Raw genomic sequence first — 115,343 nt, 5'->3', positions numbered from 1 at the left:
CATATCAGTTGTGAATTAGTGAATGAGTGAGTTGTGATTTAGTGATTGTTCTTAGTTGTGAATGAGTGAGTTAGTGATTCTTGTCATTTGTCGAATCAGAAATCTCATCGCTCATTGCTCAAAGCTAAGATTCCGATAGCCGAAGTCCGATAGTTGATAGCCTCTACGAGCTTTTCAGTGCATCAATTACTTTCATTTTTGACATTCTGATGGCTGGTACTACGCCTGAGAGTAGGCCAAAAATCAAACAAACCAATAAACTGACGCCAAATACACTAAAATTAATCGTTAGGTCGGCATGAAGAATTAAACCACTTTCATTGAAAATACTGATGATGATTAGCGTAAGTATTAAGGCAAAAGAACCTCCAATCATGGTAATAAAGATATTTTCAATAATAAATTGCCAAGCCAAAGAACTAGATGGTGCTCCAAATGCCTTACGAATACCGATTTCAGAAGCTCTTTCCATAATTCTACTCACGTTCAGATTTACTAAATTGATGGCAGGCAAACCCATCAACATTAATAAAATAAAGAAGATACCGATATAGACATAAATGTCTCGACCACCGTTCATAAAGCTATACAAAACAGTATCTACATAAGGCTGTGCTTTGATATCGATGATATCAAACTTTTGTCCAAAATCCATAATTGGTAAAGGAATTCTTCTGACAGAAGCATCAAATTCATCTTGAATTGCCTTAAAATCACCTTTATTTTTAGCCAAAAATATGGCAGTAAAATTGCCTCGTAAACCTGTTTTTTGGTAATTACTTTTTGGCAGATTATAAGGAAAAAATACATCTGAAAAAGTCAAAAAACGGGTTACTGGTGCAGCTTTTACCACGCCAATGACTCTAAACTTTTCGTTGTCAATTTCAATGCTTTTACCAATAGCTGAAACGGTTTCATCTTCAAAAAACTGTCTTTTCATGGCATCTGTAATCACTACTACATGTTCGCCATTAGCAATATTTTGTTCGTTAAAGGGTTTTCCTTCTAAAAATTCATAGTCAGTCACTTCCCAAAAAGTAGCGTCACAGAACTTTGTATTTACTTTGATTTTTTTGCCATTCAAGTACGAATTGGCAAAACTCACAAAAGTAGAAAAACCTACTTTTTCAGGTGTTTTCAAAGATTTGATATGCTCTTTGATAAAACTATAAGACACAGGCCCTCCATTCATTGAAGTTCTCGCAGAATCTCGCAAAGCCATGCTCATGATATATAGCGACCTATCTCGCTTATTTTCAGGATAATGACTTCCCACCAAATGGTCTAGGAAAGAAGTAATGACCATCAATACCGTTAAAGTTAGGGTTATGCCAAACAGCGTAATAAAAGTATAAAATGGATGCCTAAGCAGGACTTTCCATGCAATTTTAATATAATTGAACAGCATGATTTTTATATTTTAGAGGTTAAATTAAGATACTTGAGAACCATCAAAAAGGCGAATTAAGCGGTGGGTTTTCTTAGCCATGTTTTCGTCGTGCGTAACCATTACAATGGTACTTCCTGCATTATTCAGTTCTAAGAGGATATTCAAGATTTCATTCCCCATCGCACTATCCAAATTACCTGTTGGCTCATCTGCTAAAATAATTTCTGGATTTCCAACAATAGCCCTGGCAATAGCAACACGCTGTTTTTGTCCACCTGAAAGCTGATTCGGGAAGTGTTTCATTCTATTGCTCAACCCTACTTTTTCTAACGCCTCTTTTGCCGCATCTCTACGACTTTTGCTGGTTGAAGTACGGTATAGCAAAGGAATTTCAACATTATCTAAAATCGACAAGTCGTTGATAAGGTGAAAGCTTTGAAAAATAAATCCTATTTTCTGATTGCGTAGAAAAGCCAAATCCTTATCCGTGAATTTTTCTACAGGTTTGCCATCGATGGCAATCGTACCTGTTGAAGGCTCATCTAATAAACCCATGATGTTTAAAAGTGTACTTTTGCCACAACCCGAGGGACCCATAATAGAGACAAATTCTCCTTTTTTAATATCTATATTGATATTGTTCAATGCCAATGTTTCAATACTACTAGTCTGGTAGACTTTCTCGATGTTTGTTAGTTTAATCATGATTATTTTCTAAGATTTAAAGATTCGTTTTGTTCAAAATCGTATAAAGTATAATACCGTAATGTATAATATGCTTGCCAATAGTCCCGTAGGGCAATGATATAGTCTCTTTTAGCACGGTCTTTTTCTTGTAAGGCTATGCTCAAATCTGTGATGCTCAAATCTGCCAAAATGTACCTATCTTGGGCAATCTGATACCTTTTATTCGCTATTTCATCCGTTTCTGCGGTGAGTTTTACTTGCTTTTGAAGCATCTCAAATAATGTTACCTGTGTATAAATCTGTTGCTCAAAAGTCAGTTTATCTTGTTCCACACTTTGCTGTGTTAGTTGTAAATTGGCTTTCGCGGTTTCAGTACGAGCCTTAGACCTACCCCAATCCATAATCGGCAACGTAAATTGTATTTCGACAAACTCACGGTCTTGGGCATTTTTATAAATATCCAAAGGTCTTGCTCCACGATTAGATAAACCAAAAGCTACATTCAAAGAAGCATTCAACCCATTCTCGCTTTTAGCCTTATTCAAATCTCGCTCAGACTCTAAGATTCTTCGCCTAAAGGCAATCGCATCAGAACGACTATTTAAAGCCTCTTTGATAGCTCTTTGTGCATCAATCTCAAACACTTTAATCTGAAAAGGAATATCAAGGTCTAATTTTGTGCTTTCTCTATATCCAATATATGATTTCAATTGTAGTGTAGCTACCTCCGCTTGCTGTTTGGCAGATGCCAAATCTTTCTGAGCATTCAGCACTGATAAACGCAATTGAAGGATATCATTTTCTGAAATCTTGCCCAACTCTAGTCTTTTCGATGCAATTTTATACAGCGTATCGTTATTACTTCTATTCTTCTCGGCAATTTGTAAATTGACCTGAGCAATCAATAAGTCAAAATAGTAACTACTCACATTCAAGGATACTTTTTCTAAGGACTCCAAAAATAGTTGCTGACTTTCTGAATATTTCAACGGCTCTATCTGTTTATCCCATTTCATGGCATTGAATCTAAAAAGCGGTTGCGTCAATCCAAATGCTACAGGTATGCCATTATAAAGCGTCGTATTTCTCTCGAAATCATCAAAGCGTTGAAGTTGCTTTTGCACATAAATCGTTCCTCCTGTTTTAGCAATACTTTGGCTAAGCGATAGCGTTAAGGTTGAATTATTATTAGAAACCGATTGAAAAGCTATGGTACCATCAGGTTGAAGCACTTGAATAAACGAGCGCGTAAAACTTGGTAATGCTCCGCTTAAACTCAATTGCGGTTTAAAATCAGCCTGAAACGATTTGAACCGCCAAAAATCTGTTTCCTTCTGTGTGGATGCTTGTTTAGCAGCAATGGATTTATCCTTAGCCATTTGCACGGCTTCGTCTAAGCTTAATTGTGTTTGCTGAGCCAATGATAAATTGCTAATAAACAATAAGATGTATCGTAAAGTGTTTTTCATTATTGCTCAATTTTAATTTCGTTCAAATGCTCATACTTGCTCAAATCCGAAATAATTACCTTTTCGCCTGCTTGAATACCACTTTTTATCTCTACAAAATCAAAGTTCGACAATCCAATTTCTACTTCTCTCCTTTTGGCAATCCCTTTTTCTAATACAAATACAGAGGTCTTTCTTTTCCCATTAAAAGCAGGTCCATTAGCCACACGAACGGCATTAGCAATGCGATTGGTAACCATAAAAACCTCCACCTTCATATTGGGACGAAGCGAAGAATGTTTGCTGTCTTCTAAAGCCACTGAAAACTGTACAATACCATTGGCTACCGAAGGTTTTATTTGCACCACCATTCCACGTAGTGACACTTCATTGATTTTTACAATCACGGGCATCCCTATTTTCAGTTGGTCAGAATAGGTATCTGAACAAGAACCTTCTATTCTAAAACTGCCTAAATCAGCCAATTTAGCTAGCATTTCTCCTTCGTTGACTGCTGAACCGATTTTATCGTTTACCCAAGTAAGCACGCCAGAGCGGTCGGCAATAATATCTGCCATCGTGATTTTGTGTTGAAGTTCTTTTAAGTTCTTACTTTCTATTTCAGCATTCAGTTCAGACTCACGCACATTTGCTCCAACAGACTTTCGGTGATAATTCAATTCGTTTTCTAATTGTGCTTTTTCTAATTCAGCAATCTTCAGCAGATTCTCGGCTTTAGTTACGTCCTCTTGGGTTCTCCCTCCTACTTTTAGCAAGCGTTTGGTATCTTCTAAATCTGCTCTAAGGCGATTAATAGTCAGGGATTTTATTTTGTCGCTAATGTCAGCATCATAGATTTTTTTATCTAAATCCATCTTCAGTTTCCCAATGCTATTTTGCTTTAAAGCCAGTTGGTCTTTTAGTTTCTCCAACTCTATCATCGTCAGCGATTTATCTAAGTCCATGATAGGCTGTCCAGCCTTTAATGATGCCCCAGTGGTAAAAAACACTTTTTTGATACTTGCTTTTATCGGACTAGTAATCGTTTGTTCAAAAGCAGGGATTACTTCCCCCGATGCCGTTAAGGTATTTTCAATACTGCCCATTTCAGCCACAGCCGTTCTGATTTTTGAAGCTTCAATAGAAGATTGAAGAGAATTTCTAAAAAGGTAGAGTATCACAATTAACGCTGACACACACAATAAACCTATAAGCCACTTTTTAGATTTCCGTTGATTAATAAGGTTTTGAGAAATTTCTTTGTCCATAATACTGTTAAATTTTCTAATAGTATTCCAAAGACAATGCCAAACAATAATCAATTGACTATCAACAAATTACACCAAATTGGAAATGTAATTTATGTGCGATTTAGCACGGTTTGTGCGGGAAAGAACGGGCTATACTTACCGTATAATAAGTTTTGGAAAATTTATCATGTGATAATTTGTGAAGCTGGGAAGGTTTTGGTAAGTTAGATTATAATTAATTATTGTGCTATCCTTTAGTTTTTAATCCCGAAAGAAATATAAATATCATATTACAAATTACGAGTTACAAGCAATTGACTAAAACTCGCTGAAATCAATTTACATATTAACAAATATGAGTTTAACTTGGAACAACTGCTTTTCAGAGAAAAGATTTGGCTTTTCTTCTAGTGACCCTGACATTCGTACAGAATATGAAAGGGATTGGGATCGAATAATATTTTCTAGTCCATTTAGAAGACTACAAAATAAAACCCAAGTTTTTCCATTACCAGAAGAAGTTTTTGTACATAATAGGCTTACTCATTCTTTAGAAGTTGCAAGTGTAGGTAGGTCTTTAGGAAAAATTGTAGGGAGAAAATTAATGGATATTAAAGAGATTTCTTCAAATCCTAAAGCTAAAAGTTTTTATAGAAATAATTTAAAAAATGTAATTAGTGCTGCATGTTTAGCTCACGATTTAGGTAATCCAGCTTTTGGGCATTCTGGCGAGGAAGCAATTTCTAAATATTTTAAAAAGAGAGATACTACTAAATCTGAAGATATAAATTTCAAAAAATTATTTTCTGATAATGAATGGAAAGGTTTAATCACTTTTGAAGGTAATGCTAATGCTTTAAGAATAATTACTCAAAAGCAAAAAAATAGATTTAAAGGAGGTTTTAGATTAACATATTCAACAATTGGTTCAATTATAAAATATCCTTGTGAATCATTAGCAAGTCAAGGGAAAAAGGGGAGTAAACACAGGAAGAAATATGGATACTTCAAAGCAGATGAGGAAACATTTCTTGACATTTGTAAAGAACTCAATATGATAGAAGAAAGTGAAAATGAATTATTATCCTTTAAACGTCACCCTTTTGTGTATTTGGTTGAGGCTGCTGATGATATTTGTTATAACATTATAGATTTTGAAGATGCCCACAGATTAAATATTTTAAGTTTTGATATTGTCAAAGATATATTTTTAGAAATTATATCTAAAAATCCAAAAGAAAACATTGAAGATATTAATCGTAAAATTACTGAGTTGAGTGATGATAAAAATGAATGTATTGCTTATTTAAGAGCTAAGTGTATAAACACATTAACATATAAATGTGCAGACGTTTTTTTCGAAAATAAAAATGTTATACTAAAAGGGGAGTATGATAATACCCTAATCGAAGATATTTTAGAAATTAAACCTGTTTTTGAGGAATTGACTAAAATTAATTATAAATATATTTACAACAATAGAAAAGTTGTTGAATTAGAAATAGCAGGCTTTAGAATTATGAGTGCATTAGTAGAAGATTTTGTTACATCGGCCTTAACGCCAAAACATGAACGAGAAAAAGAGCAAAACAAAATTTTAGAGTTACTACCAAATCAATTCAACTTTGATGAAACTGATTCACCATATCTCAAAGTAATGAAAATACTAGATTTCATTTCTGGAATGACTGACTTATTTGCATTAAAGCTTTACCGCAAATTGAGAGGGATTGAAATATAAATGTCAATAACTAATAATATATTTTACTGTCATTGCTATCCCTCGCTTGGCGTAGTGTTTCATTACGTCAGAGCGTGTTGCAATGTTACATTGCAAAAATGCAACGCATTTTATGTTTTTTTCAAGTTGTGTACCCTGCATACTACTAGACGTTGTGTTCTAAGAACACCTGACACTCTGACGTAGTGAAACAACACTGCGCCAAGCGAGAGTAGTACAAAATAACCAAATGACAACAGACAAAGAACATAACGGCATCAATAAAGACGACTTAGTTGAACAGACCAAATTAAATATTGACAAATTTGGTCTGCAAGTTATTATGGTGAGTTCAACAAGTTATTCTCCTTCTTTTGCTTATAGTATTGGTTTGTCACAGACTTACAATCACCCAGAGATAATTTGTTTTGGACTGCCAAATGACCTTGGACATGAAATAATTAATGATGTTGCTGAAATAATAAAAAATGGGGAAATTATAGAGATAGGAAAAATTTACACTGAAATATTTGAGAGTAATAAAGCGACATTTTTAAACGTTGACCAAAGAAACATAGACGGCTATTTTGGAGTAGCTTCAAATTATTATTACGGCAAAAAATTTGAAGCTTTGCACCTTATTTGGACAGACCGCAATGACAAATTTCCGTGGGAAGCAGACTTTGAAGAAGAATTTATTTATAAACAACCTTTACTCGACAGAAATGCTGATTTTAAATTTAGAGAAGAGAAAAACCTTTCGACTTTTACAACAAAACAATGGCTTGATGAACAAAAACCGATTTTACATGTGGTTCACGATAGTGATGGAGATTGGCAATTTTTAACAGGTGACCAACTACCAGAGGATATAAAAATTGTTGCTTTAGAAGAATTGGTTTTACATGACAACACCTTAAATGAAATTTTTGACCTTGAATATGGAGAAGAGGCTCAACGAGAAATGGTAGGTGGTAAATGGACAAGAAATAAAGTTAAATATGATGAATTATGCTAAGCGTTACCCTCACTTGGCGTAGTGTTTCACTACGTCAGAGTGTATTGCAATGTTACATTGCAAAAATGCAACGCATTTGATAATTTTTTCAAGTTGTGTACCCTGCATACCACTAGACGTTGCGTTCTAAGAACGCCTGACACTCTGACGTAGTGAAACAACACTACGCCAAGCGAGAGAGATATATGAAAAATAAAATATTTATTTTTTTGGGATTGTTCATTTTTGTTGGGTGTCAACAAAAATGTGAAATTTACAAATTAACAGTAGAGATTAAAGATAAAGATTATCTCAGATATACTGAATATTATGTAGTTGATAACCCTCCAGAAAGTCGCGATACTTTGATAAAATATATAGTAGATTATAATAGTAAGACTCTATTATCAAGACAAAATGAGATTAAGAAGTACACTCGTTTTATACAAGTTTTTTATCAAGAAACATTTGGAATAAATAGAAATTATAAACCAAGTTTTTTTTTCTTTGATATTGATGACATTAGAGAAACATACAGTCATGAAGAAGACAGAATTTTAACTCTTATTCATAAAATGGAAGAAGATAATTGTTTAAATTGTTCTAAGGCTCCATATTTTATTGGAGAGGGGAAATATAACGGTACAGGAAAATTTAATACAATAATAAAGTAACCCCTCGCTGTTCTAAGTCTTTTTTAGACTTAGAACGATAAATAAAATTGCAGTCTCCGACTGCAAAGCCATACAGAACACAGAAAATTATGTTCAGCTTACTACAACTATAAATGAAATATTTTAACCATGACATCTATAATTTCTGACATAATGTTTTCACTTTTAGGCAGAGCTTTTCTTTTTATTCGCTATAGAGACTTTCAAAAGGTTAGAAAAGTATTGGCTGATGAATATGAAGATTCTTATACTCAAGCTGGTATAATTTTAATTCTTTGGGTAATTAGCTTCATATTATTATTTGGTGTTGGCGCATCGTTATTAGTTACCATTTATACTATTTTGCACCATAACTTTCATTTATTTTAGAATTCTGATAAGGGAAAATTATGCCCCACTGTCTGTGACACACAAAGAAGATTACAGCAATTGACACAAAACAGTTATGAAAATTCAGTTTATTTTAATGTTCTTCAGTTTATTTTCTATCTCTAGTTGTTCAACAACCAATAAAAATGAAAATATTCTAATTGATACAACTCAAGAAAAACTTAGCCAACAAGCTCCTAAATTACATCAAGATACCTTAACAGACCCATATCACTATTACTATTTATCACATCTCCCCTTACGACAAGTCGGACAATTGATACTTAACGACAGCATAATTCCCTCAGATAACAAAATAACTTTTAATTGCATGGACAGTCTTTCCTCAAAAAATGCAAATACAAGAAATTATTATTTCCCAGTCTTTTTGAAAATACTAGACAAATCTGATGGTGCTTTAGGAGAAGCAATAGGACAATACGCAATGACTTACATAGAAAAATATCCAAAGGAATTTGCTGAGAAGTCAAAGTCGATTACTAACGAACAATTTAAGTCATGGGCTTATCATACTGGCTATGAGTTATACTTCACATATGCTACAGATAAGAAAGCAAAACGTTGGATAAGTTCTATGATTAAGAATTGTTCTAATTGTGATACAACACAGTTGAAAAGATTAGAAGAATTTAATAAACTTGTTACTGTTGCAATAAAAGACAACTATGAAGAGTAAAACATAACGGTTACCTCCGTGGTTCACCTCTCTCCTCCGTGGTCTGTGGCACACAGAACACTTGTACGAATGTGTTCTGTGTGCCACAGACCACGGAAAAAGCGGCAACCCTTGCAGTTGCCGAAAACGAATAAATCATATCCACCCTTCCTGCAACGCTTTGCCTACTAATTCCACAGGTGTTTTGCAATTAGCTTTTTTTAGTAGGTTTTTGCGATGTGTACTTACGGTATGCGAGCTTATAAAAAGCCTATCGGCTATTTCCTTACTGCTTTTATTTTCTACAATCATTTTTAAAATTTCTCTTTCTCTTGGTGTAAACGGGATATCAGATAGCGTAAGGGTATTCGTTTCGGTAATATTATAATATGATGGTTCACCGTCAAGTCCTATGATGGAAAACGAAGGAACGCCGTCTTGTTTTATGTGCGAAATATCGGTGTCTACATCCAACGTACGATAATAGTTCTTCTCGTCAAAATCTATTTGCACCGCTTGGTGTAGCAGTCGTACATAGCGATTGTCTTTAGTACGCATCCTAAGGTCGTACTGCATTTTATATTTTGATATTTTCTCAAACGGCAAATCCTTGAAAAACTCTGTAATTCGTTGCTCAAATTGTAAAAAGTAAGGTTTGTCGTCGGGATGTATTATGTCTAAGAAAAAGTGAATATCCATTTCTTCGGGCATATAACCCAGCACATTGGTAACGCCTGGACTCACAAAATCAAAGTCTGCTTGAAAAATATTAAACACATAATAGTAATAAGTTCCTGGCTGAAAGAGATTAAGGAGTTGCTTGTGTAACTCTAACTTCAATTTTAATTCGAGTGGGTATCCAGGCTCTTCTTTTACCACTGTATTCCATACTTTTTTGGCACTAAGATAAAGTTGTGAATGCTCGTTTGACATAATTATAAATGTTCTTGATCTGATAGTTATTTTGTTCTATATGGGTCTGAATTCATGTGCATTGGACATTACATTAAAAAAAGTCGGGTAGATATAATTCAAGCCACAGTCTTGGGCCGTTAAGGAAATTTAACTTTATATTAATTATTCTTTGTTTCGTAAAGACGAAAGAAAACAGGAAGTAGTAACAGTAGAAAAATAAGAAAGTAACTGTGAATATACTGAAAACTGTTGGAGAAAGTCAAAAAATAACTCAATAAAGATAATCATTATCACAGAAAACAGGACAGCAAGGAATTAACTTTAGATAGAGCATAAACTCAAACGGTAACCGCAAGGGTTTCCAATAAATACTACCTCTACTAACTCCGTGGTCTGTGGCACACAGAACACCTCTCCCACTGTGTTCTATGTGCCACAGACCACGAAAAAAGACATGAGTGAACAAGAGGGTCAATTGCCCAAATATTTGGAATATTGAGTAAATAAATACCGACTTTAGTTTTATAACTTAAGTCAACAACTCCTCTTAATACTAGTAACTCATGAAAAAAGGATTATTCTTAGTTTTCTTCTTAGTAATCTCCCTTAAAATAGTTGCACAAACAAATGCAGTCATTAAAAATCTTCATTATAAACCTTTCAATGGAAATGGTTTTGTTTGTGTAAATCCCAAACAGAAATTCAACCGAGCTTTATATGGTGGCAATTCAGCTTTTAGGGTTGAAGCTGGCGATTTTCCAGAGTTTGCGCTGTACTTACCCGGCATGGGCGGAAACTGCAAAATTGGCTTGTTGAATGGTACAAAAAGTAAGTGGCTCTCGGAAGCTCAAAAAATACAGACGGTGTATCAGGATGGAGCGATGCACTACAAAATTCAAGATGAATTATTGGGTGATGCTACTTTGGTATTAAAAGTAACAGCTACTTATACGCAAGAAGCCATGTTGGTAGCTTATCATATTGAAGGGAACAAACCCAAGGATACACAACTGACTGTTTTGTTTGGAGGAATTACGGGGAAAAAGTTTTCAAGAGATGGTGATATTGGAGCAGACCCAGAGAGTAGTTTTTATTTAAAAGCAGAAAACTGTACTAACAATAAAATCAACATAGCTAAAAACTCTTTTAACATACAATATTTACCGAAAGATTCTACCCAAGTAGTAGCGGGACTATTTCCTGAAAATTATACTTTATCTATCACAGATGCAATCGCTCAAAAATCTCCTTTTGAAGTCAATACTTATGCTAATAAAGTTTCAAATCCATGTTTGGTGGCTATTGGTGATTTGAAGGAGACAGAACAATATCTCTATATTCAAAAAGGAAATGTAGCTTTTGACTATTCAGCAATTCCTTCGTTTGCAAAACAGAATGAAACGCTTCGCCAAAAAATTGTTAATACTATACAAATCCAAACGCCAGATACGTTGCTAAATCCTATGGGACAAGCCCTTAGTTTGGCCGCTGATGCCATTTGGGATAGTCCTACTTATATGCACGGTGCTGTGGCTTGGCGTATGCGTTTGCCTGCTTGGCGTGGTCCTTATATCGCTGATGTGCTTGGGCAACATGACAGGGCCAAAACGCACTTTTCAGCTTATGCCAAATCACAAGTGGGTGAAGCTTTTCCTTTAGTAGATTCTTCTCCTGATTCTGCCATGCATTTAGCTCGCCAAGTCGAGAAAGTTGGGAAAGGTATTTTTACAGAAGGATACATTTGTAGAAACCCGAATGGCGATATTCGAGCACACCATTACGATATGAATTTGGTGTATATCGACCAACTTTTAAATCATTTCAATTGGACTGGTGATACTACTTATCTCCGTGAAATGTGGCCAGTTATCAAAAAACACCTCACTTGGGAAAAACATAATTTTGATGCTGATGATGACGGACTTTTTGATGCTTATTGCTGTATTTGGGCAAGCGACGCTTTGCAATACAGTGGTGGTGGCGTTACTCACTCTACAGCTTACAATTACCGAGCATTTCGTTCAGCAGCTTTATTAGCTAAATTGTTGGGTGAAAATGCAAAGCCTTATCAAGATGAAGCTGATAAGATTTATAAAGCGCTACAAGAAAAACTTTGGTTGGATGAAACAGGCTGTTTTGCTGAATACAAAGATGCTTTGGGCTTACAAATAGTCCACCCTTCTGCGGGACTTTGGACGATTTACCATGCTATTGATGCTCACGCCGCTTCGCCGAAACAACAATATCAGATGACAAAATATGTTGAAAAAAACATTCCTCATATCCACTTTCGCATCCCAGAACTTAAGCAAGATTTTTATCAGCTGAGTACTACCAATTGGCAACCCTATACTTGGAGTATCAACAATGTGGCTTTGGGTGAAAACCTCCATACTTCATTAGCTTGTTGGCAGGCAGGTAATAAAAACTTAGCCTATGAAATTTGGCGAAATACACTCATCGAAAGTCTTTATACTTCTGCTTCACCTGGTGGTTTTGAACAATTATCCAGTCTGGATGCCATCAGGGGCGAACTGTATAGAGACTTTGCCGACGGCATCGGCATGGCTGGCAGAAGCTTAGTTGAAGGTTTGTTCGGCATTAGACCGCAGTTATTAGAAAGCAAATTATTGATTGAACCGGGTCTTCCGAACGAGTGGGCTTATGCCAAGCTAAAAACGGCTGACATTGAATTTAACTTCAAGAAAAACGCTAAACTATACGAATATGACATTAAAACCTTTTGGAATAAATCATCTGAATTAACTTTAAGGATTTCAACGGAGTTTCAAAAAGTAAAATCTGTAGTACTTAATGGTAAACCTGCAAAATATGCTTGGACACAAAACGGCAATAATGAGCCAATCCTTGAAATAAAGACCTTAAAAGGTAAATCATTTTTAGTAAAAATATTATTTGAAGAAAATAAGGCCGTTAACAATGTCTTAAAACGTGCAATACCCAACATAGAACAGGCTATTTTAAACCACGAAGAAACCGTAAAAAGTAATGTATATCATTCAATAGATTTAAGTAGCTTTTTCAACGATAAAGTGACTCGTATTTTTAAAAATAAGTACCTGTCTCCTCGCCCACAAAGTGCTACGTTGCAATTGCCTGTTCAAGGTATTGGTAATTGGTGTTACCCTTTGGTGGAAGCTATTATTGATGACTCAGGTCTTCGTCAAAAAGCAAAGCAACAAAATGGATTCATTCATTATCAGCAAATTCCATTTGCTACACCCTCTGATACCAATCAGGTGAATATTGCTTTTGCTAGTAAATGGGATAATTTTCCCGATACACTGCATATACGTCCTAAACAAAAAATACAGGGTCATGCTGTGCATTTATTAATGGCTGGTACTACCAATCCTATGCAAAGCCAAATGGCAAATGGCAAGATAGTTATTGACTATGAAAGCGGAGAACAAACTTCTTTTGAATTACACAACCCAAACAATTGGTGGCCCATTGAACAAGACTATTTTTATGATGGTAAGGCTTTTCAATATTCAAAAACTGAGCGTCCAACTCGTTTGTTATTGAAAACGGGTAACTTCATCAAAGAAAATGCAAAACATACCAGTATCAAAGGTTTTAGTAATATGGCCATTGAAGGTGGAGCAGCTAACATTTATCAATTTCCCATTCTACCAAAAACGATTAAATCTATTCAAGTAATCTCTCTTTGTAATGATGTTATCATTGGCTTAATGGCTCTTACCGTGCAGGAATAAGCATTTTTCAAGTTAGGGAAAAAGGTGGAAAAATATTTTTCATTTTTTTCTCATTCTATTTGGAATGTTCGTTCCAAATATATTACCTTTACGGAACAAACATTCCAAATAAGAAATCTGGAATTTAAAGCAACAAAAAAAATGAACAAATTATCAAATAAAATCGCCATCGTTACTGGAGGTAACAGCGGAATCGGATATGCAGCAGCTCAAGAATTAAGTGTAGAAGGTGCTACAGTAATTATTACAGGTAGAAATAAAACAACCCTTGAAACCGCCGCTACTGAGCTTAATGCGAAGGCAATCGTGGCTGACCAAGCAGATTTGAAATCGATTGATAAATTGGTGGAAGAAGTAAAAGCAACTTATGGTAAAGTGGATATTATCTTCTTGAATGCTGGTATTGCAGCTTTCGCTCCTTTAGAATCTGCCTCTGAAGAACATTATGATACCATCATGGATGTTAACGTGAAAGGCGTTTTCTTTACGCTACAAAAATTCTTACCTATTTTAAACGACGGTGCTTCTATTGTATTCAATACTTCTATCAATGCCCATGTCGGTATGCCTAATTCTAGTGTGTATGCAGGTAGTAAAGCTACTATCTTGGCATTCAATAGAGTATTTGCGACTGAATTAGCGCCAAGAAAAATACGTGTAAATGCTATCTCTCCTGGTCCTGTTGAAACACCACTTTATGGAAAATTAGGTTTAGGACATGAAGAAGTAGCTGGTTTTGGCGAAATACTAGGCAAAAAAATCTTATTGAATCGTTTCGGACAATCAAGCGAAATTGGTAAAGCTGTGGTCTTCTTAGCTTCTTCCGACTCTTCATTTATTACTGGTACTGAACTTGTTGTTGATGGTGGCTTATTGGTAAACCCAGTAGTAATCTAATTTTTTGTCTAAATTTGGAATGTTCGTTCCATTTAAATAGCTTTGCTTGAAAATATTCAGCAAAGCTATTCGTATTATTTTAAATCGATAAAGATCATGGCAAGGACAAAGGAATTTAATGAAATAGAAATCTTAGACAAAGCAATAGATTTGTTTTGGTTTAAGGGCTATAATGGTGCTTCTATGCAGGATGTTGTAGATTCTTTGGGCTTGAGTCGTTCGAGCATATATGATACTTTTGGGGATAAACATCAATTGTATATTGCTGCCTTAGAACAATATAGAAAACAAGCCGCAGGTGCTTTGATAACAATGGCAAAGGATTCGGAACATCCTTTGCAAACCATCCAACAGCTTTTTGAAATGCTTACGAATGATAGCCTTAATACCATTTGTAGCAAAGGCTGTTTTATGACAAATAGCACCATTGAATTAGCACCGCACGACCCAGAGATTCATAAAATAGTCAAAGACAATATGCAAGATATAGAGAAGGCTTTCTATCATCTTGTAAAAAAAGGACAAGAGTTAGGTGAAATTACCAACCAAAATGATGCAAGAGCCTTAGCTCGTTTTTTGTTCAATACCATTTCAGGCATCAGAGTTGCCGCAAAGTCGGGGGCTAATAAGGCTGTTTATCAAGATATTATTGATGTTACATTGTCAGTCCTTCGTTAATCATTCCAATCTTTCATTTCCTCTTTGATATCTTCAATCAGAAAATGATTGATTGGTACTTTGGCATCTTTTAACAGATAGATACTTGTTCCGTATTCGCGGGCAAAGGGGTTTTCTAGTTTGCCCGTTAATGCTACTGATTGAAAAAGCGGTTTTTCTTTTTCACGATTTTTATCATCATCGTCGGAAAATTGTATCAAGATGATGTTTTTAATCTCAACTTTATCCAAAGGCGGATACCAATTGATGTAATCAGCATTAACAGTAACAGCACCAATAGCTGGGAATTTTGAATAGTAATTGATAGCCCCTGCTTGTCCATAATTATCACAAATTACCAATGTATGTTCTTTGTCTGCGATGCCTGCATATACACTATCTACTTTTTGGGCTAGTTCTTTCCAGCTTAACATATCTGCAAAATCTTGTGGCATCGTATGGTCTTTACCATCTTCCCATCTTAACATGCCAAACTTTTTATAACTAGCCAGTTTTCCTTGTATTTCAGTGGGTGTAACATTGGGAAATGCAATTCTGTACATCGGTATAAACAGTAGCAAAATAATCAAAATCGTTATTGGACGAAGGTATATTTTCCAGCCTTCATTCAATACATTTTCTAAATATACCGAGCCAAAAGCCAATAAAATTGGGTATAAACCAATGGCATAATAGTCTTTCGCTTGTAAATACACAAAGGTTGATAAGCTAAACACAAATGCCCAAAAGAACATTCGGTATTCTTTAAAGGGCTTGTACCTAAAAAAAGAAATGAGTGCGGCTATTAACACAAAGAGCGAAGCTGTAAAAAAGAATAGTTGTTCTTTGAGGAAACCCACTCTACTGACATTGACTAATTGATATTTTTTAAGCAAAGCCAGATGATGAAAAACAGGGTAATTGTTATTTACCTGCCAAATTAAATTAGGAAGTATGAGCAAAAACGCAATGAATATGGCAATGTATAAATGTGGGTTTTTAAATACTTTCCGATGGGCGCTCAATACTAAAGCAGGAATAAAGCCTATTAATAAAAATACAATATTATACTTATTCAAAAAGCCAAAAGCAAAAGTAACAGCCGCTATCCACAACCATTTGTTTTGAGAAGTACTGAAGTATTTTAACAGCGAAAAATATAGGAAAGTCCAACAAAGAATATCTAAGGAATTGGGTTGATAAAGGGTATTTATTCGTAAGATGACAGAAAAAGTAACAGCACAAGCCCCTAAAATCAAGGCGAAAATACCTCCATTTAATGCTTCAATCGCTTTCCAGACCACCACCATGGTCAATACACCAAAAAGTGCAGGAAAAAATTTCACCCAAAATATACCATTGCCCAATTGCAAAATGATAAACGAAAACCACGAAGTAACGGGTGGAACCGATAAATATCCCCACGCTAAATGATGTGCTTGGTCGAGATGCAGGTATTCATCTCGGTGTAAATCATAAATAGGATGGATTAAATTATATTGAAGGATAAACTTAAAAACAATGAAACAAATGAGTATGATAGATTTCTTATTCATAGTCTTTGGGAAGCGAGGTTAGTATTTTTAAAGCAATATATCAAATGTATGTCATAATCAAAATGCAAGTATCAATCTTAGTGATAGATTCTTGAATATTTTATCTATTTTTACAAAAACTGATTTTGAGACTTTAGGATTGTAGCATAAAACGAAGGATAACAGCTGTAGGATTGTTTAATCGACTCTTTTACTAAAAAGCTACTACTCGCTAAATCACTTAATAAGTAACAAGACATGACCTCAAAAACACAACAAACAACCAATGAAATCAAGAATTTTGTCTTGAGTTCCTACTTCGGTGACGGGCTCAGGATTACTTTTGGTGCACTGGTTCCTAGCTTAATTTTATCTCAGTTTGGTTTATTACAAATAGGCATTACTGTTTCCTTGGGTGCTTTATGTGCCAGTATTGCCGATACCCCCGGCCCTATTACGCATCGTCGCAATGCGATGTTAGTTACTACGCTCGTCGTTTCTATTGTCTCTTTGCTCACTGGCTTTGCCAATATTTCTGTGTATGTGCTAGGCTTTATTATTCTAAGCTTTAGCTTTCTATTTTCCATGTTGTACGTATATGGAAACCGTATTGCATCCATTGGTACCGCAGCATTGTTGGTCATGACTTTGGGTATTGGTGATATTCGTTCTATTACGGATATCCTACTCTACACAGCTTATATTGCAGGTGGTGGTTTGTGGTATTCTGCTCTTAGTATTTCTTTGTACAAAATTATGCCCTATCGACTAGCCCAACAGTCATTAGGCGATTGTGTAATTGAAGTCGCTCATTTTATGAGAATCAAAGCAGGTTTTTATAAAGAAGGAATGGATTATGATGAGAACTACAAAAAACTACTAGAATGCCAAGTATTAGTAAACGAAAAGCAAAATGCTGTGCGTGATTTGCTTTTTAAAAGCCGAGAAATTGTTCGCGAGTCTACTCAACAAGGGCGGTTTTTAGTAATCGTTTTTGTGGATGTAATGGATTTGTTCGAACAAATTATGTCAACCTTTTATAGCTATCAAACCCTTCATAAACAATTTGATGAAATAGGCATTTTAAAGCAATTTGAGGTAGTGTTATTACACATGTCTGACCAATTAGAGGAGGTAGGATATGCCCTAAAAGCTGATGCAAAACCACAAATTTCCCTCCGCTTACCGCGTGAAATCAGGGATTTAAAATTGGAAATTGAAGCCCTAGAAAGAGGAGAATATGGCAGTCAATTTAAAGAAACTGGCGTACAGGCTTTAAAGAATATTGAAGTAAATGTGGAAAATATTTATCATAGAATCAAGAAAATAAACGGACATTTTAAAGATAGAAAAGCGAGAAAACTCACAAAAAGTCAGACACAATCAGCTTATTTTATCTCTCATGAAGAATATGATTTTAGTTTATTTAGAGAGAATCTCGCGCTAAAATCAGAGATTTTTCGCCATGCTATTAGGGTAGCCGTAGTAATGCTGATTGGCTTTATCATTGCCCAATCCTATAATTTTCTGCATAGCAACTGGATTTTGCTGACAATCATGGTCATCATGAAACCAGCCTTTAGCCTAACGAAAGAACGTAATTATCACCGTTTGATTGGTACGATTATCGGTGCCATTATAGGCATGAGCATCCTTGCTTGGGTAGAAGATGGCTCCGCACTTTTTGCTATCTTATTAATTTGTATGTTGGGTGCATACAGCTTTCAACGTAAAAACTATGTAGTCAGCGTATTATTCATGACTCCGTTTATCCTAATTCTATACGATTTCTTAGGTATGGGGAGTAGAGCAATTTTCATTGAAAGAGTCTATGATACCATCATTGGCGGAAGCATCGCTTATGTGGCTAGCCATGTGTTCTTACCAAGCTGGGAACATCAGAAACTCAAAACGGTTTTAGTAGAAATGATTGAAGTCAATTTGGCTTATTATCATCAGGTAACTACGTATTATTTCGGACAACGATATGATAAAATTCCTTATAAAATTATTCGTAAGGAAGTATACGTTCGTAGTGCAAATTTAGCATCTGCCTTCCAAAGAATGTTCTCAGAACCTAAAAGTAAACAACTGAGTATCAAAGAAGTGCATAAATTTACTGTGTTAAATCATTTGATGTCTTCTTATGTGGCTACATTAGCGTTATATGTAATGGAACATACTGGACATATCCCTGCAATGGAAAGACTTGAAGAAATTGCCTCGAATTCTGAGAAATTGCTGCATGAGTCAATGATGATATTAATCAATGAAGAAAATATTATCAATACTGACATGAAAATTTTGCCTTTGAAACACCATTTTAAAGAAGATGACGATACCCTTTTGATTGCTGAGCAATTTATAGATTTGCAAAAAGTAGCTTTTGATATTTATAAAATTTCACAAAAAATAAAGGTCTAAAATTGCTAAATGATGTCATTTCTAGTTTTACGTATATTCAATACGTTATAAAAACCTCATCAAATAATCCTACGCAACCTACTAATATGTGTGCACTTTTTGATAATTTTTGTAAAGCATCTGAACACTCGATTAAAAATACCCTTGAAATTTAGAAATGTTTATTATTTAGGAAAATGTGGGTTAAAAAAGACCATCATTATGTCTTTTTTAAGAAAAAATGAAATTTCAACCCTTATTTCTGTCTTTTGTCATATTTTTACTTGCATTTTATAATAATTTATTAATAAGTTTGTCCTTTGTTTTATCAAAATAATTTATCAACAACTAAAACACAGACAAACTATGAGTAAGTCTTTACGAAGTTTTATCGTATTGTTCATCTTCATGTTGACTAGTGGCTATGCATTTAGCCAAGAAATTAGAGTCAAAGGAGTTGTAACCTCTAAAGAGGACGGGTCTTTTCTCCCGGGCGTAAGCATTTTAGTAAAAGGAACTACAAAAGGTACAGTTACCGACAAAGAAGGTAAGTTTACCATTGCTGTTCCAGGCGGTTCAGCCAAACTTCTAATCAGTTCGGTAGGTTTTGTAAAAACAGAAGTTGCTATTGAGGGCAGAAGTGTTATCAATGTTAGCTTAGAGTCTGACGCTGCATTACTAAACGAAGTTTTAGTAGTAGGTTATGGTACTGTTAACAAAACTATGCACGTTGGTTCTTCAGCTCAAATCAAATCGAGCGACATTGAAAAAAGACCAGTTTCTAATGCGCTGAATGCATTGATTGGTGTGGCTCCAGGTGTTCAAACTACTTTAGGTAGTGGTGCTCCAGGTTCAGCTCCTACTATTCGTGTAAGAGGTTTTGGTTCTATTTCTGCATCTAACTCTGCACTTTACGTAGTTGATGGTGTTCCTTTCGATGCTTCAACAGCAACGTTAAACCCTGATGACATTGAAACAATGTCTGTATTAAAAGATGCCTCTACAACTGCTATTTATGGTTCAAGAGGTTCAAACGGGGTAATCATGATTACTACTAAAAAAGGTAAAGTAGGTCGTAGTAACTTTAGCGCAAACGTTTCTGCAGGTATTATCTCAAGAGGTTTGCCAGAATATGAAACAGTAAGTACACAACAATATTATCCTTTGATGTGGGAAGTATATCGCAACACATTAGTGTATGGTTCTGCTAAAGTTCCAGTAGCTGATGCAAGCAGTATTGCTTCAGGTTTGACTACTACTTACGGTGGTAGAACATATTCAGGTATTGCTGATTTGCTTGCTTATAACCCATTCAATGTTGCTAAAAATCAAATTGTTGATGTAAATGGTGTATTAAACCCTAATGCACAATTATTATATCCAGAAGATTTAGACTGGGCTAAGGCTATTCAACAAGGAGGAAAAAGCAGACGTAACTATAACATCAACTATGATGGAGGAACTGCTAAGTCTGACTACTTTGTATCGTTAGGTTATACCAAAGAAGAAGGTTATTTATTGAAATCAGATTTCGAAAGAATTACAGGTCGTGTAAGTGTAAATACAGAAGCTACAAAATGGCTTAAAACTGGCTTAAACTTGAATGGTAGCTATAGCCGTTCAAACCTTGATGCAGCGGCAGACGGTGGAACAGGTTTTGTTAACCCATTCTATTATTCACGTTTTATTGCTCCTATCTATCCTGTTTACAAACATGGTGCTGATGGTTCATATACATTAGATGGTAGTGGAAACAGAATCTATGACATGGGTGATGTAAGACCTTTCTCAAGTGGTCGTCATGCTATCTGGGAAAATGAATTGAACAACCGTAACCAAATTCGTGGAACGATTGGTGCAAGAACTTTTGCAACGCTTACAATTTTACCAAGCTTAAAAGCAACTACTAACTTAAGCTTTGACTTACAAGATACTCACTACCGTACGTATGATAACCCTATCGTTGGTGACGGTGCTCCAGCTGGTCGTGCAAGTCATTATCTTTATCGTACAACTAGCTCTACTTGGAACCAGTTGTTAGAATTCGACAAAACATTTGGTAAACACCACGTAAACGTATTGGGTGGTCATGAAAACTATTCTTATAAATATAACTATTTATATGGTGGTAGATCAGGTATTATCGTTGACGGTATTACAGAACTTGCGAACTTTGCAACAGTACTTGGTGTAAGTTCTTATGAAGACAACTATGGTATCGAAAGTTTCTTTACTCGTTTTAACTATGATTTCGACGGTAAATATATCTTAAATGCTTCTTTAAGAAGAGATGGTAACTCTCGTTTTGCTAAAGATGTAAGATGGGCTAACTTCTGGTCATTAGGTGGTGCTTATAACATTGAAAAAGAAGATTTCTTCGATGTATCATGGGTTAATCAATTGAAAGTTAGAGCTTCTTATGGTATCGTTGGTAACGACGGAGGTTTAGGGTACTATCCTTACCAAGCGTTATATAACTTAGGTAGAAACAACAATGCTGAGCCAGGTTTTATCCAAGGTTCAATTGCTAATAATAGCCTTACTTGGGAAACTTCAAACAATTTTGACCTTGGTGCTGATTTCAGCTTGTTCAAAGGTAAATTATCAGGTAGTGCTGAATACTTCAACCGTGAAACTTCAGGCTTGATTTTCAGTGTGCCTTTAGCGTTATCAAATGGTGGTACAACATCTGGTGGATTTACAGTTAACCAAAACATTGGTAATCTTTACAACAGAGGTTTTGAACTTCAATTGAATGGTGATATTTATAAGAAGGGAGATTTTAGTTATTCAACAACATTGAACTTAACTACTTTCACAAACAAAATTACTAAAATGCCAGACAACCAAGCGTTGATTATTTCAGGTTCTAAAGCATATAGTGTTGGTCACTCTATTTATGACTTCTACATGCGTCAATTCTATGGTGTAGATAAAGAAACAGGGTCTTCTCTTTACAAAACAAATATCTTAACAACCAACGGAAAAGTAATTGGTGCTGATACTGTTACTACAGTACTTTCAGAAGCTAATTTACGTTATACAGGATATTCTTCAATTCCTGATTTCTATGGTTCGATGTCACATAACCTATCTTACAAAAACTTCTCGTTAGGTGTACAATTCACTTTCCAAGTAGGTGGTAAAGTATATGACAGTGCTTATCAATCGTTAATGCACGGTGGTTCTTACGGAACAGCAATGCACGTAGATGCTTTAAATCGTTGGCAAAAATCAGGGGACGATACTTCAGTTCCTCGTTTTGATAACGGAAACATCACTAACTTGACTGGTACAAGCACAAGATATTTAACAGATGCATCTTACTTACAATTAAATAATGTTACCCTAAACTACAAATTGCCTACTTCTGTATTGGCTGCAATTGGTGCAAAAGAAGCTAGTATTTATTTTGCTGGCGAAAACTTAGCACTTTTCTCAGCTAGAAAAGGTATGAACGTTTCTGGTTCTTTCAACGGAACAGTAGACAACACTTACAACTTTAACCGTGTAATGTCTATAGGAGCAAAAATCAAATTTTAATTAGGTACTGATTTAAAAAAATAAAGATGAAAAACATTATAAAAAATGGAGTACTAGGATTAATCGCATTGATGTCCTTCTCCGCTTGTGAAGATAATTATCTTGAAACAGCCCCTACAGACCAAGTTGCCACAGTAGATGCTTTTAGTACAACTAAAAATGCTTGGGCTGCCTTGAATGGTATTCATAGATTAATGTATTCACAGATTTTCTCTGTACAAGCACAGGGTGGTCAATCAGGTAATATGTTATACATTGACATCCTAGGAGAAGACGTTGTATTTCCAAACGTTTCTAATACTTGGTTGAGATCTGAATATCAGTGGATTAGTCATAGAACAGCAACAAGTTCTATTTCTTACTATAACTATACATTCTATTATATGATTATTGGTAATGCCAATATGATTATTGCGAATGTTGACAAAGCTTCGGGTACTGACGCTGACAAAAAAGCTATCAAAGCAGAAGCATTGACATACAGAGCATGGGCGTATTTCCAAATGATTCAATTGTTTGGTGAAAGATTCGTAGCAGGTGCTGCTAACAGCGGTCTAGGTGTACCTTTAGTACTTATTCCTGGTACTACTGCAACACCACGTAGCACTGTAGCGGAAGTATATACTCAAATAAACAAGGATATCACAGAAGCTATCTCTTTGTTTACAGGTTATACTCGTTTAGATAAATCTCACTTTGATATTAACATAGCAAAAGGTATTAAAGCACGTATTGCTTTAACACAACAAGACTATGCAACGGCTGCTCAATTAGCGAAAGAAGCAAGAACAGCTTATCCTTTAATGTCGAACACAGATTATTTAGGTGGTTTCAACAACTATTCAAATGGTGAATGGATGTGGGCATCAAGAATTGTAGCTGATCAAACGAATTATTTCTATTCGTTCTTTGCTTATATGTCTAACAACTATAGCTCAACTGCAATCAGATCAACACCAAAAGTGATGTATTCTGTATTGTATGATAAAATTTCAGCAACAGACGTAAGAAAGAAACTTTGGGATCCGACAGGAACTAACACTACTGATTTCCCATTGCCAGCATCAACTTTCCAACGTTATAAATATCACCCTAAAAAATTCAGAGTGGCTGACGTAAACTTAAGTATCGGTGACGTACCATACATGAGAGCTGCAGAGATGTATTTGATTGAAGCAGAAGCATTAGCTCGTCAAGGAAACAATGCTGGAGCTGCGGATGCTTTATATACTTTGGCTGTAAACCGTGATACTAAATACACAAAATCTACGAAGACAGGTGCAGATTTAATTGAAGAAATCATGGTACAACGTCGTGTAGAACTTTGGGGTGAAGGTTTCCGTTTCTATGACATAAAAAGAACTAACGGTGCTTTAAATAGAAATGGCGGTAACCACAACGTTTCATATACAAACGGTGTAATGGATGTTCCGGCAGGAGATAAAAGATGGCAGTTCTTACTTCCTCAGGATGAAATCAACAACACTAATGGTCTTGTTGTACAAAATCCTCAGTAATTTTGAATTCTCATTAACAAAAACAGGGTGCTCATTTGGGCACCCTGTTTTGTTTTGTTTTGTTTTATTTTCTTTACTTCAATTCTATTTCAGGGCGAGTTTCATAAGCCGAACCGATTTCACAAAGCCTATCCATGATTTCAGCAAAGAGCTTAAACATGATTTTTAGTTGTTCTATATCCTTAAGAATACCCATCACTTCCAAATAAAGTTCGTCAACTCCTTCAGGAAAATGTTGTCCAAAGTATCCCTCATCGTCTTTAACACTAACTTGAAATAGTGATAAATTAGAGAGCGCTAGAAAATCTTTTTTGATACTTTCATCCTTAAACAATGCTTTGATTTGTTCAGGGTTTTTACTTTTTAATATAAAGACATTATCAAAGATTTCATCTTCAATCTCAATATCTTGCATACCAAAGTATTTAGCTATATCATTAAAGAAACCTTCTTTAAAAATCTTGAAACGAAAATCATCTTTATTGACATAAGCACAACGCATTCTAGTATAAGGCGTAGAACTTTTTCCTGTTGAACGATGAAAAACATCTAATACTATCGTCCAATTTTTGTGTTCTAGCACTACCTTAGAATCATCTATCAGAAAACTCTTCTTCTTGATAAACTGTGCATTAATTTCTTGTTCTAATTGTACCCAGACTTCTTCTTTGCTGGGTCCGAAAATATTTCTTAATAATCCCATGTTAAATTTTATTTAGTAGCAATAAAAAACCTCCATGAAAATGAGCATTTTTCATGGAGGTTTTTACATAAATGTGATGAATAGCAATATTAAGACTCCTGTGGATATTTTAATCCAATTTGGCTTCTGATTTCGCACATTAACTCCATCAATTCTAAACTAAATTGTAAAGGAAGTCGGTCGTTTTCTATTCTTCCTTCTGTTAAACAACGCTGTACATCAATGGCTTCATAGCTATATCCCCAGCCGTTTCTTTCTGTCGAGAATACTTGGGGTTCTTCGTTAGTTACTTCCAACGTAAAGCCAAATGTCTCATGAAAACGACCAGAAATAAATATCTTACCTTTGGTGCCATATATCGTACAAGTAGTATCCGTCTTGGCAGCCAAGGTAGAAAACAATGAAGCAGTAGCACCATTCGGGAAAGCTAAGGCAACTGAGCAATTCATATCTACACCAGTTGGTGCAAAAGTAGCTACTGCTTTTACTTCCGATGGCTTACCCAATAACAACTTACTAATAAACAGAGGATAGATACCAATATCGTATAAAGACCCCCCTGTCAGTGCTGGGTTGAACAAGCGTGCAGTTTCATCATAATTAGCCAAGAAACCAAAATCGGCTACAATATGCTTGATTTCGCCTATTGTACCTGCTTTAATAATGTCTTCAATCTGATTAATCGCAGGATGAAATCTTGTCCAGATAGCCTCCATCAAGAAAAGGTTTTTTTCTTGAGATTTAGTAATCATTTCTTGTACCATCTGGGTATTAATCGCAAAGGCCTTTTCGCATAAAACAGGTACCCCCGCCTCTAAACAAAGCAACGTATTGGCATGATGCTGTGCATGAGGCGTAGCAATATAAACTACATCAATCAAACCGCTTTTTAGCATTTCTTCGTAACTACCAAAAGCATGAGGAGTATTATATTTTGCACCAAAATCTTTGGCTCTTGCTAAATCACGCGAAGCTACAGCATGTAAAGTAGCATTAGGAACATAAGCGACCAAATCGTCAGCAAATTTTTCGGCTATTTTTCCACAACCGATAATTCCCCAACGAAAGGTATAAGTTTGAGCGACTGAATCCATTGAATAATAGTATTTGGGGTTTGATTGAAAATTTATATGTTATAAAAATGCCTTACTCAAAAGGGAGGTCTATAAAAAGAATAAAGTCTTTGAATGTATTCAAAGACTTTATCATGCTATACTTTAGTTTTCATCACTTCAATGAGGGCTTCTACTTGTCCAATATTCACTGCCGCAAAATTGGCAATTCTTAATTGAGAAGCTTTGAAATCTCCATACCCTGCACCTATCACAAAATTAGCCTCCGCTTGTACTTCTTTAATAATATCAGCCGCAGACTTCCCTTTTACATTTACTACGATGACCGTCTGTGAGCGATGTTCTGGATTTTTAACGAAAACTTCTAAGTTCTCCGCTTTTTCTGCAAAACCATACAATAGCTTAGCTTTCTTCTCAGTCTCTTTTCTGATGGTTTCGATACCAATCTTATTCATATCTTCTGCTACTTTCCCCAACACATAAATCGCTATTACATTAGGCGTTTCAGGTGTTTCAAATTTCTCAAAATTCTTGAATAAAGAAGGTAAACTATGATAAGTACCGATTTGATTTTCATGCGTTTTCATACGGTTAGCCTTTTCAAGCAGCGCAGGATTGACAATCCAACAGCCCAAACCAGCGGGCATTCCGAATGATTTCTGTACCGAAAATAGAGCAGTATCAATAATATTAAAATCTAGGTCAGGATAAGGCGCCGAAGAAACCATATCTACCGCCAAAAATTTATCCTTGTTAGCACGCTTCAACTTATGAATTTCGGCTGGACGCATTTGTACTCCCGAAGCTGTTTCGTTAGCAGTAGTGCAGATTAATTCAGCATATTCTGGAACAGTAATTTCCGAATAATCAAACCCTTCACCAAAAGGTTTTTCATGCTTATGAGCATACTTATTTAATTCTTTTGAGAAATCGAAAAACTTCTTTGAAAACGAACCATTTACTAAATGGAAGCTTTCATGTTCAACCGTGTTTTGAATAACTCTTTCCCAAATTTCAGTAGCTGAACCCGTAAAGAAGATTCCGTTTGATTCAGGAATATTCATCAAAATACGCAACTGTTCAACCGTATGCTGATAAATACTACGAAATTGAGCAGAGCGATGTGAAATCGACCCTAATTGAAGGTCAAAGGCATCTTTATAATGTTGTTCAACAGTAGGGAATAATTCGGCTGGGCCGGGGGTAAAGTATGTTTTTCTCATCGATGCTTTTCTACGTGATTTGCTTTGTAAAAATACGAAATTATCTTTTGTTTGACCAAACCGAATTATGAGGAGGCATTAGCCCTAAGCTTGTGAATACAAAAAGGTAGTTCTTTTAAAACTACCTTTTCGTTATAGCTTAATTAATACAACATTCTAAACTTAATCGTGTTGTCAATTCCTTTTAATTCTTCAACAATTTCGTCGGCATATTCTTTTGAAATATCTGTAATTACATAACCGATTTCGGTAGTAGTTTTCAGATATTGTCCTTGTATATTGACATTGTATTTCGCAAAAATATTGTTGATTTTCGCCAAAATACCTGGTACATTCTGGTGAATATGTAACAAACGGTGTGCATTTTCTAACGCTGGTAATTGCAACTCTGGGAAGTTTACAGAACCATACGTACTTCCGTTGTTCATAAATTGTAATAACTTACTTGGTACAAATTCACCGATATTAGCTTGTGCTTCTTCTGTCGAGCCTCCGACGTGCGGTGTTAGGATTACTCTTGGCAAACCTCGCAATTCATTGATAAATGCTTCGTCGTTAGTTTTTGGTTCATAAGGGAAAACGTCCACTGCTGCACCCCAAACTTTTCCAGATTTTAACGCATTTACTAAAGCAGGAATTTCTACGACGTGTCCACGAGAAAGGTTAATGAAAATTACATTATCTTTCATCATTTCAAATTCCTTCTCGCCTATAATGTTCGCATTTGTTTTACGACCATCCACATGCATTGAAATAAAATCAGAAATATTTAAAAGCTCTTCTAAAGTCTTGCATTTTTTTGCATTTCCTAAAGCCAATTTATCAACGGCATCGTAGAAATATACTTGCATACCCATTGCTTCTGCAATAACAGAAAGCTGAGTACCGATACTTCCGTAACCTACTAACCCTAATTTTTTACCTCTGATTTCATAAGAGTTTTTAGCTGATTTATCCCAAATGCCTTCGTGCATTTTGTTTGATTTTGTCAACAAATCACGGGTAAGGATAATCATTTCACCAATAGCCATTTCTACTACCGAACGAGTATTTGAGTAGGGAGCATTGAATACTGCAATACCACGGCGTTCGCATTCGTCCAAATTAATTTGGTTTGTTCCAATACAAAAAGCACCAACTGTCATCAAACGACTCGCATTAGGGTGTTCTAAAACTCTTTTTGTCAAGTTTGTTTTAGAACGTAAGCCCAAAATAGATACGCCTTTTATTTTCTCGATTAATTCATCTTCATCTAAAGCACCTTTTAATAATTCTACTTGAAAACCTTCAATTTTAAAAGCCTCAACAGCTTTCGGGTGTACGTTTTCTAGTAAAAGTACTTTGATTTTAGATTTCGGATAAGATTGTGAGCGCGTAAGACCATTGATATATAAAAACTCATCAAAAGATGCTACCACTTCATCCGCTTTATCAGTCACTTTCTGGCGTTCTACATTTTCTGTAAAAGCGAAAAATTTAGAAGCAAAACCAGCTTCACGCATTTCGTAGTCTGTATAACCATCGCCGATTGCATAAATTTCACCTTCTAATTTTAAATCTTCTAACAACTTTACTTTGCCTTTATCTTGCGATAAAAGGTTGGTGCTATCATAACCTGTAATGTTTCCATCAGCATCGTAAGTGAAGGTATTAGCATATACATTCTCTGCTAAAATACCTATTTGAGTAGCTACTGGAACGATAAAATCCTTAAATCCTGAAGAGACAATATAAATATTAGCAGCGTTTTCACGAATAAAAGTTTCATTTCTGAGGAATGATTCGGAGATTTTTCCGCTCAAAAATTCAATTAAAGTAGCCACATGGTCGCTATTTGCTGGCAAAAGGTTTATTCTCGCTTTAAGGGAATCAGCAAAACCCATTTCTCCAAGCATACCTTTATCAGTAATGGCTTTGATTTCTCCTACAATTTTATCTTGGTCTTTATGACCAATCAAAGCAATTGCAGCTAATTCATCTAATCCTTCTACTTTTGTGAAGGTACTGTCAAAATCAATGACGTAATTTATTTTTTGTTCGACTGTTTTGGTAATCATATTGTCCTTAACTACCGATTTTGGGCAGTTTATCTTGATTGTTTTAAATCTAATTATTACTTATCCACTCTAAAGCTCTTTTTTCAGACCATAAGGTTCCTTGGTAATTATCTTGATAAAATCCACAATGCCCACCGTCTTTGGGGGCTTGGAAAAATACTTGTTCTAAAGAATTAGCCTTTTCAAAAGGGAAACATGCCTTTGATAAAAAAGGGTCATTCTGAGCATTAATAATTAATGTTGGAATCTGGATTTTGTCCAAGAAGTACAAGGAACTATTACGCTCGTAATAGTCTTCTGCGTCTTGGAAACCATGTAGTTGTGAAGTGTAACAATCATCGAAATCTTTTAATGTTTTGATTTTCGAGATGTTAGAAGTTTGTATTTGATCTGGAAAAAGTTTTGCCTTTTCCAAGATTTTCTTTTTCAAGGAATCATTAAATCGTCTGGTATAAAGCCATCCGATTGTCTGACTACTGCTTGAGAGGTGCAAAGGTACAGAAAATGTAACTGCTTTTTTGATTTTTGAAGACAGTTTTTCTGATTGTTCGCCTAAATATTTCAGGGTAAGATTCCCTCCTAAACTAAATCCTATTAAATAAATATCTTCGTAGCCTTTCTGAATAGCACATTTTATTACTAAATCAAGATCATCGGTAGCACCACTATGATAAAATCTGGTGGTTTTATTGAGCTCGCCTGAGCAACTTCTGAAATTCCATGCTAGGCAATCAAATCCATTTTCTGTAAAGATTTGTACCATTCCAGTAATGTATTGTCTGTTAGAATCGCCCTCTAAACCATGCGATAACACAACAAGTTTTTTACTAGCCTTGTCTGTTATACCATTTTTCAGATGAGCCTTAGACCAATCTAAATCCAAGAAATCGTTATCGGGAGTAATAATTCTTTCACGCAGATAATTAACAGTTTTAATTTTACGAAAAACTGAAGGGAAAATAGTCTGTGAGTGACCATTCGGTAGCCAAAAAGGAGCTTGATAATCAGCGTGTTTAATGATTGGCATAAATTTTAAAATTATCCCTTGAAATTACATTGAATCTTTGAAAGGTTTAATAATTATCCTAAAAATCAATGTTTTTTCATGGAATAATTAAATAGTGAGCAATAGTTTTATTGCTCACTATCTATTTAGAATGATTAATACGCTTAATCATTTTAATCATTCTTTTTTAGTCTTTAATTCATTGTAGCCACGCTTGTCGCTTACATTAGTATCTTCTGAATGCTTGATACTTTGTTTCTTAAGGTCTTCAGAACTAGGCTCTTCATCATCATTAGCAACAGGCTGTTGAATAACGGTTGGCTTTTGTGTTTGTGGCCTAGCTTCATCAGGATTACTTAAAGGCTTTTGATTACCCGTTTCGATGGTCTCAGTTCTGGGTATAGCCTTAGGCACAGCATATATCTGAGCGGAATTAGCATGGCGCACGGCTTCTCCTAGAGGGCCATCCCATGTTTTTTCTTCTTCCTCAACAATTACTTTGTTGGGCTTTTCTCCTCCATTCTTTTCAACTTTTGAAAGAACCTCCTTTTTCTTAGTACCGTGTTTTTGTTGATTTTCCATGAGTTCCATTAATTTATATAGCTATAGTTTATAAAAAACTATTCCATATAATTTTGGAGCGCTGAAAAGTTCAAAAACGAGCTACTTCGAGGTAATATCTGATTTTGAGGAAGGAATTGCCCATCTTCAATCATCAGACGACTAATCAATAAAGTCTACATGCCTACTTTCGGCAAAAGTGGTAAGCTTTCATTTCCATCCTCTCCTACTGCTTGTACAGCAAAGAAATAATGGTCTTTAGAGTAAGGCAAATTGATACCATTTTTAGTTGTAAAGATTTTCTTTTGCCAGAAAGGCTGATAAGTCTCCCGAATCAATACATAATACCCTTTTACTTTGCCTGTTTTGGGTGTCTGCCAAAACAGCGTCGTTGAGTTGGTCAAGTTTTTAGTATCTATCGTCAAGTTTTGAACCATCGCTGGTGCTTTCGCTAAATTCGATAGCGTAGCCAAGTTCATCGCCGTGTTTTTTCTGAGGTATTCAAAATCCATGAACTCTGGGAAATCTCCATACTGAATACCTTTGTCCGTTCTTAAATCTTGGTGTTGGTGTTCAAAATTTTCGTTCATCTCCGTTACTCTTACCGCAGGGAAACCACGGTTAACAAATGGAGTATGGTCTCCTCCACGCAAAAATCTATCATTACGATATACCATTACTACTTCTAAATTGTCAACATAACGTTCTCCAATTTCTTTGGCATAACGAGCCAACTGTCGAGCCTTCCCGTCGTTTTCTTGCCCCATATTACGGATGCTTGTTGCTTTTTTATCTATCTCAAAAGCAGGTAGGCCTTCGCTAAAAATCCTTACACGTGTGTTATCAATAATTCTGGTATCGCTACTATTATTCGAGCCCACAATATCATTGTTCATCATGCCTTCAATATTCCATTTTTCATCAAAGGCCTTTTGCGATAGATAATCTGCACCCAAAAGTCCTTGTTCTTCACCACTTACTACCAGAAAAATTACTGTTGCAGAGAATTTAGCTTTAGACATCACCCTTGCTAATTCTATCACTGTCGCTGTTCCTGAGCCATCATCATTTGCCCCAGGTGCATCCGATTCACGGTTCATCACATTGGTTACTCTACTATCGATATGCCCAGAAACTAAGAAAATACGATCATCATTTGGGTCAGTTCCTTTTAATATTCCCATTACATTCCCCATGTCTTGGTCTTTATCCACTCGTTTTCCGTCTGGTTTCAACACCCATGAATCTATTTTGGCCGTCATTCTACCTTCAGATTGTTTGGCAAATTCTTGAAAACGACTTAACACCCAATTTCTGGCAGCACCAATCCCCCTTTTAGGTTCGGTAGTAGTACTTAGCGTATGGCGTGTGCCAAAGCTTACCAACTTATTAATATGGGCTTTTAGGCTATCAGCGTTTACTTCTGAAACCAATTGTTCAATCATGGGGTCGCGCTGAACAATCTTCTGAGCCGAAACTTGAAAACCGAGAAGTGTTAATACGATAAAAGTAATTTTTTTCATATGGATGAAAATTTGATTTTAGTATTTGATGAAAATTGAAGTTACAAATTATGCCTGATAAATTTCAGTCGCTCATTGAGTTTTCGCTAAGATTGTATCCTGTGGGGCTTAAATTCAGTTTTGTAGGGATTTCAATACTCAATAGGCTACAAACAAAGAAGCCCTCGTTTATCACGAAGGCTTCCTAAATCGTTATTACAATTAGTAATTATACACCGTTTTTATTTTGAACAAATGATTATTGCTTGTGTATGTTTTGAAACTCTTTTCAAATTCGGTAGGATATCCATTGGCATCGTACTTGTATTCAAATTTGTAAGGAATATTTGACGGAATGCTTCTTGAGAAAGCTTTATCTTCCTTAATATTATTATTCTTAGAAAGGTTCGTCAAAAACAAGCTGTATAAGTTCATCTGAGCATAAGGGTTAATATTTGAATCATACTCATATTTTCCACTTTCGCTACCGCCAGTACTACCGTTGGCGATATCCTCAACGATGTTTCCGTTTTTATACTTTATCGCATAGCTCATGTTAGCTCCGTTATCAAAAGCATATTCAGCGGTTATATTTTCAACACCATTAGATAAGTTGTATTTGAAATTAGCCATTACCGTTTGGTCGTATTTCTTTTCTTTGATGGTAGCAACTTTGCCATTGGTATTATAAGTCAATATTGACGTGCCAAATGATTTATTAGAAGCATCAAAATACTCAACTTTAGTTAACAAACCATTATCATCATAGCTATAGACAGTTTTGAATGTAAACCTTAAAACAGATGTTGTAGCATCAGCTTGATAATAGTCAATTTGTTTTACTAAGCCTGTTGCATAATACGAATAATTTGTTTTTGAATAAGGTTTAGTTACGCCCGCTGCTTCCATTGAACTCTCTTCTGAGGTTAATTGCTTTTTAGTAGCTTTTCCTCCAAAGTTAATCACATCTCCTTCTTTGAGTTCCTCTTTTGTAAAAGTCAACTCGTTGCTAATACCCCATTTCAAAAATTTAAATCTGAATTTCTGATGGGCTTTCGTTAGATAAACTTTGCTTTTGCCCGCTCCTATTGCTACTTCTCTTTCATAGGCTACATTATTTTTATCCCAAGAGGTAACAATGATGTTGGCTGATGTACTATCATAAGCAATAGTACCAACTTCCATTTTAGCATTGATATTTACTGAGAAAAGGCTATCGGAAGGGTTAGTTGGGTTTGGAACAGTAGGATTGTTCGGGTCTGGTTTAGAGACAATTTCTAATTCTTTTTGTTGACAGGAACTAAAAATTAAGGCAAATGCAAGCATCGCCACTGATAAAAAAGAATACTTTTTCATGATAAGTTGAATGATAAGATTAAGAGGATAAACATCATTGTAATCCGACAAAAATAAAAACACTTGTACTGCTATCATCATTTTTTTTGATGAAATAGTAGTATTTTAACTATAGACGGTAATTAAAAAGAGAAGGTTGGAAAAGGAGATTATTTTTTAAAATATTTTTTCACTCCTCAAAAAGATGAGTTATTCATGATAAACATAATATGTTTTATGAACGATGTCTTTGATGATAACATCTAATCGGTTGGCTTCGTCGCCTAATTGGGTTAAAAAGAGTTGTTGCTCTTCCTCGGTTATCTGATATTCTTTGTCAGTCAGCAATGTGGAAATTCCCAAAATATTCACGAGCGGACTTCTCACTAAATGAGATTGTTCCCAAGCAATTTCTTTTAGGATGTTCAATTGTTCATTTACCTTGATTTCTGCTTTTTTTCTTTCGTCTATACTGGTAGCATTAAAGGTTACGCCCATGATTTTTGAATGAGCATCGTATACAGGAAAGAACCTGATTTTAAACCAAATCTTTTTCCCGTTGAATGTTAATTCTGTTTCGGTGATGGTAATTTCACCATGCAAGGCTTCTCCAAAAGCATCATAGAAGGATTCGTAAGTACTTGAAGTAATAAATGGGGTAAAATCTTCGCCAACTTTTAAATGTTTTTGATGCAAGAGTAAAACATTTTCTTCCGCCGATTTATTGAAATTAAGCACTTTTAGGTCTGGACTAATAAAAATATTGATATCGGTTGAGCTATCTAAAATGGCTAATAATTTACTTTCTGAATTTTCAAGTTCATCAATTGTTTTAAGCAATTGTTTTTCGATGGGTTGATACACATAAATTACTTCGGCGGCAATAATAAAAATAGAAAGGATGGCTAAAGTAATTTCGATAATGACAATAAACCTCAATTTTCTATCCGAATCTTCTTCCAAACTTTTTACTACATGGTCCATTTGAACCAAAAAATCAGCTTGATTTTTATTGATTTTTTGAATAATATTTAAGTCTATAGCAGGTTTTTCATTTAAAATCTGATGGATATAGTCAATATTCTTAGAAAGCCCGAGTAATATTTTTCTGGCATCTCCATTAGTAAGTGGATGCACCGACAATGCTTTATTTCCATTCAACAGGGCAAAATGAACTGCTTGCCAATTTTTAAATGTTTGTATCAGTTCATTATAGCTTACTTCCTGATTTAATAATTGAAAATATTCAAGATTTATTTTTTGACTTAACATCCGTTGTCTACCCGACAGATTAATTATTCTTGAATCTTCATTTTTCTGATTTAACCAATATTGAATAAATAATTGATTAATAGTCAACACTAAAATGGCCATCAATACGCCAAAGACATACTTATTTTTAGGTCTGTATTTCATAGAATATTTGATGAAGTTTTTTAATGTGTTAGCGTAAGTACTAGCGCTGATTGTAAATAATGAACAGATTCATTATAGGGATTTTACAATACAATAATGATATTTTACTATCACCATTTCTTTTCAACTGATAATGATGCTTTTAATACAATATCTAAAATAAATGGCAAAAAACTGACCAGTATTCACCCATTTATTTCAAGTTTATTTTAATCGGTAATTAATGTAAAGCCTTTATTACTTTTGTAAAAAGATTTGTCATCAATTTAAATTACAACCTTTTTTTAGTGATAATAATATGAAAAAAATTGGACTGATAGGCGGAATAAGTTGGGTGTCGACGATGGACTATTACAAGTTTTTAAACGAAGGCATTAATGAAAAGCTAAGCGGACTTAATTTCGCTGAGTGTATTATCTATTCTTTGAATTTTGGGGATATTCAAGAAAAAACGTGGGAACATTCATTTGAGCTTTTTTTGAATGCTTGCCAAAGTTTAAAGCGAAGTGGCGTAGAGGCAATTGTTTTATGTGCAAATACTGCTCATTTATTTGCGGACGAGCTTCAAATACAAATAGGATTGCCTATTATCCATATCGGCACAGCAACTGCAAAGGAAATAAGGCTTCAAGGTTTAAATAAAGTTGGATTATTAGGTACGAAATTTACCATGGAAATGGACTTTTACCTTGATAAACTATCAGAGTATGGTTTAGAAGTGTTAGTACCTGCTAAACAAGAAACTAGAGACTATATTCAATTTACCTTGAAAGAGGAATTAGGAAGAGGCATAATCAACCCAGTTACTAAGCAAAGCTACCTTGAGATTGCCAACGATTTAATCGCAAGGGGGGCTGAAGGAATAATATTGGGCTGTACCGAAATCCCTATGATATTGAGCCAGCAAGATTTTGAAGTACCAGTATTTGATACGACAAAAATTCATGTACAGGCTATTATCGAATATGCACTTTCATAAACGATGCTATTATTGTGGGGCAAATCGTTTATCCTCTAAAAATGTTCTGTCAGTCAAGGTTCTCAAAAAAGCAATAATTTGTGTTTTTTCAGTGTCAGTCATTGATATACCCAATTTGCCATTTTGATTAAGCAAAGGGTCTAGGTTTTGTGTAGCCGTTACCGTTTTGGTATAGTGATTTAGTACTTCGTCTAACGTTTGAAAACGCCCATCGTGCATATAGGGCTTAGTAGCCTCTACATTTCTTAGGCTAGGTACTTTAAACTTATTTTTGTCTTCGGGAAGTTCTGTTATCCTCATTCTTCCATCATCAACTACCAATTCAAAAAAAGCTGTTTTTACTCCATCTACCATCCTATATACTACTTGTTGGCGTTCTGTGGGAGGTAAGCCGTTATTTCTAAAGCTACCATCACTAAATAATTCGCCAGTATGGCATGAGGAGCATTTTTGTTTGAACAATTCCATACCTGCTAATTCAGTTTCAGAAAATACTGTTCCTGCTTCTTTCCTGATATATTTATCATAGCGAGAATTGGCTGAAACCAAAGACAATAAAAATTGAGAAAGTGCCTTTAAAAATCGTTCAGAAGTAATTTCAGTCGTGCCAAAGGCATTTTTAAACATAACGGGATATTTATCCGATTTTCTGAGTTTCTCTAATACATTCCCCGTTTTTTCGTCCATTTCAACAGGATTTTCAATGGGCGAAATAGCAAAAAGATCTAAATCAAATACGCCACCATCCCAGCCAAAGGTTTTTTCCCATGCTAAGTTTTGTAAGGAAGACGAATTTCTTAGACCTATCTGGTTATCAATACCATGACTTAAATCATGCAAATGATGCGTAAATCCGTAATCTTGTCGGTGACATTCTCCACAAGAAATTGAGCCATCTCTTGATAACAGCCCATCATAAAAGAGGCTTTTACCTAATTCAAAACCTTCTTTCGTAATTGGATTTTTTGCTAGTTTATAAACTGGTTTCGAAAAGTTTTCTGGTTCATAAAATAGCTTTTCTGGCTGTACCTCAATCGTTTGTTGGGTAGAGCAACCAATAACAACCATCAATAAGAGAAGGATACCGAAGCTTGGAAATAGTATTTTCATCGTCAATCTTTTTGAAAAACTTCTACTCATCTATCAAACGACAAGTAGAAGTTTTGTGCATTAGTTGGCATCATTATGAACATAATTGACACTAAACATTTTTTGATAATTGTCAGCAATAGGCGTAGCCGCAGAAATACTATGCACCATATTTATTTCAGCTAGTTTTAGGGGAGTTGTGCTATTAAATACTTTCAACATATCTGCTACCAACTGTATTTGAGGAGTTATATTCTTACGAACAGTAACAGCATTACTAAGTGGTAAGGTAACTGTGCGGAGGTTATTAACAGTTTTAGCAGTAAATCCTCCAAAACCGCCTACATGCCATTGAAAAGGTCTTTTTCCCGTAGCATTGCTTGGCACTACTGAAGACGTGCCTTCAAGTTTAAAGAAAATGTAACCAGAGTTCCAAGCCCAATACATCCCATCGTCTTCATAAGATGTAGGGTCTAGCACACCTTTAAGTTGGCTAATGTCAGAAACGCTTTTACTACTATCTACACCTACCATAAAACTTATTGCTGTATAATCTCCAACAGGCACGTCTTTTAAGACAGCTTTAAGAGAATTCACATCCGATTGTTTTATTAAAAAATAGCTATCAGGAATCTTCACCACTTTACCATTATCTTGCGTGAACGATACATTAGAGATAAAGTAGTTCAACGTAGTAACCGTAAAATCTTCCCCAAAACTATTGACATAAGCACCTGTTCTTAACGCCAAAGCCTTATCGCCAACACGATTTTCAAAAGACAAAACAATATCATTTTTATCCTTTGGATTCACCTCATCATTTTTACAAGAACAAGCAATCGTTATTATTGCAAAAAGTGCCAGATATGTATTAAAACGTTTAATATTTTTCATGCTTATTTCTTTAGATTCTTAAATTACTTCACCCTTAAAAACAAAGCAAAGCCAAATAAACTTACTACTAAAACGCCAAGGGCTGAAAAAATTGTCACGATGTCTCGAATGTCTTTTCCTGCCCAATCCATAAACAAGAATTTGTGTAATACGCCAAATGAAAGTCCTTCTCTTCTGTCAGAATCAACAATGCTTGCTGCTAATCTGCTAGTAGCTGGTTCTACATAATAAGTCAAATGATTATCCGTCGCCAATGCTATTTTTACTACAGGTAAACGTTTGTTTACAAAGCCGTATTCCTTATCAAATTTTGTTAAGAATCCGGTTGAAGCAATGGCTGGTAATGCTTCATCATCGCCTTCGTCTGTGCTTACGGTTAAATCACAACAAGTAGGGTCGCCACCAGATTTTCCTTGCTCAATAAAATGTGCTACCAATGCTTTGGCATGTACCATCATTCCGTCGGATAAAAGATTGGCTGTTTGTACGTCATAATAAGCTATATTTGATTTTGTCTCAGGCTTTTTACTTTCGCCCATTTTCTCGGCTTTATCTTGTTGCTCTTTTTTCCAATCTCCCTTTTCTTCCGACTTTGTAAATACTTGATAATACAGTTTGTCGTCGATTTTGGCTAAAGCAAGATTAGCAACTTTCGACCAGTCTAAAGGCAAAGCCAATGTAGCCGTTTGTAAATCTGTCGTTTTGATAACTGGTTGATAGAAATACTTGATACGTTCGTCTGGTGTTAATTTTCTAGTAGCATGATAAGCCCCAGAAAAGGCAAAAGTGAAAGTGACAAAAGCTACCCAAAGCCCAATTTGGCGATGGTATTTCCTCAAGATTCCTACTTTATCGTTGGCATTGCGTGGCTTTTTAAATTTTCCCCACATAAAGCCATAAATCACCAAACCACTCAGCATTGAAATAATAATGATAGAAAGTAGACCTATCATGATTGAGATTTTAAGGGTATTATTGGTAATTTTTGCTAGGAAATCCCAGTTGTGAAAAGTTCTGAAAACCCATAAAAAAGCTTTTCTACGATTTTCGTTGAAGTTTGCTAAACGCGTTTGCTCGGTTTCTACATAAATGTCCATCCCGTCGGCACGGTCGAATGATACTTTCCAAACAGGTAAGAGGCGATTTACATACGCATATTCGTCGTCAAAATCTGTGATTTCTTCAATATTTTTAACCTTCGACTGGTAATCTTCAGTAAAGTAGCGTGCTAAAAATTCTGCATATTTTTTATCCCCATTTTCAAGTATTTGAGCAGTTGTAGCATTGAAATATGCCAAACGATTACTCACTCTTTTTACTTGATAGTATGTCTGATTATTGAAACTAACAATACGGAAATTTCTAAATTCCGTGATGCTATTTTTGCTCAATACTTCTTGTAAAGACAGTTTTATTTGTGCTTGATTTACAGCTTCTGGCTTGATATACTCATGTGCTAGTTTTACCTTGAACCAATGCGACATAAAAGGGTGCATCATGCCTGAAATACACCAAAAAATTACGGGAATCATCGTAATCAAACCGATGATTCTGTGCCAACGATATATATTTCGTTTGATATTTCTCTTTAATCCTCCTAAGGATGATTCTTTTTGAACCTCTTCATTAGTTATTTCACTAAGATTATTTGCCATGTCTTTTTTTTATTTAGTGATTTTTTAGTGAGTGAATTAGTGAGTTGTGAGTTAGTGAGTTGTGATTGAGCGAGTTAGTGAGTACATTAATGATTAATTTTCATATAATCACTCATTCACTAAATCACAAATCACTCAATAATTCACTAACTCACAACTATTTTCCGGTAAAATTGTATTGCAAGCCAATCACCACAGTACGTGGAGCAGCTGGCGTATAGGTAGTTCTATCGGTAGCGTTATTCCCTCTAGAAGCCTGATTGGCGTATAACTCATCCGTCAAGTTCATGATGTTGGTAAATACCTCAATGCCTTTGAAATTGTACCCAGCACGGAAATTCAACACGCTTACACCCGAAAGCCCGAAAGCTGTTTTGTCGTTATATATTACTGTATTGGTTTGGTTTTGGTAGTACGATGATAAACGTTGCCATTCAATCGCTGTTCTTAATCCTTTTGCCCATTTAGGTTTATAAGTGATTTCTGAATTAGCAATAAACGAAGGAGCAGAAGGCATATCTTTACCATTTACATCTTTCACTAAATCAGAAGATTTTGTACTCAACGTAAATTCTATAAAACGATGAACAGCATTTGTTCCGCCAAAACGGATAAACCATTCTGAATTAGGCTTATACGTAATGCCATACTCGATACCTTTATGCAAAGTTTTTCCAGCAGACTGATAATCAGTTGAATTGTCGGGCTGACGAATACTTAATAATTCATTCTTACCATTCATTTCGTAATAGGCAACGTCGATATAAATTTTGTTATCCAAGAACGACGCCCACCCTCCTATTTCTTTGTTATCAAAATAGGCAGGCGTTAAGTTATAATAAAATGGATTGGCACTGCCAGTAGGTGTTTTGCGAAAAACGGCTGTCAACCCTGGAGGAGAAAATCCTTGTGAGTAATTGGCGTAAATACCTTTTCCATTGCCTAAATCATAGGTTGCCCCAATTTTGGGCGTTACTTGACTATATTCTTTTGTGCCAGTTGCGTTGTTATCTAAATAATTTAGATAGTCGAACGACATGCGGTCGTAACGAAGGCCTAAGGATAATCTTAGTTTTTGAATAGGTTCAAAATCAAACTGAGAAAACAAGCCTGTATTAAAGATTTTTGCATCGTATTTAGCTACAAAAACATCAGGATTTTCTTTCACTAACGTATACTTCTCGACGGATTTTCCATCTGAACGCAACTGCGCTGTCAAGTCGATGGTATAAGAACGATATGGATTCGTAGAATAATCGTAAGTACCTCCTACTAACAAACGGGCTTTCAAGAAATCGAATTTCTGTGAATGCTGAGCCAAAACGCCATAAGATGTAAATGAGTTATCATTGATTTCTCCTTTAGCGGTAGTTGCTCCCGTTGTCCATCTAATAGAGTAACTTGGATTTTGTCCTACTGAATTATCGCGATAGTATGGCGTAACAGAAGTTTCTGCATTCGCATTCCAAGTGTGCTCCAAAGAGATTTTAGCACGCGTTGCCAATACTTTTCTATAAGTAAAATCGGCAGTAGAAGAATACTCTCTTTTATAAAATGCAATAGAGTCTACACTACCCCCTGTTTGTGAATAATAGTCATTATAAGCCAACGTACTCACTAAGCGAGTTTTGTCAGAGATTTTATACTCTGCACGAGCATTGAAAGAAGTTTTATCAAAATCACTTCTCGCTTGCCAAGAATTTACTTGTTTGACTACGTAGCCCCCTAAGTATAAACCAAATTTCCCGATTGTCGCTCCTGCTCCGTATTGTACTCTTTTATAGCCATAATTATCAAACTGGATACCTACACGTGCAGTAGGCACAGCCGTCGGGCGTTGTGTAATAAAATTAATTGCTCCGCCTACTGCCTCTGGGCCATATAGTGACGATGCTGGCCCTTTTACTACTTCTACCGAAGAAACAGAAAACACGTTCATTTCAATAATGGCATTATGGTTAAAAACCCCCATTGGTCTAATCGGTACGCCGTCTTCTAAATATAAAAAGTAAGCAGAAGTTCCCATTGGCTGACGAATACCCATGCCATGTTGTTCATTATTGTAGTTCATCATCACAACGCCCGGCGTCTTGTTGATGATTTCGTACATACTAGTAGGTTTGGCATCGTTGATTAATGTTGATGATAATTTAGAAATCGCTACTGGAGCTTGAGTCCTCAGACTAGCCTCACGATTAGCCGTTACTACTACTTGTTGGAGGTTTTCTACAGAAGGTTCTAACGAAATAGATAATGCTTTTTCGGCGTTGTAATCCACTTCCAATGTCTGAAAGCCAATGCTTGAAATACTAATTTTATTGATTTGCTCAGTAACATTAAAGGAAAATTCTCCATTAACATTAGTAGTAGCCCCTGCATGAGTGCCCAGTGCTTTTACAGCAGCACCTACCACAGGCTCTTTGGTGGAATTATCAAAAATTTTACCTTTTATAATGTTTTGTGCAAGGGTTGAAGATATCGTCAATAAAATGACGATAATAAGATTGAATATGTTTTTCATCTTTAATTTTATAGTCTAGTTGGCTTTTAAGGTATTGTTTCTCAATACTAAAGTCATTGAGAAAAGGTTCTCGTAATAGAGTACGAGAAAACCAATACGATTGACGCAAGCAATCATACAAAAAAGCCAACAGCTGTATTTGGAATACATTACAGTGATAATACCTGAAAGAAAATGGAATTTTGTTCGTTATCTATTTTTAAGACAAAAGAATAATTGTGAAGACAATACACTTCTCCTCAAAAATTAAAACGAAACAATAAAACTGATTAGACTATCGGAGGATGAAAAAGAGAAGAACTAACGCTTACTGAGTTTTCAGTAAGAAAAGTGTAAATAGATTTTGTAGGAGGATTTACAAAAGCCCATTCTAAGGTGAAAAGCGGCTCAGCATCAAACACTTCTTCCAAGATTTTCTTGATAGATTGCCCTTGTTTTTGTGTTTCTTTGGTAGCATTGTCTTCTGCCACTTTCTGAAGTTTCTTGGCTAAATAACAGTGCCCATTACAATTCAGTTGTGGTTTTAAACGGTTTTCACAAAGGTTTTGGATGATGTAATCCTTCCTTAATTCAAAATCCAAATACACTACAGGTACGAGCAGCGTTTTTACGCTAATCAATACCAACAGCAACAGCGCTATGTAGTTTTTGGTGTTCATGGATTTAAAATTTCACGCAATTTACAACCAGAATCAATAGGTTGTACCCCGATGTAATTTTAAATGAAATTCAATTTAAAATATTTACTTTTGTGAATATCTAGCCACACAGGTAAATAATCATCAACATGTCAGACTTTCAAACATTTTTTAAGCTTGGTTTTCAACACATTACAGATATCAATGGCTACGACCATATTTTGTTTGTAATAGCGCTATGTGCTATCTTTCGACTGAAGGATTTAAAAAAAGTGGCGATTTTAATAACGGCTTTTACCATTGGACACTCGCTTACCTTAGCTTTGGCGACCCTTCAACTGATTACTTATAGTACCGATTTGATTGAATTTTTAATTCCTATCAGTATTTTCCTTACTTGTTTTTTGAATTTATTCCATAAATCTGCTGAACGTCCTTCGCAAATAGAAAAATCTTCTGTGCTACGTTATCCGATGGCAATGCTCTTTGGTTTAATTCATGGAATGGGTTTTTCAAATTACCTGAGAAGCTTATTAGGAAAAGAAGAAAGTATCTGGCAACCGCTATTATCTTTTAATTTGGGATTAGAAATCGGACAACTATTGATTGTATTACTTTCGTTAATCGTTAGCTCTTTATTATTAGATATTTTTAGGGTAAAAAAACACGATTGGAACCTCATTCTATCAAGTTTTGTAGCAGGTATAGCACTGACATTGATATTGAGTACTGAATTTTTGAAAGCTCATTAATCGTTACTTTTTAAGGATGCTCAATGCCGTACTTTGTGCTTTCATAGCCCAAAGCTGATGCATTTTCCCTGAAAAGTGTAAGCCATCACTGGCAAACATCGAAGCGTCAGTATTTTGTCTGCTGATACTGGTAATATCAATAAAAGCTACGCCTACTTTTTTACATTCCTCCTCTGCTACACCATTAAAAGCATCAATTTCTGTCCCTATTTTCACTCTGTCGGCATTTTGTCCTGCGGGCGAAACACCCCAATCAGGTATTGAAAGCACCATTACTCTTTGATAATCGTTCTTGGCAAAATTGGCACTTATTTTCAATAATTCACGAAATTCAGTACGGTATTGTTCCAAACTTAGGCCACGATATTGGTTATTTACACCAATTAATAACGAAACCATATCGTATTGTTGAGTAAGGTTTCGTTTCGCAATGCCTTGCATTAATTCTTGGGTAGTCCACCCAGTTTGGGCAATAATATCGTGTGGAGTAATTTGATATTGAGTCGACAATAAATTATTCAAAAGCACCGACCAACGGTCTTTTTCAGGCACGCTTTGTCCGATAGTGTACGAATCACCTAACGCTAGAAAAGATTTATTGATAGCAGGCATATCAACAATTGGTTGACCGCCTGATGGTGGATTCTGAGGCACATACATTTTTTCTTCTGTTGAACTACAAGCCAGCAGTAAAAACAAACAAAAGGCAATATACTTTAGCTGATTCATCTGATAATGCTTTATAAATGTTTTATGAAGTACTTTGTTTTAACATTTACGTAAATACTTGTGGGAAAGGATTGATAAGTCAAATTTTATCTACTCCTTATTGAATGTAGAATATTCTTAGCATCTTGCCGTTTGTAGAAAAACAACACTCAAACACTTGAATTATGAAATATTATCTGTTATTCTTTACTATTCTCTATACTTTTTCTTCTTTTGCACAACAATCCGCTAATGACCCTAATCTTGTCTGCTGGTCACAAAAAAGGCGATTAATCATTGATGATTTCCAAATAAAAGTAGCCAACAGTACTAATTCCTTTTCTTCAGCTCAATTTAGCTATGATTATAAAATTAGTACTTTTCTCAGCTTGTCTAGAGACTACAAAAAGCAGATAACCAACTGTTTTATCAAGAATGCCTCTTGGATAGATACTACTCATAATAGTGAAATTTCTGTGCGATACCAGCAAACATTGTTTGATTTAAGTGAAATCTATATCAGGCAATTCCGTAAGTTTGTTTACGATAATAGAAAGGCGATGGTACTAGGAAAAATAAAGATTGACGACATCAATACCCAAATTATGAACGACCTAGCTAAGAGAAAAGTAGAATATGGACTCGATACTAGCTATGGCACCATTCCTGATAAGCAAAGAAATTGGGAAATAAAGATTTTCAAAGAAATAGAAGGCCTTAAAGAATTTTCAGTAGAGTAATGGTAAGTAGTGATTGGTGAACTTCCTGCCGTCTCATTAGCATTTAAACACTTAATTATCAGCCATTTACGACAAAAAAATATTACTTAAATAGTATTGATTACTTATATTAATATGTATCCTAATCTTGTCAAACATATTTTAAAATTCGTTTCGCTCAACGAAGATGAAATTCAAATACTCCTGAAATACATCAAGCCATTGTCTGTTAAAAAGAAAACAAATTTGCTGACAGAAGGACAAATTTGCAAATCGCTCTATTTTGTTGAAAAGGGCTGTATGCGTTTGTTTTTTGTAGACGATAAGGGCGTTGAACAGATTACTCAGTTTGCGATTGAAAATTGGTGGATGACAGATTTCATGAGTTTTAATACCCAAAGTCCTTCGCAATTTTATATTCAGCCAGTCGAGAATTCAGTCCTTTACGTTGTTGAACACCATCTGAGAGAACAACTTTTCACAGAGCTTCCTCAATTAGAAAGGTATTTTAGGTTGATTATTGAAAAAGCTTATGCAGCCACACAGATTAGAATTAAGTATCTCTATGATTTTTCTAAGGTAGAAAGCTTCCATCATTTCAGTAATCTTTTCCCTGAATTTATTCAACGTATTCCGCAATATATGCTTGCATCATACCTTGGCTTTACGCCAGAATACCTGAGTGAAATACGAAAAAACAGGTTGTAAATGTTTTTCTTAAACCAGTTTATCTTTTTTCGGTTTGGGCTTGAATAGCTTTGTTCCATATTTAAAACAACATAAAAATGGACAATAGAATCAACATTTTACAAACTGAGCCTGAAGCTTATAAAGCATTATTAGGGATAGACAAGTATTTACAAGGTACAACGTTAACAAATACACACAAAGAGTTGATTAAAATCAGGGCTTCGCAAATCAATGGGTGTGCTTTCTGTATTAATATGCATACCAAAGATGCTCGAAAATATGGTGAAACCGAACAGCGTATTTATTTGCTAAACGCATGGAAAGAAACTACGTTATTTACCGAAGAAGAAAAAGCAATCCTTGCACTGACAGAAGAAATTACGTTGATTAGCCAGTCGGGCGTTTCAGATGCTACGTATCAAAAAGCTAGAGAATTGTTTGATGAAAATTATCTGTCAAACATCATTGTGGCAATTATTGGCATTAATGCTTGGAATAGAGTTGCGGTAACTACTAGACTACAACCTGCTTAGGATTAAGAGAACATTATATAAAGCAAAAATCCCCAATACTTAGTAAAGTTTGGTGATTTTTGCTTTTATCTATACAATTCCAATAGCTGTTTTAAGAGCATTTCAATAGTATCTAAGGGTAAATCTTCATTTGGGTCTAACAACATGATTTTCATTCTAGACCGTTTCTCAGCCATAAGAGCTGGATGTTCTATGCTTTTACCTTCTACAAAACCAATATACGGCTGTTTGTATTTTTTATGAATCCAGAGATAGCAAAACATTTTCCCTTTATAGCAGAAAAACGGCATCCCATATTTTATCGTATTGGTAATCTCAGGGTCTTGCGAACAAATAATCTTTTGTAATGCAAGAAAACACGATTTTATAGGTTCAGCCTGTTGAAGATAAAATGCATCAACGGTTTTGATTGAATCATTCATTTTTGTGATGCTAGCGTGAAAGAGATTACATTGTAATGGATAGTGAAGTATTTTAATCTCAGTTAAAAACTATCAAGGCTTTTAACTATTTAAATTCTAGCTCAAAACTATCATCCCATTTAAAAGCATTTAGAATCCATCCATTAGTGTTTCTGAAATAGGTAAACTTTAATCTTATCGCTGAATGTTCAAATTTTAAGATATAGGTTTCTCTCAATGCAAAATCTTTAATTGTTTCTTCATTTACCTTTACTATTTCTCCAGATTTTCCAAATCTATCTTCTAAGATATTTATATACTTTATCGTTTTTTCTTCTAATGCAATTAATTCATTATCAGGTGCAGGCCAGTAATTTGTTATTTCATCAAAAAAAGCTGGTATTTTATTTTCTTGAAAATATCCAGTAGCCTTTTTGGTTAGATTTCGCACTTAATCTATATTTTTCAAATACTTAGTCTGAGCATTTGAAACAAAAAAACTACATAGTAAAATCGTGGTTACGAATAATTTAGCTCTCATTAATTAAGGTTGTTTTTTATTAAAAGATTCAAAATATTAATAGTGTCATTTATGTAAAATTGCAGCTCTCGTTCTATTCAATAACAGTAAGTTGTTCAAATAGATTTTTAAAAATAGCTAAAGACTCCTCATGTATATCCTCACAACTATCAAGCATAAAAAAATAAAATATTCTTCCCTTAAATCTATCCTTACTTTTTGCGGTGGAGTAATAAGTTATCGTCCCTTCTTTTCCATTGGGTATCACACTAGGTCTTTCTAACAAGAGTCCTGGGTATTCAGGAGCATTTCTTTCTATCCCTACGCCATAAATATGCGCTCCTCCTAAGTTTTTATATAACTTAGGATTCTGGTCCTCATAAGCTATTAAATTATCATATTTATCCGAGAATGATATTTTGCTTACCTTCGACTGTTTATCCTTTCCAAGCATGTTCTTGACAAAATCTTCAAGCTTATCATTTTCTTTGACGACTTTCATGATAATTGCAATGCTGTAACCAATTTTCTTACCTTTTTTATTAAGTATTTCGGGTGGAGACATTATAAATGCACATCCATGATTCTTGTAATCTGTTACAGTTAAACCCCATTTGGAATCAACCAATATTTTAACTCCCATCGGTCTAGAAGTAAAAGACATTACCGAATCACCACTAGCTTCCCAAATTTCCTTATTTAAATATATTTTATCATTATCCATCGCTATTATCTTTTTCCTTACACTCTCTCCCAATAAAGTTTCAAAATATCCTATTTCTCCTCTAATAGCTTTTACTCTATCCATTGCAAAAATTGCATGTGATGGCATATTAGCAAATACCATCGACACACCAAACTCTTCCCAAAAATCAACAGGTTTGTGTTCATCTGGCAGTAATTCTTTGGCTTTTAATAAATTATCAATTGCTAAATCTATATTAGCAGATTGAGCAAAATGATATCCTAAAAACCAATATCCACGAAAACTCTTTGGATGCTGTTCAATGGCTAGATTATAATTTACAACTGCTAATCGATGACTAGCTGAATCCTCGAGATTATAAAGGAAATGAGCAATTTCACCCAATAAAAGGTATAAATCCTCATTCTTTGTACTTATCGAAGAGAAGGTTTTATAATGTTCTTGAAGCGTATTAATAACTTCTTTTTTAGGCTTGTCATGTTTCCATTCAGAACTCCATTGTTCATAATATGGCAAACCAACTTTAAGGCTGTTAAAAGCATTTACACATTTACTTTCATTACTAATTTTCTGAAGGTCTATGTATTCTAAATTAGCAAAAGAGCTAAAGTTAAAAAAGACTAAGAGTGATAGAACAAATACTTTTTTCATGGTTTAATTAATGGTTCAAATGTTTATAGAATTATTTAAATAATTTTACTAATATCACAAAAGCAACCTAGCTATTTTCTAAATTAATTCAAAACTTTAAAGCCTTGTTTTTTTATTTTAGGGTGAGTTTTCAGTTCGTTATTTTAATTAATTTTCTAAAACTTTCATAGTATCCATTTATTAAACCCAATCATCAATCCCTTGGAAAAGCCATTAGTTGATAAAAAGTATTTGCTAGAAAAGTTTCCTGGGAAAGGAGGCTGGACTTTTACTGTGATTTCAGAAATTCCACCCGATAAAAAAGCATGGTTCGGTTGGGTAAAAGTAAAGGGAACTATCGATGATTTTGAAATAAAAAACTATCGATTGATGCCTATGAAAAACGGAAAGCTATTTCTTCCAGTAAGGGCTGAAATCAGGAAAAAAATAGGTAAACAAGAAGGCGACTGGATTCATGTTACACTCTTTGCTGATAATGACCCTATTGATGTGCCTAAAGATTTAATGCTTTGTTTAGAAGATGAGCCCGAAGCCCTCAAGAATTTCCTTTCATTTTCTGAAAGCGAACAACAAGGCTATATTGATTGGATTTATGCGGCTAAAAAAGAAGAAACAAAGGTTGAACGTATAGCCGAGACAGTAAATAAAGCATTAAAAAATTTGAAATTGCGGGATTAAATGTCTTAAAAATTGTTATCAATCAAATAATAATTTATCTAAGAACATATTTCTCAATGAAAAGTAAAAAAAGAATTTTAGGCATTTCTGGCAGTACCCGTGTTAATTCTTCTAATCATAAATTGCTCCATGCTATTGCTACGATATTTACAGACCAAATTGAGCTAAGTATATTTGATAGCATCGAAAAAATTCCTCATTTCAATCCAGATATTAAGGACACACACATTGATAATCAAGTTACCATTTTCAGGGAACTCATTAGCCAAGCAGATGGTGTAATTATTTGTACGCCTGAATATGCTCATGGTATTCCTGGCACTTTAAAAAATGCGATTGATTGGACGGTAGGTTCGGGTGAATTTTCAGGAAAGCCAACGCTTTTAATTACTGCCTCCACTGACGGGACGTCTGGTCATCAGGCGCTTTTGGAAGTACTTAAAGTCATTGAAGCCAAAAATATAGACCAACTGCAATTGCTAGTGCAATATATTAGGTCAAAGATTAACCAAGACGGAGAGATAATTGATAAAGAGACTTTATCGGCTGTAAAAATATTGGGAAAACAATTAATTGTAACAATTGAGGAGACAAAGGAAGGCAAAGAGTAAGTCTAAAAATCTTTAAACGACCTTCGCAGAAGGACATTTAAAGACTTTTAGACTGATTTTCTGTATTTATATTTAAAAAACAGAATGACTAATGATAACATCAGCGTGAGAGCATTGGCAGCAATTACAGGAACAGCATTTGCACTTATTCCATATACTAACCAGAATGTTACGCCCAAAGTAAACAAAAGAAACATCGCTAAGGATATGTCTTTGGCAGATTTTGTTTTATAAATCTGTATTACTTGTGGCACAAAAGCGATGGTAGTTAAGATACCAGCTAAATAACCTAAAGTTTCCATATTTGTATTGATTATATTTTACTTCTACAATACAAACATAACGGAATTATTATATATTTTGTTCATATACAGTACATTTTATTAGAATAGTACAATATTTCATATTTAAAATTTAGTATTTATCTTCATTAACAATAGCTCATTAATAGCCAAGGTTGTAAGGCTGTTTTATAAAGGTAAAATGTATTTTATCATGGGTTTACGTACGAAAACATTAAATAGCATTATTCCTAAAACAGCACAACTAATACCAGCCAATACATCTATGACATAATGATGATTTGAATAGACTGCCGAACCCCAAATACCCAAACAAAACACTACGAAAAAAATAATGAAATAGCCCATCTTTTTCTGAATGGCAAAGTACAGTACTATCAAAGGATAAGCGGAATGCAATGAGGGCATAGCGGCAAAAACATTGGCATTTTTTTCATAAAGACCTTTAAAAACTGGACTGCCTACTAGCATATCAAAGTACTTTAGATTGCCTACATTACCCATAATATTAAAGTGTTCTGTAAAACCATATTCAGCAACATACCAAGGCGGAGCCGCTGGATAAATATAATACACACAAAAGCCAATCAGGTTTACGAAAAGGAAACAATAGGCAAAACTATACATGATAGTTTTGTCTTTCAAGAAGACATAAATACCAAACAACAAAGGCACAGGAACCCAGTTGATATAAAATAGTCCCGACAGTAAATCTAAAAAAGTAGTATGATATTTAGTAAAATACTCGTTGAGGGTTATTCTAATACCATTATCATTTACCCCAAACAAAAACTTTTCAAGAAGATAAGGTTGTTGAATATGAATAGGATTAATCGTATAATTGGGGACAATCCTGAGGGAATCGTAAACTACCCAAAATATTACAAAGGGAAACATAGCTTTCATAAAGCTACGGGTAATACTATTGCAATAGAATAAAAAGAGTAGTAGAAAGTAAAGGATAGAATGTTCTGGACGGTAAGTAATTACTTGACCAAACCAGATAAAATAAACGATACTTATCGATAATGTGAGTACAATATTCCTCCGAGTAAACCTTAAAAAACTTTTACTCTCGTCAAGTGCCCAAAAATCAAGGCTTAATTTTTTCATAAATATCTTCTCCAGTAGTCATGTCTTTTCCAAAAATTTCAACGTAAAGTACTTTTGGTCGCAGATTACTCCCTTCTGTTTTCACAAAAACATGATCTAACCTAGCTAGTTTGTGGTTAATTTCTAATTGTGCACAAGGCTTTTTATGCTTGTCAAACCCTACTTTCAGTTTCCTTTTTTTGTAAGAAACTACCCAAGCGTCAAAATCATTTTCTCGGGTAGTTTCTTTAGCACTAATTCCATAAGCCAGAAAATTCTGTATCCAAGTAAGCTCCTTTTTTTGCCCTTGTTCTTGATAACGTATCCAATATACGCTGATAGGATTTTCTTTATCGAAATCTCCATTTGGCAATAAATTGGCATCATAAACAATGGTGTTTATATTAGCACTTCGTTGGATATAGAATAACCTAACAGGCGAATCTGGCACTTTAGGATAATTAATGGGTGAAAAGCTTGTTATTAAAGTAAGGATTATACTAACTATCAAAAGCCTTTGTAATTGTTTATTTTTCATTTTCAGCCAAAGACTTTTTGGTATGTTCAATTCTTTGCAGGGCTGTATAATTTGACAACACCGCCACGATTGACATTGGAATTGTAAAAATAGAGATGGTTTCAAACCAAGGAATATTAGGTTCTAAGCCTTGAATTTTAAAATCATTTCCGATGATGGGTGCTAAAATACCACAAAGCAAAGCAGAGCCACCAATAATAACAATTCTTTCAGGACGTTGCATCCAGCCAATATCACACTTCACGCCTAGCCCTTCGGCTCTTGAACGTGTATAGCTTACCATCGACGAGCCAATCAATGCTAAAAAAGCAAAGAACGAACTGAATAAATAATGATGAGAAATCAGGTAATAACAGATGCCTAAAAACATGAACATTTCGCTATATCTGTCTAATACAGAATCGTAGAAAGCACCAAATTTACTAGACATATTGCCTACACGTGCCAGCCTTCCATCAATCATATCAAACACACCAGCAAACAAAATCATTGCTCCGCCCCACCCTATATAACTAAAGTCACCTCGGAACGAAGCCTCGGCAGCGTATATAAAAATACCTCCTGCAAAAACATTCAGAATCAGCCCAATCGTCGTAATGACGTTTGGCGTTACTTTTAGCACAATTAATAATTTAATAAAGGGATTGATAATTTGATAAATTACCTGTTGTCCCACAGTTTTTAATGTATACATAGCTTTAAGAGATTATTTAGAGTATTAAAAATCAAATTTAAACCTACCACGAATACCGTATTCAGATACATTAGGATTATCCAAATACGAAAGTCGTTTTACCAAGTCTATCCTAAATACTTTAAAAATATTAGATACACCAACGCTAGCTTCCATATAAGGCCCATTTGCTAATGAGTTGGTTAAGACTGTACCATCTGCCGCTTCTGGGAAACGATACAAACTTAAATTGTTCTCAGGCAAATTCTTAGCACTTATTCCTCCCCAAAGCCCCTTGAAAGTAATCACTTCTCTAAGCTTTAGTTTTTTGATAAGAGGTAATTTATTAAAAATAAATCCATTAAAATAATGGTCTACAAATACGGCCGCATATCTATCAGAAGCAAACTCCAAGAAGTTCATTAAGTTATATGACTCTAACTGATAAGAATACGATTGGTTAGCACGGTGAATTATCAATAACGGATAAGGCACTGTTCCAAAAATCTTTCCTCCTTCAGCCGTAATATCGGTATAACCAATTGGCGATATAAAGAAACGCTTGTTGGCTCTGAAAGTAAGGTTATGATAATTATAATCTCCTTTCAAGAAATTACTGATACCTAAACTATAACGCAATTGGAAGATAGGATATTTGTTAATAATCGGTATTCTATAGTTTTTGCCTTGATAAAATTGCTCATTGGGGGCAAATTTCAAGTTTACTGATAATTCTGAACTTGTTAAATCCTTTTCATTATAGGGCTTAACATCTGGTGAAGGATTCGCACTTGCGTATCTTTCAAATGACAATGAACCTGCTGCTTCTTGGGTAAGATTTTTATATCCTAATTCGTAACTGATACCATTTCTTGATTCATGACGATAGTCTAAACGGAAAATTTTGTTGTATGTCATTTTATCGTTTATCCCTCTTTTGAAAGATAACAACACGTTATCTTCCTGAATAAACTGTAATTCCTGTCCCGGAATCCTCACTTCATCCTGATAGGAAACTCTTAGGTAATTATTCGGAAATTCATAGATTGAATTATTGCCTAAGTTATAAGTAACCCCAAGATAGCCTTTCCAACGTTCGTCTTTAAAACCATAAGCTGCATAGGTTTCTAAATACAATTTCGGATTAAGTTTTGCCATCGTTCTACCCCCAAAACGCAGTCGGAATCCTTCTACTGGGTTAAAACTATAAAATGCATTGGCAGGGCCAATCTCAAAATCACCAAAATCTTTGTATCCAAATAGAACCAATCCAGCGATAGTCATAAACCGCTTAAAAGAAGGTACTTGCTGAATACTATCAGCCATTTGGTAAATCCCTTTTTCAACACTGTTTAATCCTTCATGGCGAGCCGATGCCCAAAAATCATCACTTTTATCCAAAGCCATATCCATCAAGACATTCTTTTGAATTGGCTTAAAGATGCTGTTCTCGATAGGCTTATTCAGCACATAGTTTTGATACGAAACTGACCGCTTTCCTAAAATCCCTCTTTTATTTTCTTTTTTACTGAACCCAAAGTCGATTGTAATTTCATCTTTAGCAAGCATCAACTTGTTATCCTCAACAGGTACAAATTCTTGTTCCACCAAAAGTTCGTTCACAAAATTAAGATTGATGCTTCTAGGCACGCCTAATTTCACTTTTCTGACCGAAAAATTAGAATCTAACGAAATATACATATTCCCTACAAAAGCGAAGTCTGAAGGGTTACGGGGTGAAAAACCTAAATTAACACACTTCATATTTTGGAATTGAAGTGTATCTAAAATGACGAATCTGTAAAAAGTTGGGGATAAATTAGAAATCGGACTGATAAACTGGTTGGTCAGCAAGCTAATATTGCTATCATAAATATTAATATCTTCATACAAACGATTGATATATGAGGCGATACCATTGTTATCAATGTATTGGTCTAACCCAATTTTTTTCTCGCCTTTGATATATACCTTTTCATCCTTCGGATTTTTCCTAAAGTACACATCTGCTACAGTCTCTTTTAAATAAAGGGGTAATGAAACATTACCTGTCGTTTTTGAAGTATCAAGATTATCGAAGATAAATTGAAAATTTTTGAACATCTTCTTCTTCTTATAATCTTCATCAATATTGTTTAGGTTTAATTGAACCTTCTCGTATTTCTCGTATTGATAATAGTCTAATCCTTCCTTACGGTTTTCATCGCGGTGAGCAATTACCTTTCTTATTAAAATTACTGCTGGGTTATCTTTATTACGGTACTTTTCTTTTTTAGCCTTTACAGTTACTTCTGTTAAGTTTTGCGACTGAGGAATTAATTTAATAGAGATTGTTTGGCTTATATCTCTTTTAAAAGTTTTTACTTCAGTTTTATAGCCAATAGATGAAAATTGGATTTTAGTAGCTTGCCCATCTTGAATATCCATGGTATAGTTACCATTGATATCTGTCTGGATGCCTTGCTTTGTACCTTGTACAATGATATTGACAAAGGGTATAGCCTCATTGGTTTTACTATCAATGATTTTCCCTTTTACTTTCGTTTGTTGTTGTCCGAATACAGACGATATTGAAGCGATGCTCAAAAATAAATAGCATACTGTTCGTAAAGTAATATTACTATTAAAGTGGTTTGCTATTATATTAAATAGATATTTTTTCATGATTTTTTGCATTAAACACGAACAATCTGTTCAATCCATAACTATAGACTACGAATACGAACGTCCCGACTAATGCCCTTATGATTAGATAATCTGCTGTTATAATTTTACTGAGGCCTAAAACACCAAGGGTGTTCATTGCTGAATTCCCTATCGAAACAAGTATATATTTCATTAATTGCCATTGGGTCTTTTCAGTTTTTGCATCTTGAAACACCCATAGCCTAGACAAAACAAAACCAATGATTGCGCCAGCGGCATTGCCTGAGATAGTAGATAATGTATAAGAAAAACCTAGATAGTGAAGCACTAAATAAGAAGTACTAAAATCTACAAAAGTTGCAAGAGCTGAAACTGGAACAAAACGGAAAAAAGGTTTGAAAAAATTAGACATCGCTCACAGGAAAAAGATGATTACTTGTAAACATCCATTGGCCCAAATTCCTGCCATTACATCATCAAGCATGACACCCCAACCATTACCATATTTTTCAAAACTTCTAATATTGAATGGTTTATATATATCAAAGAATCTGAATAAGATAAATGCTATCAGTAGATTTTGCCATGAAAATGGAATGAAGCATAAACTTAAACACATTCCAGCCACCTCGTCGATTACTATTTTAGAAGCATCTTCGCCCCAGTGTATTTCCATGATAGCAGATGACCACCTGCCTACGAATGTAAATACTACTGTTAGTATAATTAAGGTTAGATGATAATAAAAAGTATCGTTTACCAAACGAAAAATACCCGCTATAATAGCACAAGCCAACAATGCTCCGAAAGTTCCCGAACCTTTTGGGATAAATCCTAATCCGAGTGCGGAAGCAAAGATTTTATGAAAATTCAACATAATAGAAAAATGGCTCTTGAAATTTTACATGAGCAAGAGCCATTTCTTTTATTGGGTACCTAATTAGAGTTCTACTTCTGCATCAACATCTTGATAATAGTCCATACCAAGATTAGTGATTAGTTCTTCGCCCATTAAATAACGAAGTGTATTTTCTAATTTTTCCAATTGTTTGAAAATATCATGAATTGGTTCTAATTCTGGCAATGTTTGTGGAGCTTTCCAGTAGAATGATAGCCATTCTTGAACGCCTGATAAGTTAGCTCTTTGAGCAAGGTCTAGGAATATTGCTAAATCAAGTACAATTGGCGCTGCTAAGATAGAGTCACGACAAAGGAAATTGATTTTGATTTGCATTTGGTAACCCAACCATCCAAAGATGTCGATATTATCCCAACCTTCTTTGTTGTCACCTAGCGGTGGATAATATTCAATTCTTACTTTATGGTGAATATCCCCATACAATTCTGGATTGATGCTAGCATCTAAAATACCGTCTAATACGTTTCCTTTAGATACCTCTTTGGTTTTGAAGTTTTCAGGCGCATCTAATACCAAACCATCTCTGTTTCCTAAGATGTTTGTAGAGAACCAACCTCTAACACCCAAAGCACGTGCTCTAAGACCTGGCGCTACGATGGTTTTCATCAACGTTTGACCAGTTTTGAAATCTTTACCTGCTATTGGTGTTCCTGTAATTCTTGCTAGTTCTTCTAAAGCAGGGATATCTAAACATAAGTTAGGAGCACCCATCGCAAAAGGAACATTTGATTTCAAGGCTGCATAAGCATACATCATTGAAGGAGCAATGTCTGGGTCATTGCTTAAAAGACCCGCCTCAAAGTTTTCTAAAGATGCGTGTACTTCTTTAGCTTCGTGATAAATTTCAGTAGAACCACACCAAACCATTACTAAACGCTCGCAGTCGTTGGCAATTTTGAAGTTATCAATGTCTTCAAGTAATGCTTCAACCAATTCTTGTTTAGTTGCGCCAGTTTTTACGTTTTCGCCGTCAAGGTTTTTCACATAACGTTTATCAAAAACGGCTTTCATTGGTTTAATCACTTCAAGTTCATCTTTCACTTGCTCGATTAATCCCCTCTCAAGCACTCCAGCATTCACAGCAGCATCATACATACTGTCGGCATACACATCCCATCCACCAAATACTAAATCATTTAAATTAGCTAAAGGCACAAAATCTTTGATTTTTGGATTTCTGTTCTCAGTGCGTTTTCCAAGGCGGATATTAGCAGTTTGAGTAAGAGAGCCTGTTGGTTGAGCGATGCCCTTGCGACTTGCAAGAACGCCTGCAACAAATGTCGTTGCAACGGCACCCATACCTGGCATTAAAATTCCCAATTTACCTGTGGCTGGTTGTACAATGATGTCTTTCATACAATTAAAAGTTAAAAAATGCGACGAAGAAAATTCAAAAAACGTACATATTGGTATACTCGGTTTCTTCGAATTATACATACAGCATTATCTGTATATGATTAAAAAAAAGTATTTAGATTAATTATTACTATATTAAAATAAACTATGGAAACTTTTAAAAGGTTCAAAGTTTTTACCCTTAGATTCAATATTTTTTTATCAAAAAAAATGACCTATTAAAACAAGGAATAGTCCAAAAAATATTTTTAAGAAACTTTTAGAAAACAAGTCTATCCTATTTAAAGTCTTAAAAAAATGACTTATGTTAATAATTTAATGAAAAGAAAATTTTATAGCTTTTAATTTCATTTAAGCATCATTAAAGTGGGTGATAAGAATGTTAATTAAACCTTATTATCAGTTATCAGATGTAAAGACATACCTTATAGTTTACCAAAAAACTATGCCACATGTTATTAGACTTATAAACAACAATAAGGTTTAATTAAAAAAATAAATTAATCAACAAATTGTACAGATGGTACTTCTTTACTAGGCTTCATTCTAAATTTAGTCCAACTCTCTTTTAGCCTGTCTACTAAGTAGTAAACCATTGGTACTAAGTACACTGTAAGCAACATTGAGCTAGTTAAACCACCTATCAATACCCATGCTAACGAGTTTTTCCATTCCGCACCAGCACCACTTGCCGTAGCGATGGGTATCATACCAATTACCATGGCAATGGTAGTCATTAAGATGGGTCTCAAACGTTCTTCTCCTGCATGTAATATCGCTTTGCGGAAGGGTACGCCCTCTGCCTTTTGCTGATTGGCAAAGTCAACAATTAGGATAGCGTTCTTCACGACCAACCCCATCAACATTAACATACCAAGCATCGCAAAAATCCCAATATTAGAACTCGAAAGGGCTAAAGCAAGCAATGCACCAATCACTGCTACTGGTATAGAGAGCAATACTACTAAAGGATAAATAAAACTGTCGTATAACAAAACCATGATGAAATACACTAAAATTAACGCCGCTAACATGGCCAATCCTAGTGAACCAAAGCCTTCGTCTTGGTTTTTAGCATCACCTCCCCACGTAAGGGTTACATTGCTTGGCAACGGATTTTTAACTAAATCTGCTTTGATGGCGGCAATCAATGTTCCTGAGCCAAGCCCTAACGTATTGGCTGTTACGGTGACAGATGAACGTCTGTTTTTTCTTTCTAAAATCGAAGGGCCAGTGCTTAAAGACACATTCGCAAATTCGGCTAAACGAACAGGGCGAGCTGCTATCGGACTGTAAAAGTTAATATTTTTTACGTCTTCTGGATTCTTGCGGTCGAAGGCATCCAACATAATTCTGATATCATAGTCTTCTGAGCCATCTTTAAATTGCGAATCGTCGTTACCAGCAAAAGCATTCTGTAACGTTGCACCTACTGTTTGGATGTTTAGTCCCAGTTTCGCCATTTTCTCACGGTCTACATTTACTTGTACTTCTGGGTTTCCATCATCTACAGAAATGTTTATGTCGTTGGCTCCTGGAGTAGTTCTTAAACGATTACTCAAATCTTTCGCAGCTACTAACAATTGGTCTAGATGTTCGCCTCCTAAAAATATTTCGATAGGTGCTGACCCTGAATTTACCATCCCAATGATTGAAGAATTGAATTCTACCCCCGCAAATTTTTGACCTAATTCCTTGCGTAAATCAATCATAAAGTCTTCAGTAGCTAGATGCTTCTCACGTTCTTCAACTGGTTTTAACTCAACTGTTAATTCACTTCTATTCGTTTCACCCTGACCAGTACTATTCAAGCCTGTACTTGCGCCACCGATGTTCGAAAATATCGTTTTTACAGCAGGATTCTTGTGTAAATATGTTTCTACTTCTCTCACTTTCAGGTTGTTTTGTTGTAATGAAGCACTTTTATCAAGTTTCATCGTCAACAAAAACTTACCCTGATCGCCCTGAGCCACGAACTCTTGACCGATAATACTAAGGGACATCACCCAGCCTGTTGCTACAAAAAGTGACACTAAAATGGCTGTAAAGGCTATTTTGTGTGAAAGCACCCACTCTAAACTACTATGATACCATTTTATCAGGGCTGTTAATCCACTTTCAAACCACAATAAAAACGCTTGGAAAGGATTCTTAGGATTCAAGTGTTCTAGTCTTGCTAAGCGTGAGGTCATCCAAGGAGTAAGGGTAAAACTTACTAATAAACTGACCATCGTAGCAAAGGCAACTGTCAGTGAAAACTGACGAAGTAAATCGGCAATTACTGAGCTTACAAAAGTAATTGGTACGAAAACTACCACAATCACGAGCGTAATAGCCACTGCGGCAAAACCGATTTCGCTCATCCCATCAAGGGTTGCATCCCAACGATTTTTACCCATTTCTAAGTGTCTTTGAATGTTTTCCAAAACCACAATAGAGTCATCGACCAAAATACCAATTACCAATGAAAGTGCCAGCAATGTCATCAAGTTGAGTGAATAGCCCATTAAATACATAAACAAAAAGGCAGAAATCAACGAAGCAGGCACTGAGACCATTACGATAAAAGCATTACGGAAACTATGCAAAAACAAAAGCATTACGACAGCCACCAAAATAACAGCCAAAAATAAATCGTGTGTTACGGCTTCTACAGACGCTAGGGTAAAAATACTGCTGTCGTAAGCGATGGCAAATTTTACTTTATCACTAGCATTTGCTTTTTCAATAGCGGCTAGTTTTTCTTGGACTAATCGGCTAATTTCTACGGCATTGGCATCAGACTGTTTCTTGATAAATAGACCGATTCCATCGGTACCGTTATAACGGCTAATGCTTTCTATTTCACCTAACCCATCTGTAATATTGGCAACATCTGCTACACGAATCGGACTTCCATTAGGTGGGGTAGCAATGACTAAATTTCTGATTTCGTCTAATGAAGTAAATTTACCCGCCAAACGCAATGTCATGTTTTCAGCTTTACTTTTTACTTTACCAGTCGGGAAATCTAAGTTAGCTTGGTCAATCGCTTGCGTTACTTGAAGCAATGATAAGCCATAATAATTCAATTTATCATCATCTACGTTTACACGAATCTCACGTTTCTCTCCTCCTACCATCGTGATTTCAGCAACACCTTGTATTTGCTGAAGAACAGGCAAGTATTTATCTTCTACCTGCTGATAAAAAACTGAATTAGGTAAACTTGAGGTAGCCAACAATTGCATAATTGGTTGGTCGCTCGGTGATATTTTTGAAAGAGATGGTGTTTTGGCATCGTCTGGTAAATCACTAACCATGTTATTCACATCCCTTTGTGCATCTTCCATTGCCTTATCCATATCGGTTCCTGCTTTGAACTGTACGATAACGATAGAGGCACTTTCTAAAGATTTTGAGGTAACGATGTCTATATTATCAAGGCCAGAAATAGCATCTTCAATCTTTTTACTCACTTCCGACTCTACCTCTGTGGGTGCTGCTCCAGGATAAATCGTTGTAATAGTCAGCGTTCCTATCGAAAACTCTGGCAATAATACATAACTCAACTTATTATACGATACTAACCCTCCTAATACTAACACAGCAAATAGCACTATGATAACAGAAGGGCGTTTTATGATGGTTTCTACGAATTTCATTAGCTTAATTGTTAGATTTATTGAGCCACTACAGGCGTACCATTTTGTAGGTTAATCTGACCACTTACAATTACTTGGTCACCTTCTTTTATTCCCTTAGTAATCTCGTAATATTCATTGTTTGTCACGCCGATTGTTACGTCTTTCAATACAGCCTTTCCGTTATCAATAATGTAAACCTGTGCTTTTTTAGTAGAACCCACAATTGCCTGACGGGGTACTGCCAACGTTTGTGCTTTCAATTGGTTTTCGTTCACAATTGAACCATACATACCAGCTTTCAAAGGGTTGTTATTACCATTTTGAACAATGATTTCTACAGGATAATTATGAGCCGCATCGCCTTCAACCCCTACCATATTTACCTTACCCTTGAAGTATACGTTAGGGTATACTTGTGTTTCGATAGAGATTGATTGACCTACTCTAAATTGATTAATTGATTTCTCAGGAATATTTACTACTAATTTTAACGCTGATATATCTGTGATTTTAGCAATAGGCGCACCCATCGATACTACTGAACCCTTCTCAATCATTTTTGAAGTAACAATCCCTGCAAAAGGAGTTGTAATCACGGTATTCTCTAATTGTTTCTTCAATTGTTTAATCTGTGCTTGCGTTCCTCTGATGCTCAATTGAGTTCTTTCTAAGTTCACTGCTGGCACTGCATCACCTTTTACTAATACTTCATAACGTTTTAAATCGTTCTGATAGCCTTCTAGGGTTACTTGCAATGCTTCAATTTGAAAACGAATTTGTTCGTCATCCAATTTAGCAATCAATTGTCCTGCTCTTACGCCTTGACCTTCATTGATAGGCAATTGAACCACTTCTCCACCTGCCAAAGGCTTAATTTCAATTTCACGATTAGGTGTAAAAGATCCTAAAAACTCACTTTCTTGGGATAAATTTCGTAATGCTGCTACTGAAGTAGTTACACCAACCTTTAGGTTTACATCGGGCTGATAAACTTTGTTTGCTACTTTTTCTTTGTTAGAAGATAATTTCCATGCCGTTAAGCCAAGGGTGGCAATAAGGGCTAATATGATAGTAAGACGTTTCATTGTTTGATATGTTGATTTTTTATAAATGAATATTATTGTTTAGGAATAATAGTACCCGAGGCTTTTTTCCAATTCAAATCAGCAGAACGTAGATTAACTAGTGTGGTTAGGTAATTATTCTGAGCTTCTTGTACGGCATTTTCAGCCTGAATTACTTCAGTTAAGGCCGTAGTGCCTTCTTTAAACTGCAATTGTGTTTGTGTATACACCTTTTCTGCTAATGCTACTTGTTCTCTGCTAGCAACAATGTTTCTTTGTTCTACATAAAACTTAGTACGGGCATTGGCAATATCCATCGAGATGCTCTCTTTGGTTTGGTCTGATTGAATTGATATTTTTTGATTCTCAATTTTTTGCTGAACAAGTTTCGATTTTCTGGCAGAGCCATCATAAATATTCCAGTTGAGTTGTAAGCCAACCCAATATCCTGGTACATTTTTCAGCACACTATTATCGCCATCTTTTCCGAAAAAAGTAGAGTTAGCCACACCGTAAGCTGAAAGTGTTGGTAAGAATCCTGCTTTAGTATTCAACGTACTTTGTTCATTCAAAGCTTTTTGGCGTTCTAAAATCAATAGGTCGGTTCGGTTCATGGCATCGCTGGCTATCAATGTTGGTACAGCAGCATTTTGGTCGATGTCAATCTTTACACTTAGGTTTTCTGATTGAGAAGTCCCTGTCAGGTATTTTAAAGCGTTGATTAATTCCTGATATGAACCTTGAAGAGATTCCAATTGTGTTTGAGATTGCGTTCTGCTGATTCTTAGTCTATCTACATCAATGCCTTGTGATAATTTGTTTTGGTAAAGTAAATCCGTTACTTTAATCAATCTATCAAGCGAAGCAACATTGCTTTTCAAAAAAGCCATTTGTTGAGCAATAGTCTGTAGGTTATAATAAGTAGTAGAAACGCTATAGGCTACTTCTTCTTTGGTTTTCAAGGTTTGTAAACTTGCTAAATCAACACTTAGCTTGGCTGCTCTTAAACCTATGTTGATGGAAGGGCTATACAATGCTTGTGAAACCTGTACTGATGTTGATAAGTTATAAGGTAAGCCTAAGGCTAATACTTGATAACTTCCTTCGGCTCCACCAAATGTAGAAGCGGGTACTACTTGACCCGGAATTTTCAAGTAACGTTTATAGTCGCCTGTCAAATTTACCTGTGGTCTTGCTTTCGCTTTTACTTCACTAATCTGAGCATCTGTTTGTTGTTCGTTTAACCTCGATAATTGTACTTGCTGGTTGTTCTTTAAAGCTTGGTCTACTAATTGGTCGAGAGTAAGTTCTTGTGCCTTCGTTACTGATGCAACTAACATCATTATAAAAACGAAAGACCATCTTGAATGTATCATGAGTGGAATAATTTAATCGTTTAGTTTATTCTTTTGATTTATATCTCTGATTTAATCATTTGATTAAAATATAGGTAAAAAAATTAGCTCTATTTTTCAGAGCTAAATAAATATTGGATAATCATTTCCTTGATAATTACTTTGTGCTTTTCAGCAAAAACATCAAATTCTGCATCGTTCATATTCCAAAGTTTACAGGTCATCACCTTACCTTGAAATATAAATTGAACATTAGATTTCATCAATAATAATATATGCTGAATATCTATTTTCCTAATCACCTCGGCTTTGATAGACTCATTCAATTGCTGCGCAAAAATGGAATGACATAATATTTTATCAAAGGATACTGCACTAAAAAAACGATCAGGGTTTCGATGTAATTCGTGAATAATAAAATTTGACAAATCTGGGTTACTCTTATACATCTGAAAATCGTGATCGATAATATCCGAGATTTTTTCTTTCAGAGGAATAGGTTTATTAAATATCTCGATAATTCCATCAAAAAACAATTGAAGCATTTCTTCAAAGACGCTTGAAAACAGTTTTTCCTTACTTCTGAAATAATAGTTCATCAAAGCACTGTTTACCCCTGCTTCTTTGGCTATGTCTCGAGTAGTGGTTCCGTCGAACCCTTTTTCCAGAAAAACTTTAATAGCAGCTTCTTTAATTTTATCTTCAGCTGATTTTGTTAGGCACTTCATAATTCAATTGATTAATAAGACAAAGGTATACAACAAAATAACTAAAAACAAGTCCTTAATCAATAATTTTAATCAATTGATTAATCATAAATAGCTAATAAAAATACATAAAATAGTACAAAAAAAAGCTCACAACCATAGCTTTGAGCTATGAGTTGTGAGCTTTAAGAAGGTGAATGTTTATTTCTTTAAATTCAGTTAGGACGATAGCTGTAAGCTTTCAGATAGAAGCTCTGAGAATGTTAATGTTCATTTCTTCAAACCCAACCTTTAGCTGTTGATGGTCTTTGAAGTTGAATACTTGTCCGTCATTCCTTACTTCCTCAATCGCTGAAAAGTCTAAAATATCTACTAGCCATCCTATTTCTTGTGGTTTTTTCGTAGCAATGATTCCTTCTTCGGGCATTCCCTTATCGGGGGTTGTATAAAATCCTGCAAAACCGTAGTTGATATCCACCGCTGGCGACCAGAGAGCATTACCAACTGTTTGAGAAACGACGGTATAAGCCTGATTTTCCAAGGCCCTAGCCCTAGCACCAATATGTACACGCGTAGCTCCTCGAATAGTTTCTGTACAACTTGGCGCTAAAATTAAAGATGCCCCCGCTGTCGATAGTATTTGCGAGCCTAAAGCAAATTCAACATCATAGCAAATTTGGATACCAAATGTTCCCCATTCGGCTTCAAAAAGTGTTAGATTTTTAGGGTCAGCAGTATCTATTCCCCATTCTTCATTTTCAAAACGAGTCATGAAAAACTTATCCTGAAACCCTACTAATCCTCTTGTTGAAAAAACAAAAGCTCGATTAAAAATCTTATCGTTTTCAAGTACAGGAAAACTAGGTGCCACAATAATTACTTGATACTTATTAGCCAAATCAGCAAAAACCTTACAAAATGCCTCTTTTAGGGTTTGTAATGCTAATACTTGTTGCTGAATATCGTCCTGAATTGTTTTATCGAAAATACTTACTAACTCCATAGAACCATATTCTGGAAAAAGTAGTAATTGTGCATTTTGTTGAACGGCATTCAAAACCCAATTTTCGGTATGTTTATACCAATCTTCAAAAGAGAGATGTTCAGTAATTGGGTATTGGGCCGAGGCAATCCTTACGTTCATTATTGGTTAATTTATAAATCTCTTTTCCAGTAAATCATCGTTTTGGGCGTTGATATACTTTCATTAATATCGGGCCATTCAAAAGTACTTTGTAAAGAAACTTCTTTGCGATAGCCTCGTTTTGTCCAAAAAGCCTCGTTTGATCGATAGTCTTTTGGCTGTAAAGGATGGTTTTCACCACGGTCTACTGCACAAAAGCAAGTAGTTTTATAATTATGAAAACTTCTAGCATACGTTTCTCTCTCATGAAAAAAACGATGCCCAAGTCCTAGCCCTCTATAATCTTTTAAAAGAATACTTTCCCCAAAATAAAAGATGGTATCAATATCAAATCCAGCTTTTTCAAAAGGTAACCGTACTTCGGGGCTTTCGTCAGCTAATGGAATACAGGTGGTAGCTCCCACCATTTTTTTACCGTCATAAACAGCAAACACAAAAGCTCTTTCTGCTTCTGAATATACCTTCAGATACTCTATTTCATAAGCTAGCGTACCTTCATAAAGATAAGGGAAATCATGAAAAACGGTAATTCTTAATTGTGCTAAATCTTCAAAAATGGTGCTAATTTCTTGGCCTTTTTTGGTAATATATGAGATTGTCTGCATTGAATAGCTGCTTATTCTGAAACCAATTTAATCCACAAAGGGAGATTATAATAGGTAGTTACTCTACTTATTTTTCCATCCGTTATTCCTAAAAATGCCGCTGCTGGTAAAATATATGACTGATTGTGTGCTTCTGGCAAACCTTCTTCACCTTTTTTATAAATCCCATTTACCACAAACTCTACAGATACACGTTCGTTATTAGGTTCTTCAAAAAACACCATGTCAGTCAATGTTTCTTCGTAAGACTCATCCATGTGTTTCATAAATTCAGTAAACAATTCGATACCAATTCTTGGCTCACCTTGGTTAGGCTCATGGCGAACGTCTGGGTGTAAAAGAGCCAACATTCCAGCCCAATTTTTTTGATTAAAACACTCGTAATATTGTTTTACGATTTCTAATGAAGTCATTGATTATAATTTTTAAATTAATAGTTATTTAAAAGTATCAACACTGATTAATACTTTATTACTACAAAGTAAGCATGATTTATGTTTCAATATAACCTAAGAGTGTCCTCATTTTGATAAATTTAGTCCTAAAAAAAAAATTGGCATATTATATGATGATACATTTTGTGTAGACTAGCCTATATTCTGATATAGTATAGAGCGATAATTATTAAAATATTACAAAATAAATATCATTCAGTTAATTAGTATAGTTCATAATAGAAGATGAATTTTTATTAAGTAATTTCACCCACTTGCATTTTCCCAAAAGCCCAAAATATTCTCTTTAAAGTATAAATACGTATGAAACTTTTTTTGATTGCAGTAATAGTAGCATTTGGTTTTTCTATTTCGACAAAAAATTTAGACCAGCTAACCATCAATAAAATTCAAGTAATTGGCTCACACAATAGTTATAAAGTAGCCATTGATTCCACCCTCTTCAAATTAATCAATGGGAAGAACAAACCCGATTTATCTGGCTTAGAATACAGCCACCCTCCTATTACAACGCAGCTCGACTTAGGCTTAAGAAATTTAGAAATTGATGTGTATTCAGATACTTTAGGAGGCAAATATGCTGAACCTTACGGAATGAAATTAGTAAAAAATCAGCCCCTTTTTGATACTGAAAAAAAAATGCAATTGCCTGGCTTCAAAGTATTCCACGTGCAAGACATAGACTTCAGAAGTCATCATCCTCTTTTCAAAGATTATCTGATTGAACTAAAAGAATGGTCTAAGAAAAACCCTAAGCATGAGCCTATTTTCATCACGATGAATGCCAAAGACGATGAGATAAGAAAACCAGGATTTATCATACCTGAAAAATTCGTTGCTAAAACTTTTGATGCGCTGGAAGATGATATTAAACATTATTTGGGAGAAGAAAAACTAATCAAACCTGCTGATATTCAAGGCAATTACTCAACTTTAGAAAATGCCGTATTAAAATCAAACTGGCCAAAACTAAAAAATGCGCGTGGCAAATTTATTTTTGTTTTAGACGAAGAAGGGACAAAAAGAAATATGTTTATTGAGCATCATCCTTCCTTAAAAGGCAGAGTAATGTTTGTTAATGCCCTACCCAACACCCCTGAGGCTGCTATATTAATTTTAAATGACCCCAAAAAGAATCAAGCATTAATAAAACAGTATGTAGAAAGCGGCTATATCGTCAGAACACGTGCTGATGCTGAAACTATTCAAGCCCGTAAAAACGATTTTTCACAATTTGAAGCGGCTAAACTTTCGGGGGCTCAGATAATTTCTACAGATTATTATCTAAAAAGTAGCCATTTTATATCCGAATATAGAGTATCTTTCGAAAATGATACCTTTATCAGAAAAAATCCTTTATTTTACTAAAAAATAATAACACGGTAACTTCAAAGTAATCGGTAATTTTTGAATTTACAATTCTTCAACACAACCAGTCTATTTCTACCCTCAAACTTCAAATTCTAATTAGCTAAACCCTATATTTATTCTTAGATTATTATACTTAAAAAAATTATACTAAAATAAGTATAATTCCAGTTGTCATACAGGGCGTTCTATCATTATTTTTATAATTTCGCAACTTAAAAAATAATGTTTAACACCCAATAAACAGTAAAACAAACCGCCATTTCAAAAAATTATAAAACTAATTAATATACTTATTCTAATTTTTTCTATAGATTTTACAATATTTATTTTTTCATTAATATGAATAAATATTTTGTTTTATCTTTATTTAAATTATATAAACCCGTTCAATTGAGTAGTAAGTTATCATCATATTAAAAATTTAAAACCGCCATTAGCAGATGACATCTTCCTCGATTAATTATTTATCGGAAGTAATATTGAATTCATTAGAAGGCAATGTTTATATTTTAGATAGAGAATACCGATTCGTTTATTTTAATAAATCTTTCATAGATTCTTATAAATTCAGTTTTGATGAACTACCACAATTACATGAAATCAGTAAAGTAACTACATCAGAACATCCATTTTTCTTATCAATTGTTGAACACTATAAAAGAACATTTGAAGGAGAATCTTTTGAGCTTGAACCAAATACAATGAAGCAGAAGTTTACACCACTTTCGGATGAAAACGGTATTGTTTCCATGATTTTGGTACAGTTTCTTGTACTTCCCAACACGATTCCTTTCGCTACTGAAAACGTACAATATTCAGAAAGCCAATATCACGAAGTAATTAATCTTATTAGCGACATCGTTTTTAAAACTGATCAGCATTGGCACTGGACATTCTTGAATGATTCTTGGACAAAAATCCTCAACTATAGTATAGAGGAATCTTTAGGACGACCATTTTATGAGTTTATGCACCCAGAAGATGCCGCCCAAAAAGAACAATTGTTTGATGCCTTAATACGTGAAAAAAAGCCTACGAGTAAGCACCTCGCCAGATTCATTACAAAAACTGGAGAAATAAAATGGATTAAGGCTTCAGTTACGTTTATTTCAGACCCTAAAGGATTTGTCATTGGAGCTACAGGAACATTAAGAGATATCACTAGACAAAAAGAAAATGCCCATATTTACGAATTACTCTCCAATAATGTAAAAGACTTAGTTTGTATTCATGATTTAGAAGGTAACTTATTGTACCTGTCGCCTTCTATCAAACAAATTACTGGCTATGAACCTCAAGATTTAATTGGGAAAAAACTATCCGATTATTACCATCCAGACGATTTAGAGCTTATTGACAAAGAACAATTGCCATTTGGCGAAACTACATCATCCTATACGAGTTACCGCTTCAAAAAAGCCAATGGAAATTATGTGTGGCTGGAAACTAATTCAAAAGTATTTTTTGATGATTACGACCTTACTCATCGAATTATTACTTCTTCCAGAGAAATAAATGATAGAAAACGCACCGAAGAGGTTTTGATGGCATCGTTACAAAAAGAAAAAGAATTGAATGATTTGAAGACGCTTTTTGTCAACGTAGCGTCTCATGAGTTTAGAACGCCTCTCTCTACGATTCGTTCAAGTACTGAAATCATCCAATTGATTGATAAAGAACAGAATCCACATATTACAAAACATGTGAACATTATCAGTAGTCAGATTGATAGAATCACCAATTTGATGAACGAAATTTTGATTGTTGGAAAAATAGAATCCAACAATTTGAGTTGCAATAAAGAAGATGTAAATATTCTTGAATTGGTTAAAACAAGCACAGAGGCACAAAATGTTTTGCAAAAAGATGGAAGATTTATAGATTTTAAAGTGACAGGTTCACCTCGTACTGCACAAATAGACCCCCTCCATCTTACTTTAATCTTGGATAATTTATTATCAAATGCCTTCAAGTATTCTCGGAATAATCCCAACCCTATTCTTTCTTTAATCTTTAGCGAAGACTCTTTTCAGATAAGTATTCAAGATTTTGGGATAGGCATCCCGTCTGAGGTAAAAAACAATGTATTTAATTCTTTTTATAGGGCAAATAACGTCGGAAGGATAGAAGGAACAGGTTTAGGATTAGTAATAGCAAAAAATTTAGTCAAGATAAACGGAGGAAAGCTCAGCTTTGATAGCAAAGAAAATGAAGGATCTACATTTATCCTTTATTTCAGTTATTTATAATTGAAATGGGTCTATTACTAGTATATAAAAAAGAATACTTCCTAGTAAAAAGAGGAGTTATTCTTTTTGTTATTAATTAATAAATAAGTAATTTAGCAAAAAGACCATTTCTTAATTTACCATAAAATTAAGTTATGTCATCCTTTTATATAAATATATAAATTATTCAATGATTGATAGACGTACTTTGAATATTAAGTATTATTTATTGAAATTGAAACAATTCCATTATTAAACTTATTAAAATAAACTTGTGAAATATTTAAATTTTCATGAGTCAATAATTATGTAATGTTGAGTTTATATAACTGTAAACTCATGTATATCATTAATAACTCAATCTCTTTGATGTCAGCTATTATTTTGAAGAGAATTTGACCTATATTAATAAAATTTTGTAAAAAAATGAATAAAATTCCTAAGACATTAATTGTAGATGATGAGCATCTTAACAGAATATTGCTAGCTCGTTCATTACAATCCTTTAATATACCTTACAGCGAAACTACTGATGGACAGGAGGCCTTAGAGTGGATTAAAAATTCTACCGAAAAGCAGTTGATTATATTATTAGATTTGAATATGCCAGTAATGGATGGATATGAATTTATGTTTCACCTAGAATCATATCCTGAAGAATTTTTGGATAAACAAATAGAGCTTATTATCGTATCAGCGGCTAGCCAAAGTAGTTTTGAAGAGTTATGTGAATTAGCTGGAATAACGTTGAAAACGGCTGCTTATCTTGAAAAACCAGTTAGTAAAAATAGATTACAAGAAGCACTTCTTCTTGCTACACAAAATTTCAGTGCCCCTCTTTAATGATTATAGATGTTCTTCAATATAAAATAGGTAATTTATAGATTAAATCACCTCAATTTGAAATATATGAAGCAATAATATCTTACACAAAAACAATTATGATTAAAATTGTATTGATAGAGGATGATTTTTTGTTGGCCGATAATACAAAAACAATTTTAGAAATTAGCGGATTTAGCTGCTTTGTTGCTGAAGATGGGGAGACAGGAATCCAGTTAATCGAAGCCTTTCAGCCAGATATTGTTATTTGTGATATTATGCTTGGCGAGATGGATGGGTATGAGATTTTAAGAATTATTCGTTATGAAAAAGGTTTAGTAAATCTTCCATTTATATTTCTATCAGCTAGGGCAGATTTCGCTGACAAACGGAAAGGGATGAATCTAGGGGCTGATGATTTTCTTACAAAACCCTTTACTACCAAAGATTTAATTGAAACTATCAATTCTAGGTTAAGAATTAGTTCTCTCAAAAAAGCTTCTGCTGATGTAGAAATTCGCAAAAATGCTACCGATATTTTTTTAAGTATCTCTAACCATGAATACCTTACGCCACTAAATGGCATAGTAAACTTTACAGATTTAATGTCAGAAAGCATTGAAAACTCTAGTTTTCTGGATATTAATGAACTTCAAATTTTGATTGATGGCATAAGGCTTTCTGGCAAAAGGATGCTACGTATTACGCGTAAGTTACTTTGGTATAACCAACTCATCTGTGGCATAAACCCTTGGAAAAATGCCTCAAAAGAAGAAGTAGATGTTATAAAACTAGAGCATAAGTTATTCCATCAACTCAAAAAAAGTAAACCTTCTGATTTTCATCTAATTACTCACCACAATGCTTCGTCTCTTAAGGGCTATGACAGCATTTTTGTGGAAGATATCTTATCCGAACTTTATCAAAATATCATTCAATTTGCCAATGTAGATTATAGAATTTATTCTGAAATACTTTCAAATAGTTCATTCTTAACATTGACGCTTAAAAACCATTTTTTAGGAACCTATGAAATGGATACTCAAGCCATAAAGCCTTTCTATCAAGCCCATATTACCAAAGATATGAATGGTACTGGACTAGGCTTATACATCGTAAATGAATGGGTAAAAACCATAGGCGGACAATTAGAAGTAAAATGTACGAATAGTATTTTTGAAGTAAATCTAACTTTGCCTATCCGTATAGCTTAAAGTATAATCTTATATAAATACAAAAAGCCTATCCCGAACAATGTCTGGATAGGCTTTTTGTATTCGTCTTATCTCTTTATTCTAATTGTATAATCTTGAATTCTGAGCGTCTATTTATCTGATGTTGTTCCTCTGTACACTCTATACCGTCAGCACATTCATTCAACAATTGTGTTTCGCCATAACCAGAAGTTTCAAATCTGTCAGCAGCGATACCTCTTTTAACTAAATACTGAACAACAGATGCCGAACGATTTTCTGAAAGTTTTTGGTTAAATTCTGTCGTAGCTCTACTGTCGGTATGCGAACGTACTTCGATTCTCATGTTTGGATAACGTCGCATCAGCCTCAATAATTTATTCAACTCTACAGCTGCATCTGGACGAATATCGTACTTCGTATAGTTATAATAAATATTATCAAGTGCTATCACATCACCTTCTTCAAACATCGTTAAATTACTATTGATTTCTGTTGGGTCATTCACGCCCAATTTTTCTATTTTATTACCTTTACTAGCAAAATGTTCTTTGGCAGCATCAATAGAATATTCACATCCTTCACAAATCTCGAATTGGTAAAGTCCATTTGCGCCTGTCGTAACTGTTTGAATACTTCCGTCACATTCATTGGTTAACGTTACTTTAACACCACCTAATGATGTTTTATTTTTGCTTGCAGTTACCCTACCTTTGATAATTTTCGTTGCCGCACATGGTGAAGTATTTTTAGCCTTAGCAACATTTGAAGTATCATCAAGTCCTACTCTCATCAGGGGAATCTCTAGGGCTTTTAATAAATTACTTTCAATCGTTGTAAAAGAAACTGAATTAGGTAAATAGTTATCTCTGCTGGCATTAAACTTATATTCTTTGTTCAAGTCTACACAAATTTTAAATCCTCCATTTGAATCTGTTTTTTTCATCACAGATTTCCCATCAGTCAAAATCTCTACATCTGCATTATCCAAAGGCATTTTTGAGTCTGAATCATAAACGATTATTTGTAGCTCCTGACATTCTGGTTTTTCATCACATTCACGTGTAAAACGATAAATATCATCATCTGTTCCTCCACGTTTACGATTTGAAGAAAAATAGCCTGTTTTGCGTTCACCGTCGGTAATTAATCCAAAATCATCTTTACTTGAATTAATCGGCATTCCCATATTAGACACATTGCTCACGGCATTCATGCCTGATAATTTCACATAAAAAATATCTAAATCACCAAGACCAGGGTGACCGTCTGAGGCAAAGTATAAATTTCCTCTTTCGTCAGCAAATGGAAACATTTCATTGCCTATTGTATTAACAAGTGGGCCCATATTGATGGGTTTACCAAATTTTCCATCTTGATATTCACACACATAAATGTCTGTACCACCATAGCCTCCTGGCATATCTGATACAAAATACATTAATTTATCATCTTTCGTCAAAGCTGGATGACCTGTAGAAAAATCATTGTTATCAAATGGCACCTCTTTAACATTTTCCCATTCACCATTTTTTAAATCAGCCGTGTATATTTTTAATTTGTTGATTTTATCGCTAGAGGTCTTGTATTTACCATTATTGTAATTGTTCCTCGTAAAAATCACTTTCTTTCCATCACTTGTAAAAGTCATGGGGCCTTCATGATATTTTGTATTGAGGCTTTTACTAAAGCTCTCTGTTTTTACGCCAGGAGTTTCTACAAAATTTCTATAAATATTAGAGCCACTATAAGTACCTATCGTTTTAGTATCGTTGGCTGTTGGAGCAGTATATTCATCTTCGCCTACTCCTGCACCTCTTTTCTTGATTTTTAATTTATCATCCGCTGAACTGCCTAAACCTGCTGGTGTTGTAGTAGTTAATTGATTGATATCACTGAGATAATACATATCCAGAAAATGTGAATTATCCCAACTAAACATTCTTTTTAGTCCGATTTCATTTACCCTACTCGAGTTAAAAACCAAGCCATTTTTATAATACATCGGGCTAAAATCAGCATGGTCGGTATTTAGTGATAAATAGTCTACTTTATAACAAGCGGCATTTCTATTTAAAACATCCACGTTTTTGTATAATTTTTGAAATCCTCCGCTCCTTGTATCCGCTATTTCAATTTTAGCATATTGTTCATAAACATCCTGAGCTTCTTTATACTTACCGTTTGACGCCAACGCTTGTGCATAATATAAATATACTTTAGAATCTGCTCCAGAGAATGCCGTACCTTTTGAAACTAGCTCATGATAAATCCTTTCAGCATTTTGTGAATCACGCATCTGTCTGTATGAATAAGCCAATTTAATTAAAGCAGCCTGACGGTCTGCTTCAGATAGTTTACCTTTTAATACCTGTTCAAACATTTTAGAGGCATTTAGGTAACTCATCTGCTTGAATTGATACTCGGCATCCTTTAAAGTTTGCGCAATAGCCCCAACTGTTGCAAGCAACATCAGACAGAAACAGAGTATAATTTTATTCAAATTAATCATCGTTTTAAATATTTTACTATCTATAGTATTACTAGGAGGTTTCTTTACAATTCTGGTTTTTATATAAGAATGTTGCTTATATAATGCTCGTCAATCGATTGATTAAAAATACCGTGGTGTAAGTATTTTTGTTTTACGATATCCAAATTCATAACGAAGCATAAATTCATGAGAACCTTTTTGTATATTTTTCAAACCATTTAATGCGTAATCATAAGCATACCCAAAACGGATTTGGTCAGTAGCCTGAACCTCGAGCATTCCTATTAATGCATCACCGTATTGGTTAGCAAAAGGAGAAGCGAATTTCAAATTATTAGTTCTCCAAGAACAACCAAGGGCAAATCTATCATTAAACCAAAGGTTTGCATTTAAATCAAATGAAGCCACATCACGCGTTATTTTAGATAAAACTGATGGTTTTAACGTAAATGAACGACCTAATGGGAAAACATAACCCATCATCAAAAAATAGTGGCGTTCTTGTCTTGTGACTGAATCTCCCGATTTTCCTGCTTCAGCATCTATCAATCTATTTCGCATTAAACTCGGACACGAGAAACCTATATACCCTCTGTCATCACTTAGATAAATGCCCGCTCCAAAATTAGGCAACCATTTATTGAAAGAATAAGTAAAAGCTTGGTCACCTGTTTGAGTTAATAGTGTTTGTGTTAAGTTTCCAGAAACACTCGTTGCACCAGCTTGAAGACCCATTGCTAAAGTTGCTCTTTGCGTTACTTTTATTCTATAAGCATAAGAACCATATAAACCCACATTCCTAAAATCCCCAATGTTATCATTATAGGCTTGAAATCCGACTCCTACTTTCTCTCCATTGATAGGACTGTCAACTGAAAAAGATTGCGTAGTGGGTGCTCCCGTAATATTTATCCATTGCTGTCTATGTACTACAGTGGCGCTCAATACATCACGGCTTCCTGCATAAGCAGGGTTGATTGGCAACATATTGAACATATATTGTGAGTATTGAACCTCTTGCTGGGCCTGAATAGAATGGACAGCTGTTATGGTGAACAATAATGCTGTCACATATTTAATTCTTGAAAGGAAACCTTTGAGCTTCATGCTATTCAAATTTAAGATTTTATAATTACCAGAATCGATACTATTCTGCTAGTAAGATTAAATAAAGTGATGCTTATTGTAGCCATTCTGTCGAATGGCTACAATGAATGATTTATCGCGAAATAGTCATATAACGAACAGGTTCTACGCCTACTGGCAATGCTACTTTTTCTCCTGTTGCTTTTTTATATATTGTTACTATATAGAAGTATGTACCTGATGGCAGACCACTTCCTACAGATAGGAGTCTTATCCCTGTATTAGGTACTCCATCCCAATCATTTTTATAATCTTCAGATGCAAAGACCAAACTTCCCCAACGATTATATACCTCTACAGCAGCCCTTTCATCTGAATTAACGCCATCAATCACAAAAGTGTCGTTAACGCCATCTCCATTCGGAGAGAAACCATGTGGAATAGATACTACTTTTCCTGGTGGATTTGTATTTGGTATTATAATTGGCGTTGGCGAAGACTCCAATGGTTTTCCATCGTTGTTTGGATCAGGATTGTCTCCATTCACAGAAGAATCCGTTACCACAGTAAAGTTATCTTCAGTTACTGCCTTAGCATACGCAACTGTATGAAGTGTATCAATTAATAGATTCTTGGTAATATTAATTGTGTACTTGATTACGATACTATCACCAGGAAGTAATGCTGTTGTAGAATCAACGGTAAGCAACGAGTCCAGTCTTCCATTAAATCTGAAATTCAATACTGTATTCGCTCCTCGTACTAAAGTAGGACTTCCTAAAATAGCCCAAGCTGCTACTTGACTACCAATGGTTGTTGTTAAATCATTGCTTAAAGCAATATTTTTAAGAAGTACATTGCCGTAATTTTTAGCAGTTAATGTCATCGTGACATTGTATGAACCATCCGATTGAGGACTAGTATCAGTCACTGCCGATAATGAAACCCCTAGTGATGCTTGAACATTAGAAGCTCCTTTTGTAAGAACAACTGGTGTTGCTACATTATCATTTGACGGATTCAAATCACCATTTCCATCTGGATTAACACCATTCGTTGAAACATCTGTGTATGATTGATTATCAGTACCTACGCCAGTTCCTATTGCTACGTTATTAAATACAGAATCTGTTGCTGCTGATACACTTATAGTAACTGTTAAATTGATAATGGCTGTATCTCCTTTGGCTAGCGTACTTAATGAATCTACTAATAAATTACTATTAGCACCTATCCCATTATAGTTTGGATTAATCGTTATACCAGCCTTCGTTGTCGTTACGGTTGGTTTTGCAGCTATTGTCGCTCCTTTCGCCACAAAAACTACCCCAAGGCTATCCCTTACACTGAGTTTGGTAATATTGGTTGTTCCCATATTAACTACTCTGATTCTATAAGGAACTGTCCAAACATTATCTGATACTCGTTTTAAACCAGCACTAACCAATTCTTTTGCTAATCCGATTATTGTATTTGAGTTACCTAAAGTTACCTGCGTTACACCTGGATTTGCATTAACATTTGTACCATCACTAGACTTTGCAATAAGTACCTCATTAGTAGGACGTTTACCGCTTATTTGAGCCTGACCACTAAATGGTCCCGTTTCTCCATTGGTTGTAACCTGAACAATATAAGTGACTGTATCAACCGCCCCCGGAATCATATAACTACTTACATTATTCACGATGTTAGAATCTAACAAGCCAAAACTATCATTAACATTTAATTTAGAGCCAGCTCCTAATGTTGGTTTTTTAATGATAATGGCTGTCGTCGGAGTTTTAAAAGTGGTAGCCAAGTTATTGGTTAGGCTTACATTTTTAAGTGTGTCTTTACAGAAATTTTTAGCAATCAATTGATACGTAACATTGTAAATACCGCTTGACACCGCCACAGTGTTAGTCACTGCCATGGCTAGCCCTACTCTACATGAATCTACTGTTGTATTTTCTCCATTAACAGTTACAGAAGAATTGTTATTAGTAAGATTAGTATCATTAAATGAAGTAACAGAAGCAGGGTTTGTTACTGCGGTTGTTACTTTCATTTTAGCTACATAAGTAAACGTTTTTACCTGATCTTTTTCTAACGAATCTAAGTTAATTACGATTTTACCGCCTGAAATTGTTAATCCTGCAGGAATTAGAATTAAGTCTACACCAGCTGGGAAAGGGTTTGTAATGACGATATTCCTTGCTGTACCCGGACCATTGTTTTTAACTGAAATTGTGAAGTTGATATCTTCATTAAGTTTTGCAGTTCCTTTATCTGCAACAATCGTAATAGCTACATCAGCATTAGGAGTTGTCGTACCATTGTCTACAATAATTATAGTACCCGCTGAATAACATCCCTCTGCTGACTGATAGAAGGCATAATAAGTACCAATCCCTACAGCCGTTGGTGTTAAAACAGTATTCGTAGTTGGCGAACTCGTTGTTTTAAATACTAATGTCGTTCCTGTTGGTGCCGTGCTAGTAACTAGTTTTGTTAAATCAGCCGTTGCTCCTACTGCAATAGTACTATTAATTGTAACTGGACTAACAATATTTGTGGTAGTATTTACCACAAATGATAATTCATTTGATTGTGGAGAAATACAAGACAGACTTTCGCAAGTAGCACTATATTTTATATTACCATTAGGTACTATAACCTTAGGAATTCCTGTTGTTCCATCAGACCATCTTACTGTTCCTACACAACCTGTCGCTGTTAACGTGATAGCTTGTCCTAAACAGATATTCGTTTTGTCTGAAGTAATTAATGGTGCCGCTAGATTACATAATTCAGTTATTGTAATCGTTACTGAACTTCTATCATCTTCGTTATTACTCGTCCCATTTGCTGGCGTCGAATCTGGGTCAGGCTGATCAGATTTTGTAATTTCGGCTGCACTAGTAAATGTACCCGCTGTAAGCACTTTTACTTTATAAGTAAATACTTGTGATGAGCCACTCGGAATACTAACACTTGTCCCTGTAATAACTCCAGATGTATGAGTAGTATTAGTGCTTGATACAAATACCATACCTGCTGGTATGATATCCTTCACTTCAACGTTGGTTGCAGCGTTTGGTCCAGCATTATTAATTGTTAAGGTATAAGTAAGCGTATCCCCTACATGTGGGGTAAGGTTTGATACAGTTTTTATTAAACTCAAATCAGCATTTTCTCCATTAATCGTTACGGAAGAAGAATTATTTGTAAGATTAGGGTCTTTTAATGAAGTAACAGAAGCAGGGTTGATAATTGTCGCTGTTCCTTTCATCTTGCCTACATAAGCAAATGTTCTTACCTGATCTTTCATTAAAGAATCGAAGCTAATCACGATTTTATCTCCTGAAACTGTTAAGCCATTAGAACTTGAAACAAATTCTAAACCAGCAGGTAGCGGATTGGTAATTACAATATTCCTTGCTGTACCTGGTCCATTGTTAGTTACTGAAATCAAGAAATTGATATTTTCATTCAGTTTTGCAATTGTTCTATCAGCATCAATGGTAATTGCCACATCTGCATCTGCGACAGCTGCTTGATTATAAACAATTATTCTAGTACCCGCCGAATAACATCCATCAGCCGATTGATAGAAGGCATAATAAGTGCCAATGCCAACTGCCGTCGGTGTTAAGACTGTATTCGTGGTTGGTGAACTTGTTGTTTTGAATACCAATGTCATTCCTGTTGGCGCTGTGCTGGTCACTAATTTTGTTAAGTCAGCAGTTGCCCCTGTTGCAATAATTGTGTTGGTCGTAATTGGACTAACAATACTTGGAGTAGTATTTACTATAAACGATAACTCATTAGATTGCGGTGAAATACAAGGTGAGCTTTCGCAAGTAGCGCTATATTTTATATTACTATTTGGTACAATAACTTTAGGCAGTCCCGTTGTTCCATCAGACCATCTTATAGTCCCTGCACAACCTGTCGCACTTAAAGTAATAGCTTGTCCCAAACAGATAGTTGTTTTGTCTGCAGTAATAACAGGTGCTGACGTTGGTATAACTGTAATAGTTCTGATTAAAGATGCAGCACTTGTACAAAGCCCAATACTACAAGTTGCGGTATAAGATGTTGTAATAGTTGGAGAAACCGAAACTATCGCACCTTTCTGTCCATCAGACCAGTTGACAATACCACTACAACCACTCGCTGTAAGTTGTACTGCACTTCCTAAACAGATGCTTGATGTTGCCGAAGTAATGACTGGTATCGCTGGATTCTCAACGGTAATCACTGTTTGTACTGATTTTATCGATGTACAAAAAGCAGTACTACAAGTAACAGCATAAGACGTTGATTTAGTCGGTGTCACAGTAAGGCTTGCTCCTGTAGCAGTTTTATCATCATAATACCAAGTGACTGTTCCATTACAACCATCCGCTGTTAATGTTGCTGAGCCTCCTGGACAAACAGATAAAGCTGTCGTACGTATTGTTGGTGCTGGAATAGGTACTACATTGATAACTTTTGAAGCAGAAGCATTGCTAATACAACCATTAATCGTACAAACAGCATTATAGCTTGTTGATACAGTCGGTGTTACTAATATTGTAGTAGTTGTTTGTCCTGTACTCCATCTTACCGTTCCATTACAATTTAACGCAGTTAATGTAATTGATTCTGAAGGACATATTTCTGTTTTTTCTGCTAAAATTTCAGGCGCATTCGGTTTTTGTGTAACGATAATATTGATAGTTGCTAATGCACTTTCGCAACCTGATGCCTTACATTTAGCTGTAAATGTTTGTGAAGAGCTAGGCGTTACTGTTAATGTATTTCCTGTTGGAAAACCTGCCACTTGCCATTCTACTACTCCGCTACAACCACTAGCTGTAAGCACCGATGATTCGCCCGAGCAAATAGTACTTTGCGAAGCCACTAAAGTTGGTGCTGCAATATTCGTTACTGTTATGCTCATTACGTTTGATGCAGGACTTTGGCAAGCATCCTTTTGGCAATAAGCTGTATATGTTCTGCTGACTGTTGGACTTACTGTAATCGAAGCCACATTTGTTTGCCCAGAGCTCCACACAATGTTCGAACCTGTACATCCAGTAGCTGTTAAGGTAGTTTGTCCGTTCAGACAGATAACACTGTTCGTTGCTGTGATTACTGGTGCAACCAAGTTACATACTTCTGTGATAGTAATGCTTACAGCACTTCTATCATCTTCACTATTATTAGTTCCATTACCCGGCGTTGAATCTGGGTCTGGCTGATCCGACTTTGTAATTTCAGCACTGTTTGTAATGCTCCCTGCTGATAATACCTTTACCTTGAAAGCAAATTGTTTAGAAGCACCACTGGCAATACTTGCCACTACCCCTGTAACAACCCCTGAACTGTGCGTAACATCACTACTTGATAAAAATGCCAATCCTGATGGCAAAGCATCTTTCACTTCAACATTAGTAGCCGTATTAGGGCCAGCATTGTTTACATTTAATGAATAAGTAAGCGTATCGCCAACATGTGGGATTGCATTTGAAACTGATTTGGCTAAACTTAAATCAGCTCTTTCTACTACGTTTACTGTAACTGATGATGTATTGTTTGCCAATTTACTTGGGTCATCATTTGTTCCAGTGATAGTTGCAGTGTTAACAACTGACCCTATTTTACTAAGTTTTACATTTACTAAAAGTATTTTATTCGACCCTTCTGATAAACTACCTACATTCCAAACTCCAGTGGTGCTATTGTATTGTCCAGCTGGAATAGCGCTCATAAAAGTAGCTCCTTGTGGCAAAATATCTGTTAGCGTTACATTATCAGCATTAATATTTCCAATATTTCTTGCGTCAATAGTATATGAAATTTCTTGTCCTAATAAATAAGAAGGCGATGTTCTAGCGTCTGGTGATGAGATTACCGTTTTTACTACCGCCAAATCTGTAAAACATTTTGATACTTTAAATGAAATAGAGGTACGGTCACTTACACAGCCTTCAGGGCTAGTTGCTTCAGCATAGTAAGTTACAGTTCCTTCAATAGTTGGTGTTACAGCAAATCCTAAGTCTGAACCAATGCCAATTGGTGTAATACTTGTCGCTGAACTATACCATTTAATCGTGTTCCCAACGCTTACAGCAAATAATTTGGCTGAGCTACCCAAACAAATAAGGGTATCACTCTTTAAATTAACTGGTGCAGCAGGTTTTGCTTTAATTGTTAAAATTGTATTTGCCAACGCTGCATTACAAAGTGTAACAGCCCCGTCTGGGTCATTGGTTTTAAAACTCAATATGATAGACCCGTCAATCACATCCGCAGCTGATGGTGTATATTTTGCAGTAAGGCTAGCAGCATTATCAAAAGTACCTGTTCCGTCTGTAGTCCATACCCCACTCGTTGCTCCTCCGCTTAATATGGCATTCAATTGTACTGACGTTGCTGTTCCTCCGCAAATTGGTAAAAGAGCAGTTAAGCTAACAGCAGGTGGATTGCTGCATTGACAAGTAGTAATATTTACAACCACCATCGCTCCATCGCTATAACAACCATTACTTGATTTCTCAAAAAGGAAATACGAGCCAGCTCCTATCGCAGTAGGATTTGAAATAACAGGTGAAGTTGTTGAATTAGCAGTATGCCATTCAAAAGTTCCACCAGTTGATACTGTGCTTGTAATAGCGTCCGCCAAGTTTACGCTTGTAGCATTGATCGCACAATTATTAGTAAGCGTGGCAAGTACTGTTGGCGTTGCGGGCTTAGGATTAACCGCTACCGTCACAGATGCTTTTTCACTAGGGCAAGCACTTGCTGAGCTATTAACAATACTTAAAAAATAAGTAGTAGTAACTGATGGCGATACTACTATTGAGGAAGTCGTTGCAAAAGGAGTAGTTGCAGTAGCAGAAGTAAACCATTGAAAAATCGGGTCGGTTATGCCTGGCGTTCCTAATGTTACAGTTCCTCCTGAACAAATAGTAGTACCCAAGATAAAAGGAGCGGCAGGCGTTGTATTAACGTTGAAGCTAACACCTGTTGCATCTAATTGTGCACATACCGTACTACTCGTATTAATCGTAGTTGCTAAATCGCTTGCTTTAGTAACACCAAAAATTATATTGGATAAATTCAAGTAGTTGCTACTGCTTGAATTAGCATTATATACTAGCGCAAAGATTTTATAAGCATCAGGAAGTGCTACAGAAAATGATGGCGTGCTACTAATCTGTTGGATAGTATTAGTAGTACCCTTTGTAAGAATATAGTTTATTGAAAAACCAGCAGGAACTATAGGCGATACTCCTGTAGTAGCAGTAAGTACTACTGGTCCGCCAGCCGCTGGTAAACAGAAGCTAGAAGTTGTAGTTGTTAATGTTCCTGCACCAATAACGCAGTTAGAAACAATACCAGCACCTATTGTTAAGTTATCTCTGCCAACATCACCAGCTGGTTTTGTTACATCAATGGCTATTGTAGTAGTTAAACCACCTACGCCAGCATCAGAATCATTCGTTGAGTTACTGCCAGGGGCATTTGGTGTTACAAAGCTTCTTCCTGCCGGTAATATGAATTTAACTTTATAAGAACCCGACATTAAATTGCTAAACAAATACTTTCCTCCATCAGCCGTAACATCAGTTGCCAATAAGGTATTGTCTGTAGCATCGTATAGTTCTACTGTAATACCATTTATGCCAGTCTCACCTGTATTTTTAATGCCATTTCCGTCAACATCATTCCAAACTATGCTACCAATTGAGCCAAATAGACCTGGCGTAAATTTAAAAGCACAACAACCATTTACTGGACAACGTCCATTGGTTGCTGTAAAAGCATATTCTGTATAATCTGTAACACTTGTTATTTTAATATTGCCATCTGCCAAGAGTGTTACATCAGGAGTAGTACTTGTAACAATTACTGGCGTACCTGTTGCTCCTACTTTTTTAGTCCAAACAATGTTAGTAAAGCCTGTTGGTATTTCAGTCACATATTCATCTCCGCTATAAAAAAGCTCTTCAATAGAAAAGCAAGTACCATCTTGGTCGTCTTCTAACACTAAATGATTATTAGGTGTTGAATCTGTATCTTGTTCAGTCTCTTTTGTAATCTCTGCTGTGGTGTACCAAAAGCCTCGTTTGCTAACAGTAGCTACCACTGTCATGGTAAGTTCAGTACTTCCTGCTACTTCCCCTACATTCCATACTATGGTCGTTACACCACTAGCAGTAGCCGTGGTAGTAGTACCAACTCCATTAATATTTAATGATTTGAAAGTAACTCCTGCGGGTAGTGTATTGGTTAATTCTACTCCAGTAGCTTTATCTGGATTAATATTCTTAACCTTAATAGTATAAGTTATATCTGCACCAACAGCAGGGCTTTGATTACTGATGGTAGTACTTACCGATAAATCGGGCAAAGCAGCCACAGTATTAAATGATGAAGCGAATGATAGAAATATTATCCCAATAAAAGCACGACAAACAGCCATTGCATAGCGGTTGTTTTGTGTACTCGAACTAGTTAATAATGATAAAATAGCAAAAAACGATTTTGAACAATTAAAGTCGTTTTTTAATGCACGATTTTTGGCAACTACTTGCAAAGAGTAGTTATTAAACCAATTAAACAAACTTGTTTGCATTAGTTTTTTACTTTTATAAACCGAGTTGCTTTGGTAAAAAATTTGAGTCATTATTTGTACAGTTAGTAGATTGTCCTTTTGTATAGAGGAATACGTTTTGAACAATTTAGGTCCCAATCAAATTGAAATAATATATATGGTAGCTCGTTTCAATCGTCGTTCATACATTTGATATTGCAAAATGATGACGTGCCAAGCTTTTATTTATTGCTTATCTGAGGCATATTAATGTGCCAAACTATTTACTTTCAATTACTTACATTACAAAAAGCCATTAGTAATCATCTAAAAAAGAGAGGAAGAGCTTTATTTTTCATGTCAGGAATGAATATCCCCCTCAAAAAGCATCCAAAATTGTGCCAAATAATTAAATTTAGCAACTATTTTTAATCCTAGAGCAGGATGTTTAAACCCATAAATTTAGCACCCTTTTAATTCATAAAGGGGCTTGATTAGATTTTTTTAAAATAATTTTTTGTTAGTGGCTAAAAACGTTATTTCAGTTTTTGCTTTTCAGTGGGAAATTTATCGGGCATGTTAAGATAGATATTTGATAAACTATCAGGTAGTGGATACTGTTTCGTTGAAAAATATTTTTTTTCAACTTTTTTTTTCAATTGAAGCAATATGAAGAAAATAATTGGTGTATTCTATTACAGATGAGGACAGAACAACTACTACATATACTAAAACAGTGCCGAAAGAACGATCGAAACGCACAGCGAGAGCTCTATGAAAGCTTTTATAGGTATGGCTTATCAGTATGTATTCGTTATGTAGCAGACCTTGATACATCTAGAGAATTATTAAATGATGGTTTTATGAAAGTATTTACCAATATAGATCAATATAAGCCCGATTATCCTTTCGTGAGTTGGTTCAAAAGAATTTTGGTAAATACATGTATTAACCATCTTCGTAAATCGCATCAGGAAATACCTACTGCCGAATTGGTTGAAGCGTCGGAAATGGGGATGGAAATGGATTTATTTGGAAAGTTTTCGGTGGAAGAAATTGCTACCCTCATTCAGCAACTACCTCCTGCTTATAGAACTGTTTTTAACTTACACGTTATTGAAGGATATGAACACAAAGAAATAGCCGAAATGCTGAATATTTCAATTGGCACTTCACTTTCTAACCTTCATAAGGCTAGAAAAAAATTACAAGAACTGATTTTAACTAATAATTTTTAATATACACACTAATTATCTGTCATTAATGGATGAACGAGCATCCTCTAAAACGATAATTATCTTTGGTTAATAAAGCACTGAAATCATGGATGAACAAGATTTTGACCGACTGTTTGGTTCGCAACTTCCCAATTTTGCGGGAAGTGATTGGCGGGAAATGGAAGGGCGTTTGGAAAGAAACGATTTAAAACGGAAACTGACCCGACTGATGTGGGCGATACCATCAATAGCCACTATTATGTTTGGTGTTTCGGCAGTGTTGTATCATTACTTAAACCAAACCCAACAAAAAGTAAAAGAATTAGAAAATAGGTTAGTAGCAGTACATTCAAAGTATTTGAGCAAACCTGATACTATTTTCCAAAAAACAATTGTTTATGATACGATTTACCAAAAAGTATTCGTCACCAAAACAATCGTACAAGTACCCAATACCACTGAAAAATTTACCAATAACCAAGACAAAGCTTACTTCGAAAAATATGATAATAAAACTACTGGAGAACAATCTTTTATAGAAAGAGAAAAGTATATGGGCATGAATAAACTGAATTTTAAAAGCCCTATTTTATCTACTTCATCTTTGGATAAAAAAAATATGATTGAATCTTTCAAATCAGTAGCAATGGAGGAGGATTCATTAGTAGCTGAAAATCATTTCTCGGTCATTCCAAAGTCGGTCTCAATTGGTGCATTAGGCGGTATTCAAATACCAATTGGTAATTTTTTAGAACGCGGCGGAGGGACTCAAATTGGATTAAGAACCGTTCTGGGCTATCATAATAGCAAAGGTTTGGAGCGTTGGGGAGTAGTAATTGATTTACAGAAGAACGATTTATTCTTTGAAAATCATAAAGAAGATGGCTTTAGCCCTTTTGATGGTGGTCCTCAGCCTGTAGTTGGAGGCGGTGGTGGCAAAAAGCCTTTCAAAAAAGTAGATGTACCTCAATTTTGTGCTTATCAAGTTGGGTTGGGGCTACGATACAATTTGTTATTTAATCAAAACTTCAAACCATATTTTGGAGTAAACTGGAGCGTGCAAATACCTAATCAATATAATATCAATTACTATTATGAAGACCCAACGAACAATCAAAGTGCCTCTAACAAACAAGCATCCATTGCGAATTTGTTAGGAGGCAACGTTGGGGCAACGTATCAATTTTCAAAACATTTAGTAGCTAGTGCAGAAATACATTATCAGACCCAAGCATTAAAAAACCCTAATCCTTTAGATGCTCCTGCTACTTTAGGTGCTAGGCTTGGACTACTTTATAGGTTTGGTAATTAAGTTTTAAATTTTCACATATTATGAGTTTTCGTGCCTGATTTTTCTTTAAAAATCGGGGGTGTATATCTTTTTGTCAAAAATAACCACTATTTGTTTATAGTATAAAAAATGAAGAACAGTCTGATTAAAGTATTGACATTAATGTTTGTTTTAGCTTTTGTTTTTAAAGCACAAGCTCAGAATACCACTAATAATGAACCCATTTTTGGGACGGTAGTCGTAAAAAAAGTATCAAGCGATAGTACTAAAAAGCCTTTTAATATTTTCAAGCCAGCTTTTTTAAGACTTGGTTTAATTGGGGGAAGTATCATTTCATTCGATGGCGGACGAAATTCAGTGGGGGGAATGCTAGGACTAAGAGCCGAATATGGCATTTCAAATCGTTTTTCAATTGTTGGTCAACTTCAACATAACGGAGGAAGAGTTGAAGATATCACAGAAGCTCAGGCATCTTTAGGATTAAATTGGATGCCCTTCAAAAGCAAACGTTTACAACCTTACGTTGGACTTGGAGTAGGTATTGGTGGCGATGGCTTTGGAAGATATAATCGCCGAAGATTTGGAGCAATGCCATCATTTGATTTCGACAATAATGAAAGAAGACATCATGCGGAAGGTTTTGGTTTGGTAAGAACAGGCCTCAACTATGTAATAGCACGCCGACTTATCGGAACACTAGAAGCAAATTATCAAATGCCTTTTCAAACAGAAGGCTCGAATGGGAACGCTAATATTGCCTTGGGTTTATCGTACCAATTCGGAAGAAATAAAAAATAGCAACACAAATTTGGTTTTACATAAACGGTTGGGGCTATTGCCCCGACTGTTTCTTGAAAGCTTAGAAAATTGTGCTTTGTGCAAGATATAACACAGTTAAATATCAAAAGTTTGTTTTATCATACTAACTCTTTTCATTATGAATACTTCAGTCTTAACCACCATTCAAGGTTTTTTAACAAAAACGTTTTACGTAAAACCACATAGGGTAAAGCCCTACACTAGAATATATGAAGATTTAGATTTGAATCAGATGGAGTTTCTAGAAATGGTGATGATCATTGAAAACGAATATCATGTACAATTGGCTGATGGAGAATTAGGTAAGTGCAAAAAAATTAATGACCTCGCTACGATGATTGAGCGGGCGTTAGGAAGAGTATGAGAGTTTTTTTCATAGATGTAGAGTTTAAGTGAATTGGAAACGCCATAAAGAATCTTATGGCGTTTTTTGTTTTTTTATATGTTTAAACCTACAGTTTATACTTCAAAGCTAAATTAACGATTGTACCTTCTTGTGGTGCCCAGATAGGCTTAAATGATGGATTCTGAGGTGTTCCTGACACAACGCTCTCATAATCTGACTGTTTGGTGTTCAATACATTTTCAGCATTTAATATCAAACTTAGGTGGTCTCCAACTTTACGTTCGATGGCTGCTGCCCAAAAACTATAATCTTTCACTCGTTGGTTATCGTACAAATATTGACTCCCTACAAAACTACTTTCTATGCCAAAACGCCATTTATTTTCTACCGTATACGCCAATGTCAATGAAAATTTATCTTGCGGACTGAAAGGCAAATAAGCCGATTCGCCTGAGCCTGAACGTTTGGCAATGGTATGGTTATACCCTAAATAAAATTCAATGGCATCATATTCTAGTCGTAAATAGGTATCTGTACCAATGCTGTTAATATCATAATTTGCATTGGTCAAGCGAGTTTTATTATTACCACTGATTGAAGCCTCTGCAACGACGGGGTTCGTAATATTGGTATAATAAAAGGCTTGGTCTAATTGTACGGAAAATTTTTCCCCAATATGAGTAGAATATGCCACATCTATATTACTTCCCACAGAATGTTCTGGTTTTATCCCCACATCTAAAGGACTGAGGTTCCAGTAGTTCACACTAGTAACACTGTTTGCAGGCGTTTGGTTAGCAAACACATTAGGCGTTTTATAACCTGTTCCCACACTCCAACGAACGGTAAAATGTTCAGAAGGCTTAGTCATCAATGAAATACGAGGCAATACAAATGTGCCAAAAACATTATGCTTATCTACACGCAAACCTGTTTGTAATGAAAGTTTGGGGAATAACTGCCAATCGTCCTGAGCAAAAAAACCAATGGTGTTGTATTGATAACTTACTAGCTGAGTACTATCGAGTTGAGGTTTATTGAAATTCTCTAAGGTAAAGTTTCCACCTAAAACTAGCTTATGTTTACCTGCTACTAAATAGTTAGAGATTTCGGTATATGATGACGTTTGGTTTGCCTTGAAGAATTTACTTTGTTCTGTAAAGTTTCTGCTAAAATCACTAATTGCTCCCTTAATTGTAAAAGTATTGTTGTCAGAAAAAGCATGATTAAAATTATAATCAACCGTATGGCGTTGAAAATCGTTAGCGGAAACAAAAAGCGGACTTGTATTATTTTCTTGGTTTACGGCATCAACCACTCCCCCCGCTCTTTTCTCCGTAATAAATGAGTATCCAACATTCACTTTGCTTTTGTCTGAAATGGTATAGAAAAAGCGTGGGTGAAACGAAAACTGCTTGATTAAAGGACTATCTGAAAAACCATCTGAATTTACATCAACTGCTTTTTGGTCGGTCACGCCTGCAAAAACTGTCATACCAAATTTGCCAAATTTCTGAGCGTAATAGGTATTCAAGTTAGTCTCTTTTAAGTTACTTCTATTTAAAACACCCGTAAATTCTGGGGTTTCAGAGGTCGGTGTTTTTGAAACAATATTAATCATCCCTCCTATTGCTCCACCACCATACAGGGTAGAAACAGAGCCTTTTACTACCTCTATTTGTCGCAAATCTAAAGGTGGAATTTGCAACACGCCCAAATTACCCGAAAAGCCTTCAAAAAGCGGAATGCCGTCACGTAAAATCTGTGTATATTTTGAATCTAAACCTTGCATTCTAATGGCTTGATTTCCATTAGTTGGCGAAGTTTTTTGGATATGAATAATGGAAATATCCCCCAGAATACTAGCGACATTTCCCGGCACTACAGCACTTTCTTCATCCATATCTTCTTGACCCAGTACCTCCACTTTTATAGGTAAATCTTCAATACGAGAATTGGTTCTGCTAGCTGTAACCGTTACTTCTTCCAAGTCTTCTTTAGCGGGTGAAAGGGCAATTACAAAAGGTTGTTTGTCATCACTAAGGGGTAAAGTAATCTCAACTTGTTTTTTTTCATAGCCTATAAAACTAGCTTCAAAAAGCTGTTTGCCCGCAGGAAGGTTTTTTAGTATTACTAAACCATTCACATCTGCTGAGCCACCAATTGCTTTTTTTGTGTTTAGTAAGCGAATGCTCGCTCCGATGAGGGCTTCATGATTGGTAGAATCTTCTAATTTGAAGCTAATATTGATGTCTTGTGCAAAAATTGTTGAAGAGAACATCATCAACAAGCATAGCAATAAAGGTTTGTGTTTCATTTGAATCCATTTTTTTGAACAAACCTAGGACATGAATTTGGAGGAAATTTGAAGACAGAAACTTGATTACCATTTCACTTCAAAAATATGCTCGTTTTCAGCTTCATTAAATTGATAGGAAAGCGTCAAGCCATAGTATTCTGCTATTTGATGCACAATGGCTAGTCCTAAACCCGTAGCTTCGGGATGATTAGGATGTTTTACAAAACGCAAAAACAGTTGCTCAACAGGAAAAGGCAAGGCTTCGCCTTTATTTTTGATAATTAGTTGGTTTTGGTGTAAAATACAGCTAATCTCCCCATGCTTTTGGTTGTACCGAATGGCATTTTTTAATAGATTGCCCACTAAAATTTCTGCTAAATAAGGATTTATCAATAAATATTGGTTGTCCTGAATTTCCTTCTTGATGACAATCCCTCGATGTTCCGCAAAAGCCTGATAAGTATTCAATAGACCTTTTACTAACATACTCATATCTACAGCTACAGCCTCTGAAAACTGATTGTTTTCTATCTTGGTGAGCAATAATAAAGATTTATTCAATTGCGAAATCTTTTGAAGTGCTTCGGTAGATTTCTGAATATGCAAAATTTCTTTTTCAGGTAAATTCTTTGACTGCAAAAGGGTTTCTAGCTCTAAAGAAATAACCGCAATAGGCGTTTGAATTTCGTGAGAGGCATTTTCGGTAAATTGTTTTTGCAAACGAAATTGTTTACCGATACGCTCTATCATTAATTGGAGTGTCTGGCTTAGCAAATTAAATTCTTCAGTAGCTTCGGGCTGAAAGAAAGTTTCCGATTGTTTATTAATTTGATATACCCTTAGCTTGTCGATAATGCCATTAAAAGGCTTCCATAATTGACGATAAACCATAAAGTTGAGGAGCAACATCAGCAATAACAATCCTAAAAAACATAGCCCTACGCCTACTGATAATTTTGCCGCAATTTCTTCAAACTCTTCATAAGGCTGCTTCAAGGTAACTAAAAAATTATGTCGTGGTGTGGCAACACTCCCTTTCAAAACCCTGATGGCTGTTTTATGGTTTTCGCGTAAATCTATTTCGGTAGAATCCATCAAATAAGGTTTTATGTTGATAGATGCTGGAATGATTGCTAAGTGGGGATTATCATCAATCGTTAGCAAATTGAACTGGCTAGGAGGAAATTCATTTAGCCTTTTTTGGACTACTTTAAAATGCGAAATTAATAATTCATCTATTTCGTGTAAGGTAGACTTATGAATAAACCAGTTGAGCATCAGCACACCGAAAATGGCAATCGGCAAGGATGCTAAACTTAAATAGAGTGCTGTTTTAAGGAGTAATTTCATGATTTTTCTGAAAAAATATAACCTGCGCCATATCTAGTTTTTACATAATCTGGACAGCCCTTTTCGATAAGTTTCTTACGAAGATTTTTGATGTGGGTATAAATAAAATCGTGCGAATCGGCCAAATCCATGGAATCGCCCCAAAGATGTTCGGCAATCACAGACTTCGAAAGTATTCTATTCTTGTTTGAAATAAAGAATAGTAGCAGTTCGTATTCCTTGCCCGTTAGCTCTACTATTTCATCTTTAACACTTACTTGTTGGTTATCAGGAGAAATACTAATCACATCAAAAACTACTTTCGTTTTTCCATCAAATAATCTCCTCCTCAACACTGATTTAATTCTGGCATTCAGTTCAGATAAATGAAAAGGCTTTGTTAAATAATCATCTGCTCCCAAATCAAGACCAGTCAATCTATCATCCAACGAATTTTTAGCAGACACGATGATGATGCCTGCGGTTGTATTACGTTTCTTTAATTCACGAATAATCTCAAGCCCGTTTCCGTCTGGTAAGGTAATGTCTATTACCAAGCAATCATAATCGTAATCATTTACTTTCTCAATGGCTTTGTGAAAAGTAGCAACTGATGAAACGATATTGCCTTCTTGTTCTAAAAAAGATTGCATCGATGCCAACAGTGAAGGTTCATCTTCAATAAGTAAAATTTTCATTTTTCCAGTGTTGATTGACTCACAAGTTATTAAATGTTTCTGAAGGAAATCTGATTTTTAAACTTAATAAAGGCTCAATTTAAGGTAATTGGGAGCAATAATAGTAGGAAGACAAAAACCCCATAGCCAGTAAGCCATGAGGTTGGGAGTATGTTAGTGCACATAGTTAGATTGTTTTACAAATATGAAGACTTTTTATCAAAATTAAAATACGTATTTATACCTATTTAAAGAAAAAAGATTTTTAACGTAGCAAAAAGATTTTACAAGAGGTTTTTTAAAAAATCATTAAAGTGGTTTTACTACCTAATATCAATAGAAAAACCTTTTTCAGGTTATTAATTATCGCTTTATCCTGCCAATTTGACATTTTGTATTGCCTTGGAACTGTATTTGTAAATATTCACTTTAGTAGAGTTTAAAATGTTTTAAGCTAAAAAATGACAAAATGACTATGCAAGAAAAAGGTAATATCTCGATTCATACCGAGAACATTTTCCCGATTATTAAAAAATTCCTTTATTCTGACCATGAAATATTCCTTCGTGAGTTAGTGTCAAATGCTGTTGATGCTTCGCAGAAAATTAAAAGATTAGCTTCAATTGGTGAATATTCAGGTGAGTTAGGTGAATTGAAAGTTACGGTTTCTTTCGATAAACAGGCAAAAACCATCACCATTTCGGATGCTGGTTTAGGGATGACGGCTGATGAAATCAAAAAATACATTAATCAAATTGCTTTCTCGGGTGCTACCGAGTTCGTAGAAAAATATAAAGATAAAGGAGATGAAAAAGCCATTATCGGGCATTTCGGTTTAGGTTTCTATTCTGCTTTTATGGTGGCTGAAAGAGTTGATATTATTTCAAAGTCATATCAAGAAGGTTCAGAAGCTGTAAAATGGACTTGTGATGGTTCTACTGAATTTGAAATTTCAGAGGCTACTCGCGATGCACGTGGTACTGATATTATTTTACACGTAGCCGAAGATTCTCTGGAGTTTTTAGAAGAATTTAAGTTGAAACAAATTCTTGATAAATACTGTAAATTCTTACCAATTGAAATTGAATTTCAAGAGAAAATCATCAATAATCCTTCGCCAATCTGGACTAAATCTCCGTCTGAATTAACAGATGAAGATTATCTTAAGTTCTACGAAGAATTATATCCTTTTGCAGAAAAACCTTTGTTCTGGATTCACTTAAATGTTGACTATCCATTTAATTTGACGGGGATTTTATACTTCCCGAAAGTAAAAAATGAATTACAGTTACAACGTGAAAAGATTCAGTTATACAGCCGTCAGGTATTTATTACTGACGAAGTAAAAGACGTTGTGCCAGAGTTCTTGATGCTATTGCATGGTGTTATCGATTCACCAGATATTCCTTTGAATGTTTCGCGTAGTTTCTTGCAGGCCGATAGTAATGTAAAGAAAATCAATTCGCATATCACTAAAAAAGTAGCTGATAAATTAGCGGAGTTATTCAAAACGGACCGTGCAGATTTCGAACAGAAATTTGATAATATTGGTTTGTTCGTAAAATACGGTATGATTTCAGATGAGAAATTCTATGACCGTGCGAAAGATTACTGTTTAGTTCAAAACGTTGACGGTAAGCATTTCACCCTAAATGAATATGCAGAGTTTGCTCAAGAAAATCAGAAAGATAAAAACGACGATGTAATTTACTTGTACACAAGTGATGTAAAAGCACAAGACAGTTTTATCCAATCTGCCAAAAAACGTGGATATGATGTATTGAAATTAGATTCTGTATTAGATAGCCATTTTATCAATCAGTTAGAAACGAAATTGGTAAAAACTAGCCTAAAAAGAGTTGATGCTGATACCATTGAAAAACTTATCGACAAAGGTGTTGCGGTAGATGTCGTACTTTCGGAAACAGAGAAAGAATCAGTGAAAAAGATTTTTGAAGAGGTAATCAACGATACAAGTAAAGTTGTTGCTTTAGAAGCAATGCCTGTTGACGAATTACCTGCCGTAATTACTCAAAACGAATTCATGCGTAGAATGAGCGATATGTCTCGTGCTGGTGGCGGAGGTATGAATATGTTCGGTTCAATGCCAAACAATTATATTGTTTCTATCAATGCAAACCATGCTTCAGTCGCTAAAATCCTTCAAACTTCGGATGTAGAAGAACAGAAAAAATTAGCTAAACAAGTATATGATTTGGCTTTGTTGTCACAAAATATGCTTACTGGTGCTGATTTAACTGCCTTTATTCAAAGAACAGCGTTAGCATTGTAATAATACAGATAATGATAAAAGCTCTGTTAGGATTTATTCTTAACAGAGCTTTTGTATTTAATAGGCTATCCTTTAAATCAAGGAAACGATGCTATTTTTAATAGCATATAACACCAAGCCCGTGACGTTTCTGGAACCTGTTTTTTGTAATAGATTATTTCTATGACCATTCACTGTTTTTACACTAATATAAAGTTTCTCGGCTATTTCCTCTGCTGTATATTGTTGACACACAAGCTGTAATATTTCCTCCTCTCTTTTAGTGATGACAATATTCATTTTTTTAGCTTTCACTTTTTTGCACATTCTTCCTTGAATTGCCTTCAAAGTACGCTCGTTAATATAAGAGCCTTTGGAATGAACCGATTGAATAGCATCAAATACTTCTTGGGGGTCGCTATCTTTTACTAAATAGCCATGTGCGCCATGTTCGATTAAATCGGTTATAAAATTTTCATCCTCATGCACTGAAAGAATAAGGATACGTACTTTAGGAAAAGAGGCTAACAGTGCATTCGTTACATCCAAGCCATTAAATCCTTTGTTATCAGGCCGTGGTGGAAGTGAAATATCTACCAACATTACATCTGGAATAACTTTACTCTTATTTAATTTATCAATTACCGAATATCCATCTCCAGATTCAAACACTACTTCAAATTTATTATTGCCAGCATAATTCAATATACCTTTCATTCCTTCCCTGAAAAGTAGCTGGTCTTCTACCAAGCCTACTTTTATTTTGTCTTCCATTGTTAAACGATTGTTGAGGTGATGTTTTGTTAAAAATCTTGTAGAATAATAATCATAAAGGATTTACACTATTATCAATTGGTATTTCAATAAAGGCATAAAAACCTTTCTCATTTTCATTATTACCCCACTTAAAAATCCCATTAAGTGCTGTTACCCTACCTTCAATACTTTTAAGTCCTAATCCATCAGAGCCATTTTCTATGTTTATTCCACACCCATCGTCAGTGTATTTACACTGTATATCAAAAGCATTACACACAATGTTTAAATCAATTACCGTAGCATTGGCATGCTTGATGGTGTTGTTGATTAATTCCATAATAATTCGATAATAGCCTAAGCTAATAACCCAAGTGACGATAGGCATATCGCACAAGGTAATCAAACGAATCTGTATTTTTCCTGTTCTATTAATTTGGTCAGTAACTGCCTCTAAGGTTTTTATTAATCCAAATTTCTCCAATTGAGGTGGCATTAATTGATGGCTGATACTGCGTATACTACTAAGGGCGGCTTCTGAAAGTTGACGAACGTTCTCAATCCCTCCACGCATTTTGGTGTCGTCTTCTATAATTTGTTGTTCTATTACCATTAAATGCATCCGCATAATAGACAGCACAGCACCGAGTTCGTCGTGTAAATCTTGGGCAATTCTTTTACGTTCTTCTTCCTGAATATGGATGCTAGAACGCAGCAATTCATTTTGGTAGAGTATTTTTAAGGATTCTTGCTTGAGTTTTTGCTCAAATAAGTTTTTTTGAAAGTGCTGATTTAAAAGCACAACACCTATGGCTATTATAAAAACTATAATAGTCATAGGTAATATGGTTTCTACAATGTTCAATTGCGTGACCGCTTCCATAGGCTAATAAAAAAACAACCGTACATTATAAAAGAGAAAAACGCATGTAGTATCCACGTATAAAGATTAGTATCTACCGAAAATTTACTTACAATAGTAGCCCCAAAATAAAATATCAACAAATTGGACGTATGATAAATAAATAATCCAGAGTTTATCCAGTTTAAGCTGATGATATCATTATAAGCATTTTGTTTAACGATATCGTTTAAAAAAACCATAAACGAAAAAAGCGTGAGGATGATAATCAGGATAGATTCAATTGTTAATGCATTAGAATTGAAGGTATAGATATTCTGTATGGCTAACGAATTGATGATACTAAAGATAGAGAATAATATGGTCATACACCATATTATTCTCTTATTAATAAAATCACCTAAGATTGTTCGATAAAACCAAGCTTGTAAAATAAAACCTACTAAAACGTATATATGTAATAAAGGCATATTGTTCATACGATATAGCCAAAATACCAAAGATAACAACTGTATAAAGCTTGAAAAAATGATAAAATAGGAAAATACACGTAGTTCTTTTCTTAATTCATTAAAACAAGCAATAGTATACAGTAGTGTTAGGAGTATCGGTAAATCCGATAGCATAAGTATCGTCTTGGCTATATTCATTCTCTATTACAGCTTTTTCTTAGTTAAAAGGTCTCCATTAGATGCACACGTATTAGGGCAAGGAGTATTTAAATCGAGCATATATTGGTCATCATTAGGGTAACCTGCTAATTCTGATGGTTTAATTCCATGTCCATTTTTATCAAGCATAACATCTTTTCCACCGATAGCAGGACTAACATCCAAATTGGCTCCTTCTACTGGTACTACAAATAATTTAAAACTTCCTGTACTTCCATTTTGCGCCTTTGGCTGATAGGCTAAATAAACACGAATATTTTTATAAGTGGCTTTGTTAAGTAATGCTGAGTCTAAACCCATGGCAACTAATAATTCTTGAGACCTAATGGTGTAAGCCCTAACAGGCACATCACCGAGTGTCTTACGGCATAATAAATCATAGGAATCTATATCAGCAATTGCACTGTCTTTGGGTATTAGCAAGGTACTTAGAGGTACTGAGGTTTCTTTGACGGTATCATTTTCTGGCTTCTTACAAGCAGTCATGGTAATCGCACACAGCATTGCAGCAGTTAATAAGTTTTTAGTCTTCATAGCTATTTTTTAGTTAGTGTTTTATAATAATTGCCACTTTCCGCAGGCCTGCTGAATAGTGCTTTATTTAATACAATACAATAATAAATAAAGCATCTCAACAAACTACAAAAGACCATTGGTATAGTCCTAAAAACAGGTATTTATACCCGTTATTTTCTTCAAATCAGGTATAAATATCCGTTTTAAAAAAGGGCTATTTTCAATATGTAGTAGTACAAGAAGGAACAACAATGTGCAAGGTACTGTTAACCTTAGTTTTACTGTTGTTCAGGGATATGGTTTGGATTTATGCAGCTTCAGAATACAATAATTACGACAATCCAGTTATTTTGTACAAATTGTTCAAATATGTTGGGTTGATGTTTTCAACAATCCGAATTGAAATATTTTTTAAGGTAGGTACAGTTGTACCAAAGAATTTTAATTTCATAGGTATTTTACAAAAAACTATTTCTCTTTAAAAAGGCTTTTCCCTTTAAAAACCATTCCTATTGAAGCTATTCCTACTAATGTAATTGAATTCAAAGGCATTAATACCGCTGCTACAATCGGCGAGAGTGTTCCTTGTATTGCAAAAGTTAATCCAACGCAATTGTACATCAATGAAAATATATAGCTAAAACGTATAAGCTTCAACGCAAATCTGCTGTATTGCAAAAACACTGGAAAGTCTTTCAAATGCTCTGCTGAAAGAATACCATCACTCATCGGGGTAAAATTCAGCGTATCATCCGTTACGGCAATACCTATTTCTGCCTGTTTTAAAGCCCCTGCATCATTCAAGCCATCTCCTATCATGATTACTTTTTTGCCTTGGGCTTGTAGCTTAAGGATAAAAGATAATTTTTCATGAGGACTATACTCAAACCGCAAATGCTCTTTTGATTTAAACCAGCTTTCTAAATATGTTCTCTCATTTTCATTATCTCCTGACAACAAATACGTTTCATAATTTTTACCAAGATTTTTAATAGTCGTTTCAATGGCTGCTCTGTAATGATTAGGCAAGGCAAAATAGCCTAAGTATTCACCATCAATTGATACATGAGCTACCGAAGCAGAGAAAGAATTAGTCTCTGTTTCAAGGGATGACTTAACAAAATTACCAGACCCTAACTTTACTAAATGTTTATGATATTTTCCTTCTATCCCTTTTCCAGGAAATTCTTTAAAGCTTTCAATGGTTAAAAATTGTTTTTCTGCTGATATTTCTTTTATCTTCTGCGAAATAGGGTGTGATGAGTTATGAGCTAAAGAGACCACTAACATTTCTTCAAAAACTGATAGGGGGCGTTTTCCTTGAAACTGTGGTTTAGCTCCTTCTGAGGTCGTGATGGTTCCTGTTTTATCAAAAACGATGGTATCACAATTAGCCATTGTTTCAATTACGTCACCATTTTTTAAATAGAAATGTTGTTTGCCCAATATCCTTAAACCATTGCCCAATGCAAAAGGATAACTCAACGACAGTGTGCAGGGACAAGCAATAATTAATATCGCTGAAAAAGCATTCAACATTTTACTTGAATCCTGAAAATACCAATAAGTAGCCACTGAAAATGCCAGTGTCAACACGCCAAAAGTAAAGTATTTACCTACTAAATTTGAAAATACTTTAATACGGCTTTGTTGCTCTTTCTGAAATGTATCATTGTTCCAAAGCTGTGTTAAATAACTTTGGGATACATCCTTTAGCACTTCCATCTCTATCGTCCCTCCTATTTGTCTGCCTCCAGCAAATAGGAAATCGCCCAATTGTTTCTTTTCAAGGGCAGCTTCGCCCGTTACAAAACTATAATCTATCCTAGCTTCACCTTTGTACAACAATGAATCTGCAGGAATTAACTCTCCGTTTCTTATTAAAATTTTATCTCCTTTTTTCAAGGCACTTACTGAAACAGATTCGCTGTTCCCAGTTACTAAACGAGTAACTGCTAAAGGGAAATAGGATTTATAATCGCGTTCAAAAGACAGGAAATGATATGTTTTTTGTTGAAACCATTTGCCAATTAATAAAAAGAATATTAAGCCTGTAAGAGAATCAAAATAACCAGCGCCATGATTGAAAATAACTTCATAAGTTCCTCTGAAAAAAGCGACCAATATGCTTAATAAAATAGGAAAATCTATGTTTACCATGCCTTTCCGAAGGCTTTTATACACAGATTCAAAATAGCCAGAGGCTGAATAAAATACTACGGGTATTGCTAACACGATGTTTAAATATCCAAAAAGTAATTTATAGGTATCGTCTTGTAGCCCTAAATATTCAGGAAAGCTAAAAAGCATAATATTGCCTGCACAAAAACCTGCAAGACCTAACTGCGTAAGTAATTTTCTATCATTGGGTTGTTGTTTTTCCTTCACTACATCATTCAACGACATCAAAGGCTCATAGCCTACTGAACTCAACAATTCGGCTAATTGACGAAATGTGATACCGTTTTTATTTACGCGATGATTGAATGTAACGGCTACTTGTTTCTTTAAAAAATCTACCTGCGAACGCTCAATGCCTTCGTGCAAACGGAAGAGGTTTTCAAGTAAATACAAACATGAACTACAATGGATGGTGGGTATATAGAAAGTAACCTTTGAGATGCTTTCATTCTGAAAATCTAATAGTGTTTTGGCAATATCAGGATTATCTAAAAAATCGAACCGTGAAATTTGAGGGGTATTACCAGATTTCTGCTCTATTTCGTAATAATTACAAAGGTTATTCTGGTCTAGAATCTCGTAAACTGTCTTGCATCCATCACAACAAAAATACTTCTCTTCAATATGAATATAATCGTCGGGGCATTCGTTTCCGCAATGAAAACATAGTTGAGCAGTATCGGTAGTGGTAATCATGTGAGTAGCGTTGTGAAAATGCAAAATTGATTTTTGATGAATCAAAGTTCATCTTTAAACAATTTGTAAAACATGAGTAAAGCGATTGGGAAAACTGATTAAAGTCATTTACAAAAGAGATATAAATAGGGAATTTCGAAGATAATAATCCAGAAAATTTATGAATCCCAACTGTAATACTTGCGAATTTAAGAATTCGTCACTTTTCAAAAATTGTTCACATGATGAATTAAATCATCTCAACGATAGCAAATGCTTCAATACTTATAAAAAAGGACAGGTTATTTTTCATGAGGGGAATCGTCCTTTAGGGCTCTTTTGTGTATTCAATGGAAAAGTAAAAGTAAGCAGGCTAGGCTCTGACGGCAAAGAACAGGTAATAAGACTTGTAAAAAAAGGGGATACATTAGGCTATCGCTCTTTGATTGAAAACACCAAGTATAGTGCTTCAGCCATTGCCTTGGATGATACGCAGGCCTGTTTTATATCTGCCACTGAATTTAACCATCTTATCGATACCAATGTCAAAGTAGCTAGTGATTTGATGAAGATGCTTGCCAGGGTATTAGGCGACACCCAAGATAAGTTGGTACACTTGGCGATGAAACCTGTCAGAGAACGTTTGGCGGAGGCATTACTTTTATTAAAAAGTACTTATGATGATAAAAAAACGGAACATTTTTCGATTTCCATTTCGCGCGAAGACCTTTCTTCTATTGTAGGTACGGCCAAAGAAACGGTCATCAGGTTCCTTTCTGAATTTAAGGAGGAGGGTATCGTAAGCACTCGTGGAAGTGAAATCACTATTCTACGAGCCGATAAATTATTACAAATAAGCAGTTTATACGATTAATTAATACGCTAGTACATCCATTAGGTACAATTATTTATAAGCTAGTGCTAGACTTATTTAATCATTAATTGTATTGATAAAAATCATTTCAGCGAAGTAAGTAAAAGAGCTAACTTGGCGACAGATTAATAAACATTTACATGAATAAAGCAGAGAAAGTAATATTGTCCAGTGGCATTCAACTGAGTTTTAAACAAGGTGATTATTTGTATAGAAAAGGACAACACCCCGACTACGTTTTTTATATCAAAGATGGAAGTGTAGAATTAAGAGACGGTTTAAAAGAGGCAGTTGTTCTTAAAAACAAAAGGTATTTTTTGGGACTAGAAGAAATGCTTTTAGAAAAAGACCATCCTTACTCAGTAAAAGTATTAGAGCATTCTATCTTTTTGATTTTTGAAAAATCCTTAATCGATGCCCTCATCCACGAGCATACAGATATTCGCAGGTATTTTATGATGAGTATCTGTAATCAAATAGATGAAAAAAATACTGTTTTTGAATAAAACTGACAAGCTGATGAATGTCATTTTTTATTCAAAGTACAGTCATAATTTCCTAATCATTAATAAAGGAACTTTAAAACATAAATTAAAATTTCAATTTTATGAAAACGATCCTTTTTCCTACTGATTTTAGTGATAATGCAAAACATGCAGCACAATATGCAGGTATGCTAGCAAGATTATTTAATGCAAAAGTAGTTTTACTGAACATATATAGTATTCCTATTATTTCTGAGTACCAATTGCCCTCTGATATTGAGAATTTCATCATCAGAAATAGACAAGAAGCAGCACAAAACCTTGAAAACTTTACCATAGAGTTTATTAAAAAAACAGGTTTAGTTCCTGAAAGGATAACTCAAAAAGTAGAATATGGCTTAGCGACGGATAAAATTGTAAGTATTGCCAAGCAGATTAAAGCAGACTTAATTGTGATGGGGACTAAAGGGGCTAGTAATGTTTTTGAACGCTGGTTGGGTACTCATTCTCAAGAAGTAATGAAAACTGCTAGTTGCCCTGTGTGGGTTATACCAGCAAATGCTCCTATCAACTATCCTCAACACTTATTGTATGCAGCAGATTTTCAAGGAGATGAAGTAGCGGCTATTCAAAAAATATTGACAACTACTCAGCCCTTAGGCGTGAAATGTAAGGTTGTTCATATTCATGATTATTTTGAGCCTAATGCAGGATATGCCATTCAAGAAATGAAGGGCTTTTTAGAAGACAAGTTTCAAGGGAATAACTTAGAAGTAAAATGTATCAATCGTGCTGAAATTATTGAAGGACTAGAAACTTACATCAAGAATCATCAACCAGATGTAATCGTCTTAGCTATCCATGAAAAGTCTTTATTAGATAAGTTTTTCAATGACAGCGTTACAAAACACTTCGTTCAAAAAGGAAATTTACCCCTTTTGTTTTTCAAGAAATAGTAAACGAGGGTTATTATTAGATAAATAACCCTCAATATTTTAAGCCCGCCTAGTTAGCTACCTGCGTCCTATTTTCTTTGATTCGCCCAGCCCATTTTTCTAGTAACTTCACAAAAGTCTCTAATTGAAAAGGTTTACCGATGTAATCATCCATGCCTGCTGCATCACAGTCAGCCTGACAATCGTTCATCATATTGGCAGTCATCGCAACGATAACAGGTTGTTTGATAGTCGTATTTTGTCTTATTTTCATTGATGCTTCCAAACCGTCCATTTCGGGCATTTGTAAATCCATCAAAACGATATCGTATTCTTTTTTATCAAATGCTTCTAATGCTATTAGTCCATTTTCAGCCAAATCGGCTTCGTATCCTAATTTACTTAATACTTTAAGGGTAAATTTTTGGTTCATCGGATTATCCTCTGCAACCAATATTGATACGGGGAATCGTTCAGCAAAATCATTTGCTAATTTTTGAACGACGGGTTGAGTGAATGTTTTATCTGTCAAAGTTCTATTTTCTTTTATTGTTAAATTTGTAAGGATATTCTTATATAATGTATGTTGTTTTACAGGTTTTGTAAGTACCGAACAGAATAAATCTGGATAAGCCTTATGTTGATCATCAGCAATAGAACTAAGCAACATAATGGGTAGTTTCGGTTTAATGGACTTTATTTTTAACGATAACTGTATTCCGTCCATTTCAGGCATTTGCATATCTGAAATCACCATGCAGATTTCCTGTTCATTCTCAATAAAAGCTAATGCTTCTATCCCTGAGGAGGCAATCAACGGAATCATTTTCCATTGCTCTAATTGCGCTTTTAAAATACTTCTATTGGTTGAATTGTCATCCACTACCAGTATTTTTTTATGTTCTAAAAATTCAGCTTTAGGCAGAATAGTATTTACAATTTCAGGGGCAGTACTTTCAGCTACCAGTATTGAAAATGTGAAAGTAGCTCCTTTACCAAACTCGCTTTCTACGCCAAGCGTTCCTCCCATCAAAGACACTAATTTTTCACTAATTACCAATCCTAATCCAGTTCCACCGTATCTACGGGTTGTTGAAGAATCTACTTGAGAAAATGCTTTAAACAACCTGTCTATTTTATCCGCTGGAATACCTATCCCCGTATCTATTACCTGAAAACCTATTTCTAAAGGAGCACTCTTTTCATTTTTAATCATAAATACTCTGACAAAAATTTCTCCTTGCTGTGTAAACTTAATGGCATTTCCTATCAAATTCAACAGTACTTGCCTTAATCTGAGGCTATCTCCAACTACTTGGTTAGGCACATCTGCTTCTATTTGGCAAAGTAAATCTAATTTCAATGAGGCCGCTTTTACTGCAAAAACATCAAGAACCTCCTCTGTACAAACACGTATATTAAAGTCTTTTTCTTCAAGCTCCATTTTTCCAGATTCAATCTTAGAAAAATCAAGGATATCATTAATTACCGTTAACAAATCATCTCCACAAGCATGAATCGTTTTAGAATAATTGCGTTGTTCTTCGTCTAGCTGAGTTTCTTCTAACAGCGATGCCACACCAATGATACCATTCAAAGGCGTACGGATTTCGTGGCTCATTGTTGCCAAGAAAATACTTTTGGCACGGTTTGCCTGCTCAGCCTCTTTTCTAGCTTTTCTTTCTTCAATCGTCGATTGCATCAATTGGGCTGTTCTGAGTTTCACCTCTTTTTCTAGCAATGCTTTTTTTACATTTACTAGCCCTATTCTATAACGATAAAAAGCAAAAGCTCCCCCTATTATGACAAAACTCATCAATACCCTAAACCAAAGCGTCATCCAAAATGGTGGCGTAATAATCAAATCAATGGCTATTCCTTCATCATTCCATAAGCCATCATTATTTGATGCCTTTACCCTGAATATATAATGCCCAGGGTCTAAATTAGTATAGGTTGCTCCTCGTTTATTACCTATATAATTCCAATCTTTGTCAAAACCTTCTAATTTATAAGCATACTGGTTTTTTTCAGCTAAAGTATAATTCAATGCAGCGAATTCAAATGAAAACACTGATTGTTTCATATCAAGTTCTATTTTCTTCGTCTCATTAATGTGGCTTGTAAGCGGCGACTTATTGCCAATTTCTACAGCCTTATTAAAAATGAAAAAATTAGTAATATAAATCGGCGGTACAAATGCATTATCTATTACTTTTTGAGGATAGAAAGCATTAAATCCGTTAGAACCTCCAAAGTAAATTTTTCCATCTGGTGTTTTTAAAGACGAGTGTATTTTAAATTCATTGCCTTGCAAACCATCAGAAATATCATAGTTCTTAAATACTTTATGCTTACGGTCATACCTTGAAACGCCTTTATTAGTACTTAACCAATAGAAACCATCATTGTCTTTTACAATGGCATTGATTGCTTCATTTGGTAGTCCGTCCTTCTCTTTCAATTTTGTAAAAACATTGGTTTTAGGATTAAAAATATTTAATCCACTTCCAGTGCCAATCCAAATCTCCCCTTGTTCATTTTCCTCAATAACATAAATTAGGTTATTACTTAAGCTATTAGGATTTGAAGGGTCATGCTTGTAATGAACAAATTGTTTGGTACGAATATCAAATTTATCAAGTCCATTTTCAGTACCAATCCATATATTTCCTTTTTTGTCTTCACAAAGGGTCGTTACAACATTATCACAAAGGGTTGTATTATCCTTCGGGTTATTGATATAACGAGTAAAAGTATTGTTCTTTCTATCATAGAAATTTAGTCCTCCTCGCCAAGTACCTAGCCATAAGTTCGCTTGCTTATCTTTGATAATAATATTTACACTCTTGGATGAGATAGAAATGGGATTGTTTTCTTCAGGGATGTGATGCGTAAATACTCCCGTTTTAGTATTAAATAAATCAAATCCACCTCTATGATATCCCAAAGCCAATATGTCTTTCTCTACTTCCAACACCGAAATGATGTAATCTGTACTAGGACTATTGATATTTTTGGGGTCATGTTTTAAATACGAAAATTGATTTGTAATTGGATTGAACTTATTTAAACCACCTCCATCAGTACCAATCCAGACATTCCCTTTATAATCATCTTCAATGGCTAGTACAATATTATTGTTTAAACTGTTTTCACCTATTCGATGTTTAAAAAGAGGAAATTTACTTCCTGATTTTGGCAAATAGCTCACCCCTCCTGAATAAGTCCCTATCCATATATTCCCGATATTATCAAGGTATATGCTATAAACAGAGTTGTTACTCAAGCTAGAATTATCGTTAGGGTCATTTTCAATGGTAGTAAAAACATTCGTTTTTCTATTGAAGACACTGATTCCTCCATTTTCCGTACCTATCCACAGATTATGCTCTTCATCTTCCATAAAAGATAAAATATCATCAAGGGCTAGGCTATTAGGGTTCTTAGGATTATGTCTAAAAATAGTGAAGTTATTAGTTTTCTCATTAAACTTGGCGATGCCTCCTCCAAGTGTACCGACCCAAATAGTATTTTCAGAATCTAGGTAAACAGCTTTGATAAAACTTGAAGAAATACTGGTAGGGTTTTTAGGGTCATGAAAATACTTTACAAACTGTTTTGTTTCTGGGTTAAACCTATTTAATCCATCTTGGGTAGCAATCCAGATTTCATGATTTTTATCTTCGCAGATTTTGAAAATAAAATCGTTACTTAAACTATTCTTATTATTTTCTTCGTGTTTATAGGTAATATATTTTCCTGTTATTGGGTTATATAGCACAAGCCCGAAATTGGTACCTAACCAAATTCTTTTTTTGCTATCCTGAAAAATGTCTCTTACGATTAATCTTTTATCTACATTAATACAATGTGTAAAGACCTCTTTCTTACGGTCGAACTTATCCAACCCTATGCCCGTAGCTACCCAAATATTGTTCTCGTCATCTTCTAATATATCAAATACTAAATTATCACTGATGGTTTTGGAGTTATCTGCAGCATGTTTATACACTGTAAAATTATAAGCATCGAATTTATTAAGTCCTTCGCCTGTTGCAAACCACATAAATCCCTTGCTATCCTTTAGTATAGCCCTTACGTGGCTCTGAGAAAGCCCCTCAGTATTTGAAAATCTTTTGAAATGCGGTTTTTGTATTTGCCCAACTAAGGGTATCCAAAAAGTAATTATCAAAAGGGCAGTTATATTAAGTCTAGACAATATCATAATTTTAGAAAGTGTGTGTGGTTGCCAGCATCATATTTTCCTCTCTTGTGGGTTGTCAAAACATACATCAATAAGAGGAAAAATATCTTGTATTTCTTAAAACAATAATCGGGCTAAAGTATGTTGAATACGTTAAAAAATATTATTTTTTCTTTTTTAGAGCGTAAATAATTTCTTTCACCTTGATAAACAATACCTATAGCGCAATTAGAAGGAAATAAAGTAGCATTTGTACAAACAAATAAAGACCAATTATCCTGTAAAAAAATAATGTTTCATTATTCAAGTTAAGCCTTTTTCCTGAGAAAATAAACAAACTTGAATAATGAAACATTGTTTTTTATACTATTCTTCTAAAAAATATAACCCTACTTCTTTGAAGCTCTCTTTTCTAAATCTGCTCTTTTAAGGGTAATCAAATGACCAATTGGTTTTGCATTACGGTAAGTAATGACTCTTAAAGTAATAGGGCCTTCTGGCAACTCTACGATATTGCTATATTTAGGCGAAAAACTGTCAGGCATAGTGTCATCAATGGTATAATAAATATCCAGATCAGACAACTCTGTTCCTAGCTCCAAACTAAGTTTACTATCTTTTAGTGTTGTTTTTACGATGGCGTCATATACAGCACGAGAATAATTTATTTGTGCTAACTCTGCTCTTTCAAAGTGTGCCTCCATGCGTTTAGCAAAATTATCCCAATTTTTAGATGCTTTCGGTGACCAATACACGTCTGCCAACGCCCATACTCTTGGATACGACATATATTCAGCATATCTCAATGATGGGATTTGCTCTGTCCACATATTTCCTTGTCCACCTAAAATATATTTTGCATCTACCCCATCAGGCACAGGTTCAAAGCTATAACTTTTACTGACACGCAAACCTGCATAAATCGGTGGGTCGATAGTAGCCTCTCCTTGGTTGTAATCTAAATAGGCAAAAGTTGTAGGCGTCATCACTACGTCATGACCCATTTTTGCTGCTTCAATACCTCCTTTAATTCCTCTCCAACTCATTACAGTAGCTTCTGGCGAAATACCTCCTTCTAAAATTTCATCCCAACCAAGCAGTTTTTTTCCTTTTGCTTTCAAGATTTTTTCTAGACGATTCATAAAATAGCCCTGTAAATCCTCCACATGGCGAATGTTGAGTTGCTTCATCAATGCCTGACAACCTTCGTCTGCTGCCCAAAAACCTTTGTAACATTCATCACCACCCACATGGATATATTTATTAGGGAAAAGCGCAGCTACTTCTGTAAATACTTTATCTAAAAACTCATACACTTTTTCATCCGAAGGGTTCAACGTATTTTCGTACAACATTTTAAACGTTCCGTTTCCGTACCAATCGGCCATCGCAGCCCCAGGGTTTACAAAAGTTTTTGGATTCTTGTTACAACTTAATTCTGGATACGCAGCAATAGCTGCCATACTGTGACCTGGCACATCAATTTCTGGCACAATCGTTACGTTTCGGTCTTGGGCATAAGCCACTATTTCTCTGATATCGTCTTGTGTATAAAATCCTCCTACCGTAGCAGCTTCACCATCTTTAGGAATAGCACGGTCGCCAAAGTGTCCTGAGCGAGGTACTCTGAAGGCACCTACCTGTGTAAGTTTTGGTAACGATTTTATTTCTATTCTCCATCCTTCGTCATCTGTTAAGTGCCAATGGAAGGTATTATATTTCATTCTAGCCAATTGATCAATGTATTTTTTCACATCTTCCTTTGAAAAGAAATTACGACTAACATCAAACATTACGCCTCTCCAAGCAAATCTTGGATAATCTGTAATTTTTACTGCAGGAATAGTCCATGAAGATTTTGCAACAGCTTTGGCTTCTATTTCCTTTGGTAATAATTGCACAAGTGTTTGAATACCATAAAATAAACCAGCGGTAGTGTTAGCACTAACAATAACGCTTTTAGTGGTTGATACGATGGTATAACCTTCCTTACCTATGTTATCGTTGGTGGTTTCATTAAGAATCAATTGTATCGCACCGCCTTTGCCTTCTTGTGTTTTCAATAAAAACCCTGTGGGTGTATTTAGTTTCTGTACTAACATATCAGCTACCGAACGTGCCGAAGCATTATTATAGCTGATAACAGTTGATTTAGTAAGGGTGAATAAACCAGCAGTTTGTTCAATTTCTACTGGCTGAGGAATAATATTTAAACTACTTTTTTGGGATTTGCCTGAAAAGCTTGCCAAGAGTAATACAATAAACAGTGTTTTTTTCATTTGGTCTTTTAGTTTTTAATTGGACAAAGTTTTTGTTAAGTAATCAATAAAATTAAAGTAACGTTTCGATTTATCGTAAACAATTGATAACTAGCAACTTGAAACACATGTACTTTTTTTTAGAATCTAATTTCGATTTAATCATATATATGTTGAAAGTTATGTCAACCTATTTTAGGCAAGCACAGCTAATCACCAATCACTATTTACTAATCACTACTTAACTGCAATAATACTATTTTAAATAATGATTCATCATAAATGATGGTATTTTCCTTGGAAATTTTCCCTTATTTTGTTCACAAATTTTCTGATATTTATACAAGAAAATACCCTGAATTACCTGTAGAGCAATACAATATTCCTCTCACAGTTAATTTATTATCAACTCCATTTTTATAAATAAACAATCTATGAATATCCTTAAAAAACGGTTTAGTGTACTTGGCCTTGCATTGATAGGCATTTTAGTGACCAACTGTACTCAAAAAATTTCCTCAAAGCTAAACCTAGAAAAATCATTATCCAATGTTGAAAGTATTAAAGGAAGAACTGAATACCTAAATTCTCCTTATGTCACTGCGGGCGACAGGTTATATATGATTGGTCATCAGAACGGTCAGTTCCCTGATTTGGGTTGGCACGTATCGGGTGAAATGGGAGGTATTTGGGACCATCCCATCAAATTAATAGATGGCTTTACAGAAACAATTGTGATGAATGGGCAATCCACTTGCTTGTCCCAAGCTGATGAATTCATCAATTATCCCTTTGCAAACAAACATACCTATCAATCAACCGTAAAAGGCTTATCCATCGAACGCTTTCAGTTTGTGCCTGACGGACAAGAAGCTGTAGTAGTAGAATATACGTTCAACAATACAGAAGCTACTGACAAAACGTTTACCTTCTTATTTGATACTTACACTGATTTACGCCCTGTTTGGCTAGGCGAAAGAACAGGAATGATGGACGGCACTGATAAGGCAACGTGGGATGAAGCGACCAACACTTGGATAGCTAAAGATGCCTTAAATCCTTGGTTTGTCATGTTTGGTGGACTAAATGCTGAGAAGGCAAATACTACTCCTGTTTGTCATTATCAACCTCAAGGAAAAGGCTGTAGGGCAGCTTTAAGTTTTACCCTCACTGTTCCTGCGAATAGTACTAAAACTATTCCCATTACCATTGCAGGGTCGTATCAATCTTCTCAGCAAATGAAAGATACTTATCAGTTCGTTCAAACGAATGCATCAAAATTATTAGCTGAAAAACGAATACGCTATGAAGGTATTGATAATCAAACACGGTTGACAATTCCTGATAAAAAATTAGAACAAGCTTTTCGTTGGGTTAAGTATGATACTGATTGGTTGATTCGCAATGTGCCTGAAATCGGTCGCGGATTATCAGCTGGTTTACCCGACTATCCTTGGTGGTTTGGGGTAGATGGCGAGTATGCCCTGCAAGGACTAATTGCTACAGGTAGAAAAGATGTAGTTTATAGTACGATAGACTTAATCCATAAGCTTTCTGAAAAAACCAGTGGCAATGGAAGAATCCTCCACGAAGTTTCAACAAACGGGGCGGTTTATAATGAAGGTAACATCAACGAAACACCACAATTTGCTTCGCTCATTTATAAAGTATATCAATGGACAGGCGATAAGGAGTTTCTAGCAAAATATTTCCCAACTATTAAAAAAGGGTTAGACTGGCTAATGACTAAGAATGATGCTAATGGCAATTTGTTTCCAGATGGTTTTGGCATGATGGAAATTCATGGGATGAATTCAGAAATGATTGACGTAGCTGTTTATACACAAAAAGCCTTTGCAGATGCTGCTGAAATAGCAAAAGCAATGAATGATAATGCCTTGGCAACAACGTATTCCGCTAAGGCACAATTAATCCGCCAGAAAATCAATAAAGATTTCTGGGTGGCCGATGCTAATTCCTTTGCTGATTTTATTGGTACTAAAGAACAAGCCTTACATTTAATTGATGATGCCATCATCAGAGCCGATACCCTAAAAAAACCGTGGGCTGTAGAAGAACTCAACATTACTAAAAATAAAATCTCAGCATTGCCTGCTAATACTTCGCAGGGTTTTGTGCTTCATCATAATTGGGTAGTGAATACTCCTATGGAAATGGGCATTGCTGATACTGACAAAGCCATTGTTGCCTTGAATACTGCCAGCAAATTTGTAAGTCCGTTTGGTGTTTTTGTAACAGGTATCGACCGCGACGAAACAGCAGGAAAAGACGAAATGCCGACATCGTTGAATCGAAAAATATTTACTTATACAGGAGCTGTAATGACCTTACCAACGGGCGTATTAGCCATCGCCGAAAACAATTACGGTCGCCCAGATAGGGCATTGCATTATTTGAACGCAATGACCAAATCGTTTAGTTTTGCGTTACCCGGTTCTATTTACGAAGTCTCGCCCGACTATGGAATGGTAACACAGGCTTGGAATTTATATAGTTATGGCGTTCCTATCGTGCAACAATTTTTCGGGATACAGCCCAAGGCTTCGGAGAAAACGATTGTTATTCAACCACAAATGCCTAGTACGTGGAATCAAGCGAGTCTGGAAAATGTAAAAGTTGGCGATAATGACATCAATATTCATTATGATAATGCTAACAATAGGACGACCTTGAAAATAGAACAAACAAAACCTGATTGGAAAATTATCATTACTTTTCCAACGGGAAAATATCAACACTTTGTCTTGAATGGAAAGGCTGTAGTACCTATTAACAATGGTAAATCGGATAGCATTGAAAGTTCAACAAAGGAGATAACTTTAGTCCTTAACTAATACTCACATGAAAATAGTAATGATGCTTTGGATTCATTTGATTACATGGCAGGCTTTAGCACAAAAGCCAGTCTTCCATGCCTTAAAAGACCCAAAACACCATGCAGGCTGTTATATTGAAAAGGAAAATAATAAAACGATTGCTAATTTGTCAGAATCTGATGAGGTGGACAATATAGCTTTGTTTAATCTAACAGGAAAAGATGAAGCTTTTAAAGCTATAAAAGGCACAAAGTATTATCCAGAAGCTTTTGCCAATAAAAGATATAAAATATTGATTCATGAAACTTTTATCAAGAAAGAGCCTGATAGCTGTTTAGAATATTATCGTTTTAAGATTAAGGTGATTTATCGGGGTAAAAACTACTTTTATCAATACAAAGGTTTTTGTGGGTGTTAGTCAATAAAAAGAGAGGAGCTAGTAAATCAAATATTTACTAGCTCCTCTCTTTTTATTGAAACCTTATAATTTAATAAAGAAATCTTCAGAGCTTCTTCTTACTTTTTTAGCAAATGCCAAAGGGTCTTTACTTGTATCACGATAGCCAAGTGTCATAAAGGCAACACTTCTTAGTCCTTTTTCTTCCAAGCCTAATAGTTCATCTACGCCTGCCGGTTTAAAACCCTCCATCGGTGTAGCATCTACTTGTTCATTCGCAGCAGCAACTAACCCAGTTCCTAAAGCAATATAAGCCTGACGCGCAGCCCAATGATAGTTTTCTTCTTTGCTATGTTTTAGCAATCCTTCAAGACTTTTTCTAAAACCTGCTAATGATTCTGGAGCCACTCCCCTCTCAGACACAATCAAATCTAAGTAAGTATCTATTTTTTCTTGTGTTATGTTTGCCCAAGCCGCAAATATCAACAAATGAGAAGATTCAACTATTTGTGGTTGATTATTAGCCACTGGCTGAATTTTACTTTTCAATGCTGGATTATCAATTACTATCACATTAAATGGTTGTAAGCCCATAGAAGAAGCTGATAAACGGATGGCTTCTAGGATGTTATCAACTTTTTCCTGAGGAACTACTTCCCCAGTCATTCTTTTGGTGGCATATCGCCAATTTAACTTTTCTATTAGGTTCATGAGCATTTTCTATTTAATTTATACCTAAATGTACATACATTTAATGTAATTAAATTAACCATTAATATTTAGTTTAAAACTAAACATTATTTTAAAAAAAGCATGCCCAATAAAGTCAATTTGACTATAATAGTTGGTCATATGTGCTATTTATAATGGATATTTAGAAGAATAATAGCCCACAAACTTCCATAATTCCTGTATATCGTCCCCTAAAACTGGATAAGGTGCATAATGCTCATTGGTAGATTTCAAGACGAGTACATTCATTTCTGCTAAATAATTAAAAACTTTTTTAAGTACGATGCCTTCACTTCTGGTTACTACAATGCAAACTGTTCCATCTTTCACATTCTTCCAATTTTCAACATATTCAGCAAAAACCAAGGAGCCTTCTCGGAGGGGTAACATAGAATCACCTTGAATTGGAAACACCCTATATTTTTTGTCTTTTGCCAAAAAAGGCACATTGAATACTGGTAGATTACTGATGTATTCTAAATCTCCATAGCCATTTACATATCCTGCTACTGCCTTGATGGGCACATATTCGATATTTTCTTCATTATCTATATTAACAGTAGTAGTTAAAATTCGTAATCGTTCTTCTTGTTTAGGGCTAGGCGACTTTACTGAAAGGTCTTCTTTCAATAATTCGTCTATGTTCACATTAAAATATTCTGCCAGTTTGACCAAATCTGTGTAACGCGGTTCTGCTCTACCGCTCTCATAAGAACCCAAAGTTGACTTCTTAATCATTAATTCATCAGCCATTTTCTCCTGAGAAACCTTACCTTCTAGGCTTTTGCGTAAAAATTGTAGATTTTGACTAAAAAAAGTATCCATAAATTTGGTTTTTAATTTTAATTTTGAGTAAATTTATTCACTGAATTAACGAAGATGTATTTTGTAAATATACAAAAACTAGTCAAAAGTTCAAAAAGAATACTTTTTTTAATCTTTAAGTTTTTTGACATATATATTCAAATGAGTTTTCGAAGAAAAATATGCTATAAGTCTTATAGGGAAAAAATTGGACAGGTATAAGATTTTTATACCAAAGTGTTAAGGTTTTTGAGTACTGATTAAACGATCATTTTTTTTAATGAATTCATAAACATCTTGTAAGAGATATAACTTCCAAAGACCATGAAAACGAAAACAAAACTTTTTACTTCTTATGATTTAATTAAAGCCATAGAAAGAGCAGCCAATTTTATTGATGCCGGTAATCATCAAGTAGTGTTAGATAAATCAGAAGTATTACCTGATAAAAGAGGGTATAGAGTAACGATTAAATATCACTCGTTTGCTCGTAATTAATCGCTTTTTTATTAATTCAATCATAATATGTGTTAGACAAATAAGGAGCATAAATTAAAGTACTTTTGTGTTTCTTAAACATCAATGATTAACAAGCTGATGAAAAAGTCTATCCTTTTATTATTACTATTTACATATACCACTAATATGTTTGCCCAAAGCTTTGACCTTGAAGGGCATCGTGGAGCAAGAGGCTTAATGCCCGAAAACAGTATTCCTGCTTTTAAAAAAGCATTGGACTTGGGAGTTACCACTTTAGAAATGGATGTGTGTATTTCTAAAGACAAAAAAGTAGTGGTTTCGCACGAGCCTTATATGAATGCGTTGTACGTAACCAAACCCGACGGTACACCAGTAAGCAAAGTAGAAGAAACTACTTTGAATTTGTATCAGATGACCTATAAGCAAATAAAACAATTTGATACAGGGAAACGAGGAAATGCCTTGTTTCCAGAACAAGAAAAAACACCTACCTACAAGCCCTTACTTTCGGAAACGATAAAGGCTTGTGAAGCATATATAAAAGAAAAAGGCCTAAGGGCTGTTCAATATAATATCGAAATTAAATCTGAAGAAAAAGACTATGGCACCTATCAACCTGCAACAATTAAAGAATTTTCTGACTTAGTTTATCAGGAAATCATCAAAACCCTACCCGCCAATAGGGTTATTTTACAAAGTTTCGATTTTAACGTGCTGATTTATTGGCACAAACAAATTGAAGCTAATCAATATAAAAACATCTCTCTATCTGCTTTAGTCGAGAAAGAGAATCCCGAAAAAACATTTGAGGCTTTAGGGTTTTTACCAAGCTATTATAGCCCATATTATAAACTCTTGACACAAGAGCAAGTACAGTATTGTCATGACAAAAATGTAAAAGTAGTGCCATGGACAGTGAATAATGTCGAGGATATGAAAAATATAAAAGCCATCGGCGTAGATGGTCTGATTACTGATTATCCCAATCGTGCTAAAAATTTATAAGCTCTACCCATAAAAAATCAGTTCTACCTATGATAAATACAAATTACACCTAAAAATGATAAAGTCGCACCTAATAAAATTAAAGTTACACCTAAGAAAAAGTTAAAAGTTCTACCTAAAAAAATTGAAAGTTG

Annotated in this window: 87 protein-coding genes (1 of these 87 running past the window's edge); 33 read left to right on the top strand and 54 right to left on the bottom strand. The window is 35.0% G+C overall.

What is annotated here, in order from left to right; translation table 11 throughout:
* From AC07N0_RS08815 to AC07N0_RS08795, 5 genes are all read right to left on the bottom strand, one after another.
* Positions 1 to 3, bottom strand: the start of a protein-coding gene (locus tag AC07N0_RS08815; protein ID WP_494588878.1) for an ABC transporter permease. Its footprint begins 1,149 nt before the window's first position; 3 of the gene's 1,152 nt are visible here — the first part of the coding sequence; its start codon is at positions 1 to 3; the stop codon falls past the left edge of the window.
* Positions 4 to 163: 160 nt separating this feature from the next.
* On the bottom strand, positions 164 to 1,408 hold the full coding sequence (locus AC07N0_RS08810) for an ABC transporter permease (RefSeq protein WP_492802309.1): 1,245 nt from the start codon (positions 1,406 to 1,408) through the stop codon (positions 164 to 166).
* 24 nt (positions 1,409 to 1,432) lie between these two features.
* Positions 1,433 to 2,095, bottom strand: coding sequence for an ABC transporter ATP-binding protein (locus tag AC07N0_RS08805; RefSeq protein ID WP_494588877.1), 663 nt, complete (start codon positions 2,093 to 2,095; stop codon positions 1,433 to 1,435).
* A gap of 2 nt (positions 2,096 to 2,097) precedes the next feature.
* Complete coding sequence (locus AC07N0_RS08800; protein ID WP_492802306.1) at positions 2,098 to 3,546, bottom strand: TolC family protein; 1,449 nt, start codon at positions 3,544 to 3,546, stop codon at positions 2,098 to 2,100.
* The gene (locus AC07N0_RS08795) at positions 3,546 to 4,793 is read right to left on the bottom strand and encodes an efflux RND transporter periplasmic adaptor subunit (RefSeq protein ID WP_494588876.1); all 1,248 of its coding nucleotides are present in this window, start codon (positions 4,791 to 4,793) and stop codon (positions 3,546 to 3,548) included. The genes AC07N0_RS08800 and AC07N0_RS08795 overlap by 1 nt, the downstream gene beginning before the upstream one ends.
* Before the next feature lie 337 nt (positions 4,794 to 5,130).
* On the opposite strand from AC07N0_RS08795, the gene dgt reads away from it, so the two are divergent.
* The 4 genes from dgt to AC07N0_RS08775 all read left to right on the top strand — a co-directional run bounded on the left by dgt (position 5,131) and on the right by AC07N0_RS08775 (position 9,232).
* A complete protein-coding gene (gene dgt, locus AC07N0_RS08790) occupies positions 5,131 to 6,516 on the top strand; it encodes a dGTP triphosphohydrolase (protein ID WP_494588875.1) in 1,386 nt (461 codons plus the stop codon).
* Positions 6,517 to 6,745: 229 nt separating this feature from the next.
* Complete coding sequence (locus tag AC07N0_RS08785; RefSeq protein WP_492802300.1) at positions 6,746 to 7,513, top strand: DUF4262 domain-containing protein; 768 nt, start codon at positions 6,746 to 6,748, stop codon at positions 7,511 to 7,513.
* Positions 7,514 to 7,698: 185 nt separating this feature from the next.
* A complete protein-coding gene (locus tag AC07N0_RS08780; RefSeq protein ID WP_494588874.1) occupies positions 7,699 to 8,166 on the top strand; it encodes a hypothetical protein in 468 nt (155 codons plus the stop codon).
* Positions 8,167 to 8,611: 445 nt separating this feature from the next.
* Positions 8,612 to 9,232: a hypothetical protein gene (locus AC07N0_RS08775; protein WP_494588873.1), complete on the top strand. Its 621-nt coding sequence runs from the start codon at positions 8,612 to 8,614 to the stop codon at positions 9,230 to 9,232.
* A gap of 135 nt (positions 9,233 to 9,367) precedes the next feature.
* On the opposite strand, the gene AC07N0_RS08770 is transcribed toward AC07N0_RS08775, so the two are convergent.
* Positions 9,368 to 10,144 (bottom strand): LuxR C-terminal-related transcriptional regulator, encoded by a 777-nt coding sequence (locus AC07N0_RS08770; RefSeq protein ID WP_494588872.1) that lies wholly within the window; start codon positions 10,142 to 10,144, stop codon positions 9,368 to 9,370.
* 545 nt (positions 10,145 to 10,689) lie between these two features.
* On the opposite strand from AC07N0_RS08770, the gene AC07N0_RS08765 reads away from it, so the two are divergent.
* The 3 genes from AC07N0_RS08765 (at position 10,690) to AC07N0_RS08755 (ending at position 15,441) form a co-directional block, all read left to right on the top strand.
* Positions 10,690 to 13,866, top strand: a complete 3,177-nt coding sequence (locus AC07N0_RS08765; RefSeq protein WP_494588871.1) for a DUF4450 domain-containing protein — start codon at positions 10,690 to 10,692, stop codon at positions 13,864 to 13,866.
* Positions 13,867 to 14,007: 141 nt separating this feature from the next.
* Positions 14,008 to 14,763, top strand: coding sequence for an SDR family oxidoreductase (locus tag AC07N0_RS08760; RefSeq protein ID WP_494588869.1), 756 nt, complete (start codon positions 14,008 to 14,010; stop codon positions 14,761 to 14,763).
* A gap of 96 nt (positions 14,764 to 14,859) precedes the next feature.
* Positions 14,860 to 15,441 (top strand): TetR/AcrR family transcriptional regulator, encoded by a 582-nt coding sequence (locus tag AC07N0_RS08755; RefSeq protein ID WP_494588868.1) that lies wholly within the window; start codon positions 14,860 to 14,862, stop codon positions 15,439 to 15,441.
* Here AC07N0_RS08755 and AC07N0_RS08750 read toward each other — a convergent pair.
* Positions 15,438 to 16,976, bottom strand: coding sequence for a glycosyltransferase family 39 protein (locus AC07N0_RS08750; protein ID WP_494588867.1), 1,539 nt, complete (start codon positions 16,974 to 16,976; stop codon positions 15,438 to 15,440). The genes AC07N0_RS08755 and AC07N0_RS08750 overlap by 4 nt on opposite strands.
* A 237-nt stretch (positions 16,977 to 17,213) precedes the next feature.
* On the opposite strand from AC07N0_RS08750, the gene AC07N0_RS08745 reads away from it, so the two are divergent.
* From AC07N0_RS08745 to AC07N0_RS08735, 3 genes are all read left to right on the top strand, one after another.
* Entirely contained in the window at positions 17,214 to 19,379 is a 2,166-nt protein-coding gene (locus tag AC07N0_RS08745) for an FUSC family protein (protein ID WP_494588865.1), read from the top strand.
* A gap of 345 nt (positions 19,380 to 19,724) precedes the next feature.
* The gene (locus AC07N0_RS08740) at positions 19,725 to 22,901 is read left to right on the top strand and encodes a SusC/RagA family TonB-linked outer membrane protein (protein WP_492802283.1); all 3,177 of its coding nucleotides are present in this window, start codon (positions 19,725 to 19,727) and stop codon (positions 22,899 to 22,901) included.
* Between the two features lie 26 nt (positions 22,902 to 22,927).
* Entirely contained in the window at positions 22,928 to 24,418 is a 1,491-nt protein-coding gene (locus AC07N0_RS08735) for a RagB/SusD family nutrient uptake outer membrane protein (protein WP_494588864.1), read from the top strand.
* Between the two features lie 73 nt (positions 24,419 to 24,491).
* Here AC07N0_RS08735 and AC07N0_RS08730 read toward each other — a convergent pair whose 3' ends face one another.
* The 9 genes from AC07N0_RS08730 to AC07N0_RS08690 all read right to left on the bottom strand — a co-directional run bounded on the left by AC07N0_RS08730 (position 24,492) and on the right by AC07N0_RS08690 (position 35,294).
* Complete coding sequence (locus AC07N0_RS08730; protein ID WP_492802279.1) at positions 24,492 to 25,121, bottom strand: DUF3137 domain-containing protein; 630 nt, start codon at positions 25,119 to 25,121, stop codon at positions 24,492 to 24,494.
* An 89-nt stretch (positions 25,122 to 25,210) separates the two neighbouring features.
* Positions 25,211 to 26,215 carry a Gfo/Idh/MocA family protein gene (locus AC07N0_RS08725; RefSeq protein ID WP_492802277.1) on the bottom strand — a complete coding sequence of 335 codons (1,005 nt, stop codon included), beginning with the start codon at positions 26,213 to 26,215 and terminating at the stop codon, positions 25,211 to 25,213.
* Between the two features lie 116 nt (positions 26,216 to 26,331).
* Positions 26,332 to 27,417, bottom strand: a complete 1,086-nt coding sequence (locus tag AC07N0_RS08720; RefSeq protein WP_494588863.1) for an aminotransferase class V-fold PLP-dependent enzyme — start codon at positions 27,415 to 27,417, stop codon at positions 26,332 to 26,334.
* Between the two features lie 143 nt (positions 27,418 to 27,560).
* Positions 27,561 to 29,474, bottom strand: coding sequence for a phosphoglycerate dehydrogenase (gene serA, locus AC07N0_RS08715; protein WP_494588862.1), 1,914 nt, complete (start codon positions 29,472 to 29,474; stop codon positions 27,561 to 27,563).
* A 49-nt stretch (positions 29,475 to 29,523) separates the two neighbouring features.
* Complete coding sequence (locus AC07N0_RS08710) at positions 29,524 to 30,501, bottom strand: YheT family hydrolase (RefSeq protein WP_494588861.1); 978 nt, start codon at positions 30,499 to 30,501, stop codon at positions 29,524 to 29,526.
* Between the two features lie 156 nt (positions 30,502 to 30,657).
* Positions 30,658 to 31,062, bottom strand: a complete 405-nt coding sequence (locus tag AC07N0_RS08705) for a hypothetical protein (protein WP_492802273.1) — start codon at positions 31,060 to 31,062, stop codon at positions 30,658 to 30,660.
* A 155-nt stretch (positions 31,063 to 31,217) separates the two neighbouring features.
* Complete coding sequence (locus AC07N0_RS08700) at positions 31,218 to 32,564, bottom strand: M28 family peptidase (RefSeq protein WP_494588860.1); 1,347 nt, start codon at positions 32,562 to 32,564, stop codon at positions 31,218 to 31,220.
* Positions 32,565 to 32,765: 201 nt separating this feature from the next.
* Positions 32,766 to 33,899 (bottom strand): hypothetical protein, encoded by a 1,134-nt coding sequence (locus AC07N0_RS08695; RefSeq protein WP_494588859.1) that lies wholly within the window; start codon positions 33,897 to 33,899, stop codon positions 32,766 to 32,768.
* A 189-nt stretch (positions 33,900 to 34,088) separates the two neighbouring features.
* Positions 34,089 to 35,294 carry a type IV pili methyl-accepting chemotaxis transducer N-terminal domain-containing protein gene (locus tag AC07N0_RS08690; protein ID WP_494588858.1) on the bottom strand — a complete coding sequence of 402 codons (1,206 nt, stop codon included), beginning with the start codon at positions 35,292 to 35,294 and terminating at the stop codon, positions 34,089 to 34,091.
* Positions 35,295 to 35,592: 298 nt separating this feature from the next.
* Here AC07N0_RS08690 and AC07N0_RS08685 point away from each other — a divergent pair, with 298 nt between their 5' ends.
* Entirely contained in the window at positions 35,593 to 36,273 is a 681-nt protein-coding gene (locus AC07N0_RS08685; RefSeq protein ID WP_494588857.1) for an aspartate/glutamate racemase family protein, read from the top strand.
* A 9-nt stretch (positions 36,274 to 36,282) separates the two neighbouring features.
* On the opposite strand, the gene AC07N0_RS08680 is transcribed toward AC07N0_RS08685, so the two are convergent.
* The 5 genes from AC07N0_RS08680 to AC07N0_RS08660 all read right to left on the bottom strand — a co-directional run bounded on the left by AC07N0_RS08680 (position 36,283) and on the right by AC07N0_RS08660 (position 43,091).
* A complete protein-coding gene (locus tag AC07N0_RS08680) occupies positions 36,283 to 37,383 on the bottom strand; it encodes a cytochrome-c peroxidase (RefSeq protein WP_494588856.1) in 1,101 nt (366 codons plus the stop codon).
* Positions 37,384 to 37,443: 60 nt separating this feature from the next.
* Complete coding sequence (locus tag AC07N0_RS08675) at positions 37,444 to 38,256, bottom strand: MbnP family protein (protein ID WP_494588855.1); 813 nt, start codon at positions 38,254 to 38,256, stop codon at positions 37,444 to 37,446.
* Between the two features lie 23 nt (positions 38,257 to 38,279).
* Complete coding sequence (locus AC07N0_RS08670) at positions 38,280 to 39,911, bottom strand: PepSY domain-containing protein (RefSeq protein ID WP_494588854.1); 1,632 nt, start codon at positions 39,909 to 39,911, stop codon at positions 38,280 to 38,282.
* A gap of 157 nt (positions 39,912 to 40,068) precedes the next feature.
* A complete protein-coding gene (locus AC07N0_RS08665; protein ID WP_494588853.1) occupies positions 40,069 to 42,432 on the bottom strand; it encodes a TonB-dependent receptor domain-containing protein in 2,364 nt (787 codons plus the stop codon).
* 269 nt (positions 42,433 to 42,701) lie between these two features.
* The gene (locus AC07N0_RS08660; protein ID WP_492802259.1) at positions 42,702 to 43,091 is read right to left on the bottom strand and encodes a hypothetical protein; all 390 of its coding nucleotides are present in this window, start codon (positions 43,089 to 43,091) and stop codon (positions 42,702 to 42,704) included.
* 128 nt (positions 43,092 to 43,219) lie between these two features.
* Here AC07N0_RS08660 and AC07N0_RS08655 point away from each other — a divergent pair, with 128 nt between their 5' ends.
* Positions 43,220 to 43,822 carry a HupE/UreJ family protein gene (locus tag AC07N0_RS08655; protein ID WP_494588852.1) on the top strand — a complete coding sequence of 201 codons (603 nt, stop codon included), beginning with the start codon at positions 43,220 to 43,222 and terminating at the stop codon, positions 43,820 to 43,822.
* Positions 43,823 to 43,825: 3 nt separating this feature from the next.
* On the opposite strand, the gene AC07N0_RS08650 is transcribed toward AC07N0_RS08655, so the two are convergent.
* Positions 43,826 to 44,551 carry an SGNH/GDSL hydrolase family protein gene (locus tag AC07N0_RS08650; protein ID WP_494588851.1) on the bottom strand — a complete coding sequence of 242 codons (726 nt, stop codon included), beginning with the start codon at positions 44,549 to 44,551 and terminating at the stop codon, positions 43,826 to 43,828.
* Between the two features lie 164 nt (positions 44,552 to 44,715).
* On the opposite strand from AC07N0_RS08650, the gene AC07N0_RS08645 reads away from it, so the two are divergent.
* The 3 genes from AC07N0_RS08645 (at position 44,716) to AC07N0_RS08635 (ending at position 46,472) form a co-directional block, all read left to right on the top strand.
* Entirely contained in the window at positions 44,716 to 45,270 is a 555-nt protein-coding gene (locus AC07N0_RS08645; protein WP_494588850.1) for a hypothetical protein, read from the top strand.
* Positions 45,271 to 45,384: 114 nt separating this feature from the next.
* Positions 45,385 to 45,957 (top strand): Crp/Fnr family transcriptional regulator, encoded by a 573-nt coding sequence (locus AC07N0_RS08640; protein WP_492802251.1) that lies wholly within the window; start codon positions 45,385 to 45,387, stop codon positions 45,955 to 45,957.
* Between the two features lie 77 nt (positions 45,958 to 46,034).
* On the top strand, positions 46,035 to 46,472 hold the full coding sequence (locus AC07N0_RS08635; RefSeq protein ID WP_309912357.1) for a carboxymuconolactone decarboxylase family protein: 438 nt from the start codon (positions 46,035 to 46,037) through the stop codon (positions 46,470 to 46,472).
* A gap of 65 nt (positions 46,473 to 46,537) precedes the next feature.
* Here AC07N0_RS08635 and AC07N0_RS08630 read toward each other — a convergent pair whose 3' ends face one another.
* The 3 genes from AC07N0_RS08630 to AC07N0_RS08620 all read right to left on the bottom strand — a co-directional run bounded on the left by AC07N0_RS08630 (position 46,538) and on the right by AC07N0_RS08620 (position 48,750).
* Positions 46,538 to 46,894, bottom strand: a complete 357-nt coding sequence (locus AC07N0_RS08630) for a DUF1801 domain-containing protein (RefSeq protein ID WP_494588849.1) — start codon at positions 46,892 to 46,894, stop codon at positions 46,538 to 46,540.
* Positions 46,895 to 46,979: 85 nt separating this feature from the next.
* Positions 46,980 to 47,324: a hypothetical protein gene (locus AC07N0_RS08625; protein ID WP_494588848.1), complete on the bottom strand. Its 345-nt coding sequence runs from the start codon at positions 47,322 to 47,324 to the stop codon at positions 46,980 to 46,982.
* 163 nt (positions 47,325 to 47,487) lie between these two features.
* Positions 47,488 to 48,750, bottom strand: coding sequence for a tetratricopeptide repeat protein (locus AC07N0_RS08620; protein WP_494588847.1), 1,263 nt, complete (start codon positions 48,748 to 48,750; stop codon positions 47,488 to 47,490).
* 201 nt (positions 48,751 to 48,951) lie between these two features.
* Between AC07N0_RS08620 and AC07N0_RS08615 the strand changes: the two genes are divergently transcribed.
* Positions 48,952 to 49,428 carry a YdeI/OmpD-associated family protein gene (locus tag AC07N0_RS08615; protein ID WP_492802243.1) on the top strand — a complete coding sequence of 159 codons (477 nt, stop codon included), beginning with the start codon at positions 48,952 to 48,954 and terminating at the stop codon, positions 49,426 to 49,428.
* A gap of 56 nt (positions 49,429 to 49,484) precedes the next feature.
* A complete protein-coding gene (locus tag AC07N0_RS08610; protein ID WP_494588846.1) occupies positions 49,485 to 50,039 on the top strand; it encodes an NADPH-dependent FMN reductase in 555 nt (184 codons plus the stop codon).
* A gap of 47 nt (positions 50,040 to 50,086) precedes the next feature.
* Here AC07N0_RS08610 and AC07N0_RS08605 read toward each other — a convergent pair whose 3' ends face one another.
* The 15 genes from AC07N0_RS08605 to AC07N0_RS08535 form a co-directional block, all read right to left on the bottom strand.
* A complete protein-coding gene (locus AC07N0_RS08605; RefSeq protein ID WP_492802240.1) occupies positions 50,087 to 50,341 on the bottom strand; it encodes a SemiSWEET transporter in 255 nt (84 codons plus the stop codon).
* 168 nt (positions 50,342 to 50,509) lie between these two features.
* Positions 50,510 to 51,454 carry a phosphatase PAP2 family protein gene (locus AC07N0_RS08600; protein WP_494588845.1) on the bottom strand — a complete coding sequence of 315 codons (945 nt, stop codon included), beginning with the start codon at positions 51,452 to 51,454 and terminating at the stop codon, positions 50,510 to 50,512.
* The gene (locus tag AC07N0_RS08595) at positions 51,435 to 51,971 is read right to left on the bottom strand and encodes a DUF4833 domain-containing protein (protein ID WP_494588844.1); all 537 of its coding nucleotides are present in this window, start codon (positions 51,969 to 51,971) and stop codon (positions 51,435 to 51,437) included. The genes AC07N0_RS08600 and AC07N0_RS08595 overlap by 20 nt, the downstream gene beginning before the upstream one ends.
* Complete coding sequence (locus AC07N0_RS08590; RefSeq protein ID WP_494588843.1) at positions 51,961 to 52,665, bottom strand: CDP-alcohol phosphatidyltransferase family protein; 705 nt, start codon at positions 52,663 to 52,665, stop codon at positions 51,961 to 51,963. The genes AC07N0_RS08595 and AC07N0_RS08590 overlap by 11 nt, the downstream gene beginning before the upstream one ends.
* Before the next feature lie 24 nt (positions 52,666 to 52,689).
* Positions 52,690 to 55,308, bottom strand: a complete 2,619-nt coding sequence (locus AC07N0_RS08585) for a DUF5686 and carboxypeptidase-like regulatory domain-containing protein (protein ID WP_492802235.1) — start codon at positions 55,306 to 55,308, stop codon at positions 52,690 to 52,692.
* Positions 55,289 to 55,702, bottom strand: a complete 414-nt coding sequence (locus AC07N0_RS08580) for a GtrA family protein (RefSeq protein ID WP_492802234.1) — start codon at positions 55,700 to 55,702, stop codon at positions 55,289 to 55,291. The genes AC07N0_RS08585 and AC07N0_RS08580 overlap by 20 nt, the downstream gene beginning before the upstream one ends.
* Before the next feature lie 3 nt (positions 55,703 to 55,705).
* Positions 55,706 to 56,167 (bottom strand): phosphatidylglycerophosphatase A family protein, encoded by a 462-nt coding sequence (locus AC07N0_RS08575; protein WP_494588842.1) that lies wholly within the window; start codon positions 56,165 to 56,167, stop codon positions 55,706 to 55,708.
* Positions 56,168 to 56,230: 63 nt separating this feature from the next.
* Positions 56,231 to 57,565 (bottom strand): inositol-3-phosphate synthase, encoded by a 1,335-nt coding sequence (locus tag AC07N0_RS08570; protein WP_492802230.1) that lies wholly within the window; start codon positions 57,563 to 57,565, stop codon positions 56,231 to 56,233.
* Positions 57,566 to 58,065: 500 nt separating this feature from the next.
* On the bottom strand, positions 58,066 to 61,209 hold the full coding sequence (locus tag AC07N0_RS08565; RefSeq protein ID WP_494588841.1) for an efflux RND transporter permease subunit: 3,144 nt from the start codon (positions 61,207 to 61,209) through the stop codon (positions 58,066 to 58,068).
* 17 nt (positions 61,210 to 61,226) lie between these two features.
* Positions 61,227 to 62,276, bottom strand: a complete 1,050-nt coding sequence (locus tag AC07N0_RS08560; protein WP_494588840.1) for an efflux RND transporter periplasmic adaptor subunit — start codon at positions 62,274 to 62,276, stop codon at positions 61,227 to 61,229.
* A gap of 32 nt (positions 62,277 to 62,308) precedes the next feature.
* Complete coding sequence (locus tag AC07N0_RS08555) at positions 62,309 to 63,631, bottom strand: TolC family protein (RefSeq protein ID WP_494588839.1); 1,323 nt, start codon at positions 63,629 to 63,631, stop codon at positions 62,309 to 62,311.
* Between the two features lie 89 nt (positions 63,632 to 63,720).
* Entirely contained in the window at positions 63,721 to 64,338 is a 618-nt protein-coding gene (locus tag AC07N0_RS08550) for a TetR/AcrR family transcriptional regulator (protein ID WP_492802223.1), read from the bottom strand.
* A 220-nt stretch (positions 64,339 to 64,558) separates the two neighbouring features.
* On the bottom strand, positions 64,559 to 65,461 hold the full coding sequence (locus tag AC07N0_RS08545; protein WP_494588838.1) for a carbon-nitrogen hydrolase family protein: 903 nt from the start codon (positions 65,459 to 65,461) through the stop codon (positions 64,559 to 64,561).
* An 11-nt stretch (positions 65,462 to 65,472) separates the two neighbouring features.
* A complete protein-coding gene (locus tag AC07N0_RS08540) occupies positions 65,473 to 66,066 on the bottom strand; it encodes a GNAT family N-acetyltransferase (protein WP_494588837.1) in 594 nt (197 codons plus the stop codon).
* 11 nt (positions 66,067 to 66,077) lie between these two features.
* Positions 66,078 to 66,479, bottom strand: coding sequence for a nuclear transport factor 2 family protein (locus AC07N0_RS08535; RefSeq protein ID WP_492802218.1), 402 nt, complete (start codon positions 66,477 to 66,479; stop codon positions 66,078 to 66,080).
* Between the two features lie 345 nt (positions 66,480 to 66,824).
* On the opposite strand from AC07N0_RS08535, the gene AC07N0_RS08530 reads away from it, so the two are divergent.
* The 4 genes from AC07N0_RS08530 to AC07N0_RS08515 all read left to right on the top strand — a co-directional run bounded on the left by AC07N0_RS08530 (position 66,825) and on the right by AC07N0_RS08515 (position 72,156).
* The gene (locus AC07N0_RS08530; RefSeq protein ID WP_494588836.1) at positions 66,825 to 67,889 is read left to right on the top strand and encodes a phosphatidylinositol-specific phospholipase C1-like protein; all 1,065 of its coding nucleotides are present in this window, start codon (positions 66,825 to 66,827) and stop codon (positions 67,887 to 67,889) included.
* A gap of 443 nt (positions 67,890 to 68,332) precedes the next feature.
* Positions 68,333 to 70,141: a PAS domain-containing sensor histidine kinase gene (locus AC07N0_RS08525; protein ID WP_494588835.1), complete on the top strand. Its 1,809-nt coding sequence runs from the start codon at positions 68,333 to 68,335 to the stop codon at positions 70,139 to 70,141.
* 405 nt (positions 70,142 to 70,546) lie between these two features.
* The gene (locus tag AC07N0_RS08520) at positions 70,547 to 70,963 is read left to right on the top strand and encodes a response regulator (protein ID WP_492802213.1); all 417 of its coding nucleotides are present in this window, start codon (positions 70,547 to 70,549) and stop codon (positions 70,961 to 70,963) included.
* 98 nt (positions 70,964 to 71,061) lie between these two features.
* Positions 71,062 to 72,156, top strand: coding sequence for a hybrid sensor histidine kinase/response regulator (locus AC07N0_RS08515; protein ID WP_494588834.1), 1,095 nt, complete (start codon positions 71,062 to 71,064; stop codon positions 72,154 to 72,156).
* Positions 72,157 to 72,232: 76 nt separating this feature from the next.
* Here the strand turns inward: AC07N0_RS08515 and AC07N0_RS08510 are convergent, their stop codons facing one another.
* From AC07N0_RS08510 to AC07N0_RS08500, 3 genes are all read right to left on the bottom strand, one after another.
* Complete coding sequence (locus AC07N0_RS08510) at positions 72,233 to 74,647, bottom strand: carboxypeptidase regulatory-like domain-containing protein (protein ID WP_494588833.1); 2,415 nt, start codon at positions 74,645 to 74,647, stop codon at positions 72,233 to 72,235.
* Positions 74,648 to 74,749: 102 nt separating this feature from the next.
* Positions 74,750 to 75,736 carry a PorP/SprF family type IX secretion system membrane protein gene (locus AC07N0_RS08505; RefSeq protein WP_492802207.1) on the bottom strand — a complete coding sequence of 329 codons (987 nt, stop codon included), beginning with the start codon at positions 75,734 to 75,736 and terminating at the stop codon, positions 74,750 to 74,752.
* Between the two features lie 112 nt (positions 75,737 to 75,848).
* Entirely contained in the window at positions 75,849 to 84,326 is an 8,478-nt protein-coding gene (locus tag AC07N0_RS08500) for an Ig-like domain-containing protein (protein ID WP_494588832.1), read from the bottom strand.
* Between the two features lie 617 nt (positions 84,327 to 84,943).
* Here AC07N0_RS08500 and AC07N0_RS08495 point away from each other — a divergent pair.
* The 4 genes from AC07N0_RS08495 (at position 84,944) to AC07N0_RS08480 (ending at position 87,975) form a co-directional block, all read left to right on the top strand.
* Positions 84,944 to 85,522, top strand: a complete 579-nt coding sequence (locus AC07N0_RS08495; RefSeq protein ID WP_492802204.1) for an RNA polymerase sigma factor — start codon at positions 84,944 to 84,946, stop codon at positions 85,520 to 85,522.
* 85 nt (positions 85,523 to 85,607) lie between these two features.
* Positions 85,608 to 86,813 (top strand): hypothetical protein, encoded by a 1,206-nt coding sequence (locus AC07N0_RS08490; RefSeq protein WP_492802203.1) that lies wholly within the window; start codon positions 85,608 to 85,610, stop codon positions 86,811 to 86,813.
* 108 nt (positions 86,814 to 86,921) lie between these two features.
* Positions 86,922 to 87,590: a hypothetical protein gene (locus tag AC07N0_RS08485; RefSeq protein ID WP_494588831.1), complete on the top strand. Its 669-nt coding sequence runs from the start codon at positions 86,922 to 86,924 to the stop codon at positions 87,588 to 87,590.
* 139 nt (positions 87,591 to 87,729) lie between these two features.
* Positions 87,730 to 87,975, top strand: a complete 246-nt coding sequence (locus AC07N0_RS08480; protein ID WP_494588830.1) for an acyl carrier protein — start codon at positions 87,730 to 87,732, stop codon at positions 87,973 to 87,975.
* A gap of 88 nt (positions 87,976 to 88,063) precedes the next feature.
* Here the strand turns inward: AC07N0_RS08480 and AC07N0_RS08475 are convergent, their stop codons facing one another.
* From AC07N0_RS08475 to AC07N0_RS08465, 3 genes are all read right to left on the bottom strand, one after another.
* Positions 88,064 to 90,274, bottom strand: a complete 2,211-nt coding sequence (locus AC07N0_RS08475) for a TonB-dependent receptor (RefSeq protein ID WP_494588829.1) — start codon at positions 90,272 to 90,274, stop codon at positions 88,064 to 88,066.
* A 66-nt stretch (positions 90,275 to 90,340) separates the two neighbouring features.
* Positions 90,341 to 91,606 (bottom strand): sensor histidine kinase, encoded by a 1,266-nt coding sequence (locus AC07N0_RS08470; protein ID WP_494588828.1) that lies wholly within the window; start codon positions 91,604 to 91,606, stop codon positions 90,341 to 90,343.
* Positions 91,603 to 92,283 carry a response regulator transcription factor gene (locus AC07N0_RS08465; RefSeq protein ID WP_494588827.1) on the bottom strand — a complete coding sequence of 227 codons (681 nt, stop codon included), beginning with the start codon at positions 92,281 to 92,283 and terminating at the stop codon, positions 91,603 to 91,605. The genes AC07N0_RS08470 and AC07N0_RS08465 overlap by 4 nt, the downstream gene beginning before the upstream one ends.
* 454 nt (positions 92,284 to 92,737) lie before the next feature.
* Here AC07N0_RS08465 and htpG point away from each other — a divergent pair, with 454 nt between their 5' ends.
* Entirely contained in the window at positions 92,738 to 94,555 is a 1,818-nt protein-coding gene (htpG, locus tag AC07N0_RS08460; protein ID WP_494589094.1) for a molecular chaperone HtpG, read from the top strand.
* A gap of 72 nt (positions 94,556 to 94,627) precedes the next feature.
* On the opposite strand, the gene AC07N0_RS08455 is transcribed toward htpG, so the two are convergent.
* The 4 genes from AC07N0_RS08455 to AC07N0_RS08440 all read right to left on the bottom strand — a co-directional run bounded on the left by AC07N0_RS08455 (position 94,628) and on the right by AC07N0_RS08440 (position 100,216).
* Entirely contained in the window at positions 94,628 to 95,308 is a 681-nt protein-coding gene (locus AC07N0_RS08455; RefSeq protein ID WP_492802195.1) for a response regulator transcription factor, read from the bottom strand.
* A gap of 52 nt (positions 95,309 to 95,360) precedes the next feature.
* On the bottom strand, positions 95,361 to 96,128 hold the full coding sequence (locus AC07N0_RS08450) for a sensor histidine kinase (RefSeq protein ID WP_494588826.1): 768 nt from the start codon (positions 96,126 to 96,128) through the stop codon (positions 95,361 to 95,363).
* 680 nt (positions 96,129 to 96,808) lie between these two features.
* Positions 96,809 to 97,357, bottom strand: a complete 549-nt coding sequence (locus AC07N0_RS08445; RefSeq protein WP_494588825.1) for a hypothetical protein — start codon at positions 97,355 to 97,357, stop codon at positions 96,809 to 96,811.
* 450 nt (positions 97,358 to 97,807) lie between these two features.
* Positions 97,808 to 100,216 carry a heavy metal translocating P-type ATPase gene (locus tag AC07N0_RS08440; RefSeq protein ID WP_494588824.1) on the bottom strand — a complete coding sequence of 803 codons (2,409 nt, stop codon included), beginning with the start codon at positions 100,214 to 100,216 and terminating at the stop codon, positions 97,808 to 97,810.
* Positions 100,217 to 100,376: 160 nt separating this feature from the next.
* Here AC07N0_RS08440 and AC07N0_RS08435 point away from each other — a divergent pair, with 160 nt between their 5' ends.
* The 3 genes from AC07N0_RS08435 to AC07N0_RS08425 all read left to right on the top strand — a co-directional run bounded on the left by AC07N0_RS08435 (position 100,377) and on the right by AC07N0_RS08425 (position 102,510).
* Positions 100,377 to 101,069: a Crp/Fnr family transcriptional regulator gene (locus AC07N0_RS08435; protein WP_492802187.1), complete on the top strand. Its 693-nt coding sequence runs from the start codon at positions 100,377 to 100,379 to the stop codon at positions 101,067 to 101,069.
* A 140-nt stretch (positions 101,070 to 101,209) separates the two neighbouring features.
* Positions 101,210 to 101,575, top strand: coding sequence for a Crp/Fnr family transcriptional regulator (locus tag AC07N0_RS08430; RefSeq protein ID WP_492802186.1), 366 nt, complete (start codon positions 101,210 to 101,212; stop codon positions 101,573 to 101,575).
* Between the two features lie 101 nt (positions 101,576 to 101,676).
* On the top strand, positions 101,677 to 102,510 hold the full coding sequence (locus tag AC07N0_RS08425) for a universal stress protein (RefSeq protein WP_494588823.1): 834 nt from the start codon (positions 101,677 to 101,679) through the stop codon (positions 102,508 to 102,510).
* A gap of 49 nt (positions 102,511 to 102,559) precedes the next feature.
* Here AC07N0_RS08425 and AC07N0_RS08420 read toward each other — a convergent pair whose 3' ends face one another.
* Positions 102,560 to 106,711: a hybrid sensor histidine kinase/response regulator gene (locus AC07N0_RS08420; protein ID WP_494588822.1), complete on the bottom strand. Its 4,152-nt coding sequence runs from the start codon at positions 106,709 to 106,711 to the stop codon at positions 102,560 to 102,562.
* Between the two features lie 374 nt (positions 106,712 to 107,085).
* Positions 107,086 to 108,975 (bottom strand): beta-N-acetylhexosaminidase, encoded by a 1,890-nt coding sequence (locus tag AC07N0_RS08415; RefSeq protein WP_494588821.1) that lies wholly within the window; start codon positions 108,973 to 108,975, stop codon positions 107,086 to 107,088.
* Between the two features lie 413 nt (positions 108,976 to 109,388).
* Between AC07N0_RS08415 and AC07N0_RS08410 the strand changes: the two genes are divergently transcribed.
* Both AC07N0_RS08410 and AC07N0_RS08405 read left to right on the top strand, forming a co-directional pair.
* On the top strand, positions 109,389 to 111,809 hold the full coding sequence (locus tag AC07N0_RS08410; protein ID WP_494588820.1) for an alpha-L-rhamnosidase-related protein: 2,421 nt from the start codon (positions 109,389 to 109,391) through the stop codon (positions 111,807 to 111,809).
* Positions 111,810 to 111,816: 7 nt separating this feature from the next.
* Positions 111,817 to 112,209 (top strand): hypothetical protein, encoded by a 393-nt coding sequence (locus tag AC07N0_RS08405; RefSeq protein WP_494588819.1) that lies wholly within the window; start codon positions 111,817 to 111,819, stop codon positions 112,207 to 112,209.
* 63 nt (positions 112,210 to 112,272) lie between these two features.
* Here AC07N0_RS08405 and AC07N0_RS08400 read toward each other — a convergent pair whose 3' ends face one another.
* Positions 112,273 to 112,899 carry an NAD(P)H-dependent oxidoreductase gene (locus AC07N0_RS08400; RefSeq protein WP_494588818.1) on the bottom strand — a complete coding sequence of 209 codons (627 nt, stop codon included), beginning with the start codon at positions 112,897 to 112,899 and terminating at the stop codon, positions 112,273 to 112,275.
* Positions 112,900 to 113,049: 150 nt separating this feature from the next.
* Positions 113,050 to 113,745 carry an XRE family transcriptional regulator gene (locus AC07N0_RS08395; protein ID WP_492802177.1) on the bottom strand — a complete coding sequence of 232 codons (696 nt, stop codon included), beginning with the start codon at positions 113,743 to 113,745 and terminating at the stop codon, positions 113,050 to 113,052.
* 303 nt (positions 113,746 to 114,048) lie between these two features.
* Here AC07N0_RS08395 and AC07N0_RS08390 point away from each other — a divergent pair, with 303 nt between their 5' ends.
* Both AC07N0_RS08390 and AC07N0_RS08385 read left to right on the top strand, forming a co-directional pair.
* The gene (locus tag AC07N0_RS08390) at positions 114,049 to 114,222 is read left to right on the top strand and encodes a hypothetical protein (RefSeq protein ID WP_309912448.1); all 174 of its coding nucleotides are present in this window, start codon (positions 114,049 to 114,051) and stop codon (positions 114,220 to 114,222) included.
* A gap of 99 nt (positions 114,223 to 114,321) precedes the next feature.
* Positions 114,322 to 115,209 carry a glycerophosphodiester phosphodiesterase family protein gene (locus AC07N0_RS08385; protein ID WP_494588817.1) on the top strand — a complete coding sequence of 296 codons (888 nt, stop codon included), beginning with the start codon at positions 114,322 to 114,324 and terminating at the stop codon, positions 115,207 to 115,209.
* Positions 115,210 to 115,343: the final 134 nt, after the last annotated feature.

Source organism: Arcicella sp. GW821-FHT09D11 (assembly GCF_059416265.1).
Note: the sequence above shows the minus strand (reverse complement) of the source record. Positions and strands in the feature narration are given on the sequence as shown.

What these genes read in the sequence shown, in the direction of transcription:
- AC07N0_RS08780 (WP_494588874.1), top strand. Translation starts at nt 7,699, where the DNA reads ATGAAAAATAAAATATTTATTTTTTTGGGATTGTTCATTTTTGTTGGG.
- AC07N0_RS08465 (WP_494588827.1), bottom strand. Translation starts at nt 92,283, where the DNA reads ATGAAAATTTTACTTATTGAAGATGAACCTTCACTGTTGGCATCGATG.
- AC07N0_RS08550 (WP_492802223.1), bottom strand. Translation starts at nt 64,338, where the DNA reads ATGAAGTGCCTAACAAAATCAGCTGAAGATAAAATTAAAGAAGCTGCT.
- AC07N0_RS08645 (WP_494588850.1), top strand. Translation starts at nt 44,716, where the DNA reads ATGAAATATTATCTGTTATTCTTTACTATTCTCTATACTTTTTCTTCT.
- AC07N0_RS08630 (WP_494588849.1), bottom strand. Translation starts at nt 46,894, where the DNA reads ATGAATGATTCAATCAAAACCGTTGATGCATTTTATCTTCAACAGGCT.
- AC07N0_RS08515 (WP_494588834.1), top strand. Translation starts at nt 71,062, where the DNA reads ATGATTAAAATTGTATTGATAGAGGATGATTTTTTGTTGGCCGATAAT.
- AC07N0_RS08750 (WP_494588867.1), bottom strand. Translation starts at nt 16,976, where the DNA reads ATGAATAAGAAATCTATCATACTCATTTGTTTCATTGTTTTTAAGTTT.
- AC07N0_RS08385 (WP_494588817.1), top strand. Translation starts at nt 114,322, where the DNA reads ATGAAAAAGTCTATCCTTTTATTATTACTATTTACATATACCACTAAT.
- AC07N0_RS08470 (WP_494588828.1), bottom strand. Translation starts at nt 91,606, where the DNA reads ATGAAATTACTCCTTAAAACAGCACTCTATTTAAGTTTAGCATCCTTG.
- AC07N0_RS08710 (WP_494588861.1), bottom strand. Translation starts at nt 30,501, where the DNA reads ATGCCAATCATTAAACACGCTGATTATCAAGCTCCTTTTTGGCTACCG.
- AC07N0_RS08425 (WP_494588823.1), top strand. Translation starts at nt 101,677, where the DNA reads ATGAAAACGATCCTTTTTCCTACTGATTTTAGTGATAATGCAAAACAT.
- AC07N0_RS08705 (WP_492802273.1), bottom strand. Translation starts at nt 31,062, where the DNA reads ATGGAAAATCAACAAAAACACGGTACTAAGAAAAAGGAGGTTCTTTCA.
- AC07N0_RS08490 (WP_492802203.1), top strand. Translation starts at nt 85,608, where the DNA reads ATGGATGAACAAGATTTTGACCGACTGTTTGGTTCGCAACTTCCCAAT.
- AC07N0_RS08475 (WP_494588829.1), bottom strand. Translation starts at nt 90,274, where the DNA reads ATGAAACACAAACCTTTATTGCTATGCTTGTTGATGATGTTCTCTTCA.
- AC07N0_RS08785 (WP_492802300.1), top strand. Translation starts at nt 6,746, where the DNA reads ATGACAACAGACAAAGAACATAACGGCATCAATAAAGACGACTTAGTT.
- AC07N0_RS08480 (WP_494588830.1), top strand. Translation starts at nt 87,730, where the DNA reads ATGAATACTTCAGTCTTAACCACCATTCAAGGTTTTTTAACAAAAACG.
- AC07N0_RS08680 (WP_494588856.1), bottom strand. Translation starts at nt 37,383, where the DNA reads ATGAAAATACTATTTCCAAGCTTCGGTATCCTTCTCTTATTGATGGTT.
- AC07N0_RS08770 (WP_494588872.1), bottom strand. Translation starts at nt 10,144, where the DNA reads ATGTCAAACGAGCATTCACAACTTTATCTTAGTGCCAAAAAAGTATGG.
- AC07N0_RS08520 (WP_492802213.1), top strand. Translation starts at nt 70,547, where the DNA reads ATGAATAAAATTCCTAAGACATTAATTGTAGATGATGAGCATCTTAAC.
- AC07N0_RS08795 (WP_494588876.1), bottom strand. Translation starts at nt 4,793, where the DNA reads ATGGACAAAGAAATTTCTCAAAACCTTATTAATCAACGGAAATCTAAA.
- AC07N0_RS08405 (WP_494588819.1), top strand. Translation starts at nt 111,817, where the DNA reads ATGAAAATAGTAATGATGCTTTGGATTCATTTGATTACATGGCAGGCT.
- AC07N0_RS08390 (WP_309912448.1), top strand. Translation starts at nt 114,049, where the DNA reads ATGAAAACGAAAACAAAACTTTTTACTTCTTATGATTTAATTAAAGCC.
- AC07N0_RS08485 (WP_494588831.1), top strand. Translation starts at nt 86,922, where the DNA reads ATGAAGAACAGTCTGATTAAAGTATTGACATTAATGTTTGTTTTAGCT.
- AC07N0_RS08510 (WP_494588833.1), bottom strand. Translation starts at nt 74,647, where the DNA reads ATGATTAATTTGAATAAAATTATACTCTGTTTCTGTCTGATGTTGCTT.
- AC07N0_RS08430 (WP_492802186.1), top strand. Translation starts at nt 101,210, where the DNA reads ATGAATAAAGCAGAGAAAGTAATATTGTCCAGTGGCATTCAACTGAGT.
- htpG (WP_494589094.1), top strand. Translation starts at nt 92,738, where the DNA reads ATGCAAGAAAAAGGTAATATCTCGATTCATACCGAGAACATTTTCCCG.
- AC07N0_RS08570 (WP_492802230.1), bottom strand. Translation starts at nt 57,565, where the DNA reads ATGAAAGACATCATTGTACAACCAGCCACAGGTAAATTGGGAATTTTA.
- AC07N0_RS08805 (WP_494588877.1), bottom strand. Translation starts at nt 2,095, where the DNA reads ATGATTAAACTAACAAACATCGAGAAAGTCTACCAGACTAGTAGTATT.
- AC07N0_RS08740 (WP_492802283.1), top strand. Translation starts at nt 19,725, where the DNA reads ATGAGTAAGTCTTTACGAAGTTTTATCGTATTGTTCATCTTCATGTTG.
- AC07N0_RS08635 (WP_309912357.1), top strand. Translation starts at nt 46,035, where the DNA reads ATGGACAATAGAATCAACATTTTACAAACTGAGCCTGAAGCTTATAAA.
- AC07N0_RS08555 (WP_494588839.1), bottom strand. Translation starts at nt 63,631, where the DNA reads ATGATACATTCAAGATGGTCTTTCGTTTTTATAATGATGTTAGTTGCA.
- AC07N0_RS08700 (WP_494588860.1), bottom strand. Translation starts at nt 32,564, where the DNA reads ATGAAAAAAATTACTTTTATCGTATTAACACTTCTCGGTTTTCAAGTT.
- AC07N0_RS08435 (WP_492802187.1), top strand. Translation starts at nt 100,377, where the DNA reads ATGAATCCCAACTGTAATACTTGCGAATTTAAGAATTCGTCACTTTTC.
- AC07N0_RS08565 (WP_494588841.1), bottom strand. Translation starts at nt 61,209, where the DNA reads ATGAAATTCGTAGAAACCATCATAAAACGCCCTTCTGTTATCATAGTG.
- AC07N0_RS08395 (WP_492802177.1), bottom strand. Translation starts at nt 113,745, where the DNA reads ATGGATACTTTTTTTAGTCAAAATCTACAATTTTTACGCAAAAGCCTA.
- AC07N0_RS08765 (WP_494588871.1), top strand. Translation starts at nt 10,690, where the DNA reads ATGAAAAAAGGATTATTCTTAGTTTTCTTCTTAGTAATCTCCCTTAAA.
- AC07N0_RS08810 (WP_492802309.1), bottom strand. Translation starts at nt 1,408, where the DNA reads ATGCTGTTCAATTATATTAAAATTGCATGGAAAGTCCTGCTTAGGCAT.
- AC07N0_RS08660 (WP_492802259.1), bottom strand. Translation starts at nt 43,091, where the DNA reads ATGAACACCAAAAACTACATAGCGCTGTTGCTGTTGGTATTGATTAGC.
- AC07N0_RS08500 (WP_494588832.1), bottom strand. Translation starts at nt 84,326, where the DNA reads ATGCAAACAAGTTTGTTTAATTGGTTTAATAACTACTCTTTGCAAGTA.
- AC07N0_RS08530 (WP_494588836.1), top strand. Translation starts at nt 66,825, where the DNA reads ATGAAACTTTTTTTGATTGCAGTAATAGTAGCATTTGGTTTTTCTATT.
- AC07N0_RS08675 (WP_494588855.1), bottom strand. Translation starts at nt 38,256, where the DNA reads ATGAAAAATATTAAACGTTTTAATACATATCTGGCACTTTTTGCAATA.
- AC07N0_RS08730 (WP_492802279.1), bottom strand. Translation starts at nt 25,121, where the DNA reads ATGGGATTATTAAGAAATATTTTCGGACCCAGCAAAGAAGAAGTCTGG.
- AC07N0_RS08585 (WP_492802235.1), bottom strand. Translation starts at nt 55,308, where the DNA reads ATGAAAAAATATCTATTTAATATAATAGCAAACCACTTTAATAGTAAT.
- AC07N0_RS08800 (WP_492802306.1), bottom strand. Translation starts at nt 3,546, where the DNA reads ATGAAAAACACTTTACGATACATCTTATTGTTTATTAGCAATTTATCA.
- AC07N0_RS08410 (WP_494588820.1), top strand. Translation starts at nt 109,389, where the DNA reads ATGAATATCCTTAAAAAACGGTTTAGTGTACTTGGCCTTGCATTGATA.
- AC07N0_RS08695 (WP_494588859.1), bottom strand. Translation starts at nt 33,899, where the DNA reads ATGAAAAAGTATTCTTTTTTATCAGTGGCGATGCTTGCATTTGCCTTA.
- AC07N0_RS08720 (WP_494588863.1), bottom strand. Translation starts at nt 27,417, where the DNA reads ATGAGAAAAACATACTTTACCCCCGGCCCAGCCGAATTATTCCCTACT.
- AC07N0_RS08670 (WP_494588854.1), bottom strand. Translation starts at nt 39,911, where the DNA reads ATGGCAAATAATCTTAGTGAAATAACTAATGAAGAGGTTCAAAAAGAA.
- AC07N0_RS08535 (WP_492802218.1), bottom strand. Translation starts at nt 66,479, where the DNA reads ATGACTTCATTAGAAATCGTAAAACAATATTACGAGTGTTTTAATCAA.
- AC07N0_RS08610 (WP_494588846.1), top strand. Translation starts at nt 49,485, where the DNA reads ATGAAAAGTAAAAAAAGAATTTTAGGCATTTCTGGCAGTACCCGTGTT.
- AC07N0_RS08665 (WP_494588853.1), bottom strand. Translation starts at nt 42,432, where the DNA reads ATGAAAAACATATTCAATCTTATTATCGTCATTTTATTGACGATATCT.
- AC07N0_RS08400 (WP_494588818.1), bottom strand. Translation starts at nt 112,899, where the DNA reads ATGAACCTAATAGAAAAGTTAAATTGGCGATATGCCACCAAAAGAATG.
- AC07N0_RS08445 (WP_494588825.1), bottom strand. Translation starts at nt 97,357, where the DNA reads ATGAAGACTAAAAACTTATTAACTGCTGCAATGCTGTGTGCGATTACC.
- AC07N0_RS08760 (WP_494588869.1), top strand. Translation starts at nt 14,008, where the DNA reads ATGAACAAATTATCAAATAAAATCGCCATCGTTACTGGAGGTAACAGC.
- AC07N0_RS08685 (WP_494588857.1), top strand. Translation starts at nt 35,593, where the DNA reads ATGAAAAAAATTGGACTGATAGGCGGAATAAGTTGGGTGTCGACGATG.
- AC07N0_RS08540 (WP_494588837.1), bottom strand. Translation starts at nt 66,066, where the DNA reads ATGCAGACAATCTCATATATTACCAAAAAAGGCCAAGAAATTAGCACC.
- AC07N0_RS08650 (WP_494588851.1), bottom strand. Translation starts at nt 44,551, where the DNA reads ATGAATCAGCTAAAGTATATTGCCTTTTGTTTGTTTTTACTGCTGGCT.
- AC07N0_RS08655 (WP_494588852.1), top strand. Translation starts at nt 43,220, where the DNA reads ATGTCAGACTTTCAAACATTTTTTAAGCTTGGTTTTCAACACATTACA.
- AC07N0_RS08580 (WP_492802234.1), bottom strand. Translation starts at nt 55,702, where the DNA reads ATGTCTAATTTTTTCAAACCTTTTTTCCGTTTTGTTCCAGTTTCAGCT.
- AC07N0_RS08595 (WP_494588844.1), bottom strand. Translation starts at nt 51,971, where the DNA reads ATGAAAAATAAACAATTACAAAGGCTTTTGATAGTTAGTATAATCCTT.
- dgt (WP_494588875.1), top strand. Translation starts at nt 5,131, where the DNA reads ATGAGTTTAACTTGGAACAACTGCTTTTCAGAGAAAAGATTTGGCTTT.
- AC07N0_RS08755 (WP_494588868.1), top strand. Translation starts at nt 14,860, where the DNA reads ATGGCAAGGACAAAGGAATTTAATGAAATAGAAATCTTAGACAAAGCA.
- AC07N0_RS08775 (WP_494588873.1), top strand. Translation starts at nt 8,612, where the DNA reads ATGAAAATTCAGTTTATTTTAATGTTCTTCAGTTTATTTTCTATCTCT.
- AC07N0_RS08745 (WP_494588865.1), top strand. Translation starts at nt 17,214, where the DNA reads ATGACCTCAAAAACACAACAAACAACCAATGAAATCAAGAATTTTGTC.
- AC07N0_RS08600 (WP_494588845.1), bottom strand. Translation starts at nt 51,454, where the DNA reads ATGAAAAAATTAAGCCTTGATTTTTGGGCACTTGACGAGAGTAAAAGT.
- AC07N0_RS08525 (WP_494588835.1), top strand. Translation starts at nt 68,333, where the DNA reads ATGACATCTTCCTCGATTAATTATTTATCGGAAGTAATATTGAATTCA.
- AC07N0_RS08640 (WP_492802251.1), top strand. Translation starts at nt 45,385, where the DNA reads ATGTATCCTAATCTTGTCAAACATATTTTAAAATTCGTTTCGCTCAAC.
- AC07N0_RS08455 (WP_492802195.1), bottom strand. Translation starts at nt 95,308, where the DNA reads ATGGAAGACAAAATAAAAGTAGGCTTGGTAGAAGACCAGCTACTTTTC.
- AC07N0_RS08690 (WP_494588858.1), bottom strand. Translation starts at nt 35,294, where the DNA reads ATGAAATACAGACCTAAAAATAAGTATGTCTTTGGCGTATTGATGGCC.
- AC07N0_RS08725 (WP_492802277.1), bottom strand. Translation starts at nt 26,215, where the DNA reads ATGGATTCAGTCGCTCAAACTTATACCTTTCGTTGGGGAATTATCGGT.
- AC07N0_RS08605 (WP_492802240.1), bottom strand. Translation starts at nt 50,341, where the DNA reads ATGGAAACTTTAGGTTATTTAGCTGGTATCTTAACTACCATCGCTTTT.
- AC07N0_RS08505 (WP_492802207.1), bottom strand. Translation starts at nt 75,736, where the DNA reads ATGAAGCTCAAAGGTTTCCTTTCAAGAATTAAATATGTGACAGCATTA.
- AC07N0_RS08440 (WP_494588824.1), bottom strand. Translation starts at nt 100,216, where the DNA reads ATGATTACCACTACCGATACTGCTCAACTATGTTTTCATTGCGGAAAC.
- AC07N0_RS08545 (WP_494588838.1), bottom strand. Translation starts at nt 65,461, where the DNA reads ATGAACGTAAGGATTGCCTCGGCCCAATACCCAATTACTGAACATCTC.
- AC07N0_RS08590 (WP_494588843.1), bottom strand. Translation starts at nt 52,665, where the DNA reads ATGTATACATTAAAAACTGTGGGACAACAGGTAATTTATCAAATTATC.
- AC07N0_RS08450 (WP_494588826.1), bottom strand. Translation starts at nt 96,128, where the DNA reads ATGACTATTATAGTTTTTATAATAGCCATAGGTGTTGTGCTTTTAAAT.
- AC07N0_RS08575 (WP_494588842.1), bottom strand. Translation starts at nt 56,167, where the DNA reads ATGTTGAATTTTCATAAAATCTTTGCTTCCGCACTCGGATTAGGATTT.
- serA (WP_494588862.1), bottom strand. Translation starts at nt 29,474, where the DNA reads ATGATTACCAAAACAGTCGAACAAAAAATAAATTACGTCATTGATTTT.
- AC07N0_RS08560 (WP_494588840.1), bottom strand. Translation starts at nt 62,276, where the DNA reads ATGAAACGTCTTACTATCATATTAGCCCTTATTGCCACCCTTGGCTTA.
- AC07N0_RS08620 (WP_494588847.1), bottom strand. Translation starts at nt 48,750, where the DNA reads ATGAAAAAAGTATTTGTTCTATCACTCTTAGTCTTTTTTAACTTTAGC.
- AC07N0_RS08735 (WP_494588864.1), top strand. Translation starts at nt 22,928, where the DNA reads ATGAAAAACATTATAAAAAATGGAGTACTAGGATTAATCGCATTGATG.
- AC07N0_RS08415 (WP_494588821.1), bottom strand. Translation starts at nt 108,975, where the DNA reads ATGAAAAAAACACTGTTTATTGTATTACTCTTGGCAAGCTTTTCAGGC.